This is a genomic window from Flammeovirga agarivorans, from assembly GCF_012641475.1.
GTDB lineage: Bacteria > Bacteroidota > Bacteroidia > Cytophagales > Flammeovirgaceae > Flammeovirga > Flammeovirga agarivorans.
Genome location: NZ_JABAIL010000004.1, coordinates 57,672 through 173,014, shown reverse-complemented (window position 1 = coordinate 173,014; position 115,343 = coordinate 57,672). Strand labels below are relative to the sequence as shown.

Here is a 115,343-nt window from a genome sequence, read left to right as displayed (position 1 = left end):
TTATAATAAGGTGTACATTTTATTTATTCTTTTTTCGCTACAATGCTACGGTCAAAACACCTCTTTACAACCGGTAAAATTAAACGAATACAATGCAAAAAACGGACTCTCTCAAAATAATGTAAATGTCATTATGTTTGACCAAAAGGGCTTCCTTTGGATTGGAACAGATGATGGTTTAAACCGTTTTGATGGTCATTCTTTTCAACATTTCAATAGTTATACACAGAATCAACTACAGTTTAATTCAATACGCAGTTTAGCATTATCCCCTATTGATGAAAAAATATGGATTGGAACTAATGGCAGTTTGGAAGTTTTTGATCCTGTCAGTAAAGTATTCCATCGCGAGGTTATCACAAAAGAAGAAAATATTGAAGATGTAAGAAAGGTTATCTGGGATAAAGAGAACAATCAGTTTATCGCTATCAACAACCAAGGTGTTTTCTACAAGCATTCCACATCGAAAACCTATCAACCACTTCCTATCGATATCGTCAACATTAATAATATTAGTCTTTTTGATGGTCAACTATATATAGGAAATAAAAAAGGGCTAAGAAAAGTCAGCTATAATAAAGACGTCTTTAATGTTTCAATAATAAAACAGATTAAAAACGCCACATGCTTTCTCCCTAGAGATAATAGTATCATCATAGGCACTAAGGATGGGTATTTATATGAAGTATCTCGTAATGATGAGATCAAAGTTTTATATAAAAGTAAGCACTCTATCAAGACTATCACTTATGATACACATGATAACATTTGGTTGGGTACTGAAGGGAATGGAGTGATCCTCATTACATCAGATCATAAAACAGTAAAACTACTTCATCAAAAGGTATCGAAACATACCATCAACTATTTATACAAAGGTGATAATGATGAAATATGGTTAGGTACTTTTGGCAACGGCTTTTTACATTACAATGATAAAGACCCATTTTTCGTTATGTCAAATGCAAGTACCTACGGAATTGGTTTATCTAATAATAGTGTCACTTCTATTGCAGCTAAAAACAACAATGAGCTCTGGGTGGGTACAGATGGTGGAGGTCTAGACTTGATCAATATAAAAACTGGTGAGGTAAATAATAAAATCAAGGATAAGAATATTATATCATTGGAAAGTGATGGCAATAGTTTATGGGTCGGCACATATAAAGAAGGTTTATTTCTTCAAAAGAAAGGGTCGTTAAGACATATCAATCTTAAGGATCAAAATAATGAATCCATAGACAACGATAATATTTGGGATATCCATGTTGATGAAGACCAAACAGTCTGGCTTGCTACTTCAAATGGTATTATTCATTATGATCCTAAAAAGAGAAATGCCTATAGATATATTGAAAATAAAAAAGACCATCACTCCCTTTCCAACAACGATTGTAGAAAAATATACAAAGATGTAAAAGGTGACTTATGGATAGGCACCTTTAATGGATTAAACCGATACGATAAGTCAACAGATTCATTTAGACGTTTCCATTTAAATAAAAATCAAGAAACAGGCATCAACTTAAATAATAGCATACTCAGTTTATCAGAAGATGAAAACCTAACACTTTGGGTAGGAACATTTGGTAATGGTTTGTGGAAATTTGATAGAAAGAAAGATGCATTTATACCTTCAAAAATAAATCACCTCCTACCAAATAAAGTGATCTACTCTATTGAGATTGACAAATCAAACCATTTATGGCTTTCTACTAATAAGGGACTGACGATGTATGACATTAAAAATGGTCATCTAAAATCACTTTCTATTGAAGACGGATTACAAGGAATGCAATTTAATGTTGGTGCTTCAAGTGCTGTCTTGGATTCATTATTGGCTTTTGGTGGCACTGATGGCTTAACTATCTTTTCTCCCAAAAAAGCACAACTGATCAATAACAATTCAATTAGCCCTACTATTACATCACTTATCTTAACAGAACCACATCAGGAGTCATCCAATATTGATATTTCTCAAGAAAAAGAGATAACGTTGGATGCTCATCAGAGAAACTTCGCGATACAATATGTTGGCTTAGATTACAACTATCAGCACAACTTAGAGTACCAAACGAGAATTATTGGTTTTGATGAAAATTGGACAACAACTAAAGAGCATCAGACCATGATGTATTCTAATTTTCCTCCTGGTAAATATGTATTTCAAGTAAGATGTAGATATAGAAATGGGAAATGGGGTGAAACATCTGAAATCACACTTTTACTAAAGGCATATTATTGGGAAACTTTTGGCTTTAAGCTTTTAGTCCTTACTTTTTTATGTTTGGGAGTCTATGCCATCTATGTGGCATATATCAAAAACTTAAAAAAGCAGAGAGTAATTTTAGATCAATTGGTAAAGGATCGCTCACAGGCGTTATTGGCTAAAGAAATGGATATTCTTGAAGTCAAACAACAAAAGGCTGACCTTATTAAAGACACTCTTGAAGTTAGGGAAAAAGAACTAACAACACATGCTTTGCGTATCGTTCATTTAAATACCTTAATTGAACAGCTAGATGAGAAATTATCAGAATTACAAAAGAATCCTCAAGATTTCTCCCCTTCAAAAATTAATAGCATCAGAAGAGAGATTAAAAGAGCCGAAAATGTAGAAAAGGACTGGGAATACCTCAATGGGCTATTTGCTGAAGTACATCGTCCATTTATAGATATGCTACATAAAAAACACCCTTCGTTAACAGAGGGGAATATTAGACTATGCTCTCTAATTAAATTAAATATGTCGAGTAAGGACATCGCTGCTATTATGGGTATTTCTCAAAATAGTGTAAAAGTAGCCCGAAAAAGGTTAAGAAAGCGGCTTGAACTATCTTCAGAGGAAAACTTGGAAGTTTATCTTTTAAATCTGGGGAGAGAAAATTAGTCTCTTAAACATAAAAAAGCCTATGACAAATAAGATGTCATAGGCTTTTCTGTTTATGATAAATATTTACCTACGCTTCAATACAAAGGTAATTTGACCAGTGGTTATACTTGCTACCTCACTATCAACTCTTGTAGGTGAAAATGAGAGATTTTTCACAGCTGCTTCGTATTTCATTACTACTTCTCGAGGCACCGATCTGTATATAGTCCTCAACGCAATCACCTCTCCGAAATCATCTACTTGAATTTCAAATTTAATGATACCTGTTGCAGTAGATTTATCATCAACAATTGGAGGGTCTACCCAATTCCAACCCGGCATATTAAGTGAAGAACCTCCACTACCTCCAGCTGAATGCATTAAGGTATTTGAATTGATAGTTCCTTGACTATCTCCTTGATCACCTACAGCTCCATCAACATTACCATTGTTACTCGTTTTTGCATCTGATGAAGCACCTGAACTCTTGGGAGGTCCCATGGTAGCAGCCGGTTCTTGAGGCTTCACTTCTGGCTTAATCACTTCTGGCTCCTCCTTTTTGGTTTCAACTTTAGGCTCTGGAGCTGTTTGTACTGATTCTTCCACTGGAGCATCTGTTACAGCTTCAGGTTCTGAAGCTGCTTCTTCTGCTACTGCTTCTGTAGGCTCAGGAATTTCTTCTTGTACCACTTCTTCAACGCTTTCTACAACTTCTTCTACTACCTCCTCTGTTACATCCTCGACTGGAGCAGGTGCTGGTTCATCTAAAGATTCACTTTCTTCAACCACAGGAGTTTCTTGTTGTTCTTGTCCCGATCCTGCATTATCAATACCAAAGTTCACTTCAATACCATACTGAGGCACTGGAGGATCTGGCGGTGACCAAACAACAGTAAACCAAGCAAAAACAAACAGTAAAACAACCACCAAGATTGTCACTATGATGGAAAGAATACTATTCTTACGTGATTCTTTTTTTTCTTCTTTAGATTTCTTTAATCCCATAATCTATTTCCCAACAGATGAGGTAGGTTTAGTAGCTATTGACACTTTGGCCTTTAAGTTAGTGGCAATACCTGCTACATTAACAAGGTGTTGCACCGGAACATCTTTATCTACTGTAAGAACAACTACTCCTTCTTCTTTAACCGGAAGTACTGCTTTCAATTCGTCCTCTAGAAAACTTAAAGGTACTTCTACTTCATTTACATAGTAATGCAAATCTTTCGTTATACTCACATAAACCTTAGGCATCACTTTTTTGGATGCTTTACTACTTGGAACTGCAATTGGAAGTCCAGATGGAGTAACAAAGTTGGAAGTCAACATAAAAAACACCAACAACAGGAATATCATATCCGTCATTGACGACATATTAAATGTTGGATCAATTTTATTTTCTTGTTTGAATCCCATTCTCTAGTTTGATTGTAGTAATTCAATAAACTCGATAGAAACTACCTCCATCTTATGTACGACATCTGCCATTGCTCTTACAAGATAATTGTATGCGATATAGGCAAAAATACCCACTGCCAATCCACCAGCAGTTGTAATCATTGCTTCGTAAATACCAGACGATAACAACTTGGGGCTTACTGAACCCTCTTCTTGAGATATGGCAATAAAAGCGTTAATCATACCGATTACTGTTCCAAAAAAACCAATCATCGGAGCAGCACCTGAAATCATACCTACTAGAGCTACATTTTTTTCCAGTTTATATAATTCCAACTTCCCCACATTTTCTACACTTTTTTCGATCATGTCTAAATTAGAGGTAGCACCAATATAACCTAATCCAGTTTTAAGCATTTTACCCATTGGAGTAACGTCTCTATCGCAATGTTTTTTAGCAGTATTGATATCTCCCTTTTTTACAGCACCCTTAACTTTTTCTAATAAGGTTGTTGGATCCTTTTTGGCTTTCCTAATCACTAAAAGTTTATTCACAAGGAGATAAAAAGCAATTACAAAAAGGAAACCCAAGACTGCCATGGTGATTCCTCCTTTTTCAATCAATTCAAATAAAGAGACCGACTCTTCCAATGAACCTTGCATACCTGTTTCAGGCATTGTTGTATTTTGTAATACAGCCAATAAATTCATGATTATTTGCTAGTAATGTTTTTATTAAATTATATTCTTATAATCCAAGCTCCTTTGAATGATTCTTGAGCTTTTGGAAGTTCTTCTTTTGCGTCTTGGTGTGATACGAATCCTTTTATTGCAACTCTAAATTTACCTTTAGATTCAATAACACCCACATAATCAAATCCTTTAGACTCTGCTTTTTGTACAGCTTTTTGAGCATTTTTTCTATCCCCAAAAGAAGCAATCACAATGTGATAATGTCCGTTTCTAGTTGCAGGTTCTGACTCTTCGACAACCACCTCTTCCTTTTCAACGGTTGTTTCTTCTACAGGTGTACTTTCTTCTTGTTCTGAAACTATATCCGCAGCATCATCAACGTCTTCAGCAGCAACGCTTTCGTCTATTTCTGAATCTTCAACCTGTTGTTCTATCACCTCTTCTTCTGCGATTTCACTTTGTGTAGTGTTAGAAGGTTTCATCACAAAATATCCTACGACTGTAAGTAAAATGATGATTGGAATTGACACCAATAACCATACTGGTCTTTTCGATGATTCTAACTCCTCTTCACCAGAGAAAGCTTCCTCTTCCTGATAAATAGGTACATCTTCTTCTATATCATCATTTAACAATGGTGTAGCAGTGATTTTTGGGAGACCAAAACTTTCAGGAATGATGTTATTTTCACTCTTCTGCCTAAAGGTTAATGTACCATCATCATCTTGTACAAAATAACCCATGTTTCCAACTGTAGCAGTTTCTCCATCTTCAAGACGCTGTTGAATATTAGCAACAAACATACTTACTTGAATGGCTACTTCATCAGGATCCAAGTCTTCACTTTTCGCTATAAACTGAATTAAAGAATAAACCTCTAAGTCTTTCTCTTCAATATTTTCTGAAAAAGAAATATTTACATGCGGAGGTTTTATAATATTCCCTGACGGGGATACCTCGGCACCACTTTCTTCTGACCAAAATGTCCCTAAATCGGGAATAACTACGACACACCAATCGAGTAGTGCATCTTTTATCGCATCAGCAATCATGCAAATAATTTTAATAGAGTAATTGCAAAAAATGAGCTTTTCTAAACTAAATCAATAGTCGAAAAAGTTACAGTATTCTCTAAATTAAAGAATATGATAAGAATTTGAAAGCCTTTATATACTATTCTATAGAAATAAGGCCACAATCTGTATTACAGAGAAGATTTACTTTAAACTAGAATCGATAACTAACACCCGCTAATAACTGAAATCCTTTTACATTATATCGGTAATAGTTCTCGTACTTTTGTGAGAATAAATTATTTACTAAAGCAAAAGCTCCAAAGTTATCATTGATCTTATATTGAGCAGTTAAATTCATATCAAAAATTACAGGAAGGCTCACATCTGACCTAACTCCTGTTGTTGGATCTATTTCTAAAGCTGTAATCCCAATCTTATTATAAATAACCGCTCCAAATGTCCAATTTGATAAATATTTATAGCTTACTGTTACTGAATTCTCAGAAACAGGTCTATGATAAGCTTTTTGAACAGTAGAATCACTAACGCTGTATGCATTTACTTTTGCTTCTGCTTTTACAGTCCATTCTCTTTTAGTCCAAGTACCAGCAATATCCATTTTAAAGACTCCTGTATTACCATCAGTAGCATATAACATTAAAAATTTTGACACATCATTAGGGTCATTCACTAAGAATCCCATATTCTGAGAGATGGAATAACCTAATGTACCTCTAATACCAATTGATTCTAATAAAATAGCATCAACACCTGCTTCAATATCAACGATGTTGTTCTCATGAAGTAAATTTACATCGTTGCTCAACCAAGGGTTCAATTCAGAAAGAGTTTTATATTGTACCATTTTTAACCCTCCTTTCACCTGCAAGAAAGCTGCTAATTCATCTTCCGTAATAGTGTATTCCACCATTACGTCTGGGTAAAAATAGAAACCTTTATCATTCGAATTTGAATCGGCACTGTATGCCATTTGAACACCAGCTTTAACATACCATTCGTCAATTCTTGTTTGATAATTTCCTCCAAACTTAGCCCAACTTCTATTTTCACTAACCTCAACTGCAGTTGTTGTTGTATTTTTATATTGATTATATGCGCCTTCTACAAATCCAGAAATTTTTGATTCTTCATCTAAATGATAGTCTCCTGAGATATCAATACCTACTTGAAATTCAGATGCATCGAAATGATCAAATGTATAATCAAATAACAGCCCTCCTTTTAATGAGTAAGAATTACCTGTTAAATAGGCAGGCATTTCATGACTTGCGTTAAAGCTTATATTTTGTATTATTTGTTTGATACTATCTTGAGTCACTAGGGTTTCATCACCTTCAAAGCCATAAAAATGTGTCCCAATCCTATTATAATTCAACCCTACTTTAGACTGACCATAATCTGAGTAATAAGTACCAAAAGCATCAAAAGAGTTATGTGATTCAGCAGAAAGCTTTTTATAAACGGATCCTTCTTGAGATGATTTATGATATAGCTTCAATCCATAATCAAAATCAGGGTTTCTATTATTGTTTATACCTGCCTCAAGATAAGGTGTTAGATAATTTCCGAGCCCTGCTCTAACATATTTATCATAGAACTTTTTCTCTTCTCTATTATCTAATACTGCTGGTAATTGCTTTGGCAAAGAGTCTTCAACATCTAAAGTGATTAACTCTAATTCATACTCTTGAGGTATTCTTTGATTTTTTCTTTTAATCTTTTCGATCTTCCCGTATTCACGACTCATTATAGGAAGTTCGAAACTTGATTCTTTCTCGATTACAACTTCTGCATTCTCTAAATTAGAACTCTGAGAAGATTGGTTACTTTGTCCCTGAGTCATTGACATCCCCAAAAACATTAAACTGATAGTATATAGTAATTTTTTCATCTTGATCTAGTTTGAAGGGGCTACAACAGCACTTTTTTGAAGTTTAATTTCTTGTAATTCCATCAATCTCTGAATCGCCAATTGCTTATCTCCAGGAACCGTTGTATAATCTCTCACCGACTCTAATGTCGCTTTAGCATTGAACAAATCATCAATAGAAATATAATTCTCTGCAATAAGAAGGTAAGCTTTACTAGTCCAGTCTGCATAACTTGCAAAGTTCTTTTGTACAAGTAATAGAGCTTGTGTACTTTCTTCAAATTCCTTCTTAAGGTTTTCTTTTTCGGTCACTGTAGAGTTTTCATTAATGCCTTGTTGATTCTGCAAAGCAATTTGCCTTAATACATCTCCCTCTAAATATTGAGCTTCTGCTCCAATTGAACTACTAGCTTTTGCCGCAATACCATTAAAAGATGTAAGTGCAGAACTGAAATTTTTATTTTCTAAATCTACTTTCGCCAAATATAAATAGGCTTTAAGCTCGTACCTCTTAATTTTTTGATCAATAATTTTATTGGCATACGCTTTTGATGCTTCGTAGTCTTTTTCGGCAAAGTGCGCTTCCATCAACCCATTATACACAGCCCATAACATGGCTTTCCTTGTCGCAATCTTTTCTAGGTTATTATAAGTATTAATTGCCTCGTTGTATTTCTTCTCTTGAATTTCTAAGTCACCCACATACAACAACGCCTTTTCCTTTGAAGGCATATGCTGTACATTATGAAATGCTTCTATTGACTGGGCAAATTGCCCTTGAAATTTATAAGAAACACCTAAGGCAAAATAGATATCATCAGAATATTTCGATGAAGGAATATTAGTGATGAAGTTTGTTAAAGAATAAATCGCATTCGAGTAATCTTTTTCTAAATACGGTTTCATTGCTTTATTGTAATCATCTACTAAAGTGGCATTACTTTCTGGGTTTGCCTCTTTAAACTTTTGTTTATACTGTTCCAATCCTGTCACTGCATAAGCACCATTGTTTAAATCTTGAAGTGCCCTAATAGCATTATCAGCATATTCTGATGTTGGATCATCATCGATTAGGTATTTATAATCTTCTTCTGCAGCACTAAGGTTCCCTAATGTCGCATAACATAATGCTCTATTTTTTACGCTTGGTAGGAAAACAGCAGATTGTTTGTATTTATCAATCACTAAAGAATATTCTTTCACTGCTTCTTCAAACTTATACTCTTCTTGTAAAAGTCCAGCAGCATGATATAGTGAAAGAGGAGCAAATGGAGAATTTACATCTGCCGAAGCAACAGACTTATATGATCTATAGGCATCCGTCTTCATACCTTTTGCTCTTAGAATTTGTGCTTTTTGGTAGTTGATATAAACTTTTTCTTTCGCTCCATAGCTAATCGCCATATCATAAGAACGATTGGCCACTTCATACTTTGTCAAACCAAAATAACAATCTGCTCTTCTTACGATAGCCTCAATAACTTTTGGCCTTGGCTCCGTAGTTCTTCCGTTATTAATATAGTTTGTAAGATTATTGATTGCTGCCTCATACTCTTCGTCAGCATATTGAACATAACCAATACCATATAAAGTTGATAAGTACATTTCTGAGTTTTCAGGAACTCTCTTATAATATAGAGCTGCAGTATCGTAAACCCCTAATGCTGAATAAGCCTCTCCTAACCAAAAGTTTGAAGCACTTAATAAATCTTGATTTATTGGATAACGTTGAGACTTCCTCAACATTACGACTGCCTCGCTTTCATTGTTATCGTTAGCAAGTTCTACTGCCTTATTATAGGCTGCTTCTTGATATGCTTTTTGTTCCGCTTCTGTTAAAGAAGACTTCCTTTCTAGGATCTTAATAGCTTTTGAATAGTCACCTGAATTTACATAAGAAACATTCATCAGGTTATTAATTTCATCAACCATTTCAGAGTTAGGGAAATATGCTAAGAAATAATCACAAGCTCTTGGTACTTGAGCATACAATTCTAAATCAAATAAGATTTTACAGAAATTATATGAAGAAAGCTCTTTGATTTTCATATCAAAATCCATTAAATGAGCTTGTTCAAATCCAATCATTGCTTTGTCTTTATCACCTGTTGATAAAGCTACAACTCCCAAATCATAGGCTGCAACCTGTGCCAGTTCATCTTTTTCTGTATAATCGGCTGCATTAGAAAGAAATGGGAGGGCATCTCTTTTGTCTCCAATGTTGTACTTGGTATTACCTATTTGATATGAAGTAATTCGATCTACAGCCAACAAAGGAACCTCTTTTAGGTATTCACTAAAGTAAATATCTGCCTGTGGGTAGTTCTTTTTACCATAATGTACTTTTCCTGCAAAAAGTAATGCATCTGCTGGTAGATGAATATTGTTAGCTTTTGCCTCGGCAACCATCTGTAACATCTTATCTACCTTACCTAATTTATAATATACTAATGGTAAAAGATTATAAGCTGCATCTCTAGTGTCAGGGTCATTCGCTGCTTTTTCTAAATCAACTTCTGCTGTTTCGTAATCTCCTTCCTCGTACTCAATAAACCCAGAATAATAGCTCGATTTTGTAGCATAAGGATGAGTACCTTTTTTTAGTACTTGAAATAACTTATTGGCTTCTTTATAATTTCCTTGATCAAAGTTGGAATAGGCGGCCTGGTAGGCAATTTTTATATCTTGATCATCATAAAAATCAAAGTAGGGATCTTTATTGAATGCATCTAATGCTTTTTGATAATCACCTTTCTCAAAATAGTGACTTCCCAAAACCTTGTATGCTTTAATTGCATACGGATGAACGGGATACTTTTGAGTAAAATCTGTAATTAACAGTTCTGCTTGAGGATGGTCTAATTCCATATGGCAAACTGCCACATAATATTCTGCTTCGATACATTTTTCATTATCCCCACAATTGGTATTCATAAATTGTTGGAATGAACGTCGAGCAGCTGAAAAATTATTCTCATTAAATAAAACAATTCCTTTATTAAACTGTTTCTCTGTATCTGAGAAGTATAATGTTTCTTGAGCGAAGGAATATGAAAAAAGTCCGTTAAGTAACAGTATTATATATATAAAATTGAAACGAATATTCATGTCTAAAAAATCAAAAATAAAGGGGAGAGGTAGCCTCAATACTCTAAAATCGAAAAAGTATTTCAAAATTGATATTTTTAGATAGGAAAAAACAAAGATTATGAAATAAAAAATCTACTTGACTAAAAAAACATCATTCTTCTGTTTAAAAGTAAGCTAACAGACAATATAAAAAGTATAAGTACTTACATTTCTTTATTGTCAATCTTTAGATTAATTAATTATAAATTTATCTCTAATAGCCTATTTTTGATGAAATATTCTAAAAATATAAGTAGATTTGATGTAAATATTGATTTTATATCATATTCATTCATCAGTTTATTAACAAACAACGTAGACTGAACTATTTTTAAAACTGTCTAGTGCTACACGTAAAAGTGTAAGACACAATTATTTATTATGACAAAACTTAAGATTGCAATCCAAAAGTCAGGTCGTTTAAGTGAAGGTTCACTTAACTTGATCCGTCAATGTGGAATTAAGATTCCTAGAATGAAGGGAGCTTTAAAAGCAGAAGCAAGCAACTTCCCTCTAGAATTTTTATTCCTTCGTGATGATGACATTCCGGGTTACGTTCAAGACGGCGTAGCCGATCTCGGAATTGTAGGTGCCAACGAGGCTGTTGAAAAAGACAAGCATGTTGATACTATACATCATCTTGGGTTTTCTAAGTGTCGTTTGTCTATTGCTATTCCAAAAGAAAAAGAATATAAAGGTATCCAAGACCTTGATGGAAAAAGCATTGCTACGTCCTACCCTAAAATCCTAGGAGATTATTTACAAAAGGAAGGAGTAAATGCTGAAATTCATGAAATTTCTGGATCTGTAGAAATCGCTCCTAATATTGGTTTAGCAGATGCAATCTGTGACCTTGTTAGTACTGGTAGTACATTAATGCAAAACAACTTAAAAGAAGTTGAAAGTATTTTCACTTCAGAAGCATTAATGATCTCAACTCCAGGTCTTTCTAGCGAAAAACAAGAAATTATTGATCAGTTATTGTTTAGAATCAACGCTTTACAAACTGCTGAAAATAATAAATACATTCTTTTAAATGCTCCGAAAGACAATTTAGATACCATTCTAGAATTATTACCTGGAATGAGAAGCCCTTCTATCCTACCGTTAGCTGATGAAGGATTCGTTTCTATCCATACAGTAATCGCTGAAGACGACTTCTGGTCTAAAATTGAAGAATTAAAGGCAGCAGGTGCTGAAGGAATTCTTGTAGTTCCTATTGAAAAGATGATCATATAAGTTTTCATCACAATTTCACTCACCATTTTATCTCAGTTTGATACCAAAAATGTCAAACTGAGATAATTTCATTTATAATGATAAAGCATTTAAAGTATGAAATTATTCAAAAACCCTGATAGAAAAGAATGGAACGCTTTATTAGAGCGTCCTGCTATGAGAATGGAAGAAATTGAAAAACAAGTTTCTCCTATTCTAAAAGCTGTGCAAAAAGATGGGGATGCAGCTTTACGTGCCTTTTCTTTACAATTTGATGGTGCTGAAGTAGATTCGTTACTTGTTTCAGATTCTGAATTTAAAGAAGCTGACCAACTTGTATCATCAGAGTTAAAAGAGTCGATCTCTATTGCTATTGATAATATTACAAAGTTTCATGCTGCTCAAAAAAGCGAAACTTTGAAAGTTGAAACAATGCCTGGTATTAATTGCTGGAGAAAAAGTGTACCTATTCAAAAAGTAGGTTTATACATCCCTGGAGGTTCTGCCCCATTGTTTTCTACTGTTATTATGATCGGTGCTCCAGCTATTATCGCTGGTTGTGAAGAAGTTTGTCTCTGTACACCACCGAATCAAGAAGGTAAAATTCATCCAGCAATATTATATGCCGCACAAAAAGTAGGTATCAGAAAAGTTTTTAAGGTAGGTGGTGCACAAGCTATCGCTGCCATGACATTTGGTACTGAAACTATCCCTGCTGTTTCAAAGATATTTGGACCAGGAAATCAGTATGTAACTGCTGCAAAACAATTAGCCACTAAAGAAGGTGTTGCTATCGATATGCCAGCAGGTCCCTCAGAGGTTCTTGTTTGGGCTGACGACACTGCCAATGCTTCTTTTATTGCTGCTGACTTGTTATCACAAGCCGAACACGGACCAGATAGCCAGGTAATTCTTGTTTCTACATCTGAAAAGATCATCGAAGAGACACAAAAAGAAGTGGCAAAACAATTGGCAGTATTACCAAGAAAAGAGATTGCTCAGAAAGCACTTTCTCATTCTAGAAGCTTCTTAATTGACGATGAAAAAACAGCACTTCAATTAGTAAACGAATATGCCGCAGAACACCTAATTCTTGCTTTAGATGATGCCGTTTCGGTATCAGAAAAGATTGTCAATGCAGGATCTGTTTTTGTTGGACACCTTACACCTGAATCTGCTGGGGACTATGCTTCCGGCACTAACCATACCCTACCAACTTATGGTTATGCAAAAAATTATTCAGGCGTATCTTTAGATAGTTATTATAGAAAGATCACTTTCCAACAAATCGACAAGAAAGGACTTCTAGATTTAGGACCTCATGTTGAGAGAATGGCTGCTGCTGAAGAATTAGATGCTCATAAAAATGCTGTAACAGTACGTCTTCAATCATTAATTGACTAGGAACTACTCTACAACATTGCAAATAAAAAGGCTTAAATGACACGTATCATTTAAGCCTTTTTTTATCAAATAAGGTGATGTTTTATTTTCCTTTGATCGTTTCCATTACTCGACCACAGTGTAACATTTTATCTCCAAAATATGGATTAATTACCTCATCAGTTGCACTCAACCAATCTGCTCCTGTATTATCAAAAGCCATTGGACAATGTACTTTATATACATCCATACCTGCTTCTCCTGACTTAGCAATTTCATAATAATATGCTGTAACTACCTCAAATTGCTTTCTTTGTTCTTCAAGATCCGTAGAAGCTACTATCGCTTCAACTGCTTGCTTTACTTCAGTAGCATCTTCAGGTAAAGTGGCTAATACTTTCTTCGCATAAGTTTGTGCTGCTGTTGGATTAGACGCAATCAAACATTCTGAAAGTTTAAAATACGCCATTGGCCCTTTGGCTTTTTCTGCATTATAAACGACAGGTTTTAGTTCAACCTTTTCTTCTTTTTGAACTTGTTGCTTTTCGGCATTGCCACCACAACTCATCATCATAAACCCTAGAACACCCAGAGCAATAATCTTTTTCATAATATGGATTTTTAAAATAATTCAGTTGATAAGTATTTATCTCCGCGATCACAGACAATAAATACAATTGTACCTTTCTCGATTTTTTTCGCTGTTTCTAAAGCAACAAAACAAGAACCTCCACTACTCATCCCAGCAAAAATCCCTTCTTCTTTTGCTAATCTTCTAGCTGTAACTGTTGCTTGTTCTTTAGATACATCAACAGTTTGGTCAACTCTTTCACTGTTAAATATTTTTGGAAGGTAAGCTTTTGGCCATCTTCTAATACCAGGTATTTTCGCTCCTTCTGCAGGCTGTGCACCCACGATTGTAATGGCTTCACTTTGTTCCTTTAAAAACTTTGAAGTACCCATAATAGTACCTGTTGTTCCCATTGCTGAAACAAAATGTGTTACCTCTTGATTTGTGTCTCTCCAGATTTCTGGACCAGTAGTTTTGTAATGGGCTAAATAGTTATCAGGGTTATCAAATTGATTAAGCATAAAATAACCACCTTCTTCAACTTTTGATAAAGCATAATCTCTAGCTCCTTCCATAGAAATGGCAGCAGGAGTCAAAGTTACTTTCGCTCCATACGCTCTCATTGATTTCACCCTTTCTATTGTTGCACTATCTGGCATCACTAATTCGATTTCAATATCCATCAAACTAGCAATCATCGCTAATGCAATTCCAGTATTTCCACTAGTGGCTTCTATTAACTTCGTCCCTTTCTTTAAATCTCCTCTTTTAACAGCTTCGTTAATCATATTATAAGCTGCTCGGTCTTTCACACTACCGCCTGGGTTCTGACCTTCTAACTTTGCAAATATCTTTACATTAGGATTTGGACTCATATTTTTCAACTCCACAAGAGGAGTATTCCCTACTAAGGATAACACAGATGCCATAATAATCTAGTTTGAATGTATCGTTTGTGTAATTGTACCGCTAATTTCTAGAAATTTTATCAAGAGAACAATTTTGTAAAAACTTATGATAGGAATAAAATTAAAAGAGTATGAAAATTTAGAACAATCTACTACTTTTGGCCTTTGAAAATCGTCCACAGATTTACACCAAATTTAATCTAACCATTTGGTAACACATATTCTTAAAGAAAATGACAGAACAAACATTAAAGAAAATCGCCTTAAACGATGTACATGAAGCACTTGGAGCTAAGATGGTTCCTTTTGCGGGTTACAACATGCCTGTTCGTTACTCTTCAGACATTGAAGAACACAAAACTGTAAGAAATGGCGTTGGCGTATTTGACGTTTCACATATGGGCGAATTCATGCTTAAAGGCCCAAAAGCATTGGATCTAATCCAAAAAGTATCATCTAACGATGCTTCAAAACTTTTTGACGGTAAAGCACAATACTCTTGCCTACCTAATGAAGATGGTGGTATTGTCGACGACTTAATCATCTACAAAATCAAAGATGAGGAATACATGTTGGTTGTAAATGCTTCTAATATCGAGAAGGACTGGAATTGGATCGCAGAAAGAAATACTGAAGGTGTTGAAATGACAAACGTTTCAGATGACACATCTTTATTTGCTGTTCAAGGTCCAAAAGCAGCTGAAGCAATGCAATCATTGACAGATGTTGACTTATCAAATATGGAATTCTATACATTCACTATCGGTCAGTTTGCTGGCGTGGATAATGTTGTAATTTCAGCTACTGGATACACTGGTTCAGGAGGGTTCGAATTATATGTACCGAACAAAGATGCAAAAGCAGTATGGGAAAAAATCTTTGAAGCTGGTGCAGACTTTGATATTAAACCGATTGGTTTAGGTGCTAGAGATACCTTACGTCTAGAAATGGGGTACTGTCTATATGGAAATGATATTGACGACACTACTTCTCCTTTAGAAGCCGGTTTAGGTTGGGTAACAAAATTCACTAAAGAGTTTACTAACTCTGAGAACTTGTTAAAACAAAAAGAAGAAGGTGTAACTAGACGTCTTGTAGGTATCGAATTATTGGACAGAGGTGTTCCAAGAGGTGGATATAACGTCTTAAATAACGATGGTGAAGTGATTGGAAAATTAACTTCTGGTACTATGTCACCAATGTTAGGAAAAGGTGTTGCTTTAGGTTATGTCAATAGACCACTAACAAAAGCAGGTTCTGAAATCCTTATTGAAGTTAGAAATAGAAAATTAAAAGCAGTAGTCACTAAACTACCTTTTTATAAAGCGTAATTTTAAAAAATAACGTGAAATAAAAAACCTTATCATTTTAAAGTGATAAGGTTTTTTAATTATTGATAAGTCCTTTGACTTGAGGCCTTACTTTTTCGAAGAGTATAATCAATTCTGATTTATCCTGTAAGTAATTATCTATTCTACTGTGGACTAATCTATTTCTAGTATCTATATCTAAAGAATCTAAATCTTCATCATCCCCGATTACTTGCTCGCCATCAACGTATTCTTCATATAACAGCACTCCATCGTACCTGGTTATTGTGAAATGTACAATCGATGAATTCAAGTCATCTCCCTGAAGAGAAGCCTTAAAGGTATCCAATTTCAAGGGTTTGCTGTAAGTCAATTCATACTTTTTAGAATACAGCTCTCCATCCAAGTTATCATCGATAACTTCGTTCTCACAACTAGAAAAAATTAGCAGTGAAAGAATGCCGTATATTAAAAATTTCTTGATCAACTGTCGGTTATGTTATATTAATGTGGTACAAATATACAGCATTTTAAGTATTTAATATAATTTTCACAGATTTTATGTTAAAATAAAACGTAAACTTCACAAATATTAAAAATACTAAAATCATCTGTCTGCAGTTTTATAAAATCCGGTTATCGAAATCACCAAAAAACAATAAATCGGATGATTAACCACAAAAAAAGGCATTGAAAAATTCAATGCCTTAGTACCTGGGGTGGGGCTCGAACCCACACGAGGTTGCCCTCACAAGATTTTGAGTCTAGCGCGTCTACCAATTCCGCCACCCAGGCGCATATAGAACAAAAGTAGTACTCGGGGTGGGGCTCGAACCCACACGAGGTTACCCTCACAAGATTTTGAGTCTAGCGCGTCTACCAATTCCGCCACCCGAGCAATCTGTTCTATATGATTATGTTTAAGTAGTACCTGGAGTGGGACTCGAACCCACACGTGGTTACCCACACAAGATTTTGAGTCTAGCGCGTCTACCAATTCCGCCATCCAGGCTTAAAACAACAATAATTGAAATAGTACTTGAGGTGGGACTCGAACCCACACGTGGTTACCCACACAAGATTTTGAGTCTAGCGCGTCTACCAATTCCGCCACTCAAGCAATCAATTACTGATATTTTCTACTGCTCTCCGTATGAAAGCGATGCAAATATGCATGGTTAAAATTAGAAAACAAATAAGTTCTTCTGACTTTTTTCTAATCAAATATTAACATGCTGATAAATAGGATGAAATTTTGAGAACTCCTTCCATCCTATTTGCTGCAGCTATTCTATTTCAATAAATCTTGCAAATATTCATGATTTGTAAGGTCAATTTTCACAGGAACGATACTTCCATAATTGTTATTTAAAGCCCACTCATCAGTATCTTCTCCTTTATCGAACAAAACATATTTCCCTGTTAACCATAAATATTTTCTTCCAGATGGATCTGTTCTTTCGTCAAATTCTTCTTGCCATTTACCATCCGCCTGGCGACAATACTTTAATCCTTTAATTGGTTCATCTGATACTTTTGGAAAGTTGACATTTAAAGCCGTTCCTTTTGGCATCCCTTTTTCTAAAACCTTTTTTGCAATTTCTTCGACAAAATCTCTTGTATGATTAAACTCTGCATCATACCCATAATCACAAACACTATATCCAATAGCCGGCAATCCTTCAATAGCAGCTTCTAATGCCGCCGACATCGTACCAGAATAAAGTACACTTACTGAAGAATTACTACCATGATTCACCCCACTAACGACCAAGTCTGGCATACGCCCTAATAAATGGTTTTTGGCTAACTTCACACAATCCGCTGGTGTCCCAGAACACTGATAAGCTTTCACCCCATCTTTGACAAAAAGGTCAGACTCATGGTATTTTAATGGATCATGTATAGTAATTGCATGCCCCATACCCGATTGAGGACTATCTGGTGCAACAACAACAACTTCACCTAAATTTTTCATTACATCTACTAGAAAACTTATTCCTTTAGATGTAATACCATCATCGTTTGTAATTAAAATAAGAGGTTTCATTTTTTGATAATTTTATTCATAAAAAAACGGGCTATATGTTATGCCCGTGTAAATATAAGTATCTATTTCTCTTTCACTAGTTGGTTACTTCCCTTGCCCCTACTAATGAATCATAATATCTAACAATTTGAAGGAAGTCTTCTCGATCCTTATAATCTAATTTATTGATCTTAATAAATGCAGCCACTTCATCTTTATACTTCCCAAAGTACACCAACATTGTTTCAAGCTTTCTTGTATCCACTTGACGTATTTCTGCATACATATCCATTAAATAGAAATCGTACACCAAGATTCTTCTTCTTGTATTAAAGTTATTTCCCCAATAAGGATCATAAGAAGTTTCAGATACTTCTGCTATACGTTCTCTGATAAATAAAACATAGGGCTCTCCATCTTCCAACAACTCGAAGAAATGATTTTTCACATATCCTTTAGATTGCTTAAACGGCAAAGAATAAAAGAATCGTTCTCTTTTTGTTGTTGCATCTAGAATTTGAAACGAACGAACATTCATTGCACCAAAAGACTTAATCACTCCATTTACAAGAATTTGAATTGACTCTACACCTTCTTCTAATGAGTATTTAAGCTTTCCTTTTAATGTTGTACCGTTATTCAAGTCGACTTCTCCCATATGCCAATATTCAGAAGGAAAATCTTGTGCTTGAACTGAAAAAGATAAGATAGAAACTAAGAATGTTATTATTATATGTTTCTTGACCATAAGTATGGAATTAATATCGTCAGATAAATTAGTGTTGATGAAAAATCATTTCCTATTATTAATATACTAAATAATCTTATAGGAATTACATTCACAATAAAATCACAGTAAATTTTACCCTATTTTTTCACACAAAGAAAAAGAGCATTTCTTTCGCTCATTTCTATAAAAACTAAATCAAACTTAGTTCAAAACACAAAAAATGTATTTTTTTGCGAATTTTCGCATTTTTACTAATACACATATAATACAACATAATATATCCTTTAAATATGTTTTATTGGTTATCAATATTTATATTTTCATATTTTATTTATTTGAATGAATATTCACTAGCGAATTTTCGCTTTTTTTATTCATTTCGCTTTTTATATATTTGTAACAGACACAATCACCAAGACACTAACTTTAAATATCATGAGAGGACAACACATTACTCAAAATGAGAAACTAGAAATCAGAAATTTGATTTCTAATGAGTACGAGACCATTCTAACTCCTGAAGCTTTAGAGTTTGTGGTCAAATTGCACAACAAGTTCAACAAACGTAGACTAGCGTTGCTTGAAGCCAGAACTAGACGCCAAGAAAGAATTGACGAAGGCAAGAAACCAAGTTTCTTAGCTGAAACTGCCTACATTCGAAATAGTGAATGGACAGTGGCAGAAGTAAAGGAAGACCTTCAAGACCGTAGAGTTGAAATTACTGGACCAGTAGATCGTAAAATGATCATAAATGCATTAAACTCTGGTGCAAATGTATTTATGGCCGATTTCGAAGACGCTAACTCTCCTACTTGGCAGAACAACATGGAAGGTCAAATTAACCTTCGAGATGCTGTAAGAAGAGAAATTGAATTCACTCATCCCATCACTGGTAAGGAGTATACTTTAAATGAAAAAGTAGCCACTCTTTTGGTTAGACCTAGAGGTTGGCATCTTGAAGAGAAAAATATACTGATAGAAGGAACTTCTATTTCTGGTGGATTATTGGACTTTGGTCTTTACTTCTTTCATAATGCACATGAATTAATTAGAAGAAGCAGTGCTCCTTACTTCTACTTACCTAAAATAGAGAGCCATCTAGAGGCAAGACTATGGAATGATATTTTTGTGTTTGCTCAAGATGAGCTAGGTATTCCTCAAGGAACTATCAAAGCTACAGTACTTATTGAAACGATATTGGCAGCTTTTGAAATGGATGAGATTTTATATGCTCTAAAAGACCATTCAGCAGGATTGAATTGCGGTAGATGGGATTATATTTTCTCATTTATAAAAAAATTTAGAAACGATCCTGAATTCGTTCTTCCTGATAGAGCTTTAGTAACCATGAAAGTACATTTCATGAAGTCATATTATGAACTTCTTATACAAACTTGTCACAAACGTAAAGCTTTTGCAATGGGTGGAATGGCAGCTCAAATTCCAATTAAAGACGACCAAAAAGCCAATCAAAAAGCAATTGATAAGGTAGCAAAAGATAAAACTAGAGAAGCATTAGCAGGTCATGATGGGACCTGGGTAGCTCATCCAGGTTTAGTTGCCACTGCTAAAGAAGTTTTTGATAGATACATGGGCGGTCCAAACAATTTAAATAAAGCCATCACTTATAAAAAAATCACTGCAGAAGATTTACTGACAGTACCTCAAGGAGATATAACTCTTAAGGGTTTAAAGATGAATATCGATGTTGGAATTCAATATATCGCCAAATGGCTAGACGGACAGGGTGCTGTACCAATCTATCATTTGATGGAAGACGCCGCAACAGCAGAAATTTCTAGAACTCAGGTATGGCAATGGATAAAGCATCAGGCTAAAACAGATGAAGGTGTAACGATCACCCAAGAACTGTATCACAGCCTTATTCCAGAAGTGATGGACACCATAAAAGAATATGTTGGTACTGAACAATTTGAAACAGGAAAGTACAATGAAGCTCTTGAAATTTTCAATCAACTAGTAACACAAGATGAATTCATAGAATTCTTAACGTTACCTGCTTATCAAAAATTAGATTAAAAAAATTAGGGCAATCCTACCGCCATAGTTTTGCCCTATTATGAATAATAATTACTCACGATTAAAATTAACCAAAAATGACAAAGCAAGAAAGAATTGACGCATTAAATAAGGAATGGAATACAAACCCAAGATGGGCAAACATTGAAAGACCTTTTACTGCTGAAGAAGTAGTAAAACTTCAAGGCAACGTCATAATTGAACACTCACTAGCAAAACAAGGTGCTGAAAAATTCTGGAAAGGCTTACATTCTGAACATTATATGGCAGGTTTGGGCGCTTTAACTGGAAACCAAGCAATCCAAGAGGTTGAAGCTGGGTTAAAAGCTATCTATTTAAGTGGATGGCAAGTGGCTGCAGATGCCAACTTGGCGGGACAAATGTACCCAGACCAATCATTATACCCAGCCGACTCAGTACCTAAAGTTGTACAAAGAATAAATAATGCATTAAGAAGAGCAGATCAGATCCAGTCTGTCGCTGACAGAGATGATACCGATTATATGGTACCCATCATTGCCGATGCTGAAGCAGGTTTTGGTGGTAACTTAAACGCATTTGAATTAATGAAAATGATGATTGAATCAGGTGCATCTGGTGTACACTTCGAAGATCAGTTATCATCTGCTAAGAAATGTGGACACTTGGGTGGTAAGGTATTAGTGCCTACACAAGAGGCAATCAACAAGTTAATTGCTGCTCGTTTAGCTGCAGATGTATGTGGTACTAATACAATTATTATTGCAAGAACAGATGCTGATGCCGCTAATTTAATTACGAGTGATATTGACCCAAGAGATCAAGAATTTATTTACGGAGAAAGAACTTCTGAAGGATTCTACCAGGTAAATAATGGAATTGACCAAGCCATTTCAAGAGGCTTATCGTATGCACCTTATGCCGATTTAATCTGGTGTGAAACGTCACACCCAGACCTTGAAGAAGCAAAACAATTTGCAGATGCTATTCATGCTCAATTCCCAGGCAAGATGTTAGCCTATAATTGTTCTCCTTCATTTAACTGGGCTTCAAAATTATCTGTGGAGGAAATGGAAACGTTCCGAGAAAACTTAGCAGATATGGGTTATAAATTCCAATTCATTACGTTAGCAGGTTTCCATGCCTTGAATACGAGTATGTTTGAATTAGCAAAAGCATACAAAGAAAGAGGCATGGCGGGATACTCACAACTCCAAGAAAAAGAATTTGCTTTACAAACAGACGGCTTCAGAGCGGTGAAACACCAAGCTTTTGTTGGCACCACATACTTTGATGCAGTTCAAAACACCGTAACTAACGGTACTGCATCTACCACTGCCATGGAAGGAAGTACAGAAACCGCTCAATTTTAATTAGCTTATATATGGTTACCTAACTAAAAACTCTTCTACTTTTTGTGGAAGAGTTTTTTATTGATCATTCAATTGTAATGACCTAGTACTTTTTATCTCATCTATAGTTGAAAACGACTGCTTGTTTACATAGATATTACCGCCTGTCACCAAAGCCAGCTTTTTATAGTCACTGACTATATATGGAATACCATTCTTATCCTCATCAGCATAGTTTAAGATAATCTCAACTGGTCTTTTCAATTGATCAACTAAACTTATATCTCTGACTTTAGATTGGTTATCTCCTATCAAAACAAATGTATTTGCATCTGGAAACTCTTTTTGGGCATAAATTAAGGCTTCAATATCGTTTTCAGGCAAATCACCTCCATCACCTTTGTTCTTAACGGAGGCCATAAGGTTCATCACAGGCATAACTTTGGAAGATCGTATATGATAGACACCATAAGTCTCACCAATCACCTTTTGGTTACTCAACTTTGTATCTCCATCATTAAAAAACACAAAACCTATCACTTGATCCTGCGCTCTTTCTTGTATCAACCAAGAAAGCAGATCTAAAGTATAAGGATACATAGACCCAGTCCAATCACTGACTACAACTATTTTATTCCATTTATCTCTATGCTCTGAGAAAATTTCAGCTGTATTTGAGTTGACATGATCTTCAACATGAAGTTTTTTCTTCACCAAGTGATCAAACCTATGTTCAATTTGTTTTTTTCTTTTGTTTTCTTCTTCTGGGGTAGATTCTTTTCTCGGATGTTTCCTATAATAAACAACGATTCCATGAAACATCTTTTCAAAGTCTCTCTTAGAAACTCCTTGTGTTTGTTTAATAATTCTCCAACGAATTACCGGATCATCAATTGATCCATCAAACCATTTAGAAAAAGCCTCTATCCTATTGATGTTAAGGCTGGAAAAATCAAAATCTTTGGGGTGATCAGTATACACCAATAGTACACTATCTATTTGTAGCCTTGAAATCGTTTCCGCTTCAGGTAAAGTTAGAATTTCATCCTCCCCATAAGACATAGGCAAGGTAAAGAACTGTTTAGTAGAATCAATTTTTAATTCACCAACACTTCTATACCCTGCCCTAAAATATAATTGTTCAGGTGACTGTGCATAAATACAAAATGACAAAAACAGTAGTATAACTGTTTGAATTATCCATTGGCTATTTCGTCTAGTTCCATCCATCGCATCATTTTCTCATCGGCATCATCCATGATAACACCTAATCTTTCTGAAATCTCTCTGATTTCATCTGCATCACTTACACTACCATCAGACAACTTTCCTTCCAATTCTTCTTTTTCTGTTTCTAAAACTTCGATTTCTTTTTCTAAAGTTTCATATTCCTTTTGTTCCTTGTAAGATAATTTCTTAGAAGCTGTTTTAGGTTGCACCTTCTTTTCTGTAGCTTTTTTCTCCTCTTTTAAGGCTTGTTTTTTCTGACGTTCCAGCTCATCTAAATAAGCTCTATATTCAGAATACTTTCCATTAAAATCCTTAATAATACCGTCACCTTCAAAGACAAACAAGTGATCTACCAACTTATCCATAAAATAACGGTCGTGAGTAACTACGATGACACACCCTTGAAATTCCTCCAAGAAATCTTCCAACACACTCAAAGTATCTAAATCTAGATCATTGGTTGGCTCGTCAAGGATTAAAAAGTTAGGATTCTGAAGTAATACAGTACATAAATATAGTCTTTTTCTCTCCCCTCCACTTAGTGTAGAAATAAATGAATGTTGTTTTTCAGGAGTAAAAAGGAATCGATTCAACAATTGCAATGGAGTAAGACTTGTACCATCACCCATGGTGTGATTTTCAGTAATATCTCTTACAACATCAATTACTTTAATATCTTCATCAAAACTTAAACCTTTCTGAGTATAGTATCCATATACAATCGTCTCTCCTTTTGTAATAATACCTGCATCTATAGATTCAGTTCCCGTCAACATATTAAGAAATGTAGATTTACCGACACCGTTATTACCAACGATACCAACTCTCTCTTTACGTTTAAACACATAAGAGAAATCATCTACAATCTTTTTATCTCCAAATGATTTATATACATTCTCAAATTCAAGAATCTTCTTCCCTAAACGGGACATATTGACCTGAATTTGTACTTTTTCTTCTTTCTTTCCACTTTTTGCTTTTTTCTTCAAATCATGGAAAGCATCCATTCTAAACTTTTGCTTTGTCCCCCTTGCTTTTGGCATTCTTCTTACCCAATCGAGTTCTTTTCTCATTAGGTTTTTTGCCTTTTCAACCGTTACAGCATGATTTGCTTCTCTTTCGGCTTTCTTTTCTATATAGTATGAATAATTACCTTTATGGGTATAGATCGTACCATCCACTAATTCAATAATTTCGTTACAAACACGATCTAAGAAATAACGGTCGTGAGTAACTAATAAAAGAGACAATTTAGATCTAGTTAGGTATTCCTCTAACCATTCAATCATATCTAAATCTAAGTGGTTGGTAGGCTCATCCAAGATGACCAAATTGGGTTCTTCAATAAGGATCTTACTAAGTGCAACTCTTTTATGTTGTCCACCTGAAAGTGATTCCATTGAAGCCGATAAATCGTTAATTTTAAATGCTGTGAGAATTTGTTTTACTCTAGCCTCAGCATCCCAAGCCTTAAACTCTTCCATTTTAGCAGTGGCAAGATCCAATTGCTTCAATACTGCATCCGAATAATCAGTTGATGATAAAGCTACGGCTTCTTCATAGTTACGAACAGCTCTTAGGATTTCTGAATCACTCGACAATACATAATCCAATACCGACTGACCTTCTTCAAAAGTAGGTTCTTGTTCTAGCAAACCAATTTTAATTTCTTTATTGATTGCTATTGTACCTCCATCTAAAGACTCTTTTCCTGCAATTGAATTCAATAAGGTAGACTTACCTGTACCATTTTTTGCTACTAAAGCTACTTTCTGACCTTGTTGAATCCCAAAGCTAATATTTTCATAAAGAGGTTTCTCTCCCCAGTATTTTGTTGCGTTATCGACTGATAATAAATTCATCCTATTTTTATTTTAGATCACAAAAATAGAATAAAACCTCAAATAATTATCTATTGCTATTACTATAAGATGATAAACTCTATACGTCTATTTTCTTGTCTTCCTTCCTCTGTCTTATTCGAACTGATAGGTTGCGACTCACCATATCCAATAGCTTTAAGTCGAGATGCATTGATATCATTACTAATCAGATAATTGACAACAGCTTGGGCTCTTTTTTGGGAAAGATCTTTATTGTACTCGATAGTTCCAATATTATCTGTGTGCCCTGCGATTTCTACAGCCACATCAGGGTTTCTCTTCATAAATTCAAGAATTTGCTCCAACTCTGCTGCTGATTTATTTTTTAGCTGATATTTATTTGATTCAAAGAAGATATTATTTAAAGTAATATTGGTTCCTTTCTCTATTCTTTCTAAGAATATATCTAGTGTTTTTCCATCCACTCCAGCATTATGCATATCAAAAGTGAGACTTTGATACAAATACCCTGGACGAGAAATGAACAAAGCGTATTCTTCATCTTGATTTAACACGATTAGATATTTTCCAGATTCTGAATCGGACATTACTCTCGATTCTGTCTCATCACTTTCTAATCTTTTAAGCTCCAACTCTGCTTTTAAAGGTGCTTTTGTGACTGCATCATAAACAACACCTTCAAGATAACTACTCAACGCATCAGGTTGTACTTCTTCAGGAACGTCAAAAGTCACAATTTTACTGCTTCTCTTTCCATCAGGTGCTAAAATCTCTTTTGAAAAATAGCCTTTAGAACCATCTGCAGAAACAATTAACGATACTTGGTCACGATGATCATTTAAAGGATAACCTATGTTTACTGGTTTTGTCCAAAGCGCAGGACTTTTTTGATCTGTTTTAAAAATATCTAATCCTCCAAAGCCTAAATGACCTTCAGATGAGAAGTAAAGTGTTTTACCATTAGAGTGGATGTAAGGAGAAATATCGTCCTCCATAGTATTCACAACATCTCCTAAATTCTTAGCAGTTGTCCATGCCCCATCAACAAGATGAGAAACCCATATATCTTTTTTCCCAATTCCTCCTTTTCTATCAGAAACAAAGTATAAAGTTCTACCATCAGCTGATAGTGAAGGCTGCGACTCCCAATCTCTAGAATTAATATGTGGGCCAAGATTTTTTGGTTTTAACCAATGGTCGCCTACTTTTTTGGCCATAAATAAATCGCAACTTCCGTATCCAGGCAATTCTCTGGTAGATTCACAAGAAGTAAAAATCATAAATGATCCATCAGCAGAGATGGTACATGTTCCTTCATTAAACTTTGTACTTAGTTCTCTAACTATTTCTGGAGAGGCCCATTCTCCATCAATTTTCTCTGATCGATAAATGTTCTCGTCTGATTTATATGTTCTAGCAGTGAAATATAATTCATTACCAGTAGCCGTTATAGCAGGAAAATATTGTTGATCTAATTTATTGACTGAATCGCCTAACGATACAGGACTATAAGGCAACTCATGTTGCATATTCGCCATCGCATAATCACAAGATGCTATAATCTTATTCGCAATTCTTTTTTCCTTGTACTCCTTACTAGAAGGTCTAAAGTCTAGATACGATAAGCAAAACTGTTTCGCTTTAGCATAATTTCCCTCTGACCATTCGTATTGTGCCAAGGAAAGGTGTGCTAAAGCGAATTTAGGTTCTTTATCACAGCAAAGCATTAGTCTTTTGTATAATGCCCTTGATTTCTGATAATCCCTTTCTAATATATTTAGATAAGCTAATAAGTAAAAACTATCTCCAAATGTGGTATCGGCAGCGATTGACTTTTCAAGAAAAATCTTTGCTTCTCCTATTTGTCGTTGTTGAATTGCCTCTTCGGCCTTCATATAGTTCTTTTGTGCTTTACCTCTATTTTGTCCGAAAGACATTGACATTCCTAAGACAAAACATAAATATATCAGAATCGATTTTCTCATAAATTTCTTTCTATGTGAATAATTTTTCAGCAAGCTCCGCTATTGTTCCAACAGGTATTACTTTCATCTTAATTTTTGAAAGATCTAACCCTTTAGTATTGTATTTTGAAATAAACATTTCTTTGAAGCCTAATTTTTCTGCTTCAGAAATCCTATTTTCAATTCTAGATACGGCTCTTATTTCTCCTCCAAGTCCTACTTCTGCTGCAAAACAAGTAGTTGATTCAATAGCAATATCTTCAAATGAAGATACCAAAGAAACAGCTACTGCTAAATCAATAGCGGGATCTTCTACCCTAAGTCCTCCCGTAACATTTAAAAATACATCAGAAAAGTTTAATTTATATCCTGATCTTTTTTCTAATACAGCAAGGAGCATATTTAACCTTTTTGCATCAAAACCTGTAGATGACCTTTGAGGGTTACCATATACAGAAGGAGATACTAAAGATTGTATCTCTACTAATAACGGTCTATTCCCTTCCATTACTGTACCAATAGCGACGCCACTTAATCCATCATCACGTTGTGAAAGTAAAATTTCAGAAGGATTACTTACTTGACGCAACCCTGTAGTGACCATTTCATATATCCCAAGCTCTGAAGTGGATCCAAATCTATTTTTTGCAGTACGTAATATTCGATAACTCATATGACGGTCACCTTCAAATTGAAGTACAGTATCTACCATATGTTCTAAAACTTTTGGCCCTGCTAAACTTCCTTCCTTGGTTATATGTCCAATCATTAGTACCGGCGTACCTGTATCTTTTGCGAATTTGATTAATTCTGCTGCACATTCTTTCACTTGTGATACACTTCCAGCCGCTTGCTCTAAAAACGGAGATACCAACGTTTGAATAGAATCGATCACCAAAACATCGGGAGTCATCTTTTCAATATGAGCAAAGATTTTTGAGGTATCAGTTTCTGTCAAAACATAAGTTTCTTCAGATGAGTACGGAATTCTTTCCGCTCTTTGTCTGATTTGTTGTCCGCTCTCCTCTCCAGATACATAAAGTACCTGCTTATCTTTCAGAGATAAGGCAATCTGAAGCATTAATGTAGATTTACCAATACCAGGTTCTCCACCAATCATTACGACTGAACCTTGTACAATTCCACCTCCAAGAACTCTATTTAACTCTTCGTCGAGAGTCACAATTCTAGGTTCTTTTTCGAATGTTACCTCATTTATTTTAATTGGTTTTGATGTTTCCGCTTTTGCATTCACATACCCACCTTTATTCTCAGATTTACTCATTCTCCAATCACCTTTTTTAGGTGCTTCATCTTGAAGAACTTCTTCTACGAATGTATTCCACTCGTTACATGTAGGACACTTGCCCTGCCATTTCGGGGATTCATGCCCACAATTTTGACAAAAATAAGCTGTCTTTACCTTTTTAGCCATATAGTATTTACCTCCAAAAAATATTATTGAAGATAAACCAAGAAGGTTGATAATTCAAACAAATCATCGAATGATGAAAAATTCTTTAGTTAAAATCAATACTAATAAAAGAAAAGCATGTAAATTCGTTAGGAGATTTTTTAAGCCATTATTTTTTGAGAGGGTTAATTAGATGTTAGAATTAGTTACATATCATGAAAATAGTCCACTATTATTTACCCAAGTAATCTTTTGGGTGCTTTTTGGTACTATTATCATCGTTTATCAATTCATATATAAAAATATCACTGCAAGAAACTTCTTATTGTTGCTAGCAAGTTTGTATTTCTATTATATGTCTAGTGGATTCTACTTCGTACTTCTTTTATTTTCCACCGTTGTAGATTATTACATAGGGAGTGCCATTTTCCATTCCAATAATAAAGCAAACAGGAAAAGACTTGTATTTCTAAGTGCCTTCATTAACCTTAGTCTCCTTGCCTATTTTAAGTATACTTTCTTCTTCGCGGAAGGAATTAATACGCTTTTCCATATTGAGTTGGAACCAGAAAACTATTTAGCAGCCATGATCAATGGAATATTTGGTACTGCTATGGACACCTCCAATATTTTTCTACCTATTGGTATCTCTTTTTATACTTTCCAAACTATTAGCTACTCTGTAGATATCTATAGAGGTGACATTAAACCTGTAGATAATATCTGGGACTTTGCACTATTTGTTAGTTTCTTCCCACAATTAGTAGCAGGTCCAATTGTGAGAGCATCGGAATTTATTCCTCAGATACACAACAATTATAGAGTTACTGAAAGTGAGTTTGGACATGCATTGTTCTTAATTGCAGGAGGATTAACAAAGAAAATCTTAATCTCTGATTATATCTCCATCAATTTTGTCGATAGAATTTTCGAATCCCCTTGGTCTTATTCTGGATTTGAAAACCTTATGGCTGCCTATGGTTATGCTATTCAGATCTATTGTGATTTCTCTGGGTATACGGATATCGCTATTGGTGTTGCCGTTTTATTAGGATTTAAGCTACCTCTAAACTTCAACTCCCCATACAAAGCCACTGATATTACAGACTTTTGGAGAAGATGGCACATTTCTCTTTCTTCCTTCCTTCGAGATTATCTTTATATCCCTTTAGGTGGTAATAGAAAAGGGAAAGTAAGAACCTACATCAACCTCATAATAACTATGCTGTTAGGTGGTTTATGGCATGGAGCACATTTCCGTTTTATCATTTGGGGTATGCTTCATGGTTGTGGATTGGCTCTGCATAAACTATGGCTAGAAATTGTTGGCAAGAGGTTTACTAACAACAAGATTTTCAATGTTATAAGCACAATTTTCACTTTCCATTTTGTTTGTTATGCATGGATTTACTTTAGAGCAGAAGACATGCAACATGCCGAAAGTATGATAAATCAGATATTCACGAACTTGGATTTATCTCTTGCTTGGGAAGTGATTTCAGCCTATAAATTGGTTTTCTTAGTCATGGCGTTTGGGTATTTCATCCATTGGATACCACAAAAGTGGAAGGATACATTGGCGATTGAATTTATCACAATGCCTGATTTTGCAAAAGCTGCATTTCTATTCTTTATTGGATTTATATTATTTCAAAGTAGATCAGCAGATATACAACCTTTTATTTATTTCCAATTCTAGAGTACAATAGCATCATTTAATGCTCTAATCCGTCATAAATCCACATTGGAACAGTATCGCCAGCTTTTCTAAAGCCCATTTTCTGATAAAATTCTACTGCTTCTGCATCTGATGTCAACATTTGCATATGGAAACCTTCATATTTACTCATGAGTTTTTCCATTAATAACTTCCCCACTCCTTTACCTTGAAAACTTGGATGAACAAGAAGGTGTGGAAAGTAAACAACCAAGTAACTATCAGATATTGCATTTCCTAAGCCAATTAATTGTTCATCTTCCCAAGCTGTAACCAAAGTGTGTGAGTTTTGTAGCGCCTTAAATAAATGCTCAGGTTTATCGGCAGCACTCCATCCATTTAATTTATATAATGAAGTTATCTGTTCAATTGACGGTAATTTAGCTTCCTCTATTGTGATCATATCAAGTATTGAAAATAAAAAAGCACCACCTGAATTGAATCGGGTGGTGCTTTAGTTAATAATAATTTCTATTATGCTTTATGGAATGGATTCAAGCTTATTAAGAAGTTATTGATATCAATAAACACCTCTTGGAAAGGTTGCATCCATGATGCATTGTATGTGTAAGCTAAAGTATATCCGATAAATACTACATACATCAGTATCAGTAGGTATCCACTTTTAGCTCCTAATTTCTTTCTCTTTGCTCCAATATAGAAGATCATCATGGCTGCAAATGTTAAGAACAATAAGATGATTCTAAACTGACCAATAAAATCCATTTCAGAAGCCTCTCCTGACATTTTAATAGATTCCCCTGTCATTAATGTGTACACCGTTAATGGCATACCTAAGGCGAAACAAATATCAAAAATATTACTTCCTAATGCATTTGAAATGGCATCGTTATAAGCACCATTATTCGCACTCTTTACAGAGATAATAGTATCAGGCACTGATGTAGCTGCTGCAGCAAAAATTAATGCAACAATGTACATATCCCAACCCATACCTTGACCTAACAACTCACACCCTGTTACTAGAAAATGACATGCACCACCTACTATAGATGTTGAAAGAATAAGTAATACCCAAGCTCTAGATGAGTTCATGGCATTGTTACCCATAATTGCATGTGATAGATCCAATTTCAAAAGTGCGCTTAATCGACCACCTTCACCTTCTTCGTATTCATATTCTTCATGTTCATCCCCTTCATTATCAATTTTAATAAATACTAATGAAAGAACATAAACAACATATAAAGACATAAGAAATGCACCATGTTTCCATGTTAATTCCTTTTCAGATACGAAAATAATCAAACAAAGAATTGCCAACATTAGAGCTATACCATCTCTAAGAATAACTTTAGGGTTAACAGTAATATATTTCACCTTTCTATTCAGGACGATAACACTAATTATTACAGCAGCAGGAATAATCATGATATTAAATACAGCACTACCAGATGTAGTACCAATACCACTAGCAAAACCTGTAGCATCTCCTGCAATCACCAAGAAGAAAAATGTTGTAAACAACTCAGGCATAGAACTACCAATTGCATCTATTGTTGCCCCTTTAACTCCTCCTTTCATGTTTCTGCCTAAATACCCGGACGCATCTTCGAAACCATCACAAGCTTTCCAAATGACAATACACGCAATAAAAATGATGAGTAGACCTAAAAAAATTTCCATTCTTTGTTTAATCTATTAGAATTACTAGTTTTTCTTATCCCAATATCGCAATAACCCCGCCACACTCATGAAGGGTGGGTTTGCAGCTTCATATTGGTTTAACGCAATCTGATCCAAACCTAGTACAATTAATTCATTTTTTACAAAATTTGTAAAAAGTTCTTCCATTTTTTGTTGAGAATAATTCAATTTTCGGTATTCATTAACAATTTCAGCAACTTTGTACAAGTCTTCTTCAAGCGCAATAAGATGATTACTTACATCAGTAACGACACCGAAATGAGTTAAGTATAATTTACTCGGAGAAATTTCTCGAATTAAATCTATTGACGTTTGCCACTTCTCTAAATTGATGTCTGGAGGAGGGCATGGAGCCACCACTGGGCCATTACCAATTTTCACTCCTGCAACATCTCCTGTAAATAAACCGTCTCCTACTTGCCAAGCAATATGATGATTGGCATGTCCTGGAGTGTACCATGCAGTAAAATCTGTATTTCCTATTACAATTTTCTCTCCATGTTCGGGAGAAATCAATTGTTTTTCGGGAATTTCATTCATTTCTCCCCATAATCGATCCATATCGTCTTTATAAATCATTTTTGCAGAAGCCATAAGTTTCGCAGGATTTGCCATATGACGTACTCCAAAGGGGTGTAAATATATATTAGCTCCATGTTCGGCAAACTTCCATGCAGCTCCAGCATGATCCAAATGGATATGAGTTATAAATACATGTTTGATGTCAGTTACCTTAATATCAATTTTATTTAAGGCCTTTTCAAGTACAGGAAATGTACTATATGGACCGGTTTCAATTAATGCTGGTCCTTCTGAGGTTTGAATAACGTAAGAGGCAATGGCTTCTTCGTTACCAAGAAAATTTAAATCGATTGGTTTAATTTCATTCATTTCGAAGTTTAATTTAGTGATGGATTAATTACTTTAAAATTGTATAAAAAAGTAAATCTTTCTTGTAATTCAAATATGTTTCATATTCATATTCTAAAAAATGATTAGTATTACTTTAACTTTGTATCATTGAAAATTAGTCAAACTTTTTTTTCATTTCATATTAACGTTTAATAAATTGAAGAGGTAAAAAAAGGCATGATTTTTCAATCGAATAGTGATAGTCTAGCTTTTTTAGAACACATTAAATAGAGCCCTTTAACTTTAATAAGTTGAAGTCTAACACATGAATTTGAATTTACGTCTAGTATTTTTTTCTGCTGTACTTATTTTTTTCTCAACATTGGAAGCTAAGGCACAGAAAGCTTTAAATTTTATAAGAGATATTGAGATTCATGGAGACACTTCCATTAATTATCTCTCTACTCACGGTATCATTCAAAACAGAAGACACCGAAATGAAAAGACGTTACCTTTTCATTTTGAAAGTATTGATCAAGCTTTTGAGTTTCGTTTGTATTTGAAAAACTCTGATCAAATCACTGATGTAAAGTTAATTCACACTAATGAAATTAATGTATTGGAAGAGCCTCTAGCGGTTTCTGATGACACCTATAAGTTTAGTTTACAATTTACCCGTTCAAGCAAGAACCTACGCCCTTCTATTATTATTGTCTTTTGGACTATCGATGGTAAAGAGCTTCGATATGAACAACAACTACTCCCCTATACTAATACTGTTGTCGAATTATCAGATAAGAAAAGTACGGAGGTCAGAGAACTTTATATTGGTGAAGAAAAGGAATATGAAGTACTTAGTAATCACATCCAAAATATTAGGGTAGATAACATTTGGCATGAACAAAAAGACCTTTCTTGGAGGTTGTATCGTAAAGAGAACCGGTTATTTCTAAGCATTCTCCCAAAATTTGTCAATTCTTTTAGTACTGAAATATCTTTTGAAACACATGCTCCAAATTTCCTTTATGGGAAAGCCCAATATGAAACATTCCCTTTAAATCTAAGATTTATCGTAAAAGAACCTCGACTCACTTTCTTATCTACAGATAGAAATGAAGTCGTTTTCGAAGATACACAAGACAATCCAGAGGGTATTGAAATACAAATTCAACAAAACAGAAAGCTTGAATTACAGAAGACATATCGCATTGAAAACCAAGAAGAAAAAGGCGGGCATTTAATTGCTGAGTTATTCACAAGAAACAACCTGAGTAACAACCGTACACTGTGTTGGTTAAGAGTTTATGATTACCATAGCTTACAAGATGGCTATCTATACATTAAGGACGGTGATGACCCTAAATTTATCACTAACTTTAATATTATTTCAAAAACTATTATTGAAAGTATTCAAATTCTTAGACCCGGTAGAAACTGGACCTCTAATTTATTTGTATACCCTGGTGAAACAGTTGCAGTTAAGTTTCAAGGAAAACAAATGCAACATGCTCGATACCTATTTGAAGGTTTAAGAAATCGAAACATTGACTCAGTAACTACAAACATGGAGATGCAAACCATGCAAATCAGCATTCCTATTAATATCAATCAAAAAGAATTGAAGATTTATAACGGGAATGAAGATACTGGTTACGCTATTAAAATAAGGGAAAAACAGGCACCAAGAAACTTTGATTTTGTTACTATTGATTGTGGTGACGGACCTAAAGTAGTTAGTCAAATTGAGAAGCCTATATTCTACCCAAAGGCCATTACTGATGTGATTTTAAGGTTTCACCCTGATCTAATAGATGATCAGCAACTCTATGGTAAACAGTATATCACCTTAGATGTTAGAGTAATCGGTCCACAAGGACAATTAATAGAATTGGCCAAAGATGAAAATATAGTCATCTGCCCTGGCGTCTCCTCTCCTCGATATCACAATTATGAAAAAAATAATTGTACAGACCCTTTAGTCACACTTAATAAATACTTGGGAATAAAAACACACCGTTTTGAGGATTGGACCAAATTAGAAATTTACATTTCTCATCAGAAAGAAAAATACTCAGACCAAGTATATAAAAAGAAAATTGAGATTTACGCTTCTAGAAAATCTCAATTTGATATTGATTTATCTTTCCCTGCGGGTCTACTTGTAAAAAAGGCCAATGAAGATGATATTTCATCAGGTATCAGTGGTATCTCTATTTCAGCAATTGCACAGTTTAAATTCTTTAAGCCTGGTACTATTGGTAGAGTAAGACCCTATAGATTTGGTGTAGGTTCAATTGCTTTGAACGCCTTCAACCTTAGTGATAATGAAGATATTGACAGAGATTTAGGAATTGTTGCCTTAGGTTCAGTCCACCCTCTTCAACGTCCTGGAAGAAAACTATCTCTACCCCTTTACATTGGGTTTGGATATTTTCTAAAAGCAGAGACATGGTTCTGGATGATTGGACCAGGTATTAGTGTCAGCTTCTAACCTTATTTAGTGATAAACTCCCCAACATTCATAGTACTGATCGTACTTGGTTTTTGAGTCGTCGGGTGTTGTTTATTCTCCGTTAATTCCTTGACTTTCATAGCAACAAACAGGTCTAACTCCCTTAATGTAATAATCTGATCACCAGAGTAATCCGCTTTTCCTTGACCTAAACCCTCTAAAATTGCTGCAGTGAAGGCTCCATGCCCCCATTGCTCACTTTCTAAGGAAGTTTCCGAACCTGTTGATCCAGACATAATAACTACGCCATTTTCATCAGAAGATAATTTTCTAATATCTTCAGTATTATTTGTTGAGCTGAAATTACTTCCTAATTGTCCACTATTACAGGCATCCACATAAAGTAGCACCTGTGATGGCAATTTAGATAAAACATCCGCAAATTCATCCCATTTCAAAGCAGTCTCTTGAATTTGGTTCATAGAAAAATCATGAGGGATAATATAGAAGTCTCCTTTATAATTTACTCCATGTGCCGCAATAAAGACGATAGCTAAATCATTTTCACCGACTCCTTGTTTTAACCAATCAAACCCGCCAATAATAGACTTCTTATTCGCCTCTTCATTGATAATCTTTTTGATTTTCACTTCATTAAACACTTTACTTCGGTTCTGAGAAGCATATAAGTCGGCAATTGATGTAGCATCTTTATCAGCGTATCCTAGATCAATAGAACTCATTTGATAGTTGGATATTCCAATAGACAATAAATAAATGTTGGATTTATCTAATGTTAAAGAGCGCTCTGTAAGCTCTTTTAAGTCAAAACCAATATCCATATTCTGATCTGAAAGCTTACTTATTTTTCTAGGAGAAGAAATGATATTTACTTCTTCATTTTCAACAAATAACTGAAGCGATGTTTGATGTTTTTTGACTTCAATGCTCTCATTTATTTCGTAAACATAGCCACTATCTTGAGATACTTCCACTAGTCCTTTCCCTATTTCTAATGGTCTGCCATCCACTAATAATTTAAAAGTTTTGACAGGAAGTTGAGAAACCACTTTAGCCTGAATATTTACGGTGTTATTGTCTGCTACTGTAAACATTTCTGGGGAAACCCAATGAATTTGAGGTCTATTCTCTGCTAGATCTTTGATATCAACTGATGATAAATTAAAGGCATTCTCAACTTCTTGAAAGCTACCTTTTTTAAATATCTGCTGGATAATATCTTTTCTGTGAAATTCTTTTGATGCAAAGTTTACTTTATGGAACTCTCCTAATTCCCCTAAACCAGAATTAATTAACCAACCAATGTATTGCTCTCCACCAGCAGAAGCATGATAGTATCCTTTAGGTGACCAAACCACCCATTCGTTAGATTTAGATAAGAATAGAGTAAGCAGTAATTCCCCTGATTCAATGTTCCATATTTTTATAGTCTGATCATCACTAGAAGAGACAAGGTAACGTCCATTTTTTAATGAAGTTAATTCCTTAATACTCCCAGAATGTCCTTCAAAAGTATGAGAAAGTTGTCCATCTAGTTGATATGCTTTTAATGAAGCACCACTACCAACCACTATCTTATCACCTAAAAAGCCAAAAGCTCTTATGTCTTTATCTCTATTTCTATCATTTTTGATGACTACCCCATTATAATCAAGTTGAAAGCTACCCGTTTTATTAAGCATTTGTCCATCCTTTGAAATAGATAAACCTTCAACTTCATTTTTGGCTTGGGGATATTTAAGATCGACATCTGAGAAATTAAAATTTAACTCTACGTCTTTTAAGGAAGCAAAAGCAATACTTTCATCACTTATTTTACTAAGCTGATTCACGGTTACACCTTGTCCTTCAAAGGATCTAATAATTTTCTGATTAGGTATATCCCAGATCTCAATATTACCATTGGACCCGTTTGATGCTACACAGTAATTTTTGTTTCCTTTGGCAAAATCTGCATAAAAGAAGACTCCCTTATCAGAAGACAACTGTTCGTCTTTAAGCCAAGCCTCAGTATCATAGAAAAATAAATTCCCTTTGGCATCTGTAAGTAGCAACTTTTCAGAATCATCAGAAAAATTTAGACTGGTAATAAACCCTTCAGGGTCAATTAGTGTAGCTACTTCAGTGCCGTTTGTATTCCAAACAAAAACCTTCCCTTTTGAATTTCCTGCTACAACATATTTATTATCTAAAGAGATGTCTACGTTGGTAAAACGATCATCCGTTTCCCAAACTTTCATAATGGTAGCACTCTTCATACCCACAGACAAAGAATACATTCTTACAGTACCATCGAAAGAACAAGTCACTAAACGAGTTCCATCCTCTGAAAAATCTAAATTGTATACCGTATTAGTATGTTCTTGTAATCTAAAGTTTTCGAATGGCTCTTCTTCAAAGACATCATTATCTAAAAAAGGGATATACCAGATTCTCACCGTCTTATCAGCACTTGATGATGCCAAATATTCTCCATCAGAAGAAAACTCTAGATCAGAGATAATGTTCTCATGACCTAAAAGTGACGCGATTTGTTTCCCAGTACTTAGGTTAATAATTCGAATTTCATTCTGAGGCAAATAGCCACCTACCGCTAATAATTTATTATCAGGAGATATTGCCAAAGCATTATATCTTCCTTCTTTTCCATTATTATGGTCTCCCCAAAAAGTTGCTTCAAGTGTTCCGGTAGCCACATCCCACACACGTAGAGTCTTATCTTCAGATACTGAATACACTTTATGATTATCGCTAGAGAAAATAACCCTTCTAACAACAGATGAGTGCCCCTGAGGATCGATCACTAAGTGTAAAGAATCATCTTGTGCATATATTAACGAATTAGATAGTATCAAAAGTAAAACCGATACCAAAAATTTTCTCATTTTAGTCTCAATTGAAAGCTTAAAAAAGTATTCAAATGTTTATGCAAAATAGGATATATATCTGTCAATTTTAATTAAAATTGTATTTTTGCATTTACAATAATAATGTTTTTCCCTTCAATGGCTCAAAACCTTATTATTATTCGAAGTTTTCTATCACTTTTTAAACTATAAAAAAATTAAAGCACTACAAAAAAAGATTCGAAGGTATTACTTAGGAAGAGTCATACTTAGGGCTTTAAAAATAATTGGTATTGCTTGGAAAGAATTCAATTATGACCATGCGTACATTTATGGTGCGTCTTTGGCCTATTATACCATTATCTCCTTACCCGCTGGTTTAAACCTCATTTATACTTGGATGAGTACTTTCTTTGATGAAGAGCAAATCAAAGAAGATATGATAGAAGAAATTGCTTTAGTCTCTGGTGATGTTGTTGCAAAACAATTAGAATCAATGATTAATAGCTTAGACAAATTAGAGATTGATAGCACAGTTTCCACTGCTATCAGTATAGGCACCTTGATTTTCACTTCGACATTATCATTCCACACATTAAAAGTGGCTTTGAATAAATTCTGGAAAGTACCACACGAAAGACAACAATTGAAACATATAATTTTAGATCGAATTATTTCATTTGTGATGCTTTTGGTTGTTGGTGCAGTATTCTTGTTCTTGGTCCTATTGGATTCATCACTAAGTTTATTATCTGAAGTTATTCGAGATTGGTTACCCATTGCCACTCTGGACTTAATTCAGGTGACCAGACAATTATCTACTCTAATTATGTCATTTATACTGTTCGCAGGAATCTACAAATATATACCTGATGTAAATATTAAATGGGAGGATGCTTTTGTAGGAGCTTTGGTAACTACCATTCTATTCCAAGGTGGTCAATATGCCATTAGGTATTACCTGTCAAATTCAAGTGCTGCTGTTTCTTGGGGAGCAGGTTCCCCTCTGATTATAGTGATGGCTTGGACTTTTTACTCTGTACAAATTACTTTCTTTGGTGCAGAAGTTACTTATGTCTATTCTGAAGAATACGGAAGGGGCATTCAACAAAAAATGGAAAAAAACGAAGAAGACGATGAATTATAACATTATAATAGCAGACGAAAAACATATTGAAACAATAGCCGATTTTCAAGTAAAAATGGCTTTGGAAACGGAAGATTATAAACTTGACTTTGAAACTGTAAAAAAAGGTGTTCAACATGTCATTGACAACCAAAGTGTCGGAAGATATGTCTTAGTTATGGACGGTGACAAGTGCATCGCTTCAATGCTTAATCTTTATGAATGGTCTGATTGGAGATGTGGAAATGTTTTATGGATTCACTCTCTATTTGTTATTGAGGAATATAGAAGGAAAGGCATCTTCAGAATGATGTACGACTATGTTAAAAATGAGGTCGATGCTACTGAGGAATTAAGAGGTTTAAGACTATATGTTGAGAAAAACAACGATAGAGCTCAAACCACTTACAAAGCTATGGGAATGACAAAAGAGCATTACGACATGTACGAATGGCTCAAGTAGTATTTTTTTTACATCATTCTTCTTTTTTCAAAGAAACATGCCGATTAATAATCAATTAAGCATAACTTTGATTAAAATATAGTAATTATACCATTTTATCTACGACCTATAGCAATCTTGAAAAAAGTTGTATTCATATTATTGTCCTTGCTTTCCATCTCTCAATTTTCCTATGCTCAAAATGAGGAGGAGAAAGACGAGGATGCTGTAGAAGGACAAGAACCTAACAAAGAAGGTGTTACTTTAGAACAAGACAGTTCATGGCTTAAAGGACCTCAAACCACTTGGTATCTAACCAAGCCAGATGTATATAAAATCCATTTTGAAGAACATATGATGGATTCTAGTTATACACATTTACATAGATATGACATCAATGGTCAGAATGGATATAGAAATCAAACTTTAGGAAATAATGCCAGCCCATTAAAAAGCTATTGGGTACAACCTGTTGGTCACCTTCGCCAAACGATGGGCATTACAGGGTATGATTTATATGCACAAAATCTTGACACATGGGAGTATTACAACGCCTATATTCCAGTCACTGACTTTAATGGAGTTGTAGGGCAAGACAACCGTGGTAAGATTGGCGGTAAAATAGCAAGAAACATTGACCCATATTGGGCTGTAGGTCTACTTTTCCAAAGGTATTCTGAACCTTATATTCTTGGTAGAGACAAGATCTCCAACTCTTATAATGCTCAGCAACACACTGGTTTTGGTTTGAATACTCGATATGAATCAAAGAACAACAAGTATAAACTACTTGCTAGTTTCTATCAGTATTTTCATGAAGGACCAGAATCTGGAGGTCTAGCTATTCCAAGTTTAGTAAATGACGATACTTCGTTGGAAGATCTATTTAAGTTTGGTCGAGGACAGCTTACCAATTATTTTTCAGATGGTGTAAGTTCATTTAAATGGTATTATAACACCCAACTGTATCATCAATATGCTTTGGTAGACTCTGCCAAACTACAAGTGTTTCATGAGTTGAACAGGAATCATTATCGCTATCAATATAGTAATTCAACAGAGACTATATCTACCAATAGACTTTATTACGATAAATTTAATGACCACACTTACCAACAGGTAAACAACTTACCAAATGGTGAAGGTTATGCTCCTGGATATCAACCAACAGTTGACACCAACTACGACTACGGTTCTTATCCTTATGTAAGTGTACAACAAGAATACTTAGACAACAAGCTAGGGATCAAAAGCCGATTAGGCCCGACATTTTGGTCGGGGTACGTACAACATCGATTTTACAGGTATCAACAAAGAAATGCAGATGACTATACACCTATCCCACTCGACCACCAACTTTTTGTTGGAGGAGATGTAGAGTTCCAGCTTCCTAAAAACTGGGGATTTGTAGATGGCCATGGTGAGGTTGATGTTCTAAAAGGAAACATCTATAATATCAACGCAAAACTTCAAAGTAGATTCCTTAATGCAAGCTTTACATTAGAAAATACTTTAGCTCCTATGTTTACACAACAATTTTCAAGTGTATTTATGTCATGGAGTGAAGAGAAAAAACCTATTGGTATGCAACAGTTTATGGTTGCTCCACAACTCCCTTTAGGAGAAAAAGGTAATATATCGGTGTTTGGTGAGATCAATAATATCAATGATTATATTTATTACGATAAATATGCTCGCCCAGTACAGCATAATGAGAACATTGCCTATTCTCGTTATGGCTCAAGATTTAAAGTGAAACTAGGTCATATCCAACAGATTGCTGAAGTAGTATATACACAAAACAACAATCAGGATGTGATGCCTACTCCAGATATTTTTGCAACCTATGAAATTTCATATGTAAGAGAATTCAGAGATGGTATGATCAGTGTTTATTCTGGTTTTGATACCAAGTATGTTTCTTCTTTCTATGGATATGCATTTAACCCAGTAACACAACAGTACCATCTACAAAACGATTACGAAACTGAAGGTTACTTTACACTAGACTTCTTCTTAAACTTTAAAATGAGAAGATGTATGGCCTTTGTTAGAGTGAGTGACATCCTCAATGCTGTTAACACAACTTCTGGCTATTGGGCGTCTGCTGGGTATATGGGCCCTGGTTTTGGTGTATCGTATGGTGTGCGATGGTTAATGTTTGAATAATTTACTAATAAATAAAATGAAACGGTTTATATTTTTTTTATTACTTTTTGGGACCTGTTCTCCACTTTTTGCTCAAAAGTTTTTAGCGGTAGATAACTATGGAAGAAACCGTAAAAAGATCTATGAAGGAGACCAGATTATCTTTAAAATGAAAGGTGAAAAAGCAGTTTACAGAGATGAACTATATGCTTTAAAAGACTCTTCTTTTATTCTTTATAAATCTGGTACAGAAATTCCTTTAAGTGAAGTTGAAGTCATCAAATTCCCAAGAGTTTTCCCTAGAGTTCTTTTTGGTGGTTTTGGTTTTATTGGTACTGGATTCCTAGTTTCAGGAGCTGTACAAAGAGACAGTGAAAATTCTCACTCAAAAGATATCCAATTAATTCAAGGAGCAGTATTTTGGGCAGCAGCAGCAGCTACAAGACCTTTCTGGTGGAAAAACTACAAACTAGGTAGAAATAGTCAGGCACAAGTTTTGGACATTACTATCCGAAAATTACCTTGATCATTTATCAAACTATTTGTAAGTTAGATAAAACTTACCATCCCCCTTATGCATAAATTAACGCTTACAATTTCAATATTACTTTTTTCTATTTTATCCATAAGTGTAAAAGCTGAAAAAGATATTAAGATCAATTTCATGACTGAAGCTCAAGGTTTCAGACTTTTAGAAATTGCTGAGGACTCTTCTATTTTGAAGAAATTAAAAGAAGTAAATGCTGAAATATATGTAGGCATCACTGATTTCTCTACAGAAAGAGTAAAAGCACTAAAAATCTTTGCCAAACATAATATCCAATGTCATGCTTGGCTTCTTTTATCTAAGGGTGAAGGTTATTTTCCAAATGCCCATAATGGAGAATCCTACTTACAAAGATTTGAAAGTTTTAATAATTGGTCTAGAAAGAATGGATTACAATGGAATTCATTAACGGTGTCTCAGGCACCTTATAAAACAGATCAACGTATTATTCAAAACGGATCGTTATCTATAATGAAAGTGATCTTAAAACGTTTGATTAGTGGATCTGTCCAACAACAAGGAGATATCAATTACGCAAGATTACGATCAGTTTCACAAAAAGAAGGCTTTGTAACCAACTCTGTGATTACACCATATCAAATTGATGGCAGAGAGGTCAATGTAGATACCTGGAAACAAATTTCTGGTACATTTAATATGCTAAACGATGAGGAGTATTTAAGTGTTTTCAATCACTATGAAGAAAATACTGTAAAAACTCTAGCCCAGATCAAAGCTTATCAAAGTGGATTTAAGAATATCATAGTAGGCTCTGCGAATCCGACCAAACCTCTAAGTAACGAAGAGAACCCTAGGCCTTTACAATGGAAAGAGCTGACTCAATATGTCACCTTGGTTCGTCAGTACGATAAAAACCTTGTTATTTATGGTCTTGATGGGGCCATTAAAAATGACATTCTTAAAAATCTATCATTACATCTAACAGATGATAAACTTCCTAATTTAAAAGCTGCAGAAGAAATTATCCGTAAAGAAAGAGAAAATACACAAGCGTTATTCACAATTCTGGCTCATCCGGGTTGGATCGTTTCCTTTTTCCTTGTATTAGCCATCACATTAATGATCGCCTCACTTAGAACACTAAAACTCATTTTTTAATGCATTTAAAAGAGCATATTTCCTATTGTCCAAAGTGTGGTGCTAAGACATTTTCCTTTGATAAAAAACGTTTTGTTTGTTCAAGTTGTCAATTTGACTTATACATTAATGCTTCGGCAGCAGTCGCCGCATTAATATTAAATGACAATGGAGAGTTACTATTAGCTAGAAGAAAGTTTGATCCAATGAAAGGAACTTTGGATTTACCAGGCGGCTTTGTTGATGTTCATGAGACTGCTGAAAATGCTATCAAGAGGGAAATAAAAGAAGAATTAAACCTCACAATTACTTCATTAGAATATTTCTGTTCATTCCCAAATACCTATACATTTAGAGAAAATGATTACTATACTTTAGACCTTACTTTTATTTGTAAGGTAGAATCATTGGACGACCTTAATGTAAACGATGATGTAAGTGCAGTAGAATTTATTGAAGTAAAAAAAATAGATACAACAGAAATTGGACTTTCATCCATAAAAACTATTGTATCTACTTTTCAGAAAAGCTATAAAAACTAGTTCACATGTACTTCTTTAAAATACTGTGAGAAAATAGCTGTTGCCTTTTCGATAACTTCTTTAGTCGGAGCCTCTACCCCTTCTAAACCGTATTCCATACCCATTGCTTCCCATTTATGGACACCTAGTTTATGGTAAGGTTGTATTTCAATTTTTTCAATAGTGGTAAAATCTTTAAAATGCTGTCCCAATTCATGGAGATACTCTTCTTGATCAGACCACCCCGGAACTAATACATATCTAATCCACATTGGCTTCCCTTGTTTCTCTCTCATCTCAGCTAATTTAAGTGTCGCTGAATTTGAAACGGTTGTAAGTTTATGGTGCCAATCATCATTGATGTGCTTTACATCTAGCATCAATAAATCAGTATATTCTAATAACTCCTCAACTTCTTTATTTACTAACCTTCCATTAGAGTCGAGACAGGTATGAATCCCCTGTTCCTTTAGTCGCTTAAATAAAGTTAGAATCTTCTTCCTATGAAGTAATGGTTCACCTCCAGAAATGGTAATACCACCATCTTTACCAAAATATGGGCGTTGTCTTAATACCCTTTTTTCAATTTCTTGTAGCGTAATAAACTTACCTCCCTTTACATCAAAAGTATCTGGATTATGACAATACAGACATCTAAACTGACAACCTTGAACAAATACAATAAAACGGATACCTGGTCCATCATGGGTACCAAAAGTCTCTATTGAATGGATACGTAATTGTTCAGGATCTTTATCGTTTAATGCTGTAGCATCTTGTTGAGGAAACATACTCATAATTGATATCTAATTTTTCATTTTCTTAGTATAAAGATATCATTAATCCTCTAAAAAAATCAGAAAATGCCGTTAATAACTCTAGATAACTTCTTAATTATCTGTGTACTTTTCGATAATTTTTTCAAGGTATGGCAAACCTTCTAAAATAGCAGCAGGCCCAGGTTGGAGCATAAATAATGGATCTATTTCATGAATTTGCTTAGATTGAACAAAAGGGATTTGATCAACATTGGGCCTACCTAATAACTCTTCTTGATCGAACTTACGCCCACACCAACAAAATAAACCTATTTCAGGTGCCTTTGTCACCACTTCTTGGAAGTCATTAATCACTCTATCCTTCGCTGATTGATGCTCACTTAGCTCTCCAAAAACATCTTCCCCACCTGCTAAATGAATAAGTTGAGAAACCCATTTTATTCCAGAAATCAATGGAGAATTCCATTCTTCAAAATACACTTTAGGACGACTCTTGAGACGGGCTGTTTTTAATTCTGCAGCCTTCAACATCCTTCTCATCTTATCAAGGTAAATATTGGCTTTATGCTCTACACCAATTACTCTTGCAATTAATGCCAATGTATCAATAATTTCCTCAACGGAACGCTGATTTGTAATCAATGTTGGAATACCTTCTTTTATTAATCTTGCTGCAATATCTGCCTGAAGATCAGAAAAGCCTATCACAAGGTCAGGCTTTGTCGCTAGAATCTTTTGATAATTCGCACCAGTAAACCCACAAACCATTGGTTTTTCCATTTTGGCTTGTTTAGGGCGCTCAGCAAAAGCAGATATTCCTACAATTCGTTCTTGTTCTCCTAACATATAAAGCCATTCGGTCACTTCATCTGTTAAGCAAACTATTCGTTGAGGAAATTTTGATGTGTTCATATTTCTTAATAATTATCTTTATTTCTGAAAAGTAATGAAGAATCTCCATAACTAAGGAAACGATAATCATTGTCTAATGCTGCGTTATATACTTTTCTCCAATCCTCACCAATAAAAGCGGCAATTAGAAGTACTAAAGTGGTTGATGGCAAATGGAAATTGGTCACTAATGCATCAATCACTCTAAACTGATAAGAAGGCATGATAAAAATTGATGTTTCTCCATGGATATTCTCCAATCCCTTCTTTTCCATCATATTTAATACCGCTTGAAATGCTTCTTTTCTTGTCGGCAAATTATCTGAGGCAGCCATTTTTTCATAAGGCTCTAATTTCTTGATATCAAAAGAAACATCATTCCCCTCTTCAATCAACCTCACCCCATACCAATAAGTACTCTCTAAAGTTCTCATCGAAGTAGTACCAACACATGCAACCTTTTCAGCATTTACTAAAGCTTCAACATTCTCCTTAGTAACAATAATCTGCTCGTTGTGCATATCATGATCTGTCACTTTATCAGAAGTAATTGGTTTAAAAGTACCTGCACTAACATGCAATGTCACCTCTTCTTCCTGAATACCTTTATCTGCTAATTGTTGCAACACTTCTTTAGTAAAGTGTAAACCAGCAGTTGGTGCTGCTACAGCCCCTTCATTCTTAGAATATACCGTTTGGTATGTATCCTTATCTTCTTCAGTAGCTGCTCTTTTTATATATGGAGGCAATGGTGTATTGCCCGCTGCAGATATAATATCTACAAACTTTAATTTTGGTTGATCCCATTCAAAGCGTACATACCTCTTCTCACGATCTTCATGAGAAACTGACAATTTCACTACACCTTTATCAGTTTGAACTGCAGCATCTAATGTTTGCCCTTTCCAACGTTTGAAATTACCAATTGCACATTCCCAAACAGTACCGCTTTCTGCTAACATTGCCGCAGAAATATCAGTTGTTGGTGCAACCGGATTTAAAAGGAATACTTCTATTTGTGCTCCTGTTTCCTTCTTAAAATATAATCTTGCTGGTAATACCTTTGTATTATTAAAAAACAAAGTATACTGATTATCTAACTCTCCAACGATTTCTTTAAAGACCTTATGTTCGATCTCTCCTTGTTTATAAACCATCAGTTTAGATTCATCTCTAGGAGATTGAGGATGTTTTGCTATACGTTCTGTAGGCAAATCATATTGATAATCATCTAAATCTATATCTGGTAAATTTAAGGTATTACTCATGCTAATTATTCAATGTTATAAATAAGATTGCAAAGGTCGTAAATAGTTTCTTTCGATCAAAAATCAACGAAAAGAACACCCAATTATTAAAACTTGATAACGATATGAATTCCCATATAAAACTTGTATAAAGTCCCTATTCAAAAATACCCACTTCAATAAATTATTTAAAAAGCTCATTTTTAGACAGATACATCACTTTTTTGGAATTACAATTTGAATACTTTTTATCTGATATTTTTTACTTTACCTTTGTGCAGTTTAAATACACCATACGAGGTGTAGTGTGCAATAATTTAATTCGTCAACATGAGTTTCTACAAATCGGTAGTAAGGCCGTTCTTGTTTAAGGTTGATCCTGAAAAGATCCACCACTTCACAGTAAATTATTTAAAAACCATGTTCTCACTTCCTATGGCAAAGTCTATTGCGAAAGGAATGTACAAAGTGAGTGATCCAAAATTGGAAAGAGAAGTATTTGGTATCAAATTTCCTTCTCCTGTTGGATTGGCAGCTGGTTTCGACAAGGATGCAAAAATGATTGACGAGTTTGAGTGTTTTGGTTTTGGTTTCATTGAAATTGGAACACTAACACCTGTATCTCAACCGGGTAATGACAAGCCTAGAATCTTCAGACTTCCTCCAGATCAAGGACTTATCAATAGAATGGGTTTCAACAACGAAGGTGTTGAAGCTGCAGTTGAGCGTCTGAAAAACAGAAAATCAAAAGTAATTGTGGGTGGTAACATTGGTAAAAATAAGGTTACCCCAAATGAAGAAGCTGTTTCTGATTATGAAAAAGGATTCCATGCTCTTTTTGATCATGTAGACTATTTTACAGTAAATATCTCTTCTCCAAATACTCCAAATTTAAGAGCTTTACAAGATAAAGAACCATTAAAAGCTTTATTAGGAAGATTAAAGGAATTGAATTCTCAGAAGTCAAACCCTAAACCTATCCTATTAAAGATTGCTCCAGATTTAACAAATGAGCAATTGGATGATATCCTTGAGGTAGTTCAAGAAACTAAAATTGATGGTGTTATTGCCACAAATACAACAATTAGTAGAGATGGTTTATCAACTCCAAAATCTACTGTTGAAAACATCGGTATGGGTGGATTATCTGGTAAACCTGTAAAAGACAGATCTACAGAAGTGATCAAATATTTATTTGAAAAATCGGGTAAAACCCTTGATATCATCGGTGTTGGTGGAATACATTCTGCAGAGGATGCTTTAGAAAAAATTGAAGCTGGTGCAAAATTAGTCCAAGTCTATACAGGCTTTATTTATGAAGGACCTGCACTAGTAAAAAGTATAAACAAGGCACTCATTAACAAATAATTTTTAAAAAACTTCAATCTTTTTGTAACCATATTAACAGTCATTCGTTATTATAATTAGAAAGATTGTTGTAGTTAATGAAATTGTCGAGGAGAGAGCACCTAAATATTTGGGTGCTTTCTTTTTTTTATAAACAACTGATTTTCTTTTCGTTATTCCATTTCAACTTTCCTCTTTCAAACAATTCACTTAATGTATTTGTAAAACCAGACAAGTCTACTGGCATTAAAACATTTTCCAATTCATGTAATGATAAAGGCTCTTCTTTAATTACATCAAGAATAGACTTTTCCATATTTTCTACTTTCTCCTCCCACACTTGTGCTTTCTTCTTTGCTAAGCAGTTATCACAAATTCCACAGTTTTCTCCTTCATAATCTCCAAAGTACTCTCTAATACTAATACTCCTACATTTCTTCTTATTATCGATAAAATGAATCATGGCTTTTGCCCTTGAAAAATCCTGCTGTTTTCGTTGAGACAGTAATTTTCTATCTATTGGTAACCTTTCTGGTAAATGTCTAGGTAAGACAAAAGTGATTTGTGGTTTATCTTTTTTAGGTTGATAGTTTATTAAGTCAAGTTTATGTAATTCTTGAAGGTAAAAGGTGACTTTATCTAATGGAATACCATTCGTCATTGCAATATCCTTCTCATCAATTTTTACAAAAGAGTTATATAATTCTCCACCATACATTCGCAATACTCCTTTCATCAGTAACTCGTGATGAGGATGGCGAATTAAGTAAGCGTAGAAGTCTTCTGCTGAGACTTTAATCATGATCGTCGGATCATGAAAAACACTTTCATTGAATAGGATAATACCTTGTTCTTCAAGCCTTTTTAATGCATAGTAAGTTTCTTGTGGTGGCAATTCATATTTCTGAATAAAAGGCTTCAAATAGAAATCAAAAGAAGACATTTCTCCACTTCCTACTGCTAATCGATAGAGGTTTCCTAAGTGTTGATATACTTTTCTTAAAAATTTATCATTTGGGTGTCTTTGTTCTACCCATTCTAAAATTCTTCTTTTTTGGTCATTTCGGACTAAAAGTACTGCATAAGCTTTTTCACCGTCTCTTCCCGCTCTTCCGGCTTCTTGATAATATGCTTCCAAGTTCTCCGGAGAGCCCATATTCACTACCAGACGGACATCTGACTTATCGATACCCATACCAAATGCATTAGTTGCTACAATTACTCTTGTATGCCCATTAATCCAAGAATTCTGTTTCACTTCTCTTTGTTCAGTGAGCAAGCCACCATGGTAGAAGTCAGCATTAATGTTATTACTTAACAGCAATTGCGTCACTTCTTTTGCCATTTTCCTAGTCCTGACATAAACAATAGCACTCCCTTCAACCCCTCTTAAAACTTTGAGAAGTTTTACTTGCATATCTACTTCATGAAAAACAGAAAAAGATAAATTTGGTCGATTAAAGCTTCCTCTAAAAAAGTTATATTTCTCACTGAACTGAAGGTGTTCTATGATATCTTTTTGTGCTTTTTCTGTAGCAGTTGCTGTGAGTGCCATACAAGGCACATCTTTTAATTGCTCTCTTAACTCTCCAATTTTTAAATATTGAGGTCTAAAATCATGTCCCCATTGTGAAATACAATGAGCTTCATCCACAACAAGAAGACCTATTTTCATTCGAGGAATTCTATCTAAGAATATCTTCGTTCTTAACCTTTCAGGAGAGACATAAAGAAACTTAACACTCCCTTGTACAACATTCTCTAGAAGAATATCAATTTCTCTTTTATTTAAACCTGAATAAAGAGCCTTCGCAGGGATTCCTCTTTTATTTAATTGTTCAACTTGATCTTTCATCAAGGCAATTAGAGGTGTAATCACAATACATACTCCTTTCCTTGCAATTCCTGGAACTTGAAAACAAATCGACTTTCCTCCACCTGTTGGTAGAAGTGCCAAAGTGTCTTTTCCTAAGTATGCACTACTGATTATTTCTTCTTGTAAAGGTCTAAATTCATTATACCCCCAAAATTTATTTAATATCTGTAAGAAGCCCTCTCTCATGAAATGTTGACAATTATTTTATCAGAAATCAAATATCAAAATTTATTTTATCAAATGATATCTTATTTTTGCAAAGATTTAATGGGATATCGTTCCTACACTTCTAAATTTTCACTTTAGTACAAGAGAATGGAAAACACAATTGCAAAAAAAGTAGCATCACTTTTATTGGAAATCAACGCGATCAAAATCCGTCCAAATGATCCTTTCACATGGGCATCTGGTTGGAAATCGCCAATTTATTGTGACAATAGACTGTCTTTGTCATATCCACAAGCAAGAACTTATATCAAACATGCTCTTTGTGCTAAAATCCAAGAGCAGTTCTCTGATGCTGAAGCTATTGTTGGTGTAGCAACAGCGGGTATCCCTCAAGGTGCATTGATTGCTGATGCATTAGGTCTTCCTTTCGCTTATGTACGTTCTAAGCCTAAAGGACATGGGATGACAAATATGATTGAAGGTGAATTAAAAGAAGGTGCCAAGGTTGTGGTTATTGAAGATTTGATTTCTACAGGTGGATCTTCATTAAAAGCAGCAGCAGCATTACAAGAAGCTGGTATTGAAGTTTTAGGTATGGCTGCCATCTTTACTTATGGTTTTGATTTATCTGTCAACAACTTTAAGGAAGCAGGTATTCCTTTAGTTACTCTTTCTAATTACGATGCAATGTTAGAATTAGCTTTAGAGCAAGACTACATTCAATCTGAAGATATTGATTCATTAAAATCATGGAGAGTTTCTCCTTCAGAGTGGGGAAAATAATTCTCTTTTGATTAAGAAGATAAAATAAAGGAGAGTCAATTGTACTCTCCTTTTTTTGGATCTTATGAAAAACTTTTTTTCTTAGTAACAGCAGCTTCCTTACAAACGACAAACCTTACACCAACTCTTGTCTGGAAGAAATTGCAGGGAACAATTAAAGTGTTTTCTAAGTTAATTTCTTACAATGTATTATGATATAACATTTGGTATTGTTTCTCCTAATGATGATGAACTAACGCCAGTTGAAATCGATAGACTTTTAGCTCAAGGTTATTTTAGACATAACCTAAATATGGCTTCTTACGAAATGATGTACTTTGATGATAAAATGCAAGGAGTACTTCCTCTTCGTTGTGAGGTTCAATCAGGTATGTTCTCAAAATCACAAAGAAAAAAGATCAATCAATCTCTAAGAAAGTTTCAGGTAGAGATTACTCCTCTAAATATTACAGAGGAGCATGAAACCCTATATTCAGAATACAGAAAAGAACGTTTTGATGAAGAGAACAAATCCCTTCTACAATACTTTGGGGTGGATGATGAGGAAGATTTAGGTCTACTTCCTTTTGAAACTATGCAAATAAGCTTCTATCAAGATAATAAATTGATAGCTGCTAGTTATTTTGATGTAGGTGAACAGTCTATTGCCAGTTTAATGGCCATGTATGACCATAACTTTAAACAAGAAGGTTTAGGGTTTATTTCTATGCTTTTAGAAATGAAATGGGCATTAGAAAATAAAAAAGATTGGTATTATCCAGGGTATACATTAGACCAACCTTCTTGCTTTGATTACAAGCTAAGACTCCCTAACGTTCAGGCTTTTAACTGGAAAAAAGAATGGGAAGATTGGAAAAATATTGATCTTAAATTAACTAAAAGATACAAAACCTTACACGCTCTTGAGGATATTGTTGAAGACATTAATAAAACCTGCTTAGTAAAAGGACATGTCGCTGAAGAACAGAATTTCTTTACTAGCATGTGGCATGATATGTTTGACTTTACTCAAGCTGTCGAAGCACCAATATATGGCTCTTTCCCAATTGGCCAATATCATCAAATGGTTGTGATTTATGACCCAGTACAAGACCAATTTGTGGTGAAGCCTCATATTTTTAAAATGGAATCTGGTCTTACTAAAGAAATTACTACCAAAGACCCAGAAGAAATAAGTACTTTAATAAATGCGTACTTCACATATCTACAGATAATAGATGTGCGAATTACTCAAGCAATCGATGACTTCCAAGAAGTTTTGAATAACTCGAATCTAGAATTTGATACTGTTGAAGTAATGGGTAACGCGTCTAGACATCCAAATTATAAGTGGTTATCCCTTAAAAACGGTAATATCCATTGGATGATCATGACTTTCTGGGATAATGACAGAAGACAATTCTTCTACCACCCACTTACCTTCAAATACCACCAAAAAAGATGGGTTTCTCCATTTGGATTATGTACAGCAGAAGTTGCTCTTTTAAAGATCAGCAGTTACATAGAAACTAAAGAAGAAGATTGGGAGGATTTATTGTCTGAAACAGAATAGATCATTTTCGACTTTTATCTCTTTTCAAAAGGAAAATTGTCGTTCAAAAAAGAAATGAAGTAACTGTGCTTTATATTTGATTATTTAAAAAAACTAAGTATTCCAATCCCGCTTATATGAGTGTTCAAGATAATTACCAATTTTTAGAACATGTCGCTGATACTACACAGACAAACAATTTTACCTTTGATAATTGGCAGCAATTAAATTCGCATACAATTATATCAATGGCTAGAAAGTTTTTGGTCAATAATTCTATTGCAGTTCGAAAGATTCCACTAAAAACGATTTATGCCTTTATTACAGATAGTGGCTTGGAAAGTATACCAAAGCAACAACAACGTTGGGCCATACTATTCGCCAATGCAGTCACTTTCGACAATCCCTGTAACCAACACCTTACTTTAGTAAAAATTTTAAGAGACGCTTCATTAGAAGAAGTTGAAATTCTTCATTATTTAAAGAAGGTTTCATTTATAGAGTATGAAACCTCTAGGATTTGGATCAAAACTAAAGGTATTGAACAATGGGCTCACAAAGCATTAAACTGCTCAGGAATTGATATAGAAATAATTTTGGAGAATTTATTGATGAAACGTCTTGTAGAAACTTCAAAAAGCGGTGAAGAAATAAGAATAGCTCCTTTGGGAATGCATTTCATATTAGAATGTGAAACCCCTTATGGATTAAAACATAGTTAAAAAAAGGATGACTGTCGTTTGCAGTCATCCTTTTTTATTAAATATCTCCTAATTGTGGTCGGACAATTAAGTCTTCTACACAAGCACTATCAGATAATTTATAAGCTGTGAAAACCAAGTCTGCAATATCTTTCGATTTCATAAACCTGTCTTCTGGAAGATCTACCCCTGCCCAACTTGCTGTATAAGTTGCACCTGGCATCACAGAAGTAACTTTAATATTGTGAGGTTTCATTTCCTCTCTCAAACATTTAGAAAAACCTAGCATCGCATGTTTAGAGATAGCGTAAGAACCTCCGTTTGTATACGCCATAAAAGAAGCTACGGAAGCAATATTAAAGATATAACCATGTTTCTTCTCGATCATATCACCAATTAATCCTCTTGTGATATAATAGGTCGAATACATATTGGTTTGCATCATCATCTCAAATGCTCCTTCCTCTTCATCATGAATAGAACCTGGTACAAACACTCCTGCATTGTTAACAAGAACCTCTACAGTTTCATCAATATCTTTAACAAACTTGATAAAAGAAGTGCATTCCTCTTTTTTGGAAACGTCAGCTGAGAAAGTATATACTTTTACTCCATATTTCTCTTCAACTTCAGACTTCACCTGTGCTAAAGCATCAAGATTACGAGCACAAACAACAATATTTTTTTTATCCTCGGCGAATTTATCAATTATAGCTCTACCTATACCTTTAGAGCCACCAGTGACTACGATCATATTTTATTATGGTATTAAATGATTTCTGCTAATATATTATTTTTTCTCTCCAAGAACTATGAAAACAAAGCCTAATTAAATTAAATAAGTTAGAAGTCAAGGTATTATGTAAACGCATTTTTGTACCTTTGTGTATCAAAACTGAAACAACGTAACAAAAAATATTACCTAATCTATGAAACATCTATTTTCAATCCTTGCACTCCTTTTTGTGTGGTGCACTGCATTGGGTCAGGATAATGATCAGAATGCAAATCTTTCTGAAAGTTTAAGTACTTTTAGAGTAAAAACAGCAGTTATCCTAGAAGATGCATTTAAAACAAATGCCACTGAGCAAAGCTACAAAATGATGAATCAGTTACAATTCGATGAAGGTGTACTGTTCAGCAATATCCGTAGAGCAAATTTCAAGGATATAGTGAGTGACATTCAAGATCTTTTTGAAAATAGACAAGGAGTAAATTTCAAAAATCTACAAATCAATAGTATTCAAACTAATAGTGATGGATCAACAATCACTACAGAAACCATAAAAGAGAAAGTTTTCTTATTGGATAATATCATTGATATCTACATCAATAAATTCCATAAGTAATTCGAAATGAAAGTCCTCTAATCTTCATCGGTTAGAGGACTTTTTTTATTAATCTAAATCTCCTTCTCCATTGACTTTCGTTACCTTTTATTTACAATTACTTTGATTTACTTTGTGCTAAACAAAATCTAATTTTTTAGCAATATGGTATTTTTCAAACGTTGGTCAAGAAAAAGCTATGGAGCCTTCAAAACACTAAGTAAGGAGGTTAAAATATGTATTCTTGATATCGACTTTCAAAGAAAAGCTCCTATTGTAGACAATACATCAATTCATTATCATAGAACTTATGATGATTCGCTTGACGATGATCCGCTACTATTGGAGTTAATTGAAGATATCGATGAAGAAGAATCAGGTAATCGGTTTTTTAAAAGATCACGATCACCCATTCATTCATTATTGACTCTTCCATTGTATACTATTCCCAGTTTGTTCATTTCACAGGGAAAACACTATTCTAATCGCTTACAAACTTATATTCCTATTCTATTTAAGATGAAAATCTCTACTACTTTAATGACAACACTTTTCTGTCTGTTGTCGTCTTTTATGTATGCTCAAAACTCGGTAAAAGACTCTACCGAAATGTCTGAATATTATTTAGAAGAAGTTACGGTAAACTCTGGTCGTGTTCCTCAGGTATATTCAGATCAAGCAAGAATAATCACTTTTATTGATGCCGAAAGTATCCAAGAAATGCCCGTTCAAAGCTTTGACCAAGTCTTAGGTTACGTCGCAGGTGTGGACATGAGATCTAGAGGTCCTCTGGGTGTCCAAGGTGATGTCAATATTAGAGGTGGTTCTTTTGATCAATCACTGATTTTATTAAATGGCATAAATATGAACAACCCTCAAACAGGACATTTGAATTTATTCTTACCTGTTGATTTGGAGGCTGCTTATGCTGTAGAAGTATTGGAAGGCCCCGCATCGAGAGTTTTTGGTGCAAATGCATTTACTGGTGCCGTTAATGTACAGACAAAACCGTTAGATAAAGATAACCTATATGCCCATATGATGTTTGGGGATTATGGTTTACAAAAATATACTGGTCGCGTTAACCTTTCTACCGAAAAAACAAGACATCTAGTTACTGGATCTTACAAAAAGAGTGACGGTTATATTGACAATACAGACTTTGAAGATGTAACATTTTTCTACCATGGTAGCTATGATGTAAAAGGTGGTACATTCGATCTTACTGCAGGTATGTCAGATAAAGGATTCGGAGCCAATTCATTTTATACTCCTGCCTATCCCAATCAATACGAAAGAAACAAATTGTATCATGGTTCATTGAAATTTACCAATAATGGTGATATCAAGATTAGTCCAACTATTTACTGGAACAGAACTTATGATAGATACGAACTATTTAGAGATAACCCTGCAGAGTGGTACACACACCATAATTACCATCAAATGGATGCTGCTGGAGTTAATGTCAACTCTATCATTCCTTCTAAATTTGGTAAGACTTCAATTGGTTTTGATGCAAGATATGAAGGAATCAAAAGTAATGTATTAGGTGAAGAACTGAATAACCCTATTCCAATTAATGGAGTAGACAATACAGCATATACTCATGGAAAAGAACGATTTAATTATTCATTATTCCTTGAGCATAATATCGTTTTAGGAAAATTCACTGCTTCTGCTGGCCTAATGTTTAATTACAATACACAACTTGCAGAATCTAGCGATGGATTTGATGTTTTCCCAGGTGCAGACATCTCTTACCAGTTGTCAAACTCAGTTCGTCTATTCGGTACTGTAAATACAGCTATGAGAATCCCAACTTATACAGATTTATATTATGCAGGACCTACCAATATTGGTAATGACTCACTTAAAGAAGAAAGAGCTGTTACTTATGAAATTGGTTCAAAAATCGACAAAAAAGGATTTAGTGGTAGTGTCTCGGCTTTCAGAAGATATGGCTCTAATATCATTGATTGGGTAAGAACAGATCCAAACGAGCCTTGGCAAGCACAAAACCTAACAAGTTTAACTACTACGGGTATTACTGCAAATGCTGCATTGGACTTCAGAACTCTATTGCATGAAGAGGCCTTCTTAAAGAACATTAGAATGTCTTATATCTGGATGACTGCAGACCAGAGTGCTCCTGACAGCTTGGCTTCAAATTATGTTTTAGATCAACTGAATCATAAACTTACTTTTGGATTACAACATGGATTATTTATCAAGAACCTAAAAGCTGATTGGCAAATTGTTTACCAAGATAGAAATGGTTCTTACACTGTTTATGATCCAAATGGTGACGGCTATGAACAAGCATATGATCCATTTACAACCGTAGACCTTCGTATTAGCTATGACAATAAAATGATGTATTTCTACGCAGAAGCATCTAACATATTCGATGTTCAGTACCATGATATTGGAAACATCCCACAACCAGGAAGATGGTTTAGAGCGGGTGTAAGAATGAACTTAGATCTATAAAACAAAAAAGAGCGTTAAAGATAATTTTAACGCTCTTTCTTTTTATAAGCCATCGATTGTCCAAGCAGAGGCGGAATGATCATCTGAAACGGAGATGACTGTATTTTCTCCAATCCAAGCCAATCTATTTACCGAAGTACCATGGCCAGCATGTCTTGCTTTATCAATTACTTTTAAAAGTCGGAAATCTTCCGTTCGCCAAACTTTTATAGATTTATCCTTACTACATGTTACAAAATACCTACCGTCCTTTCTAAAAACGATATCATTAATTGTGTACATATGAGCGACGATATCATGTTGAGTTTCTATGAAACCATCTAAGTTCCATACTCTCAGGTGAGCATCTCTACTACCACTTAGTAAAAACTGATAATCTGGAGATACAGTAAGGCTAAACACTGAGTTTTCGTGGCCAATAAGCTCTCTTACTTCATCACAGTTTTCAATATTATATCCTCGTATTGTTGCATCACTTGACCCTGCCCAAAAAATTCTTCTAGAAGGATCTACGGCTAATGATCGAACAGACTCTTCAGACACTTTTACTTTGGCTCTTACATTCCAAGAGTGTAAAGAAACGATGTAAACCCAACCATCACCTGTTCCTACAAAGACATCATCTTCTAATCTCTTGATGGCAAAAACAGCTTTATCTGTTAGTTTTAAAGAGCGTATTTCCTTTCCGCTTTTTAAATCAATATGATGAATACCATCTGTATTTTGACCAATGATTAACTGGTTCTCCTCTATTAGAGGACACATTGAATATACGGTGTTGGGTACCTTAGCAATCATTTTCCCTTGATCAGGGTTTTTGATATCCCATTCTACTACAAATCCATCAGCACCTGCAGTATAAAATATACCATTATCATTAAAATGTACTAAACTGTATAGTCCATCTTTATGACCACCAAATTGAGCTAGTTTATTTACTTCTAATACTTGTCTTTGCATCTCCTAAAAATTTGTTACAACAAAGATGAGAATAAAAATGAAATTGTAATCAATGCTCCCCTTAAAAAAACATTCTCTATTATGATCCATTCATTCAATCCTCTTAGGAATTTTATGTAGGAAAAATAATCTCAAGTATATTTGCAGTATGGGTTGTATCAGATTTGAAAAAGTTAGTGACCATATATTTTGGGTACTTTGGGAGATCAAAGAAACCGAAATGGAACTCTTAGATTTAGCGAAAGAGGAGGCTAGCACTTTTGCACATATTAAAAATGACAAAGTCAGAAGACAAAGTATTTCTGGAAGAGCAGCCCTTACCCATTTGCTAGGTCAACTGGATCTTGAGTACCATGGAATTCATAAAAACGAAAATGGAAAACCATTTCTAGTCAATTCCGAATATTCCATTTCTATCTCACACTCTCGACATTTTGCATGTGCCATGATATCCTTAATTCCAAAAGATTTTATAGGTATCGATATAGAAATGGTCACTCCAAAGGTGTTAAGATTGATTTCAAGATTTGCCAACCCTGATGAGCTAAAGTTTGCTCAATCAACCATTGATGGAAATCCACAGAATGCGACAGTCATATGGACATTAAAGGAAGCTGCCTATAAAGCCTTTGGACAACTAAACATTGAATTTAAATCTCAGATCAAAAGTCTATTTGGCTTAAATAATGAAATTGAAGGTATTGAAATCAATACTGTACAAGGTAAAGCACATCAATACTCGAGTAAAATTTATTTACATGAAGACTTTGTTGTGTCAATCACTTATCAATAATTTCTTTATAATCGAGTGAGTTGTTTTACTACTCTTCTATTGTACCATCTCTTTTCTATTCTTATTGCTTCTTTAGGGTCATGAAAGATATGGAAAGGTATATTCATCCTTTTCAATTGTTCTTTAATTTGAAGCATCTCAGCATCCCTTTTTCCTTTTGAAACATCTCTAATCATTACACCGGATATATTCTGAGGATAAAGTTTAGCCACTTCTTCGTAAGTATAAGGATCTTTTTGTCCACTATCTCCTATTAATAAAAACTTATGAGACGGGAATTTTTCTATTAAATATGATATCCTATTGATCTTATGAATATTTTTCTTTTGATCAGTTCCTTCCGTCCTATTGCTTAATAAAAAGTCTCTCCAATTTTTATGATACCTTAGGTAAATAGGCCCTAATGGAAACTTCCTAGTTTCAAGAAATAGCTTTATGATCCAATATAGATTCATTTCACTATTCGATACATAAAAAAAGCCTGCCCCTTGGTTTTTCATTTCCCTGTAAAACTTACTCATCTCTGAAACCTCTTTCCTTTTGAAAGCATGTCTTACCAAAGTTTGAGGGATTCTTTTCAAGAAAGAAGTGGCATGGGTGATCAATACTGTATCATCTACATCTGAAATCACCATGTACTTTGTATTGGAAATATTGTGAACAGATTCTTTAGTGATACTTGGTACTTTTATCTCTTCTATACAAGATTTATCGAAATAAAACTTTAAGTATTTATCTAATTCCTGGTCTGTGTAATCGTTTATTAGGTCATACTCTACCCTAAAAAAACCATTCTCATCTAAATTTACTTCAAAAGATTCTTCTCTTATTCTTCCGTAAATTTTCTGTTCTTGGTTATGATTATGCCTGTATAATTTCCATAACCTTGAAACATGTCGTCTGAAGCTCTCTGGCTTTTTAGAGAGATCCAATAATCCTGTTCGGAAGTTTAGCAACTGACCTTCAATAGATAAGTGTTTCTGAACTTTAAATCCAACTAAAGGCAATAAGATTTTTGTTTTGCTCAAGGTATTCTGATTGTAATGTAGACCGGAATTTATCTTGAAAATAGTGTATAAAAAAAAAGATCGCAACATTTTTATAATGTGCGATCTGTTTAGTTGAAAGTTTGTCTTATATATTCAGTATAGTAAAATGTTTGTTATTTTGTTATTAGTTGGAAGGTTGTAAGATAACTCAGTTTACTATTCGTATTTTCGATATCAGATTGTCAATTTACTTGTTCAGTTCATTCTAGTGAAAAGAACCGATCGTTATGATACAAATTTACAAATATTTTTTATCATTTCTAAATTCATCATATAAGTTATAAGAAAAGTACTATTAAATAAGGATTTAAAGTATTGTCACATAACAAATTCATCAAATTGTTATACTTGATTTGCAAATAAATATTGGTTCAACTGTTTCAAACGATCTCATTTTTTTTAACTTTGCTATGGATTTTATTGAAACGATAAGTAGAGTACATGGATAATTTTGTTGTTTCGGCACGTAAGTACCGTCCGAATACATTCCAAACCGTTGTTGGTCAAGAGCATATCACAAACACATTAAAAAATGCTGTGATGAGTAATCATCTTGCACAAGCATTTCTTTTTTGTGGACCTCGAGGTGTAGGTAAAACAACAAATGCAAGAATCTTAGCAAAAACCATTAACTGTGATAACTTAACAGAATCTGGTGATCCTTGTAACGAATGTGCTTCATGTACAAGTTTTAATCAAAACTCTTCTTTAAATATTGTCGAGCTGGATGCTGCATCTAATAACTCTGTGGAGGATATTAGGAACTTAATCGAGCAAGTACGCTATGCCCCTCAACCTGGCAAAAAGAAGGTATATATTATTGATGAGGTGCACATGTTATCCACTGCAGCCTTCAATGCCTTCCTTAAAACATTAGAAGAGCCACCTAGCTATGCCATCTTTATTTTGGCAACTACTGAAAAACATAAAATCCTCCCTACAATATTATCAAGATGTCAGATTTTCGATTTCAATAGAATTGGCATCAAAGATATTGTTAAGCAATTACAGAATATTGCTGATCAAGAAGGTATCAAAACAGACGAAGACGCTCTTCACCTGATCGCTCAAAAGGCAGATGGTGGTATGAGAGATGCACTTTCTATGTTTGATATGATCGGTACATTCTCCAATAATAAACATGTAGATTATCAAACCACTGTTGAAAATTTACATATCCTTGATTATGACTATTATTTCAAGTTAACTGATTACCTAAATAAAGGTGAAGCTTCTCAGGCACTGCTTTTATTTGATGAGATTCTAAGAAAAGGATTTGATGGTCATAACTTTATCAATGGTCTTTGTGAACACTTTAGAAACATTCTTGTTTGTAAAGATGAAGTAACAATTGAGCTTTTAGATGTTTCCGATAATGTAAAACAACGCTATAGCCTACAAGCAAAAGAGGTTCCTCAGTCTTTTATCATGACTGCCCTTAATCTTGGAAGTGAATGTGATGTTAAATACAAGGAAAGTAAAAACCAAAGACTACATGTTGAATTAGCACTTATGAAGATGTCTCACATCAACAGAGCTATTCAACTTGCTCAAATTGAAATAAAAAAAAAAGACTAGCTGAGTTGCGGGCTAAGCAAGCTAAACTTGCTAAAAAAACTCCCGAAAAAGCCACTACTTCAACTCAGCCTAAATCTATGGTGGCCCATCTCGAACAAGAGAAAAATAAAATACAGGTTCAGCAAACAACTCAAATATCTGGCAATTTAGAACAGCTTAAAAGTGTCCTATCTAAACAAGCTAAAGATATTAAGGCTGCAGAACAACCTGCTGTTGCTATGCCTACTGCTTCTGCAACTCAAGGGGCAATACCACCACCTCCTCCTGCTTATGGAAGAGCGACCTCAAACAAAAAGCAAGAGTCTACGTTAAAAACAGGTAAAACCTTTACGTTAGAACAAGCTCAAAAGGTTTGGAAATCTTTTGCTGATCGTTACAGAACAAACGGTAAAAGTAAATTTGCTTCAATTCTGTTGGATGAATCTGAAATCTCTTTAGATAGTCAGATGAATGTTTTAGTGCACATTACAAATAGCTTGCAAAGTGAACATCTAAATATTGTTCGTTCAGAATTGCTTAGACAACTAAGAACGGATCTTCAAAATGACAATATTGAGATTTCTACTAAACTAGTTCAAGTTCAAGAAAGTGTGGACGGAGAACCTAAAAAGCTTTATAACAGTCAAGATAAATTGGCATATCTACAGAATAAATTCCCTTCTCTAAAAACATTACAACAAAAGCTTGGGCTTGAATTGGATTAGTTGACTAATTCATTCTCAACTTTTTAACATTCTATTATAAACAGAAAACCCAGCATAAACTAAATTATACTGGGTCTACATAAAATAGGAATAGATTTTTCTAAGCATTTAATGCTTTTTCAATATCCTTTTTAATACTTTCTGGTTTTGTCGTTGGAGAATACCTCTTCAATGGTTTACCATCTTTACCGATTAAGAATTTAGTGAAATTCCATTTAATAGCATTCACCAATGTACCCGGCAATACATCTTTTAGGTATTTATAAATAGGGTGAGCATCTCCACCATTTACATCAATCTTTTTGAACAATGGGAAAGTTACTCCATGGTTTAAACGACAAGCTGATACCATCTCATCATTCGATAATGGCTCCTGACCAGCAAATTGATTGCATGGAAAACCTAAAACAATAAACTCTTTGTCTTTAAATTCTTGATATAGATTTTCTAAACCATCAAACTGTGGAGTTAGTCCGCATTGAGTAGCAGTGTTGACAATCAACACAACTTTTCCTTCAAAATCAGACATGGAGATTTCTTCTCCTTGAGGGTTTTCAGCTGTATAATTATAAAATTGAGCGCTCATTATATTTTGATTATTTATAAGTGAATAAATATTCACATCAAATGTAAGTATTGAAGTTTCAAAAGAAAAACATAATACACACAAAATTGTTTGAGAAATTTTATTATTAGGTTATATGAATTTAAAATCCGTCTTTTTAAGTCTTAATTTTTGTAAATCATGATTATTTATATTCCGTTATTAGCTAATATGCTTAAATTGAAAAAAATTTATATTTAATATAATCAACGTTTATCTTGATCTATTTCTAACTTCAACTTCTTACAATATATCTAGATGATGTGGTTGGCGATGGTGAACAAAAAACAATTTCTAAAATGAACAAAACATCAATTATCACTGCCCTATTGATGGCTGTAGTTATGTCTGTTTCTTTTACTGGCTGTAAGAGTCAAAAGAAAATTGCTGCAGAAAAGGCGCAACAAGAATTATTAGCAAAAACACAAAAAGCAGTAGCTGATATGGAAGCTATGGCTAGCAAAGAGTATACTTCATTGGACGAATTGACTGCTGACGAAGCTCGTTTGAATGAAATTAAATCATATAATTTAGAAGATGCTACAGCAAAAGATTTAATTGCTAAAACTGAAGCTCATTTAGCTTCATCGCGTAAAGCATTAGAAGAAAAATTAGCTGCTGAACAAAAAGCCAAAGAAGAAGCGGCACAAGCTAAGGCTCAAGAAGCTCAAAAAAGAGATATTTATTACTTGATGGATAATATTACTGGAGCTGGTAATACACAAGAAGCTAACCTGATGATTACTGAGGCTATGGCTTTATTTGCGTCTCCTGATGTACCTGTACTTATCGAAATTTATAACGACGGTGATATCGTTGATTACGACAGACCGACTACAGCTCAGAAATATCTTGACAAATTAAAAGACGTTCAAGGTAAACCAAACAAAATCAAAGAATTCAAGAAAGACGCCAACGGCAAAATCACTGAATTAATCTTGACTAAACAATAAGATGTCTTTTAATAAGCTTTGTATAACACTCCTGTTCATTTTTTCTTGTTCTTTCTCATTTGCTCAGAATTCTGCCAAAGAAGTAACAGCAAACAAGTTAAATGAGATCATTCAAGATCTAACCGACCGTAAAACACCTAGTGCTGAAATTGGAAGGTTGATTGATTATGCTTCATCCCTTTTTTCACCTAAAGCAAAAATCGAAATCGATTATATAGGTAATAGAGGTGATGACAGGGAGTATTCTCCACGTAAGTATTTTTACAGATTAAGTAAAATGGGAGATAATGCGATAGTGATCAAAGCAAAAGACATTTATGGATTTGACACCAAAGGTCGAATCATTGGTTTAACCATTACAGAAACTTATTGATATTATGAAAAGCATTAAAAATTTAAGCATATTATTTTTCTGTCTTATTGGGCTTCAGGTATTTGCTCAAGACGCTCCAAAAGAAGAACCCCCAATGCCTCCTGCTCGTAAGGCTGCAATTGACTCATTGGCTTTAGAGAAAGTACATGATTTAAGTAAATATATTAGCAAAATTGGTGATAAAGAGACTTCATTCTCTGAAGCAAACAGAGTAATTGAGCGTGCTTTAGAGCTATTTGTTGAAGATGCTCAAATGGGTGTTTCCACTTTAGGAAAAAAACAAATTAGATATTTTGACATCAAGAAATATTTAGAGCGTTTAAATAAATTAAACTATAAGTCTGTAAATATTGAGTGGTTTGATATTCAATATATCTCAGATTTAGAAAAACAACCTGATGGTAGATATGTTGGTGTAATTACTATTTACCAAAAATTTACGGGTGTAACTGAAGACGGGATGGTTTACAAAGACATCACAAAGAAAGACATTACTGTGTATGTTGAGCGTAAAACTACTCAAATCGGTGGTAGAGAAATCGGATTCTGGGATGTATTGTTAGGAGACATCAGAGTATCTGAAACAAAGAAAGGTTAATCAAAATCTTATTATATGGCTTAATTGGTACGATATTATCAACAAATACTCGTATCAATTGAGCTTATTTTTTATTAATGAGGAAGTTAATATACATTATTATCGCTTTGGTCTATGTTGGCAATTTTGATGCTAACGGACAGACCATTGGAAATTACAAAGGAGATGAATCTAAGTTATATGCTGAAACAAAGCAATTCACTCAGTTCATCAAAAGATTCAATAATGAGGAGGATGTAAACGGGCAACCTTACCCTACTGGATCTTATAAGTTTAGAGAGCCCACGCAACGAAAGAAATATCTTGAAATTTTGTTCGATGGTCAGAACCAAAGCATCACTCGAAAGATGAAAAATGATTTCATTGATGATGTGACGAACAAAAAATCACCCAAGTTTATTGAAAAACACCAAGGAGGCTATTTTGCTGAAGTGGAATCACGTTTTTTATACAAAGGTAAAAACACAAATATCACATTGTACTTAAAGCTTCAACCTGACAGCTTAGGTTATAAGTGGGCCTTATTTGATTGCTACTCTAACCAAATCCAAGGCTTATTTGCCAACAATTCTGATAAAAAGAACTTCTTACATCCTATGTCTCATGAAATCGATTTCATGAATTTACATCGAGCATTTAGAGACACTGATGAGCTAGAAGATTATGCTACAAACGAACATGAGGTAGATTACTTGTCTATCCTGTTCTTCTTAATAAAGTCTGGAGACCTTACTTTTGTGACGGTTTCTAATGTAAAATTCCATGTCTTACAAATAGAAGGTTGGTACTTCTCTGTAGAACAATTCGAAAGAGATTCTTATAACTCAGGCTGGATGATTTCCAATCTGATGCCTTTAAAACCTGAAGACAAGGAAGTTTGGTATAACTACATTTTACACAAACAATAATACTTTGTGTTTGTAGTTATAGAAAAGTAAATAGAAAATAATTGAACAAACTATAAATCTGTGATGAAAAGAGTATATCACATATACCTGCTTTTAAGTATACTATTCTCTACCTCTGCTATGGCTCAAGAAAATGAGATTCCTGCAGAAAAATTAGAAGAGTATAAATCCCAAGCTAAAGATCTTGTTATGTATTTCCAGGGGATGCTAAATGATATCGCTGGAGATGATTATACTAACCAAGAAAAAGGGATTATCATAAACGAAACTTACCTTAAAGTTTTCGAATCTGATAAAACCCAAATAGAAGACGATTTAGATCCAAACCGTCAGGTGGTGTCTAATAAAGATGTTCAAGCCTATTTAAAAGATATTGATTTCTTTTTTAAGCAGGCGGAGTTTGAATTTATCATTGAAAATATCTCTCACAGTGTCACTACAGAAGGTGAACTATATTTTACAGTTGAACTTACTAGAAAACTGAAAGCTATCACTGTAATGAATGATACTCTTGATAATTCAATGGAGCGTTTTGTTGAAATCAACTTAAACCCTGATGAACAAGAGTTGAAAATTGCATCGATCTACACCACTAAATTAAGCCAGAAAGAAGACATGGCTTTATGGTGGAATAAATTGGATGACACTTGGAGAGACATTGCTGCTCATGAGGTAACTTTAAGCAATGGTTTACCTCTAAATGAAGTGCTTTCGATCATCGATTCTGTGATGATTACAAAGAACGACAGTACACTTCCATTAGATGAGAGTATCTATAAACATATCGAAGGCTTCTTACAAAAGAAAGAGTTAGATGTTTCTCTTAACCCTGAGATTATGACTTTAGCCCCTCTTGGTAAACTAAGAAACCTTGAAGATTTAAATATTTCTGGTACAGGTGTTAATGATCTATCACCAATTAGAACACTAACAAATCTGAAAACTTTACGTTCAGAAATGACCGGCATCAACTCATTACATCCACTTATTTATTGTACCAATATTGAGGTATTAATGATTAATGATACACAAGTTGAAGACATTAGCGTAGTTGAAAATTTCGAACACCTTAGTGAACTTTATATTTTCAATACTAATATTAGTGATATCAGTGCACTTTACGGACTGGAACAACTAAAAGTATTATGGGCAAACGATACTCAAGTAGAAGATATTTCGACGTTAAACACAACTAAGCAACTTAGATCATTAGATTTATCAAATACTAAAATTACAAGTATCGATGCTTTAATGGGCTTAACGGCTTTAGAGCAGTTGACAATTGATGATACCCAAGTAGCTGAATTAACTGCTTTATCCACAACATCAGCACTAAAAACATTATCTGCTGACAATACTGGCATTAGTGATTTATCACCATTAAGTAAATTAGAGAATATTGAAAGAGTGTATTGTGATGGTACTCAAATCAATACTTCAATAGCTCAAAATTTTATGAGGTCACATCCTTCAACTCTTGTAATCTATGGATCAGGACAGTTGAAAACATGGTGGGAAGGATTACCTGTAGTATGGCAAAAAACGTTACTTGCTACAGCTGGATTATCAGGAACGCCTGAGAAAGAGCAATTACAACAAATTGCCAACATCAAAGAATTGGACTTGCACCTAACTGAAGGTATTCAGACTTTAGAACCATTAAGTTTCTTAGTCAACTTAGAAAAGTTAGATGCATCGAATACAGGTATCACATCTATTGAAGTATTGAAAAGCTGCCCTAACCTTTCAGAATTAAATCTAAAAGGAACAAAGGTAACCGACATCTCAGTTTTAGAAAACAATAAACTTCTTAGAAAATTAAACCTGAGAGGTACTAACGTATCTGATTTATCAGCTTTAGAAAATGCAAATAAGCTATCAAAGATTGATATTTCAAATACTTCAGTAAGCTCAGTTACACCACTTAAAAAGCTTTCTTCTTTAAAATTAATTGAAGCAGACAATACGCAATGTGATGAAAATGCATTTATCGCTTTCTCTAAAGAATCAGCTGCTTTGGTGATTTTTAGAACAGCAAAACTTCAAATGTGGTGGGATGGTCTAAATGCTGACTGGAAAAAAGTATTCGGTGATCAAGCAAAGATCAAGAGTGATCAACCTACAAAAATTGAGTTACATAAAATCAACCTTATTCAAGAAATTGATCTAAGTAACCATAAAAGCATTAGAAACCTTTCTCCTTTAACAATGCTATTCAACTTAAAGGAATTGAATATTGCATTTACAAGAATTAATGATTTATCACCTATTTCAGGAATTAAATCTTTAGAGGAGTTATCTATTGATAATACACCTGTTTCAGACATTACTCCTATTACAGGTTTAACCAATCTTACTGCATTAAATATCTCAAATACTTTGGTGGAGAAATTTACAGCTTTGGGAGGTTTAAATAAGATGCAAAAATTAAAAGTTTCTGGTATTGTGAAGGTGAAAAACATATCATATGTAACGAATATGAAAGGTTTAACATCATTCGAATGTTACAATACTAGCGTAAACAACTTGAAGTATTTAGTAGGGCTACCAAAACTAAAGTCCTTGAAATGCTACAAAACGAAATTAAATCAGAAAAAAGTAGATCAATTCAAATCACAGATGCCTAACGTAACTGTTGATTTTTATTAATCACTATTTTCTAGTAATTAATAGCACTCTTGATGTACATTTGTATCTCAAGAGTGCTTTTTTATTATTATAAGATGGAAGAAATACAAAAATTCAAACCTGAGGAAATCAAAACACTTCAATCTTTAGTAGGTGTCAGTATCAATGATGTCATCTATCATATTTGGAGTAATATGTCTAATGAGTCTGAAGAATTCCAATGTTTAGATTGGTTGGAACTTAGGTTTGATGATAAAACTCGTCTAACATTTACAGCTGGCGAAGAAAGTGATGGTATTAAAATAGTCAGCTTTGATCCCGTTACAGAGCGTACAAAACTGTTAGAGCAATTCAATGGAAAAATTGACATTAAGAGCTTTAGAGTAATAAAAATGGATGTTTGGGCGGATGTACTCAATCAAAAAATTGTCAATGTAAAACTGACAAAAATTAAAGACGACTTCTACCCTAATGATGAAATGATCCTTGTTTTCGAAAATGAAAACCAAGTAAAAATATCATTATCTCATGAAGATGGATTAGCTGTTGATGTACATGAAGATGAACCGCCAGTGATCACTTCTTTAGATGATTTTCCTGAAGAGTAAAAAAGTTCCGTATAAAATAGCTTTTTCTTTAAAAGCCTTACATGCGTATTTTTTTCAAATGTTCTGAACTTTTATTGGAGGTATGAGGTTTATTATAGTGAACATTATGCTGAACACCACCACCAAAGATTCATTGATAAAATGAATTTCCCTTACAGCAGAACCAAAAGTAGCTAGTCGAACAGACTAGCTTTTTTTATGTTGTGATTTATTGATTACCTCACCAGCTTAGGTGATACTTTGTATTTACTTTTAAATGCATAAGAAAACTTTGATAAAGAAATATAGCCTACTGCTCGACCAACTTCCGTAATAGTTTTATTTCCCTCTTTTAAGAATTCATATGCCTTTTCCAATCTATAATCCAAATGAAATTGATATACAGAAGTACCATATACTTTTCTAAAATCACGAGTAAATTTAGACCTAGAATAACCGTATTTTTCAGAAAGGTCATCAATGCTAGGAATCTGTTCTAGGCTACTAAAAATATCATCTTTAATCATTAGAAGTTTTTCCAGGTCATCTTCATGTAGATTATAACTTTTAAAGTGACTTTTTTCTAACAATCTTTCATAGAAAACACCCATACATTCAATAATTCTAGAAAATAGAATCCTCTTTTTATAAATATTACTTTTACCCTCAGGTATTGCATATAAATCTTTGAGTAGACTTTTCACTTCATATGGCATAAACTCATAGATAATCCAACTTTGATCAGGTTTTGATACTAGATCGAAAAGCTTCATTAATGCAGGATAATTTTCTTCAATCAGTTCTAAAGAAATTCGTAATGAAATCCATTGATACGTTTCGTCTAAGTCATTATTAAGAGAGAAGGAATAACTTCCATCTTGCAGTATCATACTACCATGTAAATTAGTTTGATTCGTATTGATTTGTTGGAATAAGTTTCCTTTGAAGTCAAAAATCATAACTAAAGATTGATGAAGTTTCGATCCTTCATATTTGAAATGGCATTGTTCAGTAAAACGCACATTATTCTGATAAACATCAAAGCCTCGAACGAGTCTAGCATGAAAGATATCTGCTTTAAATTTTTCATTTCTTATTTTGAGACACCCTTCTTCATTTTGGGCTTTAAAATTTCTTTCCCATTCTTTAATAATGCTTGACGCAGAGCCACTAAAAATAAATGTATTAGAAGTATTTTTTTCCATAGAGAAAAAATTGATAGAGGTTACAATAGTTCACCTCTATCAATTTCAGTATTTTATTTCATCTTTTCTATATCTTCTAACAACTTATTCATTTGTTGGTTAGCTTTCTGTTTTCTGAAAAGGTTATAATCAATTTCACTAGCAGATAATGAGCTACCAGTTTGAAATGGATATTCAGGTACCGTTTTCAAAAACTCTCCAATAATATTTTGCAGTGGCACAAATAACCACATTTGCTCTCCAGCAAATTTCATATAAGCACCCGATTCCATTGCTCTTTCATATGGATCAGCCCTGAGGTTAAAGATCAAAGGTATTTGAGCCTTTGTCGTGTATGGTCCGTCGAAGATATCACTTTCGCCATTCCATATATTGAAATGTGCTTTAAAGTCTCCATATCTAATCGCGTTCAACTGTCCGTCCATACCAAAGTATAAATATTCATTTCTTGGTCCCTTTTCTACTTCCCCTTTAAAATAAGGCAAGAAGTTATAACCATCTAAATGTACTCTCCATTCTTTTCCATTTGCTTTATAACCCACTTTCATCTTTTCTACCAATTGATCTTCACCAGTTGCAGCTACAAGAGTTGGCATTAAATCATTACCCGCAATAATATCATTATAAACTGTTCCGGGTTGAATAGTCCCTGGCCATTTCATCAACATTGGTGCTCTATGACCTCCTTCCCAGTTTGTACCTTTGGCTCCATGAAAAGGAGTACATCCACCATCAGGCCAAGTCCAAGTTTCTGCTCCATTATCTGTAGAATACATAACGATTGTATTGTCCTCAATCCCCAATTCTTCTAATTTGTCTAGTAATTTACCGACATGATCATCATGCTCTACCATTCCATCAGCGTAAACACCAACACCTGTTCTCCCTTCTGTTTCCTCTTTCAGATGTGTCCACACATGCATTCTTGTAGCATTATGCCAAATAAAGAATGGTTTTCCAGACTTATGTGCCTTTTCCATAAATTGTAGAGATACATCTAAAACTTCATCATCAATTGTTTCCATTCTCTTTTTTGTCAACGGTCCCGTGTCTGATACTCTACCATCTGCATACGAGTGAATTACTCCTCTTGGACCATACTTTTTCTTGAATTCGGGGTCTTTAGGGTAATAATATCCTTCAGGTTCTTCTTCCGCATTTAAGTGATATAAGTTCCCATAGAATTCATCAAAGCCATGGTTCGTAGGCAGATGTTGATCTCTATCTCCTAAATGATTCTTACCAAACTGACCGGATGTGTATCCTTTATCTTTCAAAACATCAGCAATCGTTGGGGCCCATTCAGGAATACCATGCTCAGAACCAGGCATACCAATGGTAAGTAACCCAGTACGAAAAGGATGCTGACCTGTAATAAAAGCCGCCCTACCTGCTGTACATGTTTGCTCTGCATAATAATCTGTAAATAAAGCTCCACCTTCGGCAATTCTATCGATGTTGGGAGTCTGATAACCCATCATACCATGGTTATAAGCACTTATATTGTGAACCCCTATATCATCACCCCAAATCACCAATATGTTTGGTTGTTTCTGATTTTTCTTTTGACCGAAAGTAATCAAAGAGAGTAGTGATAATAACTGTAATAAGACAATCTTCTTCATAAAATCGTGATTTAATTAACTTGAATTACAGTTTTAAAAACGAGCAAAACAGATGAATAGAATTTACCTTCTAGGGCGAATATTTTACTTATTGGGTACACTTCCATTTTTAATCTCTGATTTATAATAAAGGGCTTTCAAATTCCTCACTTTTTTATTGTATTTTAGCTTAATCAATCAAGTATTCATCTATTTTTTATTTTGAAAGGATTCATAACATTATTATTCCTTGTACTCTTTTGTAGTCCAATCACTACTTATGCCCAAGAAGAAGAAGAAATCAAATTGGATCATGATACGACGTATTACAAGTCATTTAATGACATGCTTCATTTACGTCTTTATACTGTCTATAAATTCAATGAGCTTGTAGTAAATTCAGGTAAAAGAATATCTAGTCATGATAACTTGGTATATGCTCCAAATGGCAACTTGAACCTAGGTTTTGGGTTCAACTACAAAGGTTTAGGTATTAACTTTGGTTTCAATTTCCCTGCTATAAATAATGATGATGATGTGTATGGAGAAACCAATAAGTTAGACATGAGATCCTATTTGTATGCAAGAAAATTTGCCGTCGATCTTGGTTTACAATTTTATAAAGGTTTTTACATATCCGAAGTAAACGAAAATGATCCCATTAGAGACCCCCAACCTCCAACTCAACTAAGAGGTGATATGGTGATCAATACTTTTGGTTTATCCTCATTTTGGATCCACAATTATGAAAAATTCTCTTTCAGAGCAGCTTTTGCACAAACAGAAGTTCAAAAAAAGACGTCTGGAAGTTTGCTATATGGCCCTTATCTCAATTTTGTAAGAATAAAAGCAGACTCCTCTTTGGTTCCAGAAAACCTAAGAGAAGAATACCTACTCTCTTCTAATATCATTAGTGGATGGTATGGTAGTATGGGTTTATCAGCTGGTTATGCTCAATCCGTAATTTTATTTAAACGATTTTTTATCACAGGCTCATTGGCTCTTGGTTATGGTATCACCTTTGGTCATTATTTTTTCGAAACGGATTATGGTAATGAGAAAGATACAATTTGGAAAGGTGGCCTAAAGTATAATGCCCGTTTAGCATTTGGATATAATACCGACCGGATGTATGTCGGTTCCTCCTTGGTTTTGGAATCCTATAATATCACTACCGCTTCTGATAATGTCACTTTGTATTGGATGGGGCAATTCAGGGTTAATCTCGTACATAGATTCAATTGGAAAGTTGGAATTTTAGATTGGGCATTAGATAAAGAGAAAAAAATTCTAAGTAAAAAGGATAAATAAAAGGCAAATGTGAAGTAGCTCACAGTTCATAGAAAAATAGTTAAGTAAAATTGTATAACAAGATCGCGATCAGTTATCAATCACTTATGTAATTTAAAAACATAAACTACTCTATTCTATGAAATTCACTAATTTGTTACTTAGCCTTTCAGCTATTCCTTTATTTATTGCCTGTTCTGATAATGACGACAACAACGACGACCCTGTCAATCTCCCTGCAACTGAATTTACTGTAACTATTGAAAATAGTATGACACCATTTGATTATTATGCTTTTGGTGGCACAGATCTAATTACACCCGGTAATGAGCAAGTCATTACATTTAATGCAGGCCAAGGACATTATCTTAACTTAGCTACTATGTTTGTACAATCCAATGACTTGTTCTATGCACCTGCAGATGACGGCATTGCTTTGTATAACGATGATGGCGAAGCATTAACGGGAGACATCACCAATCAGTTTTACCTTTGGGATGCGGGAACTGAAGTTAACGAAATGCCTGGCACAGGTGAAAATCAAGCACCTAGACAATCAGGTCCTAATACCGGAACAGAAGAAAATGGCATTGTTCGTTTAATCTCAGACGTCAATGATGGTTACACTTATCCTGCTTTAAGTGATGTCATTGAAGTCATGTTAAGCCATGATGGAGGTACTCAATTTACCCTCACATTACGAAATATATCAGATAACAGTTCTCTTCCTACCCCTCTTGCACCCGGAAATTGGGTAGTACACTATGATGGTCAATATCCATTATTTCAAGAAGGTGTAGCAGCTTCATCTTCATTAGAACCTATCGCTGAAGATGGAGATATAACTAGTATGAATGAGGTACTTGAAGCGACAACAGGATTAGTCTCACCTTTCGCTCCCGGAGCATTTTCAATTGGAGAGTCAAATAATTTATTTAGTATTGGAAGTATGGCATCTCAAGCCTTCGAAATGTTAGCTGAAGATGGAGATGTTTCTGGCTTTGAAAATGTCTTCAACACACCTGCAAGTACTGATGCTCCAGCTCCTATCTTCCCTGGTCAATCGTATACATTTACTTTTACTGCTAGTGAGAATGATCGTTTATCGTTTGCTACAATGTTAGTTCAAAGTAATGATTGGGTATTAGCTATTGATCAGTTACCCTTATTTGATGGTAATACACCTTTATCTGGCAACTTATCCGATTATATACAATTATTAGATGCTGGAACAGAATCTGATCAATATGCTGGTGCAGGAATGTATCAGGCTCCTAGGCAATCAGGGGCTGATCAAGGTCCATCAGAAGAGGGTATTATCAATGTTGAAGAGTCACTTTCTTCTAATGTTCCTGAAATAAGTTCTATGTTAAATATCAGTATTCAGGTAACTGAATAGTTTATAAAAATATTATTTCGTTATTCTTATTATTATCCGTAAAATGAGTTTGTCGTTAAATCATTCCATGAGAATAACAAAATAAAAAAGGCCCTGTTTTTAAGTAAACAGGGCCTATCATATTTATAAAATTCTATATTAGAATTTAGTATTTCTACCTGATGCTGTAATCAAACCTTTCAATTTGTTATTGAAATTCTTTTGTTCGATTAACTCCTTACAAGAAAGGTGCATTCTATATCTCCAATAGTGATGCTTGATCGCAGGAACGTTGATACGCTCATCTTCTGGATCCTCTCTTCTGATCTCAGCATCAATCGCTAACATATCTTGTAGTGGGAAAATACACCACATTGAGTCAGCGTATAAATGCTGTTGAAGAACTTGCTCAGCAATCCATGGCTCACACTCCATTGGTGCTTCACCCCAGTTACCCAAGATCTCATTGTAGAAACGTTGCGTATCACCTCTATCTTCAGTCCACCATCCTCTTACAGTAGACATATCATGTGATGAAGGGGAAGCTACTGATTCGTAAGGATAATTACCTGGGTGACCAAATGCAATCGTTGGATCTTTAGGCATACGTTGGATTTCTAAACTTAAAATTTCAAGTTCAGTCATTACTCCAGGTACACAATCTGGAACCATACCTAAATCCTCACCACAGATCAACATGTTCGTTGCTTCCTTGATGGCAGGAAGTTTCTCCATTGCTTGAGCTGCCCAAAGTGTTTCTTGACGTTTGAAGAAATAATCAATATACAACTCATGGAAGTGATGCTTCTGTGCTGGTGATAATTCTGCAAAAGTTCTAGACTTATCCATTGTTACACGCGGTGCATAGTGCATGCCGTCTGTGTACCCTAAAGCAGGAATTAATAAAACCTCATTATGCAAGCTATAAAGACCATCTCTGATCGCTTCTAATCTTGCTTTATCTTCATCATCCTTAGGCTTAATTCCGTTGAAATATTCTTGGATTTTAACCTGAGAATCAAACTTCGCTTTAAAGTTATAAGCACCATCCCATTTCTGCTCAAGGAATTCGTTTTTCACCCAATCAGTATCATAACCGAAGTATTCTCCTAGGAAATGCTCTCTGATGTATGGTGTACAGAATCTATCAAAATCAAATTGAACACCTCTGTTCTCAAACTCTGATAAGTGCAATGGAATAGCAGGTCTAAACTGACCTAATAAACCTTGTACTGAATCGATTGGAATCTCCCAAATACGGAAGAAACCAAGAATATGGTCGATACGGAATGTTTGGAAATACTGAGAAAGGTGAGTCATACGGCTTGTCCACCAAGCGTAGTTATCCTCTTTCATTGTATCCCAATCGTAAGTTGGGAATCCCCAGTTCTGACCATTTACAGCAAAGTCATCTGGTGGAGCACCCGCTTGACCGTTCATGTTGTATAAATGAGGAGCTGTCCAAGCATCTGCAGAGAATCTGTAAATACCAATTGGAATATCACCTTTTAATACAACACCTTTTGATTGTGCATATTCTGATGCTTCTAATAATTGTGCATGTAAATGGTATTGCACAAATACGTAGAAGTTTACATCATCTTTAATTTTTGATTTAGTATCAAAAAGTTTTGCTACTTTTTTAGCATCATAAACTGCAAAGTCTTCAAACTTAGTAAAGTCTGGAGTCTTGTATTTATCTCTGAAGTAACAGAAAGCAGCATATGGTAATAACCACTCTCCTTGTTCTTTGATAAATGCTTTCACTTTTGCACTTTTCAAGAACGATGCTTTTTTCTCAGACCAAATCTCTCTTAAGTAGTCCATTTTTGCATTCATTACTGCTTCGTAATCAACAGTATCTAATGCATTTAATGTTTTCTTAAGTTTTTTCAGCTTAGTCATCTTCTTTTTATCTTTCAGCTCACCAATAGCTTCAAGATTAATATAAAGAGGATGAAGTGCATATACTGAAACAGATGCATAAGGATATGAATCTACCCAAGTATATGTAGCCATTGTATCATTTACAGGAAGAATTTGCACTAAACGCATTCCTGTTTCTGTAGACCAATCTACTAATTCTTTGATATCCAAGAATTCACCTACACCTAAACCATTATCAGTTCTTAATGAGAATACGGGTAATGCAACCCCCATTCCTTTCCAATTGTGTCTATCGTAAGCAAATCTATGATCAGAAAACTTTACAAATGTTTTTGGGTCGTTTTCAATGATATCATAAACATGGTCAAAACCACCTTCTAATTCTGGAGCAGCTTTCTTATCAGCAGTATTTACTAATACATACTTGTACTTCAGTTTATGGTGACTTTTTTGAATAGGTGTTGTTACAGTCCATACATTACGATCTGAGTCGTAAGCCATTGGTAACGCTTTTTCGATATCCCAATTACCTAACTCATCCGTAGATCCTACTACTTTTGCTACATAATCTGAGTTGATTCTAGGAACATTTACCTCGAAGCAATATGTTGCATTTTTCGTTGAGCCTTTAGGTGCTTTTACTTTAGGAGCATTGGTATTGAAGATAACATCAAATGCAGCAGTGTCGTATGCATTTGAAACTTCATGGTAAGGATTCCAAGCATCCTGTAAGATGATATTTTTGAATTTCTTATTTAATTCAACAACTCTAGGTGTACCAGCTTCTTTGTATTTGATACCATTAGATTTATCGAATAAAATGTAATTGTATGAGAATGATTTTGCTCTAGTTTTTGATAAATCGACTTCAGCAATCCATGTGCCTCCGCCTAGATAATTCATTTCAAGGGCCTCTTCATCTACACCTTTACCTAAGGCAGCAATTGAACCGACTACAGCTAATTGTTGACCGAATTGGGTTTCGTAATGTATTTTAAAAGTCGCTTTCATTCAGACTGTTTTTATATGTCTTTAGACAATGTATTTTTTACTTAATATTGATTTTGAGAAGTAACAACACAAACTTCACATAGCTAAAATAGTATTTTGTTTTAGGTTATAAAATAGGTGAAGCCAACTTATTTATTTATTTCTTTTTGCAACGGTTTGCGTAACGGGGTGCATGATTAAAATCATTAAAACAAAAATTAAAATTGTGCAGAAATCGCAATTTTTTGGGGTTACAAAAGAAAAATGTGATGCCATTTTTTGATGACATCACATTCAAATTATTCTTATTTGTCAGTATTGATTATCTAATAATGAGTTTACTCGTGGTAGTAGTTGCCCCTACCTGAAATCTAAGTAAGTAGAAGCCAGCCTCTACTCCCTCAATATCCTGTAATGGGTAAACTCCACTGCCCTCTTCAATTGAAATTACCTTTTCAAAAATAAATTGACCATTTATTTTCATCAAAGTAATATTTACATTTTGGTTTGAGAATTCTCCATCAAAAAATAAAGAAACGTCATTACCTGAATCAAGAATATTAGGATATACAAAAACTTTATTCTCAACTTCACTATCAAATAACAAAGGGCCAAAAACTTCAAATCTACCATCAAAATCATATTGAACAAGACGGTAATATTTTTCTCCATTATTTTGAGCTGTAAAATTGTACTCAATTGTTGTTGAAGAATTTCCTGCAGCAAGAACACTACCTTCAACAACCCAATTTCTGTTATCAAATGAACTTTGAATATCAAACCTTTCAGCATTCAATTCAGTAGCTGTCACCCATTCAAGTTCAACACTATTGTCAAGTTTTTGACCTGTAAATGACACTAATGTAACTGGTAAGTCGACTTCATAATCTCCATTGTTTATTCTCCCGCATAAACTATTATTTGCGGATGTATTACAAACCGAGTTCATATCACAACTTCCATCTACATTCAGTCCACCATCACCACCTACGGAAAATGAAAGGCTCACCCAACATTGCATATCAATATCTCCTCCAACACTTAAAATACCATTAAGAGTCCAAGAAGGGCTACCAGATGTATTAGGAATAACTATGTCTACAGTTACCTCTAGTTCACCTCCATCTGCGATAGAAATATCTCCCGCTTGAGAAGTGAATGTACCAGTAACCTTTGCAAATCCAGTATCATGTACATCGATTGTTTGTTTTCCTCCACCAGAGAACGTAAGGCCATTGTTTGCGTAAAATTCACCTTTCACAACAATTTCACTATCTGTCTGGCTTAAAGTTAGAAGGTCAGTTACTGTTAAACTTCCTCCTTCTTCAACAGTAATCCTTACTTTCTTACTGTTATCAACAATATCTTGTGCGACAACAGTACCATCTCCAGTTACTGTTATTAAACTGTATGGACCATCCTCTTGATTTGAAAATGTAAGAGTTGATGAAACTGTAGTCAAATCGAATCCTATTGAGATAGGTTCATAATTCCCATTACCCCCATTACCAAATTGCACTTCATCAGTACCTTGTGGATAATTATTAGGATAAGCGACAACATCTCCTGAAACATAAATCCAACTGTTTGGATCTTTCCATGTACTTTCTATAAATGTACTAGAGATTGCTGGTTTGTAGACTGTTTGAGATTGTGCAACGAATGATATAAGAAGAAAAGAGTATACACACAATCTTCCTATTAGATTAATAGTAAAAGATTTTTTCATTTAAGTCAAATAATTTTTTGAGAGCTATTTAATTGTTAATTTCTATACAAGTACCTAAAGTAATCTATGTAGTTATATTGTAAAATACGGCGAAATTATTGTAACAAACAAATAAAAAAGCACTAAACTTGCCAGAATAGTGCTTTTCGGGGTTACAAAAAGTTACTAAAGGGTTATTTTCCTCAATCTCAGTGCATTAGTGATAACGGAAACAGAACTAAAGCTCATTGCTAAAGTGGCTAACATGGGTGATAATAGTATCCCAAAGAATGGGAATAATACACCTGCTGCAACTGGAACTCCTAATACATTATATAAGAAAGCGAAGAGTAAGTTTTCTTTAATATTCCTCATCACTTTTCTTCCTAATTTAAAGGTTTTGACTAAGTTCGAAATATCACCTTTGAGCAATGTTATTTCCGCACTTTGTATGGCGATATCTGTTCCATCTCCCATCGCTATACCTATGTCTGCAAGGGTTAAAGAGGGGGCATCATTTATACCATCACCAGCCATGGCTACTTTTAATCCCTTTTCTTGATATTCTTTTACTGCATTTAATTTGTCTTCTGGCAAACAATCAGATTTGAAATGTTTAATCCCCACTTCTTTGGCAACGTATGCAGCTGTTTTCTGATTATCTCCTGTCAACATAATCACTTCAATACCATGATCTTCTAAATCCGAAATGGCTTTTCTAGCGTTTGGTTTAATTTTATCTTCAAGTGTTATAATACCCTTAAGAGAATTATCATAAACTACATAGATAACAGTTGCCCCTTTTTGTTGTTCAGTAGAAATAAGACTTTTTTGTTCTTCAGAAAGATCACCTTCATTGATACTGGTTTGATTTCCAATACGAACTTTCTTTCCATCAAATATGGCCTCAGCACCTTTACCAATGATATATTTGTAATCTGATACTTGAGGTAAGCCTACATTTTTATTTTTTGCATAGGCAACAGTAGCTTTTGCTAATGGGTGATCACTGTTTTGATCTAAAGCGGCTGCATAAGCCAACACTTGTTCATCTGACCAAGTTGAAAACGAGGTAACTTCCTGAACTTCAGGCTTGCCTTGTGTTAGGGTCCCTGTTTTATCGATCATCAAAACATTAATATCACTTAAACCTTGTAATGCTTCTGCATTTTTCACCAAGATCCCATGTTCAGCTCCTTTCCCTGTACCTACCATTATTGACATAGGTGTAGCCAACCCTAAGGCACATGGACAAGCGATGAGAAGAACTGCTACTGCATTCACTAAAGCATAAACTGCGGCATTCTCACCTGTATATAAAAAGAACCATAACAAGTAGGTAATAATTGATACACTGACTACAATTGGTACAAAATACTTTGCAATCTGATCAGCAACCTTTTGAATAGGAGCTCTTGAACGCCCGGCATCATTGACCATCTCAATCACTTTAGATAAAAGAGTTTCCTTACCTACTTTTTCTGCTTTCATGATAAAGTTACCGTTCGTATTAATCATACCACTGCTTACTTTATCATTTGCTTTTACATCAAAAGGAATAGGTTCGCCTGTGATCATAGATGCATCCATAGTGCCATATCCTTCGATAACAACACCATCTACAGCTACCTTTTCACCGGGTTTTACCTTTAGTTGATCTCCTTTGACAATATGTTCAACAGCAACAAGCATATCCTTATTATTTCTAATCACTGTAGCTGTTTGTGGAGCCCACTTTAATAATGCTTTTAATGCTGAATTAGTTCTTTGATGTGCGTTTAGCTCCATCAATTGACCTAACATAACTAATAACAGAATAATACAAGTTGCCTCGAAATATACATCTACGGCTCCATGATTTTTAAATTCATCGGGGAAATAATCAGGTATAAATAATGCTATAGTACTGAAAAGGAAAGCGACAGACGTACCTATTCCGATTAAAGTCCACATATTAAAATTCTTAGTAACAATCGATGACCAAGCCCTTCTCATAAAAATCCAGCCTGTGTAGAATACCATAGGTATTGTAAGGACGAACTGTATTGCATTCCAAGATGTTTGAGACATAATTGCTAACATCTTATGATGTACGGATGGAAAAATATGTCCCAACATTGCGATCAATGCTACAGGTATTGTGAAAAGTAAACTCAACTTGAACCTTTTCATCATATCATCATACGCTTCATGACCTTCTGAACTCTCATCTTGGGATGGGATAACTGGCTCTAAGGACATGCCGCAAATCGGACAATCCCCAGGTTCGTCATATTCTTCCTCTGGATGCATTGGGCAAGCATATTTCACAGGAGCTTTGGGTTCTGGAATTTTTTCCAAAGGCATTCCACATACTGGGCAGTCTCCCATTTCATCATATAACTTATCACCCTCACATTGCATTGGACAATAATACTTCCCAGCATTTTCAGCGGTAGCCTCAGGAACATCATATTCTATTATTGGCAAATCGTGAGGTATTTTATCAGCATAATCTTCAGGGTTAACCTCTTTTGATGATAATTGTTCCTTGACCTCATACCCAGCTTCACCAATAATTTTATTTATACATTTTTGACAAGCGCCTTCTGTAACGACTCTCAATATATGTCCATCTTTAACTTCCCAATCTATTACTCGGGGATCGGCTTCTAAAAGCGGATGCACTTTAGCTTCACACTTTTTACAACCTAATGTTGTATCTAATATTAATTCTTTCATTGTTGTTCTCTTTAGTCAATACAAAAGTCGTATTTCTTCATGAGAAATTTGTACGGAATTTTAGTAATGAAGTATAAAATTTAGTACTGAAATCTTATAATAAAATCCATCTGCCTTCTAAATAAATAAGTTTATATCATACTACAATCATATCTTTATACATTGATTATTTTTTGTAGCGTATTTAAATAGATATCACAAAAAAGAATTTAACGTTATGAAAAAATTAAACCTAATCATCACACTCATTGGCTTAGCGGCAACCATCATGCTAGCCAATGTAACAAATAATGAAAAACCAACAGCTGAGGATAGAGCAACATTCCTAACAAATCAGATGAAAGACGTCCTCAAACTAAAGGAAGATCAAATAGACAAAGTGCAAGAAATCAATTTAAAGAGTGCACAGAAAATTGATAAAATAGCTGTTAAAGAAAGTAGTAATCTAGCAAAATTAAATGCTGTTAGAGCTGTGGAAGATCAAAAGGCTAAAGATTTAAAAGCCGTTTTATCTAAAAAGCAATACAAAAAATACACACAGATAAGACAGAAGCTAAAAGAGAAAGTGAGGAATCAATTGATGTAATACTACATTAAAGAAGTAAGCCTGTAGCACCATTTATAAATAATGCTACAGGCTCTTATTATTTATTGGATCTTTTGCTGAACTTCACCACATTTCAGCATCATATCTCCGTAATAAGGATTCAGTACTTCTTTAGTATTTGACAGCCAAGAAGCTCCTTTATCATGATTTGCCATCGGGCAGTACAATAAGAATACCTGTTCGCTTTCCGGCAAACCAAATCGACTGACCATATTAGATAATTCTTTGGATACATCCACAAAATAGCGTCTTCGGGTATCGATATTATCTGCTTTAATCATCTCTTGGACATTCGACTTCAACTCCTTAGAAGCCATCATCCAATACATATGTGCATCTCCTTTTACGCCTTTCATAGACACTTCAGCTACTGCATTATTAAAATCAGTGATCAATTCTTTTGCCTTATCATCATCGCTAGACACAAAAGCATCTTTTACTAACAAATAACTTCGATACGCTTTTTGAAGCTGTTGCTTAAAGTTTTCTGATACACCATCTTCAAATTTTTGATGATGTAACATTCCTGCTGACATGTTCTGGGTTTGTTCATCTCCTTTATGAGGTGCAATCATACTTGGTTTACCTTTCAATTGTGCTGCAGCATCAACAGTATAGGTACCTTGAGTGACAACAGACTCGCCTATATTCACCCCTTCATTAATTACATATGCATTGGCCAAAGACGCACCTAAAGTCACCTCTCTCATCTCAAAAGTAGGTTCTGCCTCTCCTTCTACTTTTACATAAACAATCGATCTAGGACCTGTCCATAAAACAGCAGACTTTGGTACAACAATCACATCATCATTTACAGGAAGTTTTGCATTTACTTTTCCAGAAACAAACATCTCTGGTTTCAGCTTATTTTTGGCATTGATTACATTACCTCTTACTGAAGCCACTCTTGTTTTTGGATCAATAAACGGATCAATAAATGATATCTTTGTAGTAAACTTTTGTCCTGGATAAGATGATACTGAAAACTCAATTTCGTCTCCTATGTTCAACCAAGCTAAATCACTTTCATAGGCATCAAATTTCACCCATAAACGAGACAAGTCTGCTAAATCATACATAATCTGTCCTTCCATCACATGATCCCCTTCAACCACATTGAGCTTAGTAATGACACCAGATATATCTGCTCTGATATCAAATTCGGTCATTACTTTTCCTGATTGATCAATTTTCTTGATTTGATCTTCAGATAATTTCCAGAGACGAAGTTTCTCTTTAGCAGCTCTTAATAATTGAGGGTTTGAATCTTTGACTTTTTTTGCTTCAAAATATTCTCGCTGAGCTGTAACCAATTGGGGAGAATAAATAGTGGCTAACTTTTGTCCCTTACGAACTCGTTCTCCTAAATAATTAACATAACTTTTCTCTATTCTTCCAGAGATATGTGATGCTTGAGAATAGGTTCTTCTTTCATCCACAGCAATTTTCCCTTGCATCAATAATTCCTTTTCCGCCTCAGACTTCACTACTTTTGTCGTCTGAATATTCGCCAGTGCAACCGCTGATTTTGATAAAGAAATATGTGCTAAATCTTGACCTTCATTTCCTGATGAAGCCGGAATTAATTCCATACCACAAATTGGGCAATCTCCAGGTTCATTTTGTCTAATTTGAGGATGCATTGAACATGTCCAAACTTCTTCTTTTGTATCATGTTGATGGTTTTCATGTCCTTCAGATGATGTTTCGCCTCCAAAGAAAAGCCATCCACAAAATAGTCCTGTTACAAACATGACTACTAATGAACTATATGATTTTATATATTGATTCATAATAATGTCTTTTTAAACTGTAGGTTTTAAACCCCTTGAATAAAGTTGATTTTTGCTAAAGCATCATTCAAACTACTTTCTGCTTTATGCTCTTTAAATAGGAAATCTAAACGTTGCATTTGTAAACGTAGTAATTCAATAAATGCTCCCCCTTGAGAGTTTCCTACAGTATATACTTCTCTTTGTACTTTAATTGCTTGCTCTATTTTTAGCATCTGAGAATGTATCAACTCAATATCTTTATGAGCATCCTCTCTTTGATTCATTGCTTTTAATAGTTCGGCCTGAAGTACATTTTCTAATTCTTGCTTCTCTAAGTCAATCGCTTGATGACTTAAAGTAAGTTGTTCCTTTTGACCAGAATATTTCTTGGCATTGAAAACAGGAATGGATAAACCTAACATCGGCATTACTGTGTTTCTACCAGGATTTTCAGCTGACATTTGTGTATCTCCTAAAATACCATATTCTAATCCCAATTTAATCTGAGGAGCAGCCGATTTAGAAACAGAATTCACTTCAGCTCTAATCACATTTTGAGAAGCTTCCATCCCCTGCAATAAAGGATTGTTTTTAATGTTTGAATCACTAGAAGTATCAAAATTTATTTTGTCAGTGATATTTACATCTGAAACTGAAGCATTTAATACCAATTCAAATTGTCGGTGTAAAAGTGTACTATCTTCTATCAACTTATTGATATTATTATCAGCATCTTCAATTTGCATTTGTACTCTTAATACATCAACTAATGAACCCTTAGCATTTTCATATTGTGTTAGTGCTATTGACTCAAAAGTCTTCAGGATCAAAATATTGTCTCGAGAAGAAGTGAGATCTTTTTGGTTCTGGATCATCTGAAAATATAGAGACCGAACAGAATACTTTATACTATTTTCAGTTTGAATTTTATCTTTCTCCGCTTTGATAATTTTTTGATCCACTACTTCATATTGTGTAGCTCTTGAACCAAACCAAGGCAACATAATTCCTGCTGAAATTTTATGATTTAAAGGCCCATTTCTGGTCTCGATTGGAGAGGCACCATAACCATACATTAAGTCAAGATTTGAGGTCCCTTTCCCTTTAATCATTTCTTTTTCTGAAGCAACCACTTGGATGGATTGTGATTTAGCTTGGACTCCATAATTATTTTCAAGGGCTTGTTCTATATATTGGTCCAAATAAGGATTCTGTGCTAAGCCAACGACTGGAAATAATAAAAGGATATATAGTATATTTTTCATAATTGTATTTCGTTTTGATGGCTCATTTATCTTTTACTTTTCAATAAACTCGCTTCTTCTACTGCACAGTATAATGTAGGAACAACAAATAGAGTTAATAAGGCAACTGTCATTCCTCCAAAACCTGGAATAGCCATTGGTTTCATGATATCTGCTCCTCGTCCTGTTGAAGTAAGAATTGGAATAAAAGCAAGAAGAGTAGTTGCAGTTGTCATTAAACTCGGTCGAATTCTCCTCATTCCTCCTTCTAAAACAGCTTTTCTTATTCCGGCAATTGTTTTAGGTTGATGTCTAGAAAAAGATTGATCTAAATAGGTAGCGATCAAAACCCCATCATCGGTAGCTATACCAAATAGTGCAATAAAACCAACCCACACCGCAACACTTAGATTTACTGATCCCACATTAAATAAGTCTTGCATATTTGTCCCTAATATGGTGACATCCAAGAAGCCCGGTTTACTATAAAGCCAAAGCATCAAGAAACCTCCACTAAAAGCTACAGCGATACCAGAAAATACCATAAATGTGGTTCGAACGGATTTAAACTGAAGATAGAGAATAAAGAAAATCAACATCAAACAGATAGGCATCACAAAAGACAATCGTTTGGTAGCCCTTAGTTGGTTTTCATAGTTCCCAGAAAATTTAAAACTCACTCCTTTTGGTACTACCAACTTCCCTGAATTAATTTTTGACTGAAGGTATTCCATCGACTGATCAACAACTTGCACTTCAGAAAAGCCTTCTTTTTTATCTAATAGCACATAGCCAGTAAGAAAAGTATCCTCGCTTTTAATACTCTGAGGCCCTGCCACATAATTGATGTCAGCTAGTTCTTCCAAAGGGACTTGAATTCCTAGGGGAACATTCACCAAAAACTTTTTAAGTACATCTGGATTGTCTCGATACTCTCGAGCATATCTCATTCTTACAGGAAAACGTTCTCTGCCTTCAACAGTATAAGTTAATGGCATACCTCCAATAACCATCTCCAATAACATTTGCATGTCTCTGATATTCATTCCATATCGAGCTATTTTCTGACGGTCGATCTCTATTTCTAAATAAGGCTTACCTACTATTCGATCGGCAAAGACTGCTTCTTTTTTAACCGAAGGCACCTCTTTGAGTAACTGTTCTAATTGCAATCCGAACGATTCAATCGTAGCCAAATCGGGACCGTATACTTTTATACCCATCGGGGCTCTCATGCCTGTTTGGGTCATAATCAGCCTTGTCTCAATAGGCTGTAATTTTGGAGCAGATGTTAGACCAGGTAGAGACGAAACTTTTACAATTTCATTCCAAATATCATCAGTAGATTGAATATGATCTCTCCACTGTCGGAAATATTGTCCATCAGGATCTTCGATTAGTTTCCCTTTTTCATCCCTTACATACTCCCCTTCACTATTTATTTTAAATCTAAGGCGGGTCCCATTTTCATCAACTTTGTATTCGTTTTTATAGTTGATTATATTCTCATACATTGATATAGGTGCAGGATCTAAAGGTGATTGAGTTCTTCCTGCTTTACCCACAACAGATGAAATCTCTGGGATACTTTTTACAGCCATATCCATCAACTGAAGGTTTTTCTTGACTTCAGAAATACCAGCATTCGGCATTGTTGTAGGCATTAATAGGAAACTTCCTTCGGATAATGAAGGCATAAATTCAGATCCAATACCCGGAAATAAAGCACTCATATTTTTATATGCTGAAGTTTGAGTAATATCTACTCCTAACTTCTTACCTACATCAGTAAATGGAGAAAACAACTTAGGAAAGCCCAACCATGCTGAAATGCCAGAAAAAACAACTATAAAAATTAGCGTTAAAAAGGATACTTTATTCTCTAAACATTTAGCTAATAACTTTGGATATAAATAGATAAATAACTGGAAGCCTCCAAGAATTAAAGTAATTAACCCTCCAACGAATATTACATTTTTAAACGTACTTTCTTGAGCACCCAATGGCAACCAATCTATGGCTAATAAATACGTAATTACTAATGCGACAAGTATGCTTCTTATTTTATCATATGACCCTTGAGGTAAGAAGCCTTTTATATACTCACCAAAGATATTGTAAGATGTAATTAAGATCACCCCAATTCCGAGGCTTACTTTAGAATAAAATAAAAGCCAGATTCCAAATATGAAAAAGCAAATTTGGAGTAATAAACGACCTTTACTCTTCTCATTTGATCTAAAAAAATAATAAGCAAACATGGGTAGAAAAACCAAGGCAACGACAACAGATGCACACAATGCAAAGGTCTTTGTAAAAGCCAAAGGTGTAAATAACTTCCCTTCTGAAGCTTGCAGCGTAAATACAGGTATAAAACTAACTACTGTTGTGGCCACCGCCGTCACAATAGCACCAGATACCTCTGCTGTTGAATCATAAATTAAATCTACTAGCTTCCTGTCCTCTCGGTATTCTAAATGTTTGATCAGATTTTCAGACATAACAATACCTATATCCACCATCGTCCCTATGGCAATAGCTATACCACTTAAAGACACAATATTAGCAACGATCCCCATGTATTTCATGATGATAAATACCATCAGCACAGCTATAGGTAACAAGCTTGAAATCAACATAGAAGCGCGTAAGTTCCAAACCATAATTAGAACTACTATCACAGTAATTAGTATTTCCTGTGTTAAAGCCTCATTTAGCGTCCCTAAAGTTTCTTTGATTAAAACCGAACGGTCATAGAATGGTACGATAGTCATCTTACTTACCGTTCCATCTTCTAGTACTTTCTGTGGCAAACCATTTTGGATATCTTTAATTTTATCTTTCACATGGTCTACAACAAGCATAGGGTTGGCTCCAAAACGGGCGGTGACAACTCCTCCAACAGCTTCGGCTCCTTCTTTATCTAAGATTCCTCTACGTACTGCTGGACCTTCTAAAACTTTAGCGACATCCTTAATTCTGATGGGAATATTTGCATTTACCTTAACAACTGATTCCTCTAAATCACTTAGGTTTTTGATGTAGCCAATACCTCTTACGAAATACTCTGTATTGTTGACTTCGATAGTTCTTGCACCAACATCTAAATTAGAATTACGCACAGCATTCATTACTTGCTGTAAGGTTACACCATAAGCCTTTAATGCATTAGGATCCACATCAATCTGATATTCCTTAACATGCCCTCCAACAGAGGCAACTTCAGCAACTCCATCGGCCGACATTAATGCATATTTAACTAGAAAGTCTTGTGTGGTTCTCAATTCTTCCAGATCCCAACCACCTGTTGGGTTCCCCTCCTCATCTCTACCTTCAAGGGTATACCAAAAAACCTGACCTACAGCGGTGGCATCAGGGCCCAATGTTGGTTGTACTCCTTCTGGTAAAGTTCCAGGGGATAAACTATTTATTTTTTCAAGGATTCTTGTTCTACCAAAGTAAAATTCAATGTCATCTTTAAAAATGATATTGATTGTAGAGAACCCAAACATAGAATTACTACGGATACTCTTTACTCCCGGAATACCTAACAAACTCGTTGTTAATGGATAGGTAATTTGATCTTCAATATCTTGAGGAGATCTTCCAGACCAATTGGTAAAAACTATTTGTTGATTGTCTCCAATATCAGGAATCGCATCTACTGATACTGGATCGTATGGAATATAGTTATTGATTTTAGTTTTAAATGGGCTATGCATTAATCCCCAAAAAACAACCAACAACAACATCACTATCGTTACTATTCTATTGTATAGAAAGAAACGAACAATTTTATTAATCATTAATATAGTGTTTAGAGAGCCGCTTATATAAACGCCTCTGAAATTACAAAAAAATAGACTATTGTACTCTAATAAGTAGCAAAAGAATATTCCTCTCTAAACGATAAATGTCTGATTTGTAATATTAATTGGAGTTTGCCTGAATATGGGAGGTGTTTTCTCAATAAAGAGATCAATCATTTGTGTAGTACATATATGATTGTGATTTTCAGGCAAAATAGTCGGATAAGCAGAAGCCCAAAGGTCCTTGATAAGTTCTTTATAGGTATAAGAAGGAACCTCAACCAAATCTATTAAATGATCAAAATGGCTTTCAACTTTAAGCTGTTGAGCATTATTTTCACAGCAATCAGATTTTTCTTTCATATCCATAGACATCTCACAGCAATAGTGTGATGCTTGCATGTTGACAGCTTTCAGCATTCCTTGGCAAATATGTGCGTTAGCGATAATACCAATTGTGCCTACTATCAAAACAATAGATAAAAAAATATTTTTGATGGCTTTGCTCATACTTCAAATATCAAAAAGTATTAGGAATAAAGTCAAGAGTAGAATGTTAGAATTAATAAAAATTCACAAATCTTTTCGTTTGATTTATTCCCAAATAATAGCTTCTACAATAGCATTATACTGTTCAAGATCTTCCATGGTATACTCATCTTTATCAGGTGCATTGTAATTTTGTAATTGCATCTCGTACTTAACATGCGATGTAGGTTCTACCAAATAGATATGGTAGTGTATTGTTTTTAATTCAAGATCTGTTCTTCTACTTAAAACATCATTGAAATTATCTCCAACATGAACACCATATTCATCCGTATAATCCTCATTAGTGATATATACTTTATTGATAATATTTGTTTCAGCATTTTCTGTGGAAAAGGTCAGTCCATCTCCTACTTTGAATAAGGTGAAATTAGGTCCATCTTGGTGACCTACACTTTCCGTAACGGGGTGTCCTTTGAACAATTTTTGAAGATTTTTTTCAGACAAGATGGTAGAATTCTTCTTAAGAATTAATTGGCCAAAATTAGCTTCATTTAAAATAATAGTAGTTGATACCTCGGGTTTGTTTTCTTTATTCTGAGTACTCTCTGAAGGATTATTACTGCATGCACAGAAAAACAAAAAAGGAAATATCATTGATGCAAAAAATATCCTTTTCATGTTGATATAAAATAAAATGGTGTCTGACTAATTTAATAACTCTGAAATATCTCGAAAGTTATATTTGTCATTTATAAGTATACATCAGACTTTACTAATTTCTACTTTTTCTTCATAAAGTAATAATCGAAAGAAAATATCCCACTACCCTTTATCAGTATAAATAGACTGCCACACCACATTGCCCAATCAGTTCTACTTGCATGAAGTGCACTCCATATCCCATTTTCTGATACTTGAGGAATCTTTGTAGTAATGATAGCTACACACATAATAATGAAGGTATTTAAAGCGGCAATTCTTGAAACAATACCTAGTATCAAAAGTACACCTGCTAGTATTTCTACAGTCCCTACAAAATCACCTAAGAACTCAGGATTAGGTAATCCAATTTTAAGAAACCTACCTGCCCCTCTAGTTGTTGGGTACAAGAATTTCTGAATGCCTTCTGAAAGAAAAACAAAGCCTACCATCCATCGAATAATAACAATACTCTTATCTGTTGACGTTTTTAAAATTAGGTTCATCATTGGTTTATTTTTTAAGAAAGTAAAAATAGAAAACTCATGAAATAGACAGGTAGTACATTTGAAATAGAATTGAAAAAATATATCACATTTCTCATAAACTAATCCCATGTGGATATTTTATTTAGTACTCTATAAAAAACACTATCGTATTCTTAAAATTTTAATTAAATTAATGAAATAACTATACACAAAAACTATATGAAAGCACTTTTTATTTCGTTGATATTATTCTCTATTTCTAATCTTTCTTTTTCAACTATTATTGATGTACCGGCTGGAACATACAGTAGATTTACTGTTTTGAGAGGAGATACAGTTAGAGTAAATGGTGATTTAAAAATTACCCACGATGATGATTATCGTGAAATGAAATCACATTATACACATCATAGTAGAACAACAAGTCCATATTTTCATGATGGACATTCTGGCTATTTAACAGTTGAAGAACATGGAGTTCTGATAATAAATGGCAATTTACATATTGATAATACCGAAGATCATAAAAATACAAATGATGGAAAAATAATCATTTCTGAAAATTTTAGGATTACGGCAACTGATGATGATGAAGGGTTTCATTTTGAAAATAATGGAGATATTGTTGTCAATAAAAACTTTGAAATGACAGGGCAAAGAAAATTAGATGATGATGATGATGAAATTTCCGTTTTTAGTAACCGAGGACATTTACTTGTAGACCAAGATATGATTTTAAAAGATCATGTCCATTTTGACCCTAGATCAAGTCATCATTACCACAGTGGTACCACAATAGTTCTTGGTAACACCAATTTTTTACATGATAGATCTCATAGCTCTCATCATGATGATGACGACGATGATGATGGTTGGTCAACTTTATCTCCGCATGGTCATTATCCAAATGGGCAATATTTACTTCACAACGCGAATAATGCAGCACAAAATTACTTTAGAACACCACATCTACATGCAACTAATAAGGATGCTCAAAATCACATATCACAACCTACAAAAGATTTGGTTAGTAAATTCATGAGTAGTACACAGGTGAATCGTGACCTTCCTATTGAACTTATGTCTTTTACTCTTTCAACAGGTGGAAAGAATCATGTTATTGCTGAATGGGCAACTGCCCAAGAAATCAATAGTGCCTATTTTACTTTAGAGAAATCGTATGATCAACAAAACTTTACAATGGTGAATGATCGAATTAATGCAGCAGGTAATGCCGCCACAGAAATTGATTATGACTATGAAGACACTGATGATCATTCAAACAAGGTCGTATATTACAGACTAACAGAATATGATTTAGATGGCAAATCACAAAGTTGGATAAGAGAGGTAAGTTTAGGTGAAGCCAATAATTCTTATACCGTAACAAAAGTATTTCCTGACCCCGCCGATAATTATATCAACATAATGATGGATATTGATCAGAACGATGTTCCAACTTTCCAACTGATACTAATAGAGACAGGTCAAGTTTTCCCTTTGACCTATTTGAATAACAATTCTAGTATTACAGGTAAGGAAACCCTAGATGTCAGTCAGATGAACGATGGATTATATATGTTATTAATCTCCTTAAATAAAAAAGTGATCTATAAAAAGGAAATGATCATACAACATTAAAAAATAAGGCACCTTTCACATCGATACGAAAGGTGCCTATTTTATGGACAAATTTTGAAATTAGTGCTTTTCGTACACAATTTCAGGTTCTTTAATTTCCACAATATTTTGATCGTTCACTTTTACCAAGTCAATTTGTTTTAACTCATTGACTAAAGCCGGATCATACTTCGCTTCTACTCGAACATAATTCTCTGTAAAACCAAACATTTTACCTTCCTCAATATCATGTTCGAATAGAACTGTTCTTGTTGTACCTAATTGAGACTCATAAAATGCTCTTTTCTTCTTATCCGAAAGAATTCTCAACATTTTAGAACGTTTTGCTCTTTCTGCTTTCGGTACAACACCACCCATATGAACAGCATCAGTATTTGGCCGTTCAGAGTAAGTAAAGACATGAAGATAGGCTACATCTAATTCATTTAAGAAATTGTAGGTATCTAAGAAGTCTTCTTCTGTTTCACCAGGGAAACCAATGATCACATCAACACCAATACATGCGTCTGGCATTTGTGATTTAATTTCGGTGATACGAGATTTATATAAATCTGTTCTATAACGTCTTCTCATTAATTCCAACATCTTGTCAGAACCCGATTGCAACGGAATATGGAAATGAGGAACAAACTTGTCAGATTCAGAACAGAATCCAATAATTTCTTCATCTAATAAGTTAGGCTCAATAGAAGAAATGCGGAAACGTTCAATACCTTCTACTTTATCCAACTCCTTTAACAAGTCGATAAGTCTTTCTTGACGTCTTCCATCAATAATACCAAAGTCTCCGATATTGACTCCCGTCAGTACTACTTCTTTAGTATCTGTTGCAGCAATTTCTTTTGCATTTTGGATAATATCAGCAATAGTAGCACTTCTAGACTTTCCTCTTGCTAAAGGTATAGTACAGAACGAACATTTATAATTACATCCATCTTGTACTTTTAAGAATGTTCTTGTTCGGTCATTCATTGAATAACCAGAAACAAATTCTTTAGTCTCTTTAATTTCAGTAGCTAATACTTGTGGTTCTTCAGTTTTTACAAAACCGTCTAACAATTCTAATAAACGGAATTTCTCTGCCGCACCCAATACCGCGTCGACTCCCTCTAGTTCTGAAATCTCTTTCGGTTTTAACTGAGCATAGCAACCAATAATGGCTACATAAGAGTTAGGAGCAATTTTCTTTGCTTCTCTTACAATCTTCTGACACTTTTTGTCTGCATTGTCTGTTACAGAACAAGTGTTGATTATATATATATCTGGAGTATCTGAAAACTCTACTTTTTTATATCCTTTTTCTTCAAACTGACGTCCGATAGTCGACGTTTCAGAGAAGTTTAGCTTGCAACCAAGCGTATAGAAGGCAACTTTTCTCATTACTGATTGAATATTAACTACTTGCTAAATCCACAAGGGCTACAAAAGTACGGAGAATGTTATTGAATTGAAAATATCTGCCCCAACGTATGTTAACTAATCATTTCGTTCTTATAAATTCTTAGGATTTTGTACTTTTGAAAAATTGATCTAAAATTAAAATTATTCATGAAAGTGACACGCTTCCTTTGTTTATGGGCCTCTTTAATATTTTTTGCAAACACTTTTGTTCAAGGACAAAACAATGAGAAGTTTTACTATGATTATAGTATCAATCTAAATCTTGTAAATAATGATCAGATTAGTGTTTCTCTTTTGATTGATTCATTAGATAAAGAAGAAATAATATTTCAATTCCCTGCTATTGTACCGGGAACATATAAAGTATATGATTTTGGGCGTTTTATTAGCCAATTCAAAGCTTTTGATCAAAATAACAACCTTTTACCTGTAGAGCAGCTCAATGTAAATCAATGGAAAATATCTTCAGCCCGCCAACTTCGTAAGATCACTTACATGGTAGACGACACTTGGGATACACTTTTACCTCATAAGGTTTTTGAACCTGCAGGCACCAATATTGAAAAAGACAAAGTATTTGTTTTAAACAACCATGGCTTTTTTGGGTATTTCGATGGACTTATTAATACTCCATTTAAAATAAACATCAACCGGTCGCAGAAATATTACGGGTCCACCTCATTAAAAAGAGATGTTTCTAATTCTGTCCAAGATGTTTTTTGGGTAGAAAACTACCATCGATTAGTAGATAATCCCATTATGTATGCTGAAGCGGATACCGCTACAATTCAGGTGGCAGATACTCAAGTTTCAATCGGTCTCTATTCACCAAATAAAAAACTTAATGCAAAACAGGTAGCAGAAAGTTTAAAAGAAGTACTAAAAGCACAAGAGCATTTTCTAAAAGGAAAGCTACCCACAGATCATTATGCTTTTATTATCTACTTAACAGACAAACCGTCAAATTCGGGTGCATTGGGTGCTTTGGAACATTGGAACAGCTCATTTTATTTCTTACCTGAGGAAAGTGCAAAGCTGCTACTCCCTATTATTCAAGAAATCGCCTCCCACGAGTTTTTCCATATACTTACTCCTCTGAGTATTCATTCAGAAGAGATTGCCAATTTTGACTATAACCAACCCGAAATGTCTAAACATTTGTGGTTATACGAAGGCGTTACCGAATATTTTGCAGGTTTAGCATTAGTAAAAGAAGGGGTTATTTCACAGGAAAATTACCTTAACTCCATATTAGAAAAAATCGTTACTTCCTCGCATTTATATAATAGAGAATTGGCATTTACGGAACTAAGTAAAAAGTGCTTAGGAGAACACAGTGCACAGTATGCCAATGTTTACGAAAAGGGTGCTCTACTTGCAATGGGATTAGATTTTATTCTAATGTCACATACTAATGGGCAATATGACCTTAGAGATTTAATGTTAGACCTTTCCGAAAAATATGGTTCTACAAAACCCTTTAAAGACGATGAACTTTTTGATATCATAGGAGAAATAAGTGGAATTCCAGAGGCTGTTGAATATTTAGAGAAATATGTGGATGCCCCTAACCCTCTCCCACTTACAAAGATGTTTGAGCAGGTGGGAATTTTATACGAAGATGAAGAGATTATAGAAACAGCCACATTTGGGAATATAGGACTATCAGTCAATGATAACGATGAAATATTTATTGAGGACATTACTGATATGGATGAGTTTGGATCAAACATCGGTTATCAAAAAGGCGATGTCTTACTTCAATTCAATACTACGGATATCACTCTAGAAAATATTAGTGATATTATGGATGATTTTATTAATCATCCTGAAAAATTTCCAAAAGTGAAAATTACTGTTCGTAGAAACGGGAAAATTGTTAAATTGAAAGCTAGAACTGTGATTATTCAGAATATCGAAGAAAATATATTTGAAAAGAACCCTGATTGTACACCTGAACAAAAACAACTAAGGAAAGTATGGTTAGGAAACTCTTAAATAATAAAAACATTTAGAAATCCACCTAATATGAATTTAAAATTACGTAACCCATTGGTTGTGTTTGATTTAGAGACAACAGGAACAAATGTCACTAAAGATAGAATTATTGAAATCTCAATGGTTAAAGCAGACGTCAGTGGTGAACGAACTATAAAAACATACCGTGTTAACCCAGAAATGCACATTCCAAGCGCTTCTAGTAAAGTTCATGGTATCTATGATCAAGATATTAAAGACAAGCCTACTTTTAAACAAATTGCCAAGGAAGTAGCTGCTTTTATGAAAGGTTGTGATATCGGTGGATACAATGTATTACGTTTTGATTTACCCGTAATCACTGAAGAGTTCTTAAGAGCGGGTATAGATTTTGACTTCAGCCAACGTAAAATTGTAGATGCTCAGAAAATCTTCTTTATGATGGAGCCTAGAACACTAAGTGCAGCATTAAAATTCTACTGTGGTAGAGAATTAGAAGATGCACACTCAGCAGAAGCAGATACCATCGCTACATTAGACGTAATTGATGCACAAGTAAAGCACTACGAAGGTGTAACCATTAAAGATAAAAATGGTGCAGAGTACGAACCTGTAAAAAATGATATGAACGCACTTCATGACCTTACTGCCAAAAACCTTGTTGATTTTGCAGGTAGAATGGTATTAAATAATGAAGGAGATGCCATTTTCAACTTTGGTAAATACAAGGGAAAATCTGTTGTAGATACATTAAAGAAAGATCCTCATTATTACGATTGGATCATAAATAATGATTTTGCATTGGACACAAAAAATAAGTTGACACAACTTCGATTAAAGAGTCAGTTTGCTTAATCAAAAACAAGAAGTGATTTACTATAAAGTGAATCACTTTTTTTATAAAAAAAGAAACCGTAATCTCTATTTAATAGAAATTACGGCATAAAATTAGGTTAACAGGAATCGCTGAATGATTTTTCATCTTTGTTCATCCTCGTAACTAATTACGGTATTTTTTTATTGAATCTTTGAATATTTACATCCATTCTAAAATATTTAAGATTCAATAACTTAAATAGTGTTTTGTTAACAATTAACCCGAAATATATCTTTGATGAATTGAATCATCTTGATCTAAACGCTCATTTTTTCTTTGAAATAAGTCCATATGAGGGTTTAAATTAATTAGGTGTTTTTCAGGGACTTTACTAATTGCCATTTTATGATTCCTCATACGACCAATTACTCCAATCTGTGAAAGATCTTCATCCTCCAACAAATCAAATAAGTGATTACTTCTAGAAAGATCAATCACCAAATATAACTCATGGCACAGGGACAGTGCCTCTAATATTTCTTCTTTTTTAGATTTAAAATGTCTATCAGTAATCACTAAAAACCCAATGATATGATGACTATTTGGTTTTGTCGAATAAACAACAAAATCAAACTTGGTATTACTAGATAATGGAATATAGTCTTCTTCAATGGCTAAATATTCTTGTGTCAAGTGAGCTTTTTCAATAACTCTTTTTCCTATATCATTATTTAGTAGATTGCTTTTTAAATCTGTTTTTAACTCTTCTTTTACAATAGAGGATGGGTTGAAATTTGATGTCATATATTAAATAGTACTTCGTAATAAAAGGTAGTCAAATGTGCAGTTGTCATAGTAAAATTAGACTTGTCTATCTTTTTTCAATTTCACAATTCTGATACACCAAACATGACTCTTTTTTGGATAATTAAAATATATTTGGAAACGTAAGTGAATAAAAAGTAGTTTAATATCAAAATATTTTATCATATTTTTTCAATACACACTTATTAACATTTTCATTTTAAGATATTATTGCACTTTTTAAAGATAAAAATCCATATTTACTTTCGCTTATCCTCTATATTTAATAAGCATCTTTATCCAAATAGGAAGCATTTCCATAATAAGAATAATCTAAACTAATATGATTTCAAAAGTTATTTTTCTAATCCCTCAACTCATTATATTATTTATTTTCTACACAAGTGGTCAAAATAAAGATAACTTCCCTGAACACTGGCTTCCCCAGAATATAAATGATAACACAACCGAGGTAATAGAACATACTTTTTACACTATTGGATATAACGAAATACATGAACAGTCAGCCTGGGTAGCTTACGAACTGACAAAAGAAGAATTATATAAAGTTGCAGATCGAAAAAATAATTTCAGAGCTGATAACACTGTGTCTACAAAATCTGCTGAACTAGTAGATTATAAAGGTACGGGATATGACAGAGGGCACCTTGCTCCTGCTGCTGATATGTCATTTAGCGAACAAGCCATGAGCGAGAGTTTTTACCTGTCGAACATGAGTCCTCAAGAGCCAGAGTTTAATAGAGGCATATGGAAAAACTTAGAGGAACAAATCCGTTATTGGACATACGATAAACAAAATCTATATATAATTACAGGACCCGTTTTGGAAGATAATTTAAAAACAATTGGTCCTAATGAGATTAGTGTCCCCGATTATTATTATAAAATCGCATTATATGCTGACACTTTAAACAATACCTATTCAGCAATAGCATTTCTATTACCCAATAAAAAAGGAGAATATCCTTTATCACATTATATCGTTTCAGTAGATTCAATAGAAAATCTGACTCAAATGAATTTCTTTTCTGGTATCTCCTTATCAATACAGGAAAGCTTTGAAAGTAATGTGTACTTATCCGATTGGGAATTCTATGCTAAGAAACAGCAAGTTAAGTCTAATAAAAAACAAGTTTTAGATGTAAATGATAATGTATGTCGAGGAAACACTAAATCAGGAAATAGATGTAAAAGAAAAACTAACGACCCCTCAGGGTATTGTTGGCAACACATCAGCCAAAAAAATGATTAAAAGATAAAGGAATTTATTATTTATGTAATAAAACCATAGAAATGTTACCTTTTGGATCATTAAATTGTTAACAATCAATGAATCAATTGAGTATTTTAACATTTATATGTATATTTATGTAAATCTAACTGTTTGAAACGATAAAATAGAACCCAGCATTTGCATGCAAGCTTTCTTACAAAATAGGCATTTATCTAACTCTCACTCTCAAAATTCTCCTGAACATTACTTAGTCATCAGTGAAAAAGGTAACGTGAAGTTTATTTCGAAAGATTTCTTGAAAGGTTTACACACTTTTGAAGAAGGGAGGTCTATTGCCGTTGGTTTATCACCAAAGAACCAAATTGTATTCAAACAGAAAATCCAAGAAAGTATAGAAAATCAAGATATCACAGAATTTGAATTTACGATCTCACAAAATTCAAGAGCAAATATCTATGAAGTAAAACTTATTCCTTTCTTTTTAGATCAAGTATATGTGAATGCCATTTTCGTTCTAAAGAATATCAAAAACGAATTAGAAGCGAAACGATTTAGAGATACTTATTTTCATTCTGTAGATGGCATTGTTTGGGTAGACCCTTTCGACAAAAAAGTCATTTATTCAAACCCTGCATTTTCAAAAATTACAGGTTATACTGAAAAAGAAAATAACACATTTACTTTCCACAAGTTTATCCCTTATCATTTACAAGGGCATGCTAGTGAAATTTTCTCCCAATTAAGAAGAGAAAAACACCTCATTATAGAAACAGTGATGCAAACAAAGTCAGGAAATCTACTTCCTGTTCAAATTACTGCATCTATTGTGTCATCTGAGGATGACACTCCATATATTGTTTGCTTTGTAAAAGATTTAACCACGCTTACACAGGTTCAAGAAAAACTAAAGAACAATGAACAGCGCTATGGTGCTATTTTAGATAATTCCAGAATTAAACTTTGTCAATTTGATGTAAACTTTAAGCTTACTTGGATTGGATCTGGAAGTAGTAAGCAACCTTCTAAATTTCTTGCTCCCTCTCATGTTGGGAAATCAATCCGCAACATCATCAAAACGGAAGCAGGCAAAGAAATCACTAAGTTCTTACAAGACACTTTAAATAAACAGCAAACCTCACACACCTCTTTTCAAATCCAATATGATTCTGAATGGAAAGCAGTTGAGTTGTTCCTCTCTCCTATTATTGAGGATAACAAAGTAATTGGGTTGAATGCTGTATTCTTAAATATTTCTGACCAAAAGAAAATTGAAGAAAAACTAGATCACTTTATTTATAGAGCGGCACATGATTTAAGAGGTCCATTGACCACAATCCAAGGTATTATTCAGTTGATGAAAGCTGACATCAAAGATCACAAGAATATGCTTCGATTGATGGAAGATACTGTATGGACTCAGGATATGCACTTGCAGAAAATCTTAGCCTATTATTATAATCAACAAAGTGATTTAAATATAGAAGTAGTCGATTTTGATACTATCATTAATGGGTTGTATAATTTCGTTGAAAACTCCGGCTACAATATTAATGTAACCGTAGCCAATGGATTAAAGAAAGAAGTTTATCAATCTGATAAGAATAGAATTGACTTATTATTTAAAAATATCTGTACAACAATTCTTCAATTAGTTTCAAGAGATATAGAGATAAAGCTTCTTATTGAGATCAAGAAGACAGATAATGGAGTATACCTCGCATTTATTGATAATGTTTCTCCTCGTAATCCTACCGCTAGTAATAATGGGTTTGACAAATCTCATTCCCTCAATTTTGCTCATGATGATTATTCTAGAGGTATTTTTATTACATCAGAAATTGTAGAAAAACTAAAAGGAAAGTATCAGGTAAACGTTCTAAAGAATAATAAACAAAGACTTGAAATAACTCTTCCTCATTTAAAATAAAAAATCCCAACCTTAAAAGATTGGGATTTTTTATTATTTCTTGAACTCCATAATGATCTCCTTATGGTCAGGATAATCTACTGCTAGTTTATTTACATCTGCAATTTCGAAATCTTCAAATTCAAAACCTGGTGCAACAGTACAGCCTACTAAAACATAATCAGAACCCTCTGATTCAATTGTTCTTGCTGCAAACCAATTCCCTCCTGTAATAACATGTTGAGGTGTTTCACCTTTTAAGAAGTCTTTACCAACAATTGATCTTTTCAATTCTCCTTTTGGAGTAATTTCAACGATTTCAACAGGATTTCCATCGTAATGGTGCCAAATCTCAGTAAATTTCAATTTATGAAAAGTAGAAAAATCGTTATCGCCCATTAAAAAGTAAATCGCAGTAGAAGCGTTTCTCTCTATATTATTTTTATTTATCATTCCGATCTTATGTGATCGGTAAGTCTCAACATAATAACCTCCTTCAGGGTGAGGCATCATATTTAAGTGATTTATTAGTTCGTCCTTTGTCATTATAAACAGGTTTTTAAATACAGCCGAAAAGATACGGAATAACCCGCTTAAATCAGCAACAAATTTTGTAACTTCATCAAAATATAAACTGTACTCTCATTAATAAACTAAAACATGAAAGAAGAGATTTTATTAGAATTTGAAGAACTAGAAATTCTTCGTTCAAAGAAAAGATGGAAACTATACTTCGTAGTAATGGCTGAACATCCTACGGAAAAAGATAAATGGATCATGACTACAATTCCTAATGAGAACCATGGTCTAATTGAACTTAAACCCAATGCTGAAAATAAAGTATATTTTGAACCTCAAAACGCTATTGGAGCCAATGGTCTTTTCGTTTTGGATAGAGATATGCCTAGAAATAGAAGGCTTAAGGTGAGAGTATTCTTAAGACACTCAAGAGATAATATTAGAAACGCCGGTAAGCTTTTAACCGATGTAGAAAATGCACTTGGTGATGAAGCATATGGACAAGTCACAAACTTATTGGGAAGATCTAATCCTTGGTTGGTTATTGGTCAAGAAGCAGTTCAAAAAGTAGGTGCTATTCTATCTAATATTAAAGATAGAGATTTTGGAATGATCACCATGGACGAAGAGTTCGGACCTGAATTTGAAAATCAATCTGAGTTGGATAGAGAAAATAAGTTTTCTACTGGTGATGCTCGCTTAGTATGGAGTTGGGCCACAAGAAAACATGTTAAAGAAGATTTATATACTTAAACTATTCGAAATAGTTCTTCTATATTTGTCATATGAAATAATCATCATATGTTTACTGAGTTATGAATCCTATCCTAAAGCAATTTATACAAGTTAGCTTCCCTAATACTACTCCAGATCATCCAATACAAAAAGAATTTCTTGAATCTGGTGAATTGGTTGAAATAAAAGAAGGTGAATTTCTTATCGATTTAAATGAGGAAATGAACTTTGTTCCTATTGTCACTAAAGGAGTTCTTAAAGTAACAAGAGAGGATGAAGAAGGAAATGAAATATTCCTCTATTATTTGGAATATGGTGAAACATGTACCATTTCTATGATGTATCAAGAGAGTGCCGTTAGAGTTTCTGCAGAAGAAGATGCCTTGGTATATAAGGTTCCTCTTAAGAAAATTGATGATTGGATGTTACGCTTTCCCGAATGGAGAGATTTTGTAATGCATGCTTATAAAGTTCGTTTCGATGGTTTACTTAAAGCCATTGATGAACTTGCTTTTAAAAAAATGGATGAAAGGTTATTGAACTACCTTCAAAAATTACAAGGCATTAAGAATACTGAAGTTTTACATATCTCACATTCAGAAATAGCATTGAACTTAAATACTTCCAGAGAGGTTATTTCAAGACTTCTAAAACAATTAGAAAAAATTGGGAAAGTGAAGCTTGGCAGAAATAAAGTGACACTAACGTAACATTTGTCACATAGCATTGTCTGACTGATTAGTAATTTTACTTAAAATAAAACATAGACACATGGAATTTTTAAGAAAATTATTTGGCTTAGGACCAAAGGTAAATTATAAGGAATTAGTAGCAAATGGGGCTAAAATACTTGATGTTAGATCAGAAGGTGAGTTTGCTAGTGGGCACATTTCGGGGTCTGTAAACATCCCAGTTGATCAAATTACTAAAAGAATGCCTGAAGTTTTAAAGCTACAAGAACCATTAATTGTATGCTGTAAATCAGGAATGAGAGCATCTATGGCAATGGCTCAAATAAAAAAAGCAGGTGTAAAGGAAATCTACAATGCCGGTGGATGGACTAAGTTGAAATAAAAAAAGGGATTGATTACGTAAATAATCAATCCCTTTTACATTAGAAATGGAATAGCAGAAAATCCACTACCCCATTTTCTATTCAGTCTATGAAATCTTATAGTCCACCACCACTAGACTGTAGTTTTCTGTTTTGACGACCTTGGAATTGACCACCAAAGGCATATGAAAACGACACTCTATATACTGGACTTTCTTGTCTGAAGTCGGCTAACTCAACAAAGCCATCTCCATAAACATTTCTTTGTTCTCCACTGTATAATAAGTTATTGATCTTAAAGTTGACTGAACCTTTATTGTTTAATATTGATTTCTTGATCGCCAAATCCATTGAGTATGTTGGATCTGTAATTCTTTGAGCATCATATCTTTTTGCTGTATATCTACCCATCAATTGAATTGTTAGCGATTGCAATGGCGTCACTTTAGTACTTAATTTCGCTGACCAGTTTATAGGTGTACCGTCCGTAGGAATAGTCAACTCTTCGTTATCATCTTTAATATCTAAGTAATAGAAATCAACTGAACCATTCCATTCCCACCATTCTAACATATTATAGTTTGATGAAAGTGACATACCACCTGTCATTGATTCTCCAATATTTTGGAAAGTCATAATCGTTACATCTCTATCTGCATCATAATTAACCACTTCTCTAATAATATCAGTACTGTGTCTCATATATAGTGCAGAGTTAAAGCTTAAAGCTCCTTTACCCATTAAACCATAAGACAACTCCATTGAGTTCGTGTATGACGGTTGAAGACCAGGGTTACCAACCATTACGTTTTTAGGGTTGGATGACATTTCTGCAGGTAATAATTGCATCACATCAGGTCGCTTAATTCTTCTTGAGTAGCTCAAACCAAAAGTACTATTTTCACCTACTTTCTGTTGGATATGTACAGATGGGAAAAGGCTTTGGTAATCAATCAAGAAAGAAGTATCCGAAGAAACCAAACCATTTACTTGACCTTCTGTTCTAGCAATCTCTCCTCTTAAACCTGCTTTAATTCTTGTATTCCCTAATTTGATAGAATATGATCCATAAACAGCATGAATCTGCTCGTTGTAAGGGTATTTGTACGACAATGTATCATCAGAAACAAAGTTTACGTTTTCAACGTCCATTCCTGCATCTGTCAATTGACCTTTATAACCCAATTCCATAGATGACTTATCTCCTAATGGACGATCATAATCTGCTTGTAATGATGTATAAATCCAATCTGCAGTATTTGAATTTGAATTAAGTTGTTGCCACTCACCATTTCCAATTTTTTGAGCATTCTTTGGAGAGAAATCTGCATCCCCAAGATTGGCAAATAAATCTAATTCTAAGTGCCCTTTCTTGAAGTCTTTTCTGTGATTATAGTTTAAGTTATAACCTTTAGCTAAGTTGTAATTAATACCTTGTTGATACTCTGTGCTTTGTAAGTTACCAGTAGCATCATAATATTGGTTGGTAAAGTCTGATCTTGTATCACCTTCCCATCTCCATCTTTCAAATGAAATAGTTGATGTATTTGTTGAATCCCAGAATACGTCAAAACCAGCCTTAAACATTCTGAAACCATTATCATCACTGATTTTTTCTGATTGAATTAGATCGTTAACAGACTCATCTGTATATGATCTTTCTAGATCGCGAGTGTTATCCCATTGATTACTACTCATATAAGTTTGAGCAAAAAAGTTAAACTTTGATACTCTATAATTAAGTCCTAAAAAGCCAGAGTACTTATTGTTAGATCCTGCATTTAGGTTCATGTTTCCATTAAAACCTTTAAGAGCATCTTTTTTTGTAATCACATTTATAATTCCTGATAGACCATCAGGATCATACTTTGATGATGGGTTTGTAATTACTTCAATTTTCTCAACGGCATCGGCAGGTAATGACTGTAAGATCTGATTGATATCCATCTGAGACGGTTTACCATCTAATAAAACTCGAACATTAGAATCACCTCTTAATGAGATCGTTCCATCAGCCCCAACATTTACTTCTGGTAAAGTATTTAAAATCTCTGAAGTAGAATTACCTTCTGCAATCATTGCTTCACTTACATTAATCACTTTTTTATCAATATGATTTTCAATAAGTTGTTTCTGACCTCTTACCTCAACTTCTTCTAGTTGTTCCACAGAGCTTTTAAGGTATAGTTCTCCTACATTAATCTTGTTATTTTTTTGAGTAATTTCCACTTCTTTACCGTAAGTTTCATATCCTATAAACTGTACGACAAGCGTAAATTTACCCATTGGTATTTTTTCTAATTGAAAACTTCCGTCTTCTCCTGTCAGTGCACCAGTGACACTTTTTTTGTTTGGATCAAGCAATGCTACCGAAGCGTAACTTACCGCTTGATTAGTCTCTTGATCAATAACTTTTCCGATAATAGAACCTTTGGCCAGTGGTTCCGAATTATTTTCCGCGAAGGAAAATGAAGACATTAGTAATAACAATAATGCTCCTAATAGAGTAGTTGAAGTTCTCATAGATGAATAGAATTTGACACTAATAATTAAATTGAAAGGTATATTTAGTTCACCACTTATTTGATGGCTTATAATTAATTTGACACTAGCTTCACCTAGTTATATTTTGATTTATATTCCAATTATAGGTTTCCATTTTAAATTTCACAAATATTCACTCGAAATCGAATGATTTTTTTAAAATTTCAAAAATTATGTATCGACACCGAACGTTAGTGTTCATTTTCGTACTGCACTTTTTTAAGATTGAAATTCTAAACTAAAGACAGTACTTTGAGGAATTGGTTGCACCCTACTCTTAAAAAAAGTGTATTTTTATTAAAATTTCATTAAACCAATCAAAATGGATATCAAAGAACATTTCAAACTTCTTATAGAACTACTTGATATAGAGCGTAAAGAAGACCTACATCAATACAAACTTCTTATGAGTGACACCTCACTGGAGGAAAGAAAGAAAAAAGGAATATGTTGGTATCCGGTACAATTAGATAGACTTACCTACGATAATAGTGATCGAATTATCATTAAACTTTCAAGAGAACAACAGCAGAATCAATCACACAGTTTTTCTACTGGCAAAAGTGTGAGTTTATTTTCTGAAGCAGGTTCCAATGAAGAAGCTAAGACCAATACTAAAGCGGTTGTCAATTATGTACGAGATGGGGAAATGACCATCACACTCAATGATGACGACGAACCAGAATGGATTCATGATGGGAAGCTAGGAGTACAATTATTATTTGATGAATCGTCCTACAAAGAAATGGATAGAGCGTTGAATATATGCCTTACTTCGGAAGACCCTCAACTAAATAAAATGAAAGAGATTCTGTTGGGTGTAAAACAAGCAAATTTTAATAAGATACATGAATTTGAGGTACCAAGATTAAACAGTAGTCAGAATGAAGCCTTAATGAAGGTCATCTCCTCAGATGAAGTTGCGATTATCCATGGCCCTCCGGGCACCGGTAAAACAACGACTCTAGTTGAATGTGTAAAACAAAACCTTAAGACTACTTCTCAAATATTAGTTTGTGCACCTAGTAATGCTGCGGTGGATTTACTAACAGAAAAGATGGCTGAAGAGGGAATCAATGTTTTACGTTTAGGTCACCCTGCCAGAGTTGATGAAAGTATCGTTCACCAAACGATTGATTTCAAGGCTACAAAACATATGAGATATAAAGAACTGAAAGCGATCAAACAACAAGAAGTGATGTTGAGAGATGCAGCCAAAAAGTTCAAAAGGAACTTTGGACCTGACCAAAAAAGGGAAAGGAAAAAGTTGTATGTTGAAGCCAATCAGTTAAGAAAAGAAATAAGAGGTTTGTCAGAATATATTTCAAAGGACATCCTTGAAAAAGCTCAAGTGATCACTTGTACTTTAGTAGGGTCAACAACTCAATTATTAAGAGGTAGAAGATTTGAAACAGTATATATCGATGAAGCTGCTCAAGCGTTAGAAGCTGCTACATGGATCCCTATTTTAAAAGCGGATCGAGTGATTCTTGCAGGAGACCACCAACAACTTCCACCAACGATAAAATCTATGGATGCAGCTCGTAAAGGAATGGACATTACCCTTTTCGAACATATCATTCAAAATAAAGATGTTGATGTGATGTTAAAAGAGCAATATAGGATGAATGAACTCATTATGAATTTCTCCTCACAACACTTTTATCATGATGAACTTATTGCAAACGATGTAGTCAAAGAATGGAAAATTTTCAATGATGATTTCCCTGTCGAATTCATCGATACAGCAGGAACTGGCTATCAAGAAGAGGTCGAAAAAGAGTCTTTGAGTACCTACAATAAGGAAGAAGCAGCTTTACTTTTAAAGCATTTTGAACATTATCTTGTTGAACTAGGTGATGAAATCAACCAAGTATCATCTATTGGTATTATTGCCCCATATTCAGCACAGGTTAAACGACTGAAATGGCTGTTCAAATCTTCATCTATTCCAAAAGAAGTCATGGAGAAAATATCCATTAATACCGTAGATTCTTTTCAAGGTCAAGAAAGAGATATCATTTATATCAGTTTAGTTCGCTCTAATGATGATGGAGAAATCGGCTTTCTATCTAATACTAGAAGAATGAACGTTGCCATGACAAGAGCTAAAAAGAAATTAGTGATGATTGGTGATTCTGGGACTATCACAAGAAATAAGTTCTTCTCAAAAATGTTTGATTATGTCAATGAAATTGGGGCATACAGAAGTGCATTCGAATATCTTTATGATTAAAACGCTTCGTTAACACCAAAATAAACTCCAGTCCCTCCTTCTCTATTAATACCAAGATCTAGGCGAAGGAGGGTATCATTACTTTTTAGAAATTTATACCTTAAACCTGCACCACCCGATACTTTTAATCCTTTGAATAAATCTATAAAAGACGGACCTACTTCTCCTATTGCACCAAAAACATTAACTCTCCACCTTGGATGAAATTTATAACGCATTTCCCCTTGTACCGTATACAGTTGACTATCCATATACCTACCTCTAAAATACCCTCTCATTCTATCTCCACCGCCTAACCATGCCATATGTTGGAAAGGAACTTCACCATAAGTATTCTCCACATAAACTCTACCTGCAATGGTCATTTTTGATGATAAAAAGAAGTACTTTCTTAAATCAATAATGTATTTATTGAAAGAAGTATTACTTCCTAACACAAGACTTGCAAACCATGTATTTACTTGAAAGTAGCTGCCTTTATCTGGAGAAAAAATATTGTCTCTGTCATCATAATTAAAGACAAAACCTAAACCACTAATCAGTGCACCCTCACTTCCTGGAATAGTGTCTGCGTCCATCATCCCTCCTTCTTCTTTCTCCAAAAAAGTATCTTTCTGGAATCGGTATTGAACACCAAAATTAAAATTGGAAGAAGGCAATCTTTTCAAGATATCAGCCCGTAAACTCACCGTCTTCATATTATATTTTTCAAGGTTATCTTCTGCTGCATCAGAACCAACACCCCAAAAAGAGTTGGGGAAGATTTTATATTTAAAAGCAGCATCAAAATAATAATTCCCTTCCTTGAAGAATAGTTTTGGATTCACATCAATGATCAACTGTTGCTTAGCTGTATAAATGGCATCCACCATCATAGAGCTTTGTCTTAGGTTAAACTTATTGATCTTATTCAAATAAAAGAACTGAACACCTCCACCTGCTCCAAAGCTAGTTTCTGGTGTATAAAAAATGATAGGTAAACCGATAATTTGAGTTGATTTTGTCAAGTTCAAAGTATCTGTTTCTATGAAAAACTTTTCTTCTTTATTTTCCTGTGCTTTTACTTCGAAAAAAGTCATACAAAAACACAAGCCTATTACATAAATAATAAATCTACTCATGATTATTCTATTGTGTTTTTATGAAGTAAAATAACAAAGCCAACTCGGAACGACACATTGATTTCTGTAAATGCATCTTTTGTTGTTGTATCGATGACATGATCTACAGTTTCTCCAAAAACCCTGTAAAAACTGTAAGACAAACCCACATCTATTCCAAAATGCTGTTTTACTAAGTATGTAAAACCAACACCAACACCTCCACCAAGTAAATTCCCTTGGAAGCTTTGATTAATCGGTGAAGGCGGTTGTAAAAATTGTGTATTGAATATATTTCTACCATAAGTGACAGTTACTTCTGGATATAACCCACCATTGGAAACTTTTGAAAAATATCTTCTAAATACCATACTTACTTTGAAGGTCTCTTCTTCATTGGAAACATAGTTTTGAGTTTCCCCTCTTGTCAATTCTAGTCGACCGCCAAGGCTAAAATTATCCCTTAGAAAAAAATGTGCATCCGTTTTTAAATCAAACCCTGTCTGCCCTCCAATTGCTTTAGAATTTATTGAGTTATCATAATAGTTGATCGCATCTGTAGAAGATGATAATGACAAAAGCACCCTCCCTTTTTTCATCGCTGTACCAAGAGAATCTTGTGCAAAAACATCTGGTTTAGGCATAAGAAAACAAACGGCAGCTAAAAATATCACAACCCTGAATATGGTTTTAGTCATGTACAATTTCATATTAATCTGTAATTCTTTTTAAAATAAGAGATTTTTCTAAAAAAAAACGCATGAGTATACAAGAAAAACCATAGTCCAATAGTTATAGTTGTAAGGAATAATAAGCCCATCTCTAACAAAGAGATCAAATCGAATGAGAATTAGGAATATATATATTTACGTATCGGTAATCACCCTGCTAGTTTTTGGAACAACAAACGTTTTAGGTCAAAGCATAGATCAGTTAAAAAAACAAGCAAAATATAATAATGATGCTGAAAGCTGGTATCAGTTAGGGCAAGCTTATCAAAAAGGAGAAATTGAAAAAGTAAACCTAAAAAAGGCGGCTTCATATTATGAAAAAGCAGCTCAATTAGGTCATGTTGACGCTTCATTAGCATTAGCGGACATCAAAATGTCTAAAAATGAATATGGTGATGCGATCAAACTTTTAAAAATAGCTTCAAAAGGTGGAGCCGCAGAAGCCAGCTATCAATTAGGTACTATTTATGAAGATGGCAAGAATGTCACTAAAGACGAAAATGAAGCTATCTACTTTTACCTTCGAGCTTTAGATGGAGGAATAGAAAAATCAGAACTAGCATTAAAAAAATTACCAGTAGCCGATTATCCCGACAAGTCAGATATTTTTTATCAAAAATATTTAGGAGAAAACGGATCTGCTGAGTCAGACTACCAATTAGGTTTAGCTTATAAAAATGGTAAAGAAGTAGACAAGGATCTTAAAAAGAGCTTTGACTATTTTAATAGAGCTTCTAAAAAAGACTTCCCCGAAGCCGATTATGAATTGGCGTTATTTTATAAAAATGGTCTTTTAGGAATTAAAGACTCAAGAAAAGCAATACATTATCTTATAAATGCTTCCAATCACGGTGTAAAGCCTGCAACAGATATGTTAGAAACAATGGATATCAAAACTTTTGTTTCTGAAGACGATATTAATTATCTGAAGTATCAGGCGATTACTTTAAATAATGCCGAGGCACAATATACTTTATACTTACTATTAAGTAAAAACGAAGAAGAAAAGTCTAAAGCTTTAGAAATGTGCCAACGCTCAGCATTACAAGATTACCAGCCAGCAATGCTTACTTTAGCCAACTTATATTTAAGCGGAACACCTCCCTTAAAGAAAAGTACAACAGCTGCATTTAAATGGAGAAGACAAGCGGCTTATGTAGGTTCCGATTCTGCAGAATACTTGCTAGGCACAATGTATGAAGGTGGTGTTGGTGTTCAGAAAAGTGAAGAAAGAGCTGTCCGTTGGTATATCAAAGCGGCGAACCATGGAGTTGAAGCAGCATCTGCCCGACTAAAAACATTAAATATCGATCAATATATCGATGCTACTGACCTTGAGTATGCCACTTACAAGGCGAATCAAGGAGATTTGAATGCACAATTGATGCTTGGAAAGTATTATTATAAAAATGATCAAGCAGCTGCCATCAACTGGCTACAAAAAGCGGGTAATCAAAATAGTGCAGAAGCTGAACTCTATTTAGGTGATATTTTTAAAGATGGAAAATGTCAGATGGTCGGTGATATCAATAAAGCAGAGGAACACTATAAGAAAGCACTAGCTTTGGGCAGTCAAGAAGCCAATTTAAGAATGGCTCAGTTATATTCTGAAAATGCAAGCTTGAATACAAAATCACTTACATCTAGAGGTATCAGTAAAGAAGATGATGCCATGCAGTATGCCAATGCTTATATGGTTTCGGCTACTCATATCAACAGTGATAATACAAATCCAGACCCTCAGGCCTATTTATTAATGGGCAATATCCATCAACAAAATGGAAAAACTGTAGAGGCAATCAAACAATACGATTTATATATTAAAACTTTCGATGAAGCGGAAGGTAATCATAAAGAATTTATAGAAGTCATCAATAAACAAGCGAATGCTTATGCTGAATTAGGAGAAATCAATAGTGCATTATTACAAATTGATATCGCATTGGCAAAAGCTGATGATTTCAGTCAGATTAAAGATTTTAAAGAGAGCTACTCAACTATCAAAGGTGAGTTGTTCTATACACAAGCAATTTTGCTTTTTAAGAAAGGAGATAAATACAAAGCTTGTAATGTCTTTCAAAAAGCAAAAGCAATAGGAATTCCAATCGAAGAGAAATACGAAAACCTTTGTTTGAATTAAAAAAAGAGCTATCGTTAATTCGATAGCTCTTTTTTTTATGGTGTTTCCACAGTACCCATAAAAAGAACTTCTTTTGTTTTTACTTCTTGAATCAGAAATATAAAAGGTTGATTAAAATAGAATTCTTTTTTCTTTGGGTTTAATGCGCTTCGAGAGACACTTATTGCTGTAGCTGCTGCTGCTTTAGTCCCCGATTCTGAAAAGGTGACTACCGTCTTGTGCATTACTTGTGATACATATAAGTCTTTGGCAGCACTTTTTGAGAAGTTACCAAACTGTGCCTGACCTGAGAAAAATGCTCTTTCTATACCACTACTCTTTAAATTGGCGATAAGATCTTTTTCAAAGGTTATTTTTGTTTTAGGCATTTTAAAGAAAACTTCAGAAGGTTTCATTTTTGATTGATAGTCTAATACCTTTTGCTCATTCAAACCATCCAGAAATTCTTCTAGTTTTCCTTGAGTTGGCATTAATAAAACCAATTCAAATTCCGCTTCTTTATATAGCAAGGATAATACTTTAATGTTATCATCACTATAATTCTTAGTAAATCTTGCATTATCAGTAAGGAAATCAATTTGTTTTACTTCTCCATTTGTTAACTTAAATTCTCCTTTTCTTGTCGCCTTTTCATCAAAATTCTGAGACCATTCAGCATCGAAGAAAACCGTATTCACTAAAATCATTCGGTCATCTTTTGTTACTTCCGAAATGATTTGATCAATTTCCCCTTCTGTTTTTTTATCCACCCAATCATTTATTTGTGTTTTTACTTTTTCAGATTGATAAAAGTTCACACCTTTTATTTCAGCATCAAATGTAGAAATCAGATCTTTTTTGGTGGTAGGAATTAATTTATATTGCTTATCGTACCAAATTCCATTTGCAATACTAAGGTCAACATTTTGCTTTGTAGTGAATAGTTGATGCTTTGCTTCTACTTTTTTCTTGAGTTGTTTCTCATCTTTCACTTCCAAGTAATTCAATATTTCTTGTTGTGTTTCATCACTAGTAACCATTGAAAGCATACCTAAAGCTGAATTTACACTATATGGAGAAATGACAACATTCTCATTTTTATGGATTTGTTTTAGCATCATCCAATTGTCTTGAGCAATCACATGGATAGTATTTAGCACTAATAAAAGACTGGTAAATAATGGGAGTAATTTAGATTTCATATTCTTATTAATTATCATGAGATTTACTAGATAAATAACAGTATGTTTTATTTGAAACAGTTGTTGTTATTTTTGTCAATTAAATCAAATTATATGGTGTAGTACAAAAATCTCTCTACTTTTGTTTCATCAAGAAGTTATCAAAAAATAATTCTTCCCGAAAATGGAATTAAATAATTCAGAATATACAATTCAAGGTTTACCTGTTGAAGATATAGCAAATCAATTTCAAACACCGTTATATGTTTATGACGCTGATAAAATTGTTTCGCAAATTAATACACTAAGAAATTCATTTAGTGGTGTAAATCTTCGCATTAAATATGCGATGAAATCCCTTTCGAATCTTAGTATCTTGAAATTGATGAAAGCACATAAAGTTGACCTTGACTGTGTTTCAATTCAAGAAGTATTATTAGGTCTTAAGGCAGGATTCCCAAAGGAAAGAATTCTATTCACTCCTAACTCAGTTTCTTTTGATGAAATTCAAGAGGCTGTTTCTTTAGGTGTTGTTATTAATATAGACAATATTGCTGTTTTAGAGCATTTTGGTGATGTTTATGAAGGTACAGTACCTTGTGCTATTCGTATTAATCCGCATATTACAGCTGGTGGAAATGCTAAAATTCAAGTAGGACATATCGGTTCAAAATTTGGTATTTCTATTTTCCAGATGTCGCATGTTAAGAAAGTAGTAGAAAGCCACAATATTAATGTGGTGGGATTACATATGCACTCTGGTTCGGATATCTTAGATTCAGAAGTATTCCTTATGGCTGCCAACGTTATGTTTGATTGTGCTAAGGATTTCCCTAATCTTCAATTTATTGATTTAGGATCTGGATTTAAAGTAGCTTACAAAGAAGAGGATATTGTTACAAACATTCCTGAACTTGGTAAGAAGATGTCTGCTGCTTTCAAAGAATTTTGTAAGAGTTATGGTAGAGACTTGGAACTTTGGTTTGAGCCAGGTAAATATCTAGTTTCAGAATCTGGTCATTTACTGACGAAAGTGAATGTATTAAAGCACTCACCTGCTGCTGTATTTGCTGGAGTTAATTCAGGTCTAAATCACTTAATCAGACCAATGATGTATGATGCTTACCATCACATCATTAATGTATCTAATCCTCAAGGACCAAACAGAGTCTACGATGTTGTAGGTTACATTTGTGAAACAGATACATTTGGATACGACAGAAAGATCAATGAGATCCGCGTTGGTGATATTTTATCTATCCAAAATGCTGGTGCTTATTCTTACAGCATGGCTTCTAATTATAACTCTCGTTTTAGACCTGCAGAAGTATTGGTCTACAATGGTGAAGCTCATTTAATTAGAGAAAGAGAAACTCTAGAGGACCTAACAAGAGGTCAAGTAGATATTTTTTCCAATATCAACATTGAATCTTCAGAAGAAATAGTATCTACTGAAGAATAGTTATAAACAACTCACATAAATCGAAGAGGCGTACGAGAGTACGCCTTTTTTTGTTATCAAAAACTATAATTTCTTAGTATATTATATAAGTAAAATTCACCCTTTATCATAAACACTACATTACTTTATTGCACTATATATTCGATATTGATTTGGAATAGATAATTATGAGTAGATTTTCATTTAACAATAAACCCAAAGACAAACCCTATATAGAATTCTTTGCTGAAAACATCGGTGCTAAAATCAAAGATGGTTATTTAGTAGAAGCTGATAATGATTATTTCAATGGTGTCTCGGTTATATTAGATCATTTCAAAAATATTAGAATCATTGCTCATAAACACTTCAACAAAAAAGACTATACAGTAACCTTGAGTAATGATAAAGAATTTGATTTCACCATTATTTGTTTTGAGAACAACGTCTTATATGATAATGGAAAAGTAAAATTCGAATTTGGTATTCCTAATGGTTTTGTATTACTCAAAGGAACTGAAAGTGTTCGACTCTCATATAAAGAAAATACGCTTAAAAACTCTGTTGTCTGTCACTTTAATCGTAAGCGATTAGGAGATGACATATTAGAAATTGTAGACAGAACCAATTCATTTTTTTATCATACAGGTAATGAAAATATGATCAACTGGAAATTATCACTTTCTGATAGTGCCAG

Annotated in this window: 89 protein-coding genes and 4 tRNA genes (2 of these 93 cut by a window edge); 44 read left to right on the top strand and 49 right to left on the bottom strand. The window is 34.1% G+C overall.

The window, feature by feature from the left end; translation table 11 throughout:
- Positions 1–2,890, top strand: partial view of a ligand-binding sensor domain-containing protein gene (locus tag HGP29_RS13705; protein WP_168882992.1) — the 3' portion only. The gene continues 35 nt to the left of window position 1, outside the view; 2,890 of the gene's 2,925 nt are visible here — the last part of the coding sequence; its start codon lies beyond the left edge, outside the window; it ends in the stop codon at positions 2,888–2,890.
- Between the two features lie 66 nt (positions 2,891–2,956).
- On the opposite strand, the gene HGP29_RS13700 is transcribed toward HGP29_RS13705, so the two are convergent.
- From HGP29_RS13700 to HGP29_RS13675, 6 genes are all read right to left on the bottom strand, one after another.
- On the bottom strand, positions 2,957–3,877 hold the full coding sequence (locus tag HGP29_RS13700; RefSeq protein ID WP_168882991.1) for a hypothetical protein: 921 nt from the start codon (positions 3,875–3,877) through the stop codon (positions 2,957–2,959).
- A 3-nt stretch (positions 3,878–3,880) separates the two neighbouring features.
- Entirely contained in the window at positions 3,881–4,288 is a 408-nt protein-coding gene (locus tag HGP29_RS13695) for an ExbD/TolR family protein (RefSeq protein ID WP_168882990.1), read from the bottom strand.
- 3 nt (positions 4,289–4,291) lie between these two features.
- Positions 4,292–4,981, bottom strand: a complete 690-nt coding sequence (locus HGP29_RS13690) for a MotA/TolQ/ExbB proton channel family protein (RefSeq protein ID WP_168882989.1) — start codon at positions 4,979–4,981, stop codon at positions 4,292–4,294.
- A 29-nt stretch (positions 4,982–5,010) separates the two neighbouring features.
- A complete protein-coding gene (locus tag HGP29_RS13685; RefSeq protein ID WP_168882988.1) occupies positions 5,011–6,015 on the bottom strand; it encodes an SPOR domain-containing protein in 1,005 nt (334 codons plus the stop codon).
- 175 nt (positions 6,016–6,190) lie between these two features.
- A complete protein-coding gene (locus HGP29_RS13680; RefSeq protein WP_168882987.1) occupies positions 6,191–7,891 on the bottom strand; it encodes a TonB-dependent receptor in 1,701 nt (566 codons plus the stop codon).
- 6 nt (positions 7,892–7,897) lie between these two features.
- Positions 7,898–11,044, bottom strand: coding sequence for a tetratricopeptide repeat protein (locus HGP29_RS13675; RefSeq protein ID WP_168882986.1), 3,147 nt, complete (start codon positions 11,042–11,044; stop codon positions 7,898–7,900).
- A gap of 336 nt (positions 11,045–11,380) precedes the next feature.
- On the opposite strand from HGP29_RS13675, the gene hisG reads away from it, so the two are divergent.
- Positions 11,381–12,238, top strand: a complete 858-nt coding sequence (gene hisG, locus HGP29_RS13670) for an ATP phosphoribosyltransferase (RefSeq protein WP_211093290.1) — start codon at positions 11,381–11,383, stop codon at positions 12,236–12,238.
- A gap of 96 nt (positions 12,239–12,334) precedes the next feature.
- On the top strand, positions 12,335–13,621 hold the full coding sequence (gene hisD / locus HGP29_RS13665) for a histidinol dehydrogenase (protein ID WP_168882985.1): 1,287 nt from the start codon (positions 12,335–12,337) through the stop codon (positions 13,619–13,621).
- Between the two features lie 82 nt (positions 13,622–13,703).
- Here hisD and HGP29_RS13660 read toward each other — a convergent pair whose 3' ends face one another.
- Together HGP29_RS13660 and cysM are read right to left on the bottom strand one after the other, a co-directional pair.
- Positions 13,704–14,210: a DUF3347 domain-containing protein gene (locus HGP29_RS13660; RefSeq protein WP_168882984.1), complete on the bottom strand. Its 507-nt coding sequence runs from the start codon at positions 14,208–14,210 to the stop codon at positions 13,704–13,706.
- Positions 14,211–14,221: 11 nt separating this feature from the next.
- On the bottom strand, positions 14,222–15,100 hold the full coding sequence (gene cysM / locus HGP29_RS13655; RefSeq protein WP_168882983.1) for a cysteine synthase CysM: 879 nt from the start codon (positions 15,098–15,100) through the stop codon (positions 14,222–14,224).
- A gap of 212 nt (positions 15,101–15,312) precedes the next feature.
- On the opposite strand from cysM, the gene gcvT reads away from it, so the two are divergent.
- Entirely contained in the window at positions 15,313–16,410 is a 1,098-nt protein-coding gene (gene gcvT / locus HGP29_RS13650) for a glycine cleavage system aminomethyltransferase GcvT (RefSeq protein ID WP_168882982.1), read from the top strand.
- A gap of 55 nt (positions 16,411–16,465) precedes the next feature.
- Here the strand turns inward: gcvT and HGP29_RS13645 are convergent, their stop codons facing one another.
- From HGP29_RS13645 to HGP29_RS13615, 7 genes are all read right to left on the bottom strand, one after another.
- Positions 16,466–16,876 (bottom strand): hypothetical protein, encoded by a 411-nt coding sequence (locus tag HGP29_RS13645; protein ID WP_168882981.1) that lies wholly within the window; start codon positions 16,874–16,876, stop codon positions 16,466–16,468.
- 224 nt (positions 16,877–17,100) lie between these two features.
- A tRNA-Leu gene (locus HGP29_RS13640) sits at positions 17,101–17,184 on the bottom strand.
- Positions 17,185–17,203: 19 nt separating this feature from the next.
- Positions 17,204–17,287: transfer RNA gene (locus HGP29_RS13635), tRNA-Leu, on the bottom strand.
- A 30-nt stretch (positions 17,288–17,317) separates the two neighbouring features.
- Positions 17,318–17,401 (bottom strand) — tRNA-Leu (locus HGP29_RS13630).
- A gap of 24 nt (positions 17,402–17,425) precedes the next feature.
- Positions 17,426–17,509 (bottom strand) — tRNA-Leu (locus HGP29_RS13625).
- 171 nt (positions 17,510–17,680) lie between these two features.
- Entirely contained in the window at positions 17,681–18,439 is a 759-nt protein-coding gene (gene surE, locus HGP29_RS13620; protein WP_168882980.1) for a 5'/3'-nucleotidase SurE, read from the bottom strand.
- 76 nt (positions 18,440–18,515) lie between these two features.
- On the bottom strand, positions 18,516–19,166 hold the full coding sequence (locus HGP29_RS13615) for a hypothetical protein (protein WP_168882979.1): 651 nt from the start codon (positions 19,164–19,166) through the stop codon (positions 18,516–18,518).
- Between the two features lie 417 nt (positions 19,167–19,583).
- Between HGP29_RS13615 and aceB the strand changes: the two genes are divergently transcribed.
- Positions 19,584–21,188 (top strand): malate synthase A, encoded by a 1,605-nt coding sequence (aceB, locus tag HGP29_RS13610; protein ID WP_168882978.1) that lies wholly within the window; start codon positions 19,584–19,586, stop codon positions 21,186–21,188.
- Positions 21,189–21,265: 77 nt separating this feature from the next.
- The gene (gene aceA, locus HGP29_RS13605; protein WP_168882977.1) at positions 21,266–22,540 is read left to right on the top strand and encodes an isocitrate lyase; all 1,275 of its coding nucleotides are present in this window, start codon (positions 21,266–21,268) and stop codon (positions 22,538–22,540) included.
- 57 nt (positions 22,541–22,597) lie between these two features.
- Here aceA and HGP29_RS13600 read toward each other — a convergent pair whose 3' ends face one another.
- From HGP29_RS13600 to radA, 4 genes are all read right to left on the bottom strand, one after another.
- Positions 22,598–23,749, bottom strand: coding sequence for a hypothetical protein (locus tag HGP29_RS13600; protein ID WP_168882976.1), 1,152 nt, complete (start codon positions 23,747–23,749; stop codon positions 22,598–22,600).
- Positions 23,716–25,611, bottom strand: coding sequence for an ABC-F family ATP-binding cassette domain-containing protein (locus HGP29_RS13595; protein ID WP_168882975.1), 1,896 nt, complete (start codon positions 25,609–25,611; stop codon positions 23,716–23,718). The genes HGP29_RS13600 and HGP29_RS13595 overlap by 34 nt, the downstream gene beginning before the upstream one ends.
- Before the next feature lie 62 nt (positions 25,612–25,673).
- A complete protein-coding gene (locus HGP29_RS13590; RefSeq protein WP_168882974.1) occupies positions 25,674–27,578 on the bottom strand; it encodes an OmpA family protein in 1,905 nt (634 codons plus the stop codon).
- A 10-nt stretch (positions 27,579–27,588) separates the two neighbouring features.
- Entirely contained in the window at positions 27,589–28,992 is a 1,404-nt protein-coding gene (radA, locus tag HGP29_RS13585) for a DNA repair protein RadA (protein ID WP_168882973.1), read from the bottom strand.
- A gap of 172 nt (positions 28,993–29,164) precedes the next feature.
- On the opposite strand from radA, the gene HGP29_RS13580 reads away from it, so the two are divergent.
- Positions 29,165–30,670: an MBOAT family O-acyltransferase gene (locus HGP29_RS13580; RefSeq protein WP_168882972.1), complete on the top strand. Its 1,506-nt coding sequence runs from the start codon at positions 29,165–29,167 to the stop codon at positions 30,668–30,670.
- Positions 30,671–30,686: 16 nt separating this feature from the next.
- On the opposite strand, the gene HGP29_RS13575 is transcribed toward HGP29_RS13580, so the two are convergent.
- The 3 genes from HGP29_RS13575 to HGP29_RS13565 all read right to left on the bottom strand — a co-directional run bounded on the left by HGP29_RS13575 (position 30,687) and on the right by HGP29_RS13565 (position 33,247).
- Positions 30,687–31,091: a GNAT family N-acetyltransferase gene (locus HGP29_RS13575; protein WP_168882971.1), complete on the bottom strand. Its 405-nt coding sequence runs from the start codon at positions 31,089–31,091 to the stop codon at positions 30,687–30,689.
- A 71-nt stretch (positions 31,092–31,162) separates the two neighbouring features.
- Positions 31,163–32,335: a sodium:calcium antiporter gene (locus HGP29_RS13570; RefSeq protein WP_168882970.1), complete on the bottom strand. Its 1,173-nt coding sequence runs from the start codon at positions 32,333–32,335 to the stop codon at positions 31,163–31,165.
- Between the two features lie 24 nt (positions 32,336–32,359).
- Positions 32,360–33,247, bottom strand: coding sequence for an MBL fold metallo-hydrolase (locus HGP29_RS13565; RefSeq protein WP_168882969.1), 888 nt, complete (start codon positions 33,245–33,247; stop codon positions 32,360–32,362).
- Between the two features lie 286 nt (positions 33,248–33,533).
- Here HGP29_RS13565 and HGP29_RS13560 point away from each other — a divergent pair, with 286 nt between their 5' ends.
- Positions 33,534–35,699, top strand: coding sequence for a hypothetical protein (locus HGP29_RS13560; RefSeq protein WP_168882968.1), 2,166 nt, complete (start codon positions 33,534–33,536; stop codon positions 35,697–35,699).
- Between the two features lie 2 nt (positions 35,700–35,701).
- Here the strand turns inward: HGP29_RS13560 and HGP29_RS13555 are convergent, their stop codons facing one another.
- On the bottom strand, positions 35,702–38,566 hold the full coding sequence (locus HGP29_RS13555; protein WP_168882967.1) for a caspase family protein: 2,865 nt from the start codon (positions 38,564–38,566) through the stop codon (positions 35,702–35,704).
- 178 nt (positions 38,567–38,744) lie between these two features.
- Here HGP29_RS13555 and HGP29_RS13550 point away from each other — a divergent pair, with 178 nt between their 5' ends.
- From HGP29_RS13550 to HGP29_RS13525, 6 genes are all read left to right on the top strand, one after another.
- Positions 38,745–39,674 carry a YihY/virulence factor BrkB family protein gene (locus HGP29_RS13550; RefSeq protein ID WP_317169947.1) on the top strand — a complete coding sequence of 310 codons (930 nt, stop codon included), beginning with the start codon at positions 38,745–38,747 and terminating at the stop codon, positions 39,672–39,674.
- Positions 39,664–40,116: a GNAT family N-acetyltransferase gene (locus HGP29_RS13545; protein WP_168882965.1), complete on the top strand. Its 453-nt coding sequence runs from the start codon at positions 39,664–39,666 to the stop codon at positions 40,114–40,116. Before HGP29_RS13550 ends, HGP29_RS13545 begins: the two co-directional genes overlap by 11 nt.
- Positions 40,117–40,233: 117 nt before the next feature.
- Positions 40,234–42,264 carry a putative porin gene (locus tag HGP29_RS13540; RefSeq protein ID WP_168882964.1) on the top strand — a complete coding sequence of 677 codons (2,031 nt, stop codon included), beginning with the start codon at positions 40,234–40,236 and terminating at the stop codon, positions 42,262–42,264.
- A 16-nt stretch (positions 42,265–42,280) separates the two neighbouring features.
- Complete coding sequence (locus tag HGP29_RS13535) at positions 42,281–42,769, top strand: hypothetical protein (RefSeq protein ID WP_168882963.1); 489 nt, start codon at positions 42,281–42,283, stop codon at positions 42,767–42,769.
- A 48-nt stretch (positions 42,770–42,817) separates the two neighbouring features.
- Complete coding sequence (locus HGP29_RS13530) at positions 42,818–43,909, top strand: hypothetical protein (RefSeq protein ID WP_168882962.1); 1,092 nt, start codon at positions 42,818–42,820, stop codon at positions 43,907–43,909.
- On the top strand, positions 43,909–44,430 hold the full coding sequence (locus tag HGP29_RS13525) for an NUDIX hydrolase (protein WP_168882961.1): 522 nt from the start codon (positions 43,909–43,911) through the stop codon (positions 44,428–44,430). Before HGP29_RS13530 ends, HGP29_RS13525 begins: the two co-directional genes overlap by 1 nt.
- Here the strand turns inward: HGP29_RS13525 and pflA are convergent.
- The 3 genes from pflA to HGP29_RS13510 all read right to left on the bottom strand — a co-directional run bounded on the left by pflA (position 44,427) and on the right by HGP29_RS13510 (position 47,347).
- Complete coding sequence (gene pflA, locus HGP29_RS13520) at positions 44,427–45,206, bottom strand: pyruvate formate-lyase-activating protein (protein WP_168882960.1); 780 nt, start codon at positions 45,204–45,206, stop codon at positions 44,427–44,429. The genes HGP29_RS13525 and pflA overlap by 4 nt on opposite strands.
- 93 nt (positions 45,207–45,299) lie before the next feature.
- Entirely contained in the window at positions 45,300–46,100 is an 801-nt protein-coding gene (locus HGP29_RS13515) for an ABC transporter substrate-binding protein (RefSeq protein WP_168882959.1), read from the bottom strand.
- A 5-nt stretch (positions 46,101–46,105) separates the two neighbouring features.
- Positions 46,106–47,347 (bottom strand): S-adenosylmethionine:tRNA ribosyltransferase-isomerase, encoded by a 1,242-nt coding sequence (locus tag HGP29_RS13510; RefSeq protein ID WP_168882958.1) that lies wholly within the window; start codon positions 47,345–47,347, stop codon positions 46,106–46,108.
- 309 nt (positions 47,348–47,656) lie between these two features.
- On the opposite strand from HGP29_RS13510, the gene HGP29_RS13505 reads away from it, so the two are divergent.
- Positions 47,657–48,694 (top strand): quinone-dependent dihydroorotate dehydrogenase, encoded by a 1,038-nt coding sequence (locus HGP29_RS13505; protein WP_168882957.1) that lies wholly within the window; start codon positions 47,657–47,659, stop codon positions 48,692–48,694.
- Positions 48,695–48,821: 127 nt separating this feature from the next.
- On the opposite strand, the gene HGP29_RS13500 is transcribed toward HGP29_RS13505, so the two are convergent.
- Complete coding sequence (locus HGP29_RS13500) at positions 48,822–50,735, bottom strand: RecQ family ATP-dependent DNA helicase (RefSeq protein ID WP_168882956.1); 1,914 nt, start codon at positions 50,733–50,735, stop codon at positions 48,822–48,824.
- A 129-nt stretch (positions 50,736–50,864) separates the two neighbouring features.
- On the opposite strand from HGP29_RS13500, the gene pyrE reads away from it, so the two are divergent.
- The 3 genes from pyrE to HGP29_RS13485 all read left to right on the top strand — a co-directional run bounded on the left by pyrE (position 50,865) and on the right by HGP29_RS13485 (position 53,753).
- On the top strand, positions 50,865–51,500 hold the full coding sequence (gene pyrE / locus HGP29_RS13495; RefSeq protein WP_211093289.1) for an orotate phosphoribosyltransferase: 636 nt from the start codon (positions 50,865–50,867) through the stop codon (positions 51,498–51,500).
- Positions 51,501–51,684: 184 nt separating this feature from the next.
- A complete protein-coding gene (locus HGP29_RS13490; RefSeq protein WP_168882955.1) occupies positions 51,685–53,052 on the top strand; it encodes a hypothetical protein in 1,368 nt (455 codons plus the stop codon).
- A gap of 116 nt (positions 53,053–53,168) precedes the next feature.
- Positions 53,169–53,753, top strand: coding sequence for a hypothetical protein (locus HGP29_RS13485; protein WP_168882954.1), 585 nt, complete (start codon positions 53,169–53,171; stop codon positions 53,751–53,753).
- Positions 53,754–53,790: 37 nt separating this feature from the next.
- Here the strand turns inward: HGP29_RS13485 and HGP29_RS13480 are convergent, their stop codons facing one another.
- Positions 53,791–54,486, bottom strand: coding sequence for an SDR family oxidoreductase (locus HGP29_RS13480; protein ID WP_168882953.1), 696 nt, complete (start codon positions 54,484–54,486; stop codon positions 53,791–53,793).
- A gap of 175 nt (positions 54,487–54,661) precedes the next feature.
- On the opposite strand from HGP29_RS13480, the gene HGP29_RS13475 reads away from it, so the two are divergent.
- Both HGP29_RS13475 and HGP29_RS13470 read left to right on the top strand, forming a co-directional pair.
- Positions 54,662–55,081 (top strand): hypothetical protein, encoded by a 420-nt coding sequence (locus HGP29_RS13475; protein ID WP_168882952.1) that lies wholly within the window; start codon positions 54,662–54,664, stop codon positions 55,079–55,081.
- Between the two features lie 144 nt (positions 55,082–55,225).
- Positions 55,226–57,553, top strand: a complete 2,328-nt coding sequence (locus HGP29_RS13470) for a TonB-dependent receptor plug domain-containing protein (RefSeq protein WP_168882951.1) — start codon at positions 55,226–55,228, stop codon at positions 57,551–57,553.
- Between the two features lie 42 nt (positions 57,554–57,595).
- On the opposite strand, the gene HGP29_RS13465 is transcribed toward HGP29_RS13470, so the two are convergent.
- Positions 57,596–58,513: a WD40 repeat domain-containing protein gene (locus tag HGP29_RS13465; protein ID WP_168882950.1), complete on the bottom strand. Its 918-nt coding sequence runs from the start codon at positions 58,511–58,513 to the stop codon at positions 57,596–57,598.
- A gap of 220 nt (positions 58,514–58,733) precedes the next feature.
- Here HGP29_RS13465 and HGP29_RS13460 point away from each other — a divergent pair, with 220 nt between their 5' ends.
- Positions 58,734–59,306 (top strand): 4'-phosphopantetheinyl transferase family protein, encoded by a 573-nt coding sequence (locus tag HGP29_RS13460; protein WP_168882949.1) that lies wholly within the window; start codon positions 58,734–58,736, stop codon positions 59,304–59,306.
- A gap of 5 nt (positions 59,307–59,311) precedes the next feature.
- On the opposite strand, the gene HGP29_RS13455 is transcribed toward HGP29_RS13460, so the two are convergent.
- A complete protein-coding gene (locus HGP29_RS13455) occupies positions 59,312–60,334 on the bottom strand; it encodes a phosphatase domain-containing protein (protein ID WP_168882948.1) in 1,023 nt (340 codons plus the stop codon).
- Positions 60,335–60,796: 462 nt separating this feature from the next.
- Here HGP29_RS13455 and HGP29_RS13450 point away from each other — a divergent pair, with 462 nt between their 5' ends.
- On the top strand, positions 60,797–61,933 hold the full coding sequence (locus tag HGP29_RS13450) for a DNA polymerase III subunit gamma/tau (RefSeq protein WP_168882947.1): 1,137 nt from the start codon (positions 60,797–60,799) through the stop codon (positions 61,931–61,933).
- A gap of 5 nt (positions 61,934–61,938) precedes the next feature.
- On the top strand, positions 61,939–62,637 hold the full coding sequence (locus HGP29_RS13445; protein ID WP_168882946.1) for a hypothetical protein: 699 nt from the start codon (positions 61,939–61,941) through the stop codon (positions 62,635–62,637).
- 100 nt (positions 62,638–62,737) lie between these two features.
- Here HGP29_RS13445 and HGP29_RS13440 read toward each other — a convergent pair whose 3' ends face one another.
- On the bottom strand, positions 62,738–63,223 hold the full coding sequence (locus tag HGP29_RS13440; protein ID WP_168882945.1) for a glutathione peroxidase: 486 nt from the start codon (positions 63,221–63,223) through the stop codon (positions 62,738–62,740).
- Between the two features lie 317 nt (positions 63,224–63,540).
- On the opposite strand from HGP29_RS13440, the gene HGP29_RS13435 reads away from it, so the two are divergent.
- From HGP29_RS13435 to HGP29_RS13410, 6 genes are all read left to right on the top strand, one after another.
- Positions 63,541–64,194, top strand: a complete 654-nt coding sequence (locus HGP29_RS13435; RefSeq protein ID WP_168882944.1) for a hypothetical protein — start codon at positions 63,541–63,543, stop codon at positions 64,192–64,194.
- 1 nt (position 64,195) lies between these two features.
- The gene (locus HGP29_RS13430) at positions 64,196–64,567 is read left to right on the top strand and encodes a hypothetical protein (RefSeq protein WP_168882943.1); all 372 of its coding nucleotides are present in this window, start codon (positions 64,196–64,198) and stop codon (positions 64,565–64,567) included.
- Between the two features lie 4 nt (positions 64,568–64,571).
- Positions 64,572–65,165: a hypothetical protein gene (locus HGP29_RS13425; protein WP_394354071.1), complete on the top strand. Its 594-nt coding sequence runs from the start codon at positions 64,572–64,574 to the stop codon at positions 65,163–65,165.
- 77 nt (positions 65,166–65,242) lie between these two features.
- Positions 65,243–66,073 carry a hypothetical protein gene (locus HGP29_RS13420; protein ID WP_168882942.1) on the top strand — a complete coding sequence of 277 codons (831 nt, stop codon included), beginning with the start codon at positions 65,243–65,245 and terminating at the stop codon, positions 66,071–66,073.
- A gap of 63 nt (positions 66,074–66,136) precedes the next feature.
- Positions 66,137–68,722, top strand: a complete 2,586-nt coding sequence (locus tag HGP29_RS13415; RefSeq protein ID WP_168882941.1) for a leucine-rich repeat domain-containing protein — start codon at positions 66,137–66,139, stop codon at positions 68,720–68,722.
- A 74-nt stretch (positions 68,723–68,796) separates the two neighbouring features.
- Positions 68,797–69,309: a hypothetical protein gene (locus tag HGP29_RS13410; RefSeq protein WP_168882940.1), complete on the top strand. Its 513-nt coding sequence runs from the start codon at positions 68,797–68,799 to the stop codon at positions 69,307–69,309.
- A gap of 215 nt (positions 69,310–69,524) precedes the next feature.
- On the opposite strand, the gene HGP29_RS13405 is transcribed toward HGP29_RS13410, so the two are convergent.
- Both HGP29_RS13405 and HGP29_RS13400 read right to left on the bottom strand, forming a co-directional pair.
- Complete coding sequence (locus HGP29_RS13405; protein ID WP_168882939.1) at positions 69,525–70,493, bottom strand: helix-turn-helix domain-containing protein; 969 nt, start codon at positions 70,491–70,493, stop codon at positions 69,525–69,527.
- 53 nt (positions 70,494–70,546) lie between these two features.
- Complete coding sequence (locus HGP29_RS13400) at positions 70,547–72,118, bottom strand: arylsulfatase (RefSeq protein WP_168882938.1); 1,572 nt, start codon at positions 72,116–72,118, stop codon at positions 70,547–70,549.
- A gap of 201 nt (positions 72,119–72,319) precedes the next feature.
- Here HGP29_RS13400 and HGP29_RS13395 point away from each other — a divergent pair, with 201 nt between their 5' ends.
- Positions 72,320–73,408 (top strand): DUF4421 family protein, encoded by a 1,089-nt coding sequence (locus HGP29_RS13395; protein ID WP_168882937.1) that lies wholly within the window; start codon positions 72,320–72,322, stop codon positions 73,406–73,408.
- Between the two features lie 118 nt (positions 73,409–73,526).
- Positions 73,527–74,786, top strand: a complete 1,260-nt coding sequence (locus HGP29_RS13390; RefSeq protein WP_168882936.1) for a spondin domain-containing protein — start codon at positions 73,527–73,529, stop codon at positions 74,784–74,786.
- A 138-nt stretch (positions 74,787–74,924) separates the two neighbouring features.
- Here the strand turns inward: HGP29_RS13390 and HGP29_RS13385 are convergent, their stop codons facing one another.
- From HGP29_RS13385 to HGP29_RS13375, 3 genes are all read right to left on the bottom strand, one after another.
- The gene (locus HGP29_RS13385) at positions 74,925–77,663 is read right to left on the bottom strand and encodes a 4-alpha-glucanotransferase (RefSeq protein ID WP_168882935.1); all 2,739 of its coding nucleotides are present in this window, start codon (positions 77,661–77,663) and stop codon (positions 74,925–74,927) included.
- Between the two features lie 301 nt (positions 77,664–77,964).
- Complete coding sequence (locus tag HGP29_RS13380) at positions 77,965–79,371, bottom strand: T9SS type A sorting domain-containing protein (protein WP_168882934.1); 1,407 nt, start codon at positions 79,369–79,371, stop codon at positions 77,965–77,967.
- A gap of 165 nt (positions 79,372–79,536) precedes the next feature.
- A complete protein-coding gene (locus HGP29_RS13375) occupies positions 79,537–82,071 on the bottom strand; it encodes a copper-transporting P-type ATPase (RefSeq protein ID WP_168882933.1) in 2,535 nt (844 codons plus the stop codon).
- 217 nt (positions 82,072–82,288) lie between these two features.
- Between HGP29_RS13375 and HGP29_RS13370 the strand changes: the two genes are divergently transcribed.
- Positions 82,289–82,657, top strand: a complete 369-nt coding sequence (locus tag HGP29_RS13370; RefSeq protein WP_168882932.1) for a hypothetical protein — start codon at positions 82,289–82,291, stop codon at positions 82,655–82,657.
- 62 nt (positions 82,658–82,719) lie between these two features.
- On the opposite strand, the gene HGP29_RS13365 is transcribed toward HGP29_RS13370, so the two are convergent.
- From HGP29_RS13365 to HGP29_RS13340, 6 genes are all read right to left on the bottom strand, one after another.
- Entirely contained in the window at positions 82,720–84,471 is a 1,752-nt protein-coding gene (locus tag HGP29_RS13365; RefSeq protein ID WP_168882931.1) for an efflux RND transporter periplasmic adaptor subunit, read from the bottom strand.
- 26 nt (positions 84,472–84,497) lie between these two features.
- The gene (locus HGP29_RS13360; RefSeq protein WP_168882930.1) at positions 84,498–85,718 is read right to left on the bottom strand and encodes a TolC family protein; all 1,221 of its coding nucleotides are present in this window, start codon (positions 85,716–85,718) and stop codon (positions 84,498–84,500) included.
- A 26-nt stretch (positions 85,719–85,744) separates the two neighbouring features.
- Positions 85,745–89,503 (bottom strand): efflux RND transporter permease subunit, encoded by a 3,759-nt coding sequence (locus HGP29_RS13355; protein ID WP_168882929.1) that lies wholly within the window; start codon positions 89,501–89,503, stop codon positions 85,745–85,747.
- 96 nt (positions 89,504–89,599) lie between these two features.
- On the bottom strand, positions 89,600–90,016 hold the full coding sequence (locus HGP29_RS13350; protein ID WP_168882928.1) for an HYC_CC_PP family protein: 417 nt from the start codon (positions 90,014–90,016) through the stop codon (positions 89,600–89,602).
- 84 nt (positions 90,017–90,100) lie between these two features.
- On the bottom strand, positions 90,101–90,676 hold the full coding sequence (locus tag HGP29_RS13345) for a hypothetical protein (protein ID WP_168882927.1): 576 nt from the start codon (positions 90,674–90,676) through the stop codon (positions 90,101–90,103).
- A gap of 101 nt (positions 90,677–90,777) precedes the next feature.
- On the bottom strand, positions 90,778–91,206 hold the full coding sequence (locus HGP29_RS13340; RefSeq protein WP_168882926.1) for a DoxX family protein: 429 nt from the start codon (positions 91,204–91,206) through the stop codon (positions 90,778–90,780).
- A gap of 198 nt (positions 91,207–91,404) precedes the next feature.
- Between HGP29_RS13340 and HGP29_RS13335 the strand changes: the two genes are divergently transcribed.
- Entirely contained in the window at positions 91,405–92,826 is a 1,422-nt protein-coding gene (locus HGP29_RS13335) for a T9SS type A sorting domain-containing protein (RefSeq protein WP_168882925.1), read from the top strand.
- Between the two features lie 60 nt (positions 92,827–92,886).
- Here the strand turns inward: HGP29_RS13335 and mtaB are convergent, their stop codons facing one another.
- Positions 92,887–94,206 carry a tRNA (N(6)-L-threonylcarbamoyladenosine(37)-C(2))-methylthiotransferase MtaB gene (mtaB, locus tag HGP29_RS13330; protein WP_168882924.1) on the bottom strand — a complete coding sequence of 440 codons (1,320 nt, stop codon included), beginning with the start codon at positions 94,204–94,206 and terminating at the stop codon, positions 92,887–92,889.
- Positions 94,207–94,374: 168 nt separating this feature from the next.
- Between mtaB and HGP29_RS13325 the strand changes: the two genes are divergently transcribed.
- A complete protein-coding gene (locus HGP29_RS13325) occupies positions 94,375–96,225 on the top strand; it encodes a M61 family metallopeptidase (protein ID WP_168882923.1) in 1,851 nt (616 codons plus the stop codon).
- 30 nt (positions 96,226–96,255) lie between these two features.
- Positions 96,256–97,059, top strand: a complete 804-nt coding sequence (locus tag HGP29_RS13320; protein WP_168882922.1) for a 3'-5' exonuclease — start codon at positions 96,256–96,258, stop codon at positions 97,057–97,059.
- Positions 97,060–97,297: 238 nt separating this feature from the next.
- Here the strand turns inward: HGP29_RS13320 and HGP29_RS13315 are convergent, their stop codons facing one another.
- Positions 97,298–97,825, bottom strand: coding sequence for a hypothetical protein (locus HGP29_RS13315; protein ID WP_168882921.1), 528 nt, complete (start codon positions 97,823–97,825; stop codon positions 97,298–97,300).
- Positions 97,826–98,168: 343 nt separating this feature from the next.
- On the opposite strand from HGP29_RS13315, the gene HGP29_RS13310 reads away from it, so the two are divergent.
- Both HGP29_RS13310 and HGP29_RS13305 read left to right on the top strand, forming a co-directional pair.
- Entirely contained in the window at positions 98,169–99,098 is a 930-nt protein-coding gene (locus HGP29_RS13310) for a DNA/RNA non-specific endonuclease (RefSeq protein WP_168882920.1), read from the top strand.
- Positions 99,099–99,261: 163 nt separating this feature from the next.
- Positions 99,262–101,007 (top strand): PAS domain S-box protein, encoded by a 1,746-nt coding sequence (locus HGP29_RS13305; RefSeq protein ID WP_168882919.1) that lies wholly within the window; start codon positions 99,262–99,264, stop codon positions 101,005–101,007.
- A 33-nt stretch (positions 101,008–101,040) separates the two neighbouring features.
- Here HGP29_RS13305 and HGP29_RS13300 read toward each other — a convergent pair whose 3' ends face one another.
- Positions 101,041–101,532 (bottom strand): cupin domain-containing protein, encoded by a 492-nt coding sequence (locus HGP29_RS13300; RefSeq protein WP_168882918.1) that lies wholly within the window; start codon positions 101,530–101,532, stop codon positions 101,041–101,043.
- 114 nt (positions 101,533–101,646) lie between these two features.
- Between HGP29_RS13300 and HGP29_RS13295 the strand changes: the two genes are divergently transcribed.
- The 3 genes from HGP29_RS13295 to HGP29_RS13285 all read left to right on the top strand — a co-directional run bounded on the left by HGP29_RS13295 (position 101,647) and on the right by HGP29_RS13285 (position 103,314).
- Positions 101,647–102,258, top strand: a complete 612-nt coding sequence (locus HGP29_RS13295; protein ID WP_168882917.1) for a hypothetical protein — start codon at positions 101,647–101,649, stop codon at positions 102,256–102,258.
- Positions 102,259–102,320: 62 nt separating this feature from the next.
- Entirely contained in the window at positions 102,321–102,950 is a 630-nt protein-coding gene (locus HGP29_RS13290; RefSeq protein ID WP_168882916.1) for a Crp/Fnr family transcriptional regulator, read from the top strand.
- Positions 102,951–103,011: 61 nt separating this feature from the next.
- Positions 103,012–103,314: a rhodanese-like domain-containing protein gene (locus HGP29_RS13285; protein WP_168882915.1), complete on the top strand. Its 303-nt coding sequence runs from the start codon at positions 103,012–103,014 to the stop codon at positions 103,312–103,314.
- A 97-nt stretch (positions 103,315–103,411) separates the two neighbouring features.
- Here the strand turns inward: HGP29_RS13285 and HGP29_RS13280 are convergent, their stop codons facing one another.
- On the bottom strand, positions 103,412–105,817 hold the full coding sequence (locus HGP29_RS13280; RefSeq protein ID WP_168882914.1) for an outer membrane beta-barrel protein: 2,406 nt from the start codon (positions 105,815–105,817) through the stop codon (positions 103,412–103,414).
- Positions 105,818–106,160: 343 nt separating this feature from the next.
- On the opposite strand from HGP29_RS13280, the gene HGP29_RS13275 reads away from it, so the two are divergent.
- On the top strand, positions 106,161–108,074 hold the full coding sequence (locus tag HGP29_RS13275) for an AAA domain-containing protein (RefSeq protein WP_168882913.1): 1,914 nt from the start codon (positions 106,161–106,163) through the stop codon (positions 108,072–108,074).
- Here HGP29_RS13275 and HGP29_RS13270 read toward each other — a convergent pair.
- Together HGP29_RS13270 and HGP29_RS13265 are read right to left on the bottom strand one after the other, a co-directional pair.
- Positions 108,071–109,195 (bottom strand): BamA/TamA family outer membrane protein, encoded by a 1,125-nt coding sequence (locus tag HGP29_RS13270; RefSeq protein WP_168882912.1) that lies wholly within the window; start codon positions 109,193–109,195, stop codon positions 108,071–108,073. The two genes, HGP29_RS13275 and HGP29_RS13270, sit on opposite strands and share 4 nt — an antisense overlap.
- 2 nt (positions 109,196–109,197) lie before the next feature.
- Positions 109,198–109,872 carry a DUF3575 domain-containing protein gene (locus tag HGP29_RS13265; protein WP_168882911.1) on the bottom strand — a complete coding sequence of 225 codons (675 nt, stop codon included), beginning with the start codon at positions 109,870–109,872 and terminating at the stop codon, positions 109,198–109,200.
- A gap of 145 nt (positions 109,873–110,017) precedes the next feature.
- Between HGP29_RS13265 and HGP29_RS13260 the strand changes: the two genes are divergently transcribed.
- Positions 110,018–112,045: an SEL1-like repeat protein gene (locus tag HGP29_RS13260; protein ID WP_168882910.1), complete on the top strand. Its 2,028-nt coding sequence runs from the start codon at positions 110,018–110,020 to the stop codon at positions 112,043–112,045.
- Between the two features lie 35 nt (positions 112,046–112,080).
- Here the strand turns inward: HGP29_RS13260 and HGP29_RS13255 are convergent, their stop codons facing one another.
- Positions 112,081–113,226 carry a serpin family protein gene (locus HGP29_RS13255; protein ID WP_168882909.1) on the bottom strand — a complete coding sequence of 382 codons (1,146 nt, stop codon included), beginning with the start codon at positions 113,224–113,226 and terminating at the stop codon, positions 112,081–112,083.
- A 163-nt stretch (positions 113,227–113,389) separates the two neighbouring features.
- Here HGP29_RS13255 and lysA point away from each other — a divergent pair, with 163 nt between their 5' ends.
- Both lysA and HGP29_RS13245 read left to right on the top strand, forming a co-directional pair.
- Entirely contained in the window at positions 113,390–114,667 is a 1,278-nt protein-coding gene (gene lysA, locus HGP29_RS13250) for a diaminopimelate decarboxylase (protein WP_168882908.1), read from the top strand.
- Between the two features lie 167 nt (positions 114,668–114,834).
- Positions 114,835–115,343: the 5' portion of a helix-turn-helix transcriptional regulator gene (locus tag HGP29_RS13245; RefSeq protein WP_168882907.1), read on the top strand. It continues 442 nt past the right edge of the window; the window shows 509 of its 951 coding nt (coding positions 1–509); it begins with the start codon at positions 114,835–114,837; the stop codon falls past the right edge of the window.

Coding starts and splice junctions, on each gene's coding strand:
- HGP29_RS13700 (WP_168882991.1), bottom strand. CDS start 3,877: ATGGGATTAAAGAAATCTAAAGAAGAAAAAAAAGAATCACGTAAGAAT.
- HGP29_RS13695 (WP_168882990.1), bottom strand. CDS start 4,288: ATGGGATTCAAACAAGAAAATAAAATTGATCCAACATTTAATATGTCG.
- HGP29_RS13690 (WP_168882989.1), bottom strand. CDS start 4,981: ATGAATTTATTGGCTGTATTACAAAATACAACAATGCCTGAAACAGGT.
- HGP29_RS13685 (WP_168882988.1), bottom strand. CDS start 6,015: ATGATTGCTGATGCGATAAAAGATGCACTACTCGATTGGTGTGTCGTA.
- HGP29_RS13680 (WP_168882987.1), bottom strand. CDS start 7,891: ATGAAAAAATTACTATATACTATCAGTTTAATGTTTTTGGGGATGTCA.
- hisG (WP_211093290.1), top strand. CDS start 11,381: ATGACAAAACTTAAGATTGCAATCCAAAAGTCAGGTCGTTTAAGTGAA.
- hisD (WP_168882985.1), top strand. CDS start 12,335: ATGAAATTATTCAAAAACCCTGATAGAAAAGAATGGAACGCTTTATTA.
- HGP29_RS13660 (WP_168882984.1), bottom strand. CDS start 14,210: ATGAAAAAGATTATTGCTCTGGGTGTTCTAGGGTTTATGATGATGAGT.
- cysM (WP_168882983.1), bottom strand. CDS start 15,100: ATGGCATCTGTGTTATCCTTAGTAGGGAATACTCCTCTTGTGGAGTTG.
- gcvT (WP_168882982.1), top strand. CDS start 15,313: ATGACAGAACAAACATTAAAGAAAATCGCCTTAAACGATGTACATGAA.
- surE (WP_168882980.1), bottom strand. CDS start 18,439: ATGAAACCTCTTATTTTAATTACAAACGATGATGGTATTACATCTAAA.
- HGP29_RS13615 (WP_168882979.1), bottom strand. CDS start 19,166: ATGGTCAAGAAACATATAATAATAACATTCTTAGTTTCTATCTTATCT.
- aceB (WP_168882978.1), top strand. CDS start 19,584: ATGAGAGGACAACACATTACTCAAAATGAGAAACTAGAAATCAGAAAT.
- aceA (WP_168882977.1), top strand. CDS start 21,266: ATGACAAAGCAAGAAAGAATTGACGCATTAAATAAGGAATGGAATACA.
- HGP29_RS13600 (WP_168882976.1), bottom strand. CDS start 23,749: ATGGATGGAACTAGACGAAATAGCCAATGGATAATTCAAACAGTTATA.
- HGP29_RS13595 (WP_168882975.1), bottom strand. CDS start 25,611: ATGAATTTATTATCAGTCGATAACGCAACAAAATACTGGGGAGAGAAA.
- HGP29_RS13590 (WP_168882974.1), bottom strand. CDS start 27,578: ATGAGAAAATCGATTCTGATATATTTATGTTTTGTCTTAGGAATGTCA.
- radA (WP_168882973.1), bottom strand. CDS start 28,992: ATGGCTAAAAAGGTAAAGACAGCTTATTTTTGTCAAAATTGTGGGCAT.
- HGP29_RS13580 (WP_168882972.1), top strand. CDS start 29,165: ATGTTAGAATTAGTTACATATCATGAAAATAGTCCACTATTATTTACC.
- HGP29_RS13575 (WP_168882971.1), bottom strand. CDS start 31,091: ATGATCACAATAGAGGAAGCTAAATTACCGTCAATTGAACAGATAACT.
- HGP29_RS13570 (WP_168882970.1), bottom strand. CDS start 32,335: ATGGAAATTTTTTTAGGTCTACTCATCATTTTTATTGCGTGTATTGTC.
- HGP29_RS13565 (WP_168882969.1), bottom strand. CDS start 33,247: ATGAATGAAATTAAACCAATCGATTTAAATTTTCTTGGTAACGAAGAA.
- HGP29_RS13560 (WP_168882968.1), top strand. CDS start 33,534: ATGAATTTGAATTTACGTCTAGTATTTTTTTCTGCTGTACTTATTTTT.
- HGP29_RS13555 (WP_168882967.1), bottom strand. CDS start 38,566: ATGAGAAAATTTTTGGTATCGGTTTTACTTTTGATACTATCTAATTCG.
- HGP29_RS13545 (WP_168882965.1), top strand. CDS start 39,664: ATGAATTATAACATTATAATAGCAGACGAAAAACATATTGAAACAATA.
- HGP29_RS13535 (WP_168882963.1), top strand. CDS start 42,281: ATGAAACGGTTTATATTTTTTTTATTACTTTTTGGGACCTGTTCTCCA.
- HGP29_RS13530 (WP_168882962.1), top strand. CDS start 42,818: ATGCATAAATTAACGCTTACAATTTCAATATTACTTTTTTCTATTTTA.
- HGP29_RS13525 (WP_168882961.1), top strand. CDS start 43,909: ATGCATTTAAAAGAGCATATTTCCTATTGTCCAAAGTGTGGTGCTAAG.
- pflA (WP_168882960.1), bottom strand. CDS start 45,206: ATGAGTATGTTTCCTCAACAAGATGCTACAGCATTAAACGATAAAGAT.
- HGP29_RS13515 (WP_168882959.1), bottom strand. CDS start 46,100: ATGAACACATCAAAATTTCCTCAACGAATAGTTTGCTTAACAGATGAA.
- HGP29_RS13510 (WP_168882958.1), bottom strand. CDS start 47,347: ATGAGTAATACCTTAAATTTACCAGATATAGATTTAGATGATTATCAA.
- HGP29_RS13505 (WP_168882957.1), top strand. CDS start 47,657: ATGAGTTTCTACAAATCGGTAGTAAGGCCGTTCTTGTTTAAGGTTGAT.
- HGP29_RS13500 (WP_168882956.1), bottom strand. CDS start 50,735: ATGAGAGAGGGCTTCTTACAGATATTAAATAAATTTTGGGGGTATAAT.
- pyrE (WP_211093289.1), top strand. CDS start 50,865: ATGGAAAACACAATTGCAAAAAAAGTAGCATCACTTTTATTGGAAATC.
- HGP29_RS13490 (WP_168882955.1), top strand. CDS start 51,685: ATGTATTATGATATAACATTTGGTATTGTTTCTCCTAATGATGATGAA.
- HGP29_RS13485 (WP_168882954.1), top strand. CDS start 53,169: ATGAGTGTTCAAGATAATTACCAATTTTTAGAACATGTCGCTGATACT.
- HGP29_RS13480 (WP_168882953.1), bottom strand. CDS start 54,486: ATGATCGTAGTCACTGGTGGCTCTAAAGGTATAGGTAGAGCTATAATT.
- HGP29_RS13475 (WP_168882952.1), top strand. CDS start 54,662: ATGAAACATCTATTTTCAATCCTTGCACTCCTTTTTGTGTGGTGCACT.
- HGP29_RS13470 (WP_168882951.1), top strand. CDS start 55,226: ATGGTATTTTTCAAACGTTGGTCAAGAAAAAGCTATGGAGCCTTCAAA.
- HGP29_RS13465 (WP_168882950.1), bottom strand. CDS start 58,513: ATGCAAAGACAAGTATTAGAAGTAAATAAACTAGCTCAATTTGGTGGT.
- HGP29_RS13460 (WP_168882949.1), top strand. CDS start 58,734: ATGGAACTCTTAGATTTAGCGAAAGAGGAGGCTAGCACTTTTGCACAT.
- HGP29_RS13450 (WP_168882947.1), top strand. CDS start 60,797: ATGGATAATTTTGTTGTTTCGGCACGTAAGTACCGTCCGAATACATTC.
- HGP29_RS13440 (WP_168882945.1), bottom strand. CDS start 63,223: ATGAGCGCTCAATTTTATAATTATACAGCTGAAAACCCTCAAGGAGAA.
- HGP29_RS13435 (WP_168882944.1), top strand. CDS start 63,541: ATGAACAAAACATCAATTATCACTGCCCTATTGATGGCTGTAGTTATG.
- HGP29_RS13430 (WP_168882943.1), top strand. CDS start 64,196: ATGTCTTTTAATAAGCTTTGTATAACACTCCTGTTCATTTTTTCTTGT.
- HGP29_RS13425 (WP_394354071.1), top strand. CDS start 64,572: ATGAAAAGCATTAAAAATTTAAGCATATTATTTTTCTGTCTTATTGGG.
- HGP29_RS13420 (WP_168882942.1), top strand. CDS start 65,243: ATGAGGAAGTTAATATACATTATTATCGCTTTGGTCTATGTTGGCAAT.
- HGP29_RS13415 (WP_168882941.1), top strand. CDS start 66,137: ATGAAAAGAGTATATCACATATACCTGCTTTTAAGTATACTATTCTCT.
- HGP29_RS13410 (WP_168882940.1), top strand. CDS start 68,797: ATGGAAGAAATACAAAAATTCAAACCTGAGGAAATCAAAACACTTCAA.
- HGP29_RS13405 (WP_168882939.1), bottom strand. CDS start 70,493: ATGGAAAAAAATACTTCTAATACATTTATTTTTAGTGGCTCTGCGTCA.
- HGP29_RS13400 (WP_168882938.1), bottom strand. CDS start 72,118: ATGAAGAAGATTGTCTTATTACAGTTATTATCACTACTCTCTTTGATT.
- HGP29_RS13390 (WP_168882936.1), top strand. CDS start 73,527: ATGAAATTCACTAATTTGTTACTTAGCCTTTCAGCTATTCCTTTATTT.
- HGP29_RS13385 (WP_168882935.1), bottom strand. CDS start 77,663: ATGAAAGCGACTTTTAAAATACATTACGAAACCCAATTCGGTCAACAA.
- HGP29_RS13380 (WP_168882934.1), bottom strand. CDS start 79,371: ATGAAAAAATCTTTTACTATTAATCTAATAGGAAGATTGTGTGTATAC.
- HGP29_RS13375 (WP_168882933.1), bottom strand. CDS start 82,071: ATGAAAGAATTAATATTAGATACAACATTAGGTTGTAAAAAGTGTGAA.
- HGP29_RS13370 (WP_168882932.1), top strand. CDS start 82,289: ATGAAAAAATTAAACCTAATCATCACACTCATTGGCTTAGCGGCAACC.
- HGP29_RS13365 (WP_168882931.1), bottom strand. CDS start 84,471: ATGAATCAATATATAAAATCATATAGTTCATTAGTAGTCATGTTTGTA.
- HGP29_RS13360 (WP_168882930.1), bottom strand. CDS start 85,718: ATGAAAAATATACTATATATCCTTTTATTATTTCCAGTCGTTGGCTTA.
- HGP29_RS13355 (WP_168882929.1), bottom strand. CDS start 89,503: ATGATTAATAAAATTGTTCGTTTCTTTCTATACAATAGAATAGTAACG.
- HGP29_RS13350 (WP_168882928.1), bottom strand. CDS start 90,016: ATGAGCAAAGCCATCAAAAATATTTTTTTATCTATTGTTTTGATAGTA.
- HGP29_RS13345 (WP_168882927.1), bottom strand. CDS start 90,676: ATGAAAAGGATATTTTTTGCATCAATGATATTTCCTTTTTTGTTTTTC.
- HGP29_RS13340 (WP_168882926.1), bottom strand. CDS start 91,206: ATGATGAACCTAATTTTAAAAACGTCAACAGATAAGAGTATTGTTATT.
- HGP29_RS13335 (WP_168882925.1), top strand. CDS start 91,405: ATGAAAGCACTTTTTATTTCGTTGATATTATTCTCTATTTCTAATCTT.
- mtaB (WP_168882924.1), bottom strand. CDS start 94,206: ATGAGAAAAGTTGCCTTCTATACGCTTGGTTGCAAGCTAAACTTCTCT.
- HGP29_RS13325 (WP_168882923.1), top strand. CDS start 94,375: ATGAAAGTGACACGCTTCCTTTGTTTATGGGCCTCTTTAATATTTTTT.
- HGP29_RS13320 (WP_168882922.1), top strand. CDS start 96,256: ATGAATTTAAAATTACGTAACCCATTGGTTGTGTTTGATTTAGAGACA.
- HGP29_RS13315 (WP_168882921.1), bottom strand. CDS start 97,825: ATGACATCAAATTTCAACCCATCCTCTATTGTAAAAGAAGAGTTAAAA.
- HGP29_RS13310 (WP_168882920.1), top strand. CDS start 98,169: ATGATTTCAAAAGTTATTTTTCTAATCCCTCAACTCATTATATTATTT.
- HGP29_RS13305 (WP_168882919.1), top strand. CDS start 99,262: ATGCAAGCTTTCTTACAAAATAGGCATTTATCTAACTCTCACTCTCAA.
- HGP29_RS13300 (WP_168882918.1), bottom strand. CDS start 101,532: ATGACAAAGGACGAACTAATAAATCACTTAAATATGATGCCTCACCCT.
- HGP29_RS13295 (WP_168882917.1), top strand. CDS start 101,647: ATGAAAGAAGAGATTTTATTAGAATTTGAAGAACTAGAAATTCTTCGT.
- HGP29_RS13290 (WP_168882916.1), top strand. CDS start 102,321: ATGAATCCTATCCTAAAGCAATTTATACAAGTTAGCTTCCCTAATACT.
- HGP29_RS13285 (WP_168882915.1), top strand. CDS start 103,012: ATGGAATTTTTAAGAAAATTATTTGGCTTAGGACCAAAGGTAAATTAT.
- HGP29_RS13280 (WP_168882914.1), bottom strand. CDS start 105,817: ATGAGAACTTCAACTACTCTATTAGGAGCATTATTGTTATTACTAATG.
- HGP29_RS13275 (WP_168882913.1), top strand. CDS start 106,161: ATGGATATCAAAGAACATTTCAAACTTCTTATAGAACTACTTGATATA.
- HGP29_RS13270 (WP_168882912.1), bottom strand. CDS start 109,195: ATGAGTAGATTTATTATTTATGTAATAGGCTTGTGTTTTTGTATGACT.
- HGP29_RS13265 (WP_168882911.1), bottom strand. CDS start 109,872: ATGACTAAAACCATATTCAGGGTTGTGATATTTTTAGCTGCCGTTTGT.
- HGP29_RS13260 (WP_168882910.1), top strand. CDS start 110,018: ATGAGAATTAGGAATATATATATTTACGTATCGGTAATCACCCTGCTA.
- HGP29_RS13255 (WP_168882909.1), bottom strand. CDS start 113,226: ATGAAATCTAAATTACTCCCATTATTTACCAGTCTTTTATTAGTGCTA.
- lysA (WP_168882908.1), top strand. CDS start 113,390: ATGGAATTAAATAATTCAGAATATACAATTCAAGGTTTACCTGTTGAA.